The organism is Salmonella sp. 32120201201600049SM (assembly GCF_017572835.1).
GTDB lineage: Bacteria > Pseudomonadota > Gammaproteobacteria > Enterobacterales > Enterobacteriaceae > Salmonella > Salmonella enterica.
Genome location: NZ_JAGESA010000005.1, coordinates 56468 through 171810, shown reverse-complemented (window position 1 = coordinate 171810; position 115343 = coordinate 56468). Strand labels below are relative to the sequence as shown.

The window sequence follows — 115343 nt, the reverse complement described above, 5'->3', positions numbered from 1 at the left end:
CGGCTGGCATTTGGGATTACACCTGGCCGACGGATATGCCAGAGGGACAGCATACCCTGATCGTGGAAGTGACTGACGGTGCGGGTAATAAGATGACGGGGACGCTCGATTTCACTATCGACATCACGTTGTTGACGCCAACCATTGAGCTGGCGCCCGATCAGGATACCGGACAGAATAAGAACGATAATCTGACCAGCGTCACTCAGCCGATATTTGTGTTGGGGAGTATCGATAAAGATGTTCGACACGTGGAATTGAGTATTGAGCATAACGGTACGTTTAAAACGGTGGTACTCACCGAATCAGCCGACGGCTGGCGCTATCGACCAGATTCTGCTTTGGCGGACGGTAGCTACACATTCACCGTGACGGTAACAGATGTGGCAGGCAACCAGCAAACATCCGCGCCTTTAAAGGTGACGATAGACGGTACGTTGACTACGCCGGTGATTGAACTGGCAGCTGGCGAAGATAGTGGTACTGTTGGCGATCGCCTCACCAATCACGATCGGCCTGTGTTCGACATACGCCAGGTTGATTCTGACGTTACGCGCGTGATGGTCAAAGTAACTTACAACGGTAAAACGCACGAGGAAGCGGCGGTATTCACCAATGGTCAATGGCGCTTTACGCCTTCTGCGAGCTGGGCTGATGGCTCATATCAGTTAGCCGTTGTGGTGGAAGATCTGGCGGGGAATGTAAAAGAATCTGCGCCGTTTGAGGTGCGTATTGATACCACGACAACCATTAACAATATCGTATTGCTTAATGATACTGGCGTGCAGAATGATCAATTAACGAATGTTGCCAAACCGTCATTCAGAATTGACGTTCCCGGTGATGTCATCCAGGTACGCGTAACCCTGGATGGTGGCGCTAACTGGAATGTGATACGCAAAAATGCCGACGGACAGTGGATTTTTGACAGCCCGAATACTCTGGTTGACGGCACATATACCCTTCGCGTAGAGGCCACGGATCAGGCAGGTAATATTGCGAATAAAGATTTAGTATTTAATATCGATACTAATATACAGGTTCCGACTATTGCTTTAGACGCAGGACAAGATACCGGAGCGAATACCGCCGATAATATTACTAATATTTCACGACCCACCTTTACGATTGGTAATGTTGACCCCGATGTTATTAAAGTCGTGGTGACGATTGATGGTCATGATTATAACGCGACTAAGGTTGGGGCTGGTTGGCAATTTACACCAGGCAATGCCATTCCGGATGGTTCTTATAATATTACCGTTACGGTTGAAGATAAGGCCGGAAATACCGCGACATCGAAACCATTACCTGTTGTGATAGATACGACGGCTGAAATTGAAAGCGTCACGTTGGTTACAGATAGCGGTGATAGCGATGTAGATAACATTACCAAAGTCGACAAGCCGCAGTTTAGTATTGTTACCGCTGATGATATTACCCATGTGCGCGTTAAAATCGATAACGCCGCTAATTGGATTGAACTCACAAAAGGAGGGGATGGCCGCTGGATATTTAATGTCGGTTCGGCATTACCTGATGGGAAACACACTCTCTTGGTTGATGTGACTGATATCGCCGGCAACGTTGCGCAAGAAACGCTGCAGTTTACGATTGATACGACTCTGCGAGAGCCGACAATTGTACTCGATCCCACCCATGATACTGGTGATGATACTAATGATAATCTTACCAGGATTAACAAACCGGTGTTTATTATCGGTAATGTCGATAATGATGTATCACACATTGTGGTTCATATTGATGGTCGGGATTACACCATTGAAAACACAGGGGGGAATTTAACCTTTACGCCGGATCAACCGCTGTCTGACGGTCAGCATACGATCTCTGTTACCGTAACGGATATTGCTGGTAATACCAAAACATCGGCCGAACTGCAGATTGAAATCGACACGCAGGTTCAGATTGACAGTGTTACGTTAACAACAGATAGCGGCGTCAACGATCACGATAATGTCACCAATGCTACCCGTCCCTCTTTTGAAATTGCAACGCCTGATGATGTGACATCGGTGCTGGTTTCTTTCGATGGCGTAAACTGGACGCCTATCAGTAAAAATGCGGCCGGGCAGTGGGAATTTACTGCAGGTAGCGCATTGCCTGATGGTCATTATACTCTCCATGTCCAGGCGACGGATCGGGCAGGAAATACGGCAAATTCCACGCTGGGCTTCACCGTGGATACGCAGATTGACGGCCTGAGCGTCGTGATGCTGGACGACGCCGGAAAGGATTCTACGGATGGTATTACGAATATTACCTCTCCACGTTTTGAAATTTCAGCCAGAGAACCGCTGCAGAGCGTGACGGTAATTTTAAACGGGAAATCCAGCACACTGACTCAGGGGGCAGGTAATAAATGGCTGTTTACCCCTGATACACCGTTAGTGGATGGAACTTACAAAATAGAAATAGTGGCTGAAGATATCGCAGGTAATAAAATTAGCAAAGAGGTATCATTCACAATAGACACTATTGTTTCTGATCCCAGTATTGATTTGCTGGATGCGGATGATACTGGCGAAAGCGCTGTTGATAATATTACGAGTGTCACTAAACCACGTTTCGTTATTGGCAATGTACCCGCCGATATTGATACTGTTGTAATCAGAATTAACGGCGTTTCTTATCCGGTTACGGCAAATGGCAATAACCTCTGGGAATTTCAGGTTCCCGTTGCGTTAAACGATGGCGTATATGAAGCCGTTGTTGTCTTCAGAGATATTGCCGGAAATACTTCTGAAACTAAGCTGCCCTTTACCATTGATACCACGACAAGCGTCAGTGTCAGAATGGAGCCAGCGTCTGATACCGGCAGCTCCAATAGCGATAACCTTACGAATAAGCAAAATCCCAAATTCGAAGGTACTGCGGAGCCTAATGCGAAACTGGTGATTACCATTGTTGACGATAAGTCAGGTCGGGAGGTTCTAAAACACACGATTACGGTTGGCGCCGATGGCAACTGGAGTGTGACGCCGAATATACTGCCGGATGGCATGTATACCATCAACGTCGTCGCAACAGATGTCGCGGGAAATACTGCGCAAACGCAGGAAAGATTCACTATCGATACGGTTACGATCGATCCTACCATTCGCCTTTCGGATCCATCTATTGATGATCAGTATGAGGCAACCAGCCTGCGTCCTGAGTTCAAAGGGCTCGCCGAAGCGTTCTCGACGATTATGATTCAGTGGGATGGGAAAGTGGTCGGCTCGGCAAACGCCAATGCGAATGGTGAATGGAGTTGGACGCCGCCATCAGTATTAGCGCCAGGCTCCTATGTTGTGAGCATTGTTGCCAAAGATAAAGCGGGTAATGAATCGTCGCAGGTCGACTTTCCTGTAGTAATACCGGTTATTGATGTCACGCCTCCAACCATAAAGCTCAGCGAGGAGAGCGATAGTGGTGCCTTAGGAGACTTTACGACGAATAATAAAACGCCGACCCTGGTTGGGAACACGTTACCTAATGCGATTGTGAGTATTTATGTGGATGGCGTGAAGGTCGGCGAGGCGACAGCGGATACAGCGGGTCGATATACTTTCCAGTTATCGGAAATGAAAGATGGCCATTATGTCGTCCAGGTGGGTATCGTCAACCCTCGCGATAATAGCGAACTGCGTTCTACCGCCGTTGATGTCACTATCGATACCGAGGTTGCTGAACTGGTATGGAATATATCTGGAATGCATGAGGGCGGATATATCAATACGGTGACGCCGGAGATTGGCGGCACCAGTGAGCCAAACAGCAAAATCACTATCTTTGTGAATGGCGTTGAAAAAGCGATTGCTTATACGACAGGCGCAGGACACTGGGGCGTAGTATTACCTGCTTTGGGTAATGACGGTAATTATGTATTAACGTTTAAAGTTGAAGATGTTGCCGGCAATATCAGAGAGTTTGGTCCGCAGAATGTGATACTGGATACGGTAATTTCGCCGTTAACCGTGGTATTACGCGAAGCTGATGACAGTGGCAAAGTTGGCGACTGGATCACCAATAAATCTCATGTCACCATCGATGGTACTGCCGAAGCCGGAAGTACTTTAACCATCAGGAATCCGCAGGGGGTGGTTATTGCTACCCTGGTGGTAGGCAATGATGGTCGATGGAGCGCAGAATTAGATCTGCGTGAAGGTAGTAATGCCTTTGTCGTGGTATCGGAAGATAAAGCGGGCAACAGCCAACAAAAAGATATCCTGATAGAACATGATACGCAGATTGAAATCAGCGATATTTCATTAAGTCGGGATACTAATAGCGGTGATAAATATGATCTGATTACCAATAATAAGTCTCCGGTACTGGTTGCCATGACCGATCCCGGCGCGACGGTACAGGTTTATATTAATGGTGTGTTACAAGGCACAGTAGAGGCGAGTTCGTCAGGTAATATTAGCTATACCATGCCGGCAAATAGCGCCGACGGCGAGTATCAGGTGCAATTTGTTGCTACGGATACTGCTGGTAACCGGGTTGAGTCTGCGATTACAACCGTGACAATCGATTCTCAAATTGCTGTCTTTGACATTGATGAAGATTCATTACCGGCCCTCTCTAATAACCGGGCGTTGTCAGTCTCAGGTGTCGGGGAGGCAGGTTCTCAGGTCAGCATCTTTGTCGATGGTAAATTAGTCAACGTTGTTATGGTTGAGGCTGATGGCACATGGCGCGCGCCGATACTGCTGCAAGATGATGGTACGTTTAATATTCATTTCAGCATTACTGACGTTGCTGGCAACACTGAAGTGAGCAAGGATTATAGCGTGGATGTCGATTCATCAACCGACTTCCCAACGCTCAACCTTGAAGATGCGAGCAACTCTGGTTCACTTGACGATCTGATTACTAGTCACAACAAGCCTGTGTTAGTTGGCACCGCAGAAGCGGGAGCCACAATCCATATTTATGTGGATGAAAAGATCGTGGCAAATGTTCTTGTGCTTGAAGATGGAACCTGGTCCTATCAGTTTGATAATGCGTTAAAAGATGGTGAATATTCTATCCGAGTGGTTGCCGAAGACCCGGCAGGTAATACGGCAGAATCGCCTCGCTTACTCGTCACGATAGATACCAGTACGTTTATCGATAATCCTGTTATGATGGCAGGTTCTGATAACGGTATTTTCAGTAATGATAGTATAACGAGTCAAACCCGGCCTGCGTTTAGTATTTATGGAGAAATGAACCAGAGTGTTCAGATTTTCATTGATGGGGTGTTAGTCGATACGATCACGGTGACGGACAGAAATCAAGTTTATCGACCTGAGTCACCGTTGGGCGATGGTTCCCATAGCATTTATTATGTTATCACCGATAAAGCAGGCAACACGGCTACCTCGAAAACGCTAAACTTTACTATCGATACCTTTAATACGACGCCTGTCGCCATTGATTCTATCGGTGGACAAACGTTAGCAGAGATGACCGGTAGTGATGGCAAAATATATATAACGGACACGACACGTAACTTATTGTTTAGTGGCAGTGCCGAGCCCAATAGCAAAATAGAAATCATCATTAATGGCTTAAATGTGGGGGAAGTTTGGGTTAATGACAAAGGCCACTGGCAGATGCCGGTGAACCCGCTTTATTTCACAGAAGGCCAGCTGGATATCACTGTTAAATCTACGGACCGTGCTGGTAACGTAAATCAGGAAAAGTATTCCATTTGGGTCGATACGCATATCCAGGTATTTACCAGCGAGCTTGATGACAATAAATCATCATCGAAAACGGACTGGTGGAGTAATAGCTCTACTATTACCATGAGAGGTATGGGGGAAATTGGCGCTACGGTATCATTAATCGTGGCAGGGGTCACGCTGGCAACCGCTGTCGTTGCGGCTAATGGGCAGTGGGAGTTATCGACCGATCAACTTCCGGAAGGGAAATACGATATCACTTTGAGTATTGAGGATAACGCAGGCAACCGTAAGGAAGAGGTACATGAAATATTTATTGATCGAACGCCGCCAAACGCTCCGGTCGTAACTTATTCAGATATTGTCAACGATCTAATTATTATGCAGGGGACGGCGGAAGCCAAATCTCAGCTAATAATAACCGATAGTAATGGGAATACTTATACGTTAACCGTTCCTGATAATGGTAAATGGAGTATGGCGATCCCGTATCCATCGGAAGGGAAGTTTACCATTACGAGTGTGGATGCGATTGGTAACCGGAGTGATGATGTCCCTCTCGATATCATGAAAGAGACTCCTGTTATTTCATTATCTCCAGACTCAGACAGTGGTACGGTGGGCGATAATATTACGCGAGATAATCAGCCTACCTTTATTATCGGGAATCTGGAAAGCGATGTTGTGGTCGTTCAGGTCGATATCAATGGGACCGTATATAATGCTGAAAAAAATGCCGATGGCGTTTGGTTCTTTACGCCAGGTACACCGTTAGCTGATGGTTCCTATACGATATCGGTAATCGCAAGCGATGCCGCGGGTAATCAGAAAAACTCGTTACCCATTACCGTTACGATCGACAGTACGCTGACCGTGCCGGAGATTGCGCTGGCAGCAGGTGAAGGCAATGGCGCTTCAGACAGCGATAACGTGACGAATCACAATCACACCCAGCCTAAGTTCACGCTGCAGCATATTGATGCTGACGTGACCGGGGTGACCGTAAACGTGACGCATAATGGCGTGACAGACATCTATCAGGCGACGCAAGGCGCGGATGGCTGGACCTTCACGCCGCCAGCCGCCTGGAATGACGGTACCTACACGCTGAGCGTGACGGTGGTGGATCGCGCGGGGAACTCACTGCAATCTGCTTCGCTGGAGGTGACGGTTGACTCAACGGTGACGGTAACAGCGGATAGCCAGCATGACGATGCGAGCGATGACGCCACGGCAACAGCGGTTACTCCACCGGAGTCTGAAACAGTGAATGCCGAAAGCGCTACGCATCTTCGTACAGTGCCGTCTGCGGCGGAAGAAAGCGTGGTGAAGGAGACAGCCTATAGTATTACATTGTTAAACGCTGACTCTGGGGATGAAATAGATCGTTCAATTAGTCAGACACCTTCTTTTGAAATATCAGTACCTGAGAATATTGTTAATGTCAGTGTTATGTTTGAAGGAGAAGAGTTTACTCTGCCGATAACTAACCAGAAAGCAATATTCGAAGTTCCGCTATCTTTGGAAGATGGTGAATATACTATGGACGTGAAATTCATTGATAAGGACGATGATTTCCTGATTAAGGAGAAAACATTCTCAGTCGATCACTCCTCGGCGGATATTGTGAACGCAATGAATGCAAGAGGAAAGACCGAGGATGATATTAATGATTCCCCTTCCACGAGTTCTGTAGGGCACAACAATAACGGCGCTATTGATGTTTTCGCCGTTAATGAAGTTACGCTACCTGTAGATAATCAAGAAGAACACGCATAATAACGGAGGCCCCTCACCTTTGGGTGAGGGGGTTTACTTATGGATAAAAAACTAGAACCTTATTATTTAAGTGCGGAAACGGCATTATCTATAGTGTCTAAAAAATTCAACATAAAAATTGACATCAAAGAGGATGATATAAATTTAAGATTTAAAAAGTACGACAGAAATAACACTGACGACTCTATACAAATGAAGAATTTCTTTTTGTCGTTAGGGCTTTCTCTACAGGATATATTATTTAATAATGGTGAGGATTTACTAAATGAGCCTATGCCGATTTTACTATTAACACCAGAAATGAAGTGGATGGTGTGTGTGAGTGGCGGGCAAAAAATAAAGTTGGTAAACGCGCGCGGTGAACTCTGTTATGTTGAAATTGAAGATGAATATTTAAAAGAGTTATCTGCATTTAGCATACTACCTTTAAATAAAGTTGTTGATAGTATAAGAGTAAAAAATATCATAAAAAACTCTTTATCAATGAACAAGATTTTTTATACTAAATACTTCTTTTCATCTCTTTTTATGGCAATTTTTGCGTTAACTATCCCAGTATTTAGTAATCTGTTCTATGATAAGCTTGTTCCAAGTGCTTCGGTTTCATCTTTATTTGGCGTGGCTATAATTGTTGCTGTATTTATTGTTTTTGAGTTTATCCTTCGTACTTCGAAAGATATTTATCAGTCTATCACAGCAAGGCAGGATGACGTCGATATTGATATCGCCTTTCTTGAAGCGGTACTTTATAGTAAAAAGAAAAATGGCAGATCCATGTCATCAGCATTTGTGCTATGGAATGAGTTTCAGAAAATTAAACCCGTTTTATTAAACTCGATCTTTCAACGTATAGCCGATATTCCAATATTTATTATATTTCTCATTGTTATATATGTAAATTTAGGTCTGGTCGTTATTGTACCTGTTACCATGTTTATCGTCTCTATTATTATTTCCCTCGTTAACCACCATTATACTAATGAGTTAATGAACAAACAAAAAGAAGGACAGAAGAACAGGAATATTTTTATCTCAGAAGTTTTCTTATCTATTAAAATGATCCATACCTTAAATAATCAAGGTTTACTTTTTGATTGGGTCAACACATCAAATGAACAGTCGTATCTTAACCTGAAGATAAGGAAATTAAATCTTATCTATCAATCTATATTGGGGAGTATGTCATCTATTACCCAAATAACTATTATGGTAATAGCCTTTTTTATGGTAATCAAGGGTGATGTTACCACTGGCGCAATTGTTTCATCTGTCATTGTCTCTGGCCGTATTTCCGGGATCATTTCGAATTTTTCTTCTACATTAATCTCTATTTTATCAGCAGAAAAAACCGGTAAGGATCTGCTTTCTTTTTTTGATGAAGATCAGGCAGAAAAAACACCGGCATTACAGTCAATATCAAAGTGCAATGGCGATATCTCTATCCGGGGCGTGAGTTATCAGTATGATGCTCAATCTCCGATGATTATTAACCGACTGTCTATAGACATACCTGCGGGGCAACGTGTCGCGGTGGTAGGCGAATGCGGAGCAGGAAAAAGCTCATTACTGGGAATGCTATCTGGCTACCTTTCGCCAACAGACGGTGCCATCTTATATGATGGATATAACTTAGGACATTTATCGCAGAACTTTTTTTCTCAGCATTTAAGTGTGGTGACGACACATGATGTTTTATTCACCGGAACCATTGAAAGTAATTTCGCGTTAAAACCGCAAAATGACAGGGGCCGGGTACTCAAGGCGCTTCATCTGGCGAACTGTGGTTTTATCTTGCAACATCCTATGGGGCTGAAGTTTCCGGTGAATTTTATGGCTAAAAACCTGTCATCCGGACAGCAGCAGCAGTTATTATTAGCACGTAGTCTGAGCAGTAACGCCAGCGTCTTTTTATGGGATGAACCAACATCAAATCTGGATGAGAATACCGAGAAGCAAATTTTTGATAACTTAGATGAGTTTATTCATGGGAAAACGTTGATCATGGTGACGCATCGTCGATATCTGATAAAGTATTTTGACCGGGTTCTGGTAATGAAAGGTGGAAAAATAATCCGTGATTGTTCTCCGGATAAATTATTAATGTAAAATAAGCAGCGCTTGTCGCTGTTATCAGGTGGTACTGCTTAATAAAAAAGACCCGTTGCACAAACGGGTCTTTTTTGTCATTTAACGAGTCGGCAATGTCTTCAATAAGTTTAGCTCGATTCTGTTAGGGCTATTCCACTTGCCATTTTTGGATAACCACACCTGGCGGCCCTCATCAACGGCAATGCGAGGGACGTGATGGTTCGTAAGGCTACCCCTGGCGCGCGATTCCGCGTTGAGATAACCGGTGGGCGGCTTCAGCGGCAGCGATAGCGTATCAGGTCAGCACCATCGGCCATTCTGGCGGGGTCTGGCTCATCGTTTCGACCATTACGGCTTCAATGTTATGCCAGATCGCAGCGAGATCCATCATGGTAATACCGAGTAAACCGGTGGCAAACCAGCAGGCGGATACTACGCCCAGACCGCTACTGATCACCGCCAGACCAATATAATCTGATTTACGGAAACGGATATTGAGCGTGCTGGCTAAAAACATGAGCACGGCGCTCAGCAGTTGCCAACGGAGAAGAACGACACCAGTGGTTATGGCAGCCATGAAACATTTCCTCTGAATAGACCTTTGTCCAGGACAGCGCGGCGTTGCTCCCGGGAAGCATGGGATATTCTGGCTATCGACGGACGTCACATCAACATCGAATGAAACATTGTTTCTATTTCATTGTTTTTGTGAACTATATCACAAAAACCAGCTTGTTCGCCAGATCGGCAATGTATTTTTTGTGCGTTTTATAACCGTATTTTTTGTGTGACTTCTACGCGTCCGTAGAGAAACTGCCGGAAAGCAAAGATGTATTATTACTACTCTTTTATTTTTTTCGTGAAATTCAGACCTGATAAAAATATCAAGTTATTTATCAAAAGAAAGGAGTAAAGATGTATACCCCATCGTTTACTTGAGTATAAATCTGATATTATCAAAAATATTTAGCGTCCTGCCTGGTATGCGAAAGAGATTGCGCGTAGTTATTAATGGTAAATGTTGATCGGTAAAAGTCTGTTGCTAATATTGATAAATTCATGCACCGTAAACCTCCGTTTGGTTCACGTCTTATTTTGCCAACAATAGTCACAAATAATGCAGGGAAATAGGCTGAAAATGAGTCAAAGCACACGACGCAAGGTGTTGAGATTTCTCGGAACGATCATTGTGGTGTTACTTCCTGTATTGCTGGCGATCTGGTTTGCTCATATCCGGGCAGTCTCTGAAACCAGAAATCAGTTACATTCATTTGCGCAGTTGGTATTAGATAAAACGGAGCGGGTTATCCTGCAAGCAGATTTAGCCCGCGATGCCGCTGAACAATATCAGGGGCAAGCCTGTACGCCAGCCCATCAACAGCGAATGCTGAATATTATCCGCGGTCGTTTGTACATTAATGAGTTGATTTATGCTAAGGGCCAGCGTTTTCTATGCTCTACGGTTATGACGCCAACAAGTCCTTATTTTATTCCCCGCGCTGACTATAAACGAAAGCCTGACATCGCTATTTATTACTATCGTGATACGCCTTTTTTCAACGGTTATAAAATGACATATATGCAGCGGGGAAACTATGTCGCGGTTATCAATCCCTTATCTTATAGCGAGGTGATGTCAGACGATCCGGCGTTGGCCTGGGGAATGTATGATACGGTGACCAACACCTTTTTCTCCCTGAGTGAACAGGCGCAGGCTGATCAGCTATTACCTTTGGTACGACGGAGTGAACCTGTGTTCCAACAGGGTGAGCGTTTTTATACTCTGGTTAAATCAGCAAAACGACCGGTTGCCGCGATTGTTTCAACCTCAAAGCAACGCTTTTACCAGAACCTCTTTCATCAGCTTACGTTAACGCTACCGTTAGGGATCATCTGTAGCATTATCATCTTATTTATGTGGTCACGATCCCGGCAGGCATATTACTCACCGCGTCGATTGCTGCAACGGGCCATTACCAGGCACCAGCTTTGCCTTCATTATCAGCCGATCATTGATATCCGAAACGGGACATGTGTAGGTGCCGAAGCGCTATTGCGTTGGCCGGGCTATCACGGTCCGGTGATGAGCCCGTGCGAATTTATTCCGCTGGCGGAAAAAGAGGGGATGATTGAGCAGATCACCGATTATGTCGTCGAAGAGGTATTTAATGATTTAGGTGGTTTTCTGGCCGCGCACCCGCATCTTTATGTCTCTATCAATCTCTCTGCCGCCGATTTTCTCTCTTCCCGACTAATTGTGATGATTCATGAAAAAACGCGTCAGCATTCAGTGCTTGCGCAACAGATAAAGGTTGAAGTGACCGAGCGCGGATTTATTGATGTGCCTAAAATGACGCCGATTATTCAGGCGTTTCGCCAGGCGGGATACGAGGTGGCAATTGATGACTTTGGTACCGGCTATTCGAACTTGCATAACCTGTACTCATTAAATGTCGACCTTTTAAAAATTGATAAATCTTTTGTCGACACGCTAACCACTAATAGCGCCAGCCATTTGATTGTGGAACATATTATTGAAATGGCGCAAAGTTTGCGGCTAAAAATCATTGCGGAGGGGGTTGAAACGGCTGAACAGGTTAGCTGGTTGCTAAAACGCGGCGTTCAGTATTGTCAGGGATGGCACTTTGCGAAGGCGTTGCCACCGCAGGAATTCATCGCCTGGCTACAACAAACGCCCGCGCCTCTGACGATACGCGGGCAGACGCCCTACAGGCGGTGACGGTAATCGCTGGGAGTGCGATCGAACTCGCGGCGGAATACACGCGAGAAGGTTTGCTGCGATACATAGCCCAGGTCCATCGCGATATCAAAAATCGGGCGCTCGGTCGTTCGTAGCTCAACAGCCGCCAACAGGAGACGGCGCTGGCGAATATACTCGCCTAATGTTTGATGCGTTACCGTACGAAACATCCGCTGTAAATACCACTTGGAGTAGCCCGATTTTTTTGCCACCACATCAATGTTTAGCGGTTGGTCGATATGTTCATCAATCCATTCGATAAGGGTCTGAATTATCTGCTGATGCGACATATTGTTGCCTCTTAAACAGTATTCGATTCGTCGTTTTGTCTGCGGGCGAGTATAATTCCTCAAGTTAACTTGAGGTAAAGCGATTTATGGAAAAAAAATCTCCCCGTTTAAAAGCCTTACTGACGCCGGGGGAAGTTGCGAAACGTAGCGGTGTTGCTGTGTCCGCCCTGCACTTCTATGAAAGCAAAGGGCTAATTACCAGTATCCGTAATAGCGGTAACCAACGGCGATACAAGCGTGACGTGTTGCGTTATGTCGCGATTATCAAGATCGCCCAGCGTATCGGCATCCCGCTGGCAACTATCGGCGACGCGTTTGGTATCTTGCCGGAAGGACATACGTTAAGCGCGAAAGAGTGGAAGCAGCTCTCCTCGCAGTGGCGCGAAGAGTTAGACCGACGTATTCATACGCTGGTGGCGTTGCGCGATGAGCTGGACGGTTGTATCGGCTGCGGCTGTTTATCGCGTAGCGACTGTCCGCTGCGAAATCCAGGCGACAGGCTTGGCGAACACGGGACGGGTGCCCGGCTGCTTGAAGATGATTAACATGCACTCGGCCATCGGGCTGAGTTCACCTAAAACTAAAGCGCCGCTAAGGGCGCTTTAGTTTGTTTCCGGTCTTTGTCTTTCGCTCTATCCCGCTGATTACAGGAGGGTTTCCCCCGACGTCAACACCCCTCATATCGAGCACGTGGTGGAGGTTCCGGTTTGTGTTGATACTGTAAGTGTAAGCGACGACGCCCTGTTCGCCAGCGAAATGCTGATTTTTTAGCCGAAATTTTTACGGCAACTGCCATAATTTTCTATAGTTAGTTGGCATACCTTACAGGAGACAGCCATGCTGACGGTGCACCATTTAAATCAGTCTCGTTCGCAGCGCATCCTCTGGGCGCTGGAAGAGCTGGCGTTGCCTTACCAGATTGTGCGTTACCAGCGTGAAAAGACCATGCTGGCGCCGCCGGCATTGAAAAAAGTGCATCCGCTGGGCAAGTCTCCGGTTATCGAAGATCACGGTATGGTTATTGCGGAATCGGGCGCCATCCTGGAATATTTGCAGGACACTTACGACAGTATCGGACGCTTTAAACCTGCGGATGCGCAGGGGAAACAACACTATCGATTCTGGCTACATTACGCTGAAGGTTCGCTCATGCCCTTGCTATTGATGAGACTGCTCTTTACCTCTCTGGGTAAACCGCCGGTCCCATTGGGCCTGCGAACGTTGGGCGGCGTTATCGGTAAGGGCGCGCAAAAAGCGTACCTCAATCCGCAACTGGAAACCCATGCGCGCTTTATTGACGGGCATCTGGCAAATCACCCCTGGTTTGCCGGAGAGCAGTTAAGTATGGCGGATATCCAGATGAGCTTCCCGCTATTTGCGCTGCTTGCCCGAGGCGGAATCGCTCATCTCGACCATATCAACGCATGGAAAGCGCGGGTAGAAATGCGTCCAGCCTGGCAGCGAGCGATTCAGCAGGGCGGTCCGTTTACCATTCCCGGCGGATAATGGCGTTTTTGTGAGCAGATTGCGCAACGTATTTGCTAACAGCGATGCGAAAAATTGTTGCTGGATTGCGCAGGGACGATAACGTTTGCGCATCGTCTGGCGATTTATTGAGCATATTAAGCAGAAAAGCATAAAAAGCGGCAAAGTTCAGTTGAAAAAGCGTTGATGATCGCTGGATAATCGTTTGCTTTTTTTTTGCCACCCGTTTTGTATACGTGGAGCTAAACGTTTGCTTTTTTGCGGCGCCCCGGTTGTCGTAAATGTAGCACAAGGAGATAACGTTGCGCTGTTAGTGGATTACCTCCCACGTATACCGACGAATAATAAATTCTCAGGGGATGTTTTCTATGTCTACGCCTTCAGCGCGTACCGGCGGTTCACTCGACGCCTGGTTTAAAATTTCACAACGCGGGAGCACCGTTCGCCAGGAAGTCGTTGCTGGCTTAACCACGTTTCTCGCGATGGTTTACTCCGTCATCGTGGTGCCAGGGATGCTGGGTAAAGCCGGATTCCCGCCTGCCGCCGTCTTTGTAGCGACCTGCCTGGTCGCAGGCGTCGGCTCTATCGTTATGGGGCTTTGGGCGAATCTGCCGCTGGCTATCGGTTGCGCTATCTCGTTGACGGCGTTTACCGCGTTTAGCCTGGTCCTGGGGCAGCATATTAGCGTCCCGGTCGCGCTTGGCGCCGTATTCCTGATGGGCGTACTGTTTACCGTTATCTCCGCCACCGGCATTCGTAGCTGGATTTTGCGTAACTTGCCACAGGGCGTGGCCCACGGAACCGGTATCGGTATTGGCCTGTTTTTGTTGCTGATTGCCGCCAACGGCGTCGGCCTGGTCATTAAAAACCCGCTGGATGGCCTGCCGGTCGCGCTGGGCGATTTCGACACCTTCCCGGTGATTATGTCGCTTGTAGGGCTGGCTGTTATTCTCGGTCTGGAAAAGCTGAAAGTCCCCGGCGGCATTCTGTTGACCATTATTGGCATTTCTATTGTGGGTTTGCTCTTCGATCCTAACGTCCATTTTTCCGGCATTTTCGCTATGCCTTCGTTGAGCGATGAAAACGGCAACTCGCTGATCGGCAGCCTGGATATTATGGGCGCGTTAAACCCTGTCGTTCTGCCAAGCGTACTGGCGCTGGTGATGACGGCGGTGTTTGATGCGACCGGAACGATCCGTGCGGTCGCAGGGCAGGCTAATCTGCTGGACAAAGACGGACAAATTATCGATGGCGGTAAAGCGCTAACCACCGACTCCCTGAGTAGCGTTTTCTCCGGCCTGGTCGGGGCGGCGCCAGCCGCGGTGTATATCGAGTCTGCGGCCGGTACGGCGGCGGGTGGTAAAACGGGCCTGACGGCGATTACCGTGGGCGTGCTGTTTTTGCTGATCCTGTTTCTTTCGCCGCTCTCTTATCTCGTTCCCGTCTACGCAACCGCCCCGGCGCTCATGTATGTCGGTCTGCTGATGCTGAGTAACGTGGCGAAAATCGATTTTGCTGATTTCGTCGATGCGATGGCGGGGCTGGTAACGGCTGTATTTATTGTACTGACCTGTAACATTGTCACCGGGATTATGATCGGCTTTGCCACGCTGGTCGTCGGGCGTCTGGTTTCCGGTGAATGGCGTAAGCTGAATATCGGAACTGTCGTCATTGCGGTCGCGCTGGTCGCTTTTTATGCCGGCGGCTGGGCTATCTAGTTCTGCCTTCATTCTGAAAAACGGGCGGCGTTGGTCGCCCGTTTTCATTTTCAGGACACATCACGTTACCTTTTGCGTTAATCTGAAGAAGGTGAAACCGAGGCATGATGCCTTTCTCCATCATAAAAAACATCGCAAACAGGGAACGCATGGAAATTTTCTTCACAATACTCATCATGACCCTTGTGGTCTCGCTGTCGGGGGTATTTACGCGTGTATTACCCTTCCAGCTTCCTTTACCCCTTATGCAGATCGCCGTTGGCGCGCTGTTGGCGTGGCCGACGTTTGGTTTGCATGTGGAATTCGACCCGGAACTCTTCCTGGTGCTGTTTATTCCGCCGCTGCTGTTTGCGGATGGCTGGAAGACGCCGACCCGTGAATTTCTTGAGCATGGACGAGAGATTTTCGGGCTGGCGCTGGCGCTGGTCCTGGTAACGGTTGTGGGAATCGGCTTCCTGATTTATTGGCTGGTGCCCGGCATTCCGCTGATCCCCGCCTTTGCGCTGGCCGCCGTGCTGTCGCCGACCGATGCGGTAGCGCTCTCCGGAATTGTGGGCGAGGGGCGCATCCCGAAAAAAATCATGGGCATTCTGCAGGGAGAGGCGTTAATGAACGACGCCTCCGGTCTGGTATCGCTGAAATTCGCCGTCGCGGTGGCGATGGGGACGATGGTCTTTACCGTCGGCGGCGCGACGCTGGAATTTTTTAAGGTCGCTATCGGCGGTATTCTGGCGGGTTTTGTGGTCAGTTGGCTGTATGGCCGCTCGCTGCGTTTTTTGAGCCGCTGGGGCGGCGATGAACCCGCGACGCAAATCGTCCTGCTGTTTCTGCTGCCCTTCGCGTCTTACCTGATTGCCGAACATATTGGCGTCTCAGGCATCCTGGCCGCGGTTGCCGCCGGGATGACCATCACCCGTTCTGGCGTAATGCGCCGCGCGCCGCTGGCAATGCGTTTGCGCGCGAACAGTACCTGGGCGATGCTGGAATTTGTCTTTAACGGTATGGTCTTTCTGCTGTTGGGACTGCAACTGCCGGGGATTCTGGAATCTTCGCTGGCGGCGGCGGAAGCTGACCCGAATGTCGAAACCTGGATGCTCTTTACCGATATCGTGCTGATTTATGCGGCATTGATGCTGGTTCGCTTCGGCTGGCTGTGGACCATGAAAAAGTTCAGCCTGCGCTTTTTGAAGAAGAAACCGATGGAGTTCGCCAGCTGGACGTCGCGTGAAATTCTGATTGCCTCCTTCGCTGGCGTTCGTGGGGCGATCACCCTGGCTGGTGTGCTCTCTATACCGTTACTTTTGCCGGATGGCAGCGGATTTCCGGCGCGTTATGAACTGGTATTCCTGGCGGCTGGCGTCATTCTGTTCTCGTTGTTTGTCGGCGTGATCATGCTGCCGCTGCTGTTGCAACATCTGGAAGTCGCCGATCATGCGCAACAGTTGAAAGAGGAGCGTATCGCCCGCGCGGCGACGGCGGAAGTGGCGATTGTCGCCATTCAGAAAATGGAAGAGCGTCTGGCGGCGGATACCGAAGAAAACATCGATAATCAGTTGCTTACTGAAGTAAGCTCACGTGTCATTGGTAACTTGCGTCGCCGTGCCGATGGGCGAAACGATGTCGAAAGCTCCATACAGGAAGAAAACCTGGAGCGACGTTTCCGTCTGGCGGCGCTGCGTTCCGAACGCGCCGAGTTGTATCATCTGCGCGCCACGCGAGAAATCAGCAATGAAACATTGCAAAAGCTGCTGCACGACCTGGATTTGATGGAAGCGCTACTGATAGAAAATCAGTAGTCCTTGTGGCCCGGTGGCGCCATGCTTACCGGGCCTACAAGTAGGCCGGATAAGGTGCTTGCGCCGCCATCCGGCAAGGGTTTTAACCCATGGCTTACGGTTGTTTCAGCCAAAACCCTTCGCAACAGGTTAACCATGCCCGGGCGCTGTGCGACAGATACACGCCCTCTCGCCAAATCATGCCCAACTGCCAGCGGAGATCGCTTTCCAGCGGTAGCCAGCGCAGCGTGGCCTTATCCAGACGCTGACAAATTGGCTCCGGCAAAATGGCGATGCCGACGCCCGCTTGCACCATGGCGGCGAGAAAATCCCATTGCCCGCTGCGCACGGCAATCCGTGGTTTTACGTCATGCTGGCTAAATAAGGTCATCAACTGGCGGCTCAGGGCAAAGTCTTCGTTATAGATAAGAAGAGGATGCTCCGCCAGAGCTTCAGGCGCGATGGAGTCGCCGGTTGTCCACTGACCGGAACGGGGAACCAGCACGCACAGCGGATGGCTGAACAGCGATAACGTCGTCAGCCCGCTCGCTTCTTCCACCGGGAGCGCGGTCATCGCAACATCCAGCTCGCCATTCATTACCGCCTGCTGTACCGTCAGGCCGCCAAACTCCGAAATTTTGAGTTCAACGCCAGGGTAGCGTTGTCGAAACAAACTGATTGGCCCGGCCATCAACATGCCGACCATCGGGGGAATACCCAGCCGCAGCACGCCCTTATTGAGATGGTTAATATCGCTCAACTCAGCCTCTAACTGGCGAAACTCAGCGAGGATCGCCAGACCGCGTTCAAACACCACGCGTCCGGTATCGGTCAGCAATAACTTACGTCCGTCGCGGATCAGTAGCGTACAGTTAAGCTCATCTTCAAGATTTTTCAGCATTTTGCTAATGGTGGGCTGGGTGACAAATAACTTCTCCGCTGCGCGGGTGAAACTTTGCTGACGCACCACCTCGACAAAATAACGCAGCGTTCTGATATCCATGATTATTCCTTCCGACTATGCCTGCAATGATTTTAATTCATTTCTGCCCGTGACGGAGGTTCTCTATACTGGCGCTCCGTATTATTTTTCAGGACATTCCCTCATGGCTGTGGCGATAAGCCGCGTTACGCCTGCCGTTGTGCAACGACTCCAGGTACCGGTTCAGGTACTGCTCTATGCAGGTTTATTCATTTTTTCCCAATATCTTGTCTCCTGGCTGCACCTGCCGTTGCCCGCGAATCTGGTCGGCATGGTGCTTATGCTGGCGCTGATCGTTTGCCGGATTATTCCGCTTAGCTGGGTACGCGCAGGCGCACGCTGGCTGCTGGCGGAGATGCTGTTATTCTTTGTTCCCGCCGTCGTGGCGGTAGTGAACTATGCCCATCTGTTACTGGTGGACGGCTGGCGCATTTTCTCGGTGATAGCGATCAGTACCTTAATGGTACTCGGCGCGACGGCGTGGGTAGTGGATAAAGTGTATCGCTATGAGATGAGTAGGCTAAACTGTGAATAACGTTCAGTTAAGCGTACTGTGCCTGGTGATTACGCTGGGAATTTACTTCGCCAATAAGCGCCTGTATCGCCGTTTTCGCAAATTGCCGTTGATGCCATTAGTGTTGACGCCGGCACTGCTGGTGTTAATGCTGGTGTTCGGTCATATCTCCTGGCAAAACTACATTGGTGAATCGCACTGGCTATTGTGGCTGCTCGGCCCGGCGACCATTGCCTTTGCGGTGCCGGTGTACGATAACCTCGCGATTATCAAACGTCACTGGATGTCGCTCACCGCGGGCGTAGTGACGGCGACGGTGGTGGCGGTCACCAGTTCCGTTTGGTTGGCGCGTCTGTTCACGTTATCGGATGAGATTCAGCGTAGTCTGGCGGTACGTTCCGTGACCACGCCGTTTGCGCTGGCGGCGGCAGAACCCCTGGGCGGGCAGCCGGATCTGGTGGCGCTGTTCGTGGTCGTCACTGGCGTGTTTGGCATGGCGGTCGGCGACGCGCTATTTTTGCGTCTCTCTATCCGGGAAGGCATGGCAAAAGGGGCAGGATTCGGCGCGGCGTCACATGGGGCGGGCACGGCGCGTTCCTATGAACTTGGTCAGCAGGAGGGCGTCGTCGCCAGTCTGGTCATGATGCTGTCCGGCGTGGTGATGGTGCTGGCAGCCCCGCTGGTGGCGAGGGTGATGTTCTGATTTTCCTCCGACCCACGGGGCCGGAGGAAACGGTAAGATTAATGCGCACGCCCTTGTTGTACGCCGAATCCCGTTTGGGAGCGGATAAACTGAGCGCGGAACTGCTCACGTTCACGGTTGCCTTCTGCCGAGTTATCGGTGGCCGAGAAAAACCAGATCCCCAGGAACGCCACGCTGATAGAGAACAGCGCCGGATACTCATACGGGAAGATCGCTTTTTCATGGCCGAGGATCTGCACCCAAATGGTAGGGCCAAGAATCATCAGCACCACCGCTGTCAGTAAACCTAACCAGCCGCCCAGCATAGCGCCGCGCGTGGTCAGTTTTGACCAGTACATGGAAAGCAGAATGATGGGGAAGTTGCAGCTCGCGGCGATAGCAAACGCCAGGCCCACCATAAAGGCGATGTTCTGATTTTCAAACAGGACGCCGAGGATAATGGCGATCACGCCCAGCACCAGGACGGTGATTTTCGACACCTTCAGCTCTTCACGTTCGGTTGCGCCTTTGCGGAACACGTTGGCGTACAAGTCATGCGACACCGCCGATGCGCCCGCCAGCGTCAGACCGGCGACCACTGCCAGAATGGTGGCAAACGCCACTGCCGAAATAAAGCCGAGGAACAGGTTGCCGCCTACCGCGTTGGCCAGATGCACCGCCGCCATGTTATTGCCGCCAATCAGCGCGCCCGCCGCATCTTTATAGGCGGGATTCGCCCCCACCAGCATGATAGCGCCGAAACCGATAATAAAGGTCAGAATGTAGAAATAGCCCATAAAACCGGTGGCATAGAACACGCTCTTGCGCGCTTCGCGAGCATCGCTGACCGTAAAGAAACGCATCAGAATATGCGGCAAGCCGGCGGTGCCGAACATCAGTCCCAGACCCAACGACAACGCCGAAATCGGATCTTGTACCAACCCTCCTGGGCTCATAATCGCTGTGCCTTTCGGGTGTACCGCCATGGCTTCGGTAAACAGATTATTGAAGCTAAAGCCGACGTGTTTCATCACCATAAAGGCCATAAAACTGGCGCCAAACAGCAACAGGACGGCTTTGATAATTTGCACCCACGTTGTCGCCAGCATCCCGCCGAACAGCACGTACATCATCATCAGCACGCCGACCAGCACCACAGCGATGTGATAGTTGAGGCCGAACAGCAGTTCAATCAGTTTACCGGCGCCGACCATTTGGGCGATGAGATAAAGCGCCACCACTACCAGGGAGCCACAGGCCGAAAGAATACGGATTGGCCCCTGTTTCAGGCGATAAGAGGCAACGTCAGCAAAAGTATAACGTCCCAGATTACGCAGGCGCTCGGCAATCAAAAACAGGATGATTGGCCAGCCGACAAGGAAGCCCAGCGAATAGATCAGCCCGTCATAACCGGAGGTAAACACCAGCGCGGAAATGCCGAGAAATGACGCGGCGGACATATAGTCGCCGGCAATCGCCAGGCCGTTCTGGAACCCGGTGATATTGCCGCCAGCGGTGTAGTAGTCGCTACGGGAACGTACGCGTTTAGAGGCCCAGTAGGTAATACCGAGCGTAAACACGACGAAAATCAAAAACATGATAATCGCCTGCCAGTTGGTGGGCTGGCGTTCAACCGCGCCGCTAATGGCATCCGCCGCATGAGCGGCGAAGGGGAGTGCGGCGGCGAGCGCCGTCAGAACTCTCTTCATAATGCTTTCACCTCATGCAGTACGGCGTTATTAAGACGATCGAATTCGCCGTTCGCCCGCCAGATATAAATTCCGGTCAACACAAAAGAAATCACAATCACCCCGACGCCAATGGGAATTCCTCGGGTGACGCTGGTTCCCGCATGTAGAGGCGTGCCCAGCCAGCCAGGCGCGAAGGCGATCAGTAAAATAAAGCTGATATAAACCGCCAGCATGATAACCGACAGAATCGTGGCAAACCGTTGCCGTTTTTCAACTAATTCCCTGAAACGCGCACTGTCTTCTATCCGCTGATAAATTTGGTCATTCATCACAGAGCTCTCCAGAGGTCCCCCTGCGTCTTTCGCGCTACAGGCGCGTTGGCCGCACTCGCTCGCCCCAGCCACATAGTGAACTATGCTGCTGAGGGTGTGCTCGCTTGCCGCCTTCCTGTAACACGAAATCCTTTGGGGGAGGGTTTTTTATATTTCCCTCTCCCGGTTTGAGAGAGGGCAGGGGTAGGGTCGTAGGCCGGATAAAACGCTTTCGCGTTGCCATCCGGCATTTATGGTTATGACGGCATCGCGATGGCCTGCTTCTCTTCGAGCAGTTTCTCCACCACGCCAGGATCGGCGAGAGTCGAGGTATCGCCCAGATTGCTGGTATCGCCCGCCGCGATTTTGCGCAAAATGCGGCGCATAATTTTGCCGGAACGGGTTTTTGGCAGTGAGTCGGTCCAGTGCAGCACGTCCGGCGTCGCCAGTGGGCCAATCTCTTTACGTACCCAGTTGCGCACCTCCGCGTACAGTTCTGGCGACGGCTCCTCGCCGTGGTTGAGCGTCACATAAGCGTAAATCGCCTGGCCTTTGATAGCGTGTGGAATACCCACCACCGCCGCTTCGGCGATCTTCGGATGCGCCACCAGCGCTGACTCGATTTCCGCCGTACCCAGACGGTGGCCGGAGACGTTTAACACGTCATCCACGCGACCGGTGATCCAGTAATAGCCGTCTTCATCGCGACGCGCGCCGTCGCCGCTGAAATACATATTCTTAAAGGTAGAGAAATAGGTCTGCTCAAAACGTTCATGATCGCCGAACAGAGTGCGCGCCTGGCCCGGCCAGGAATCGGTGATGACCAGATTGCCTTCCGTCGCGCCTTCTTGCGGATGGCCTTCGTTATCCACCAGCGCTGGCTGTACGCCAAAGAAAGGACGGGTGGCGGAACCGGCTTTCAGTTCGATAGCGCCCGGTAGCGGCGTGATCATAAAACCGCCTGTTTCAGTCTGCCACCAGGTGTCGACGACCGGACATTTTTCCTTGCCGATCTTCTTCCAGTACCATTCCCACGCTTCGGGATTGATCGGCTCGCCGACGGAACCCAGAATGCGCAGTGAAGAACGGTCGGTGCCTTCAATGGCTTTATCGCCTTCCGCCATCAGCGCGCGGATGGCCGTCGGGGCGGTATAGAGAATGTTGACCTGGTGTTTGTCGACCACCTGGCACATGCGAGCGGGCGTTGGCCAATTCGGCACGCCTTCAAACATTAAGGTGGTCGCGCCGCAGGCCAGCGGGCCATACAACAGATAGCTGTGCCCCGTCACCCAACCCACATCGGCGGTACACCAGTAAATATCGCCAGGGTGATAATCAAAGACATACTTAAAGGTGGTCGCGGCGTAGACCAGATAGCCGCCGGTGGTGTGCAGCACGCCTTTCGGCTTGCCGGTGGAGCCGGAGGTATAAAGGATAAACAGCGGATCTTCGGCATTCATCGCTTCAGGCTGGTGCTCAGGGCTGGCTTTTTCAATCAAATCGCGCCACCACAGGTCGCGGCCTTCTTGCCAGTCAATGTCGCTGCCGGTGCGCTTCAGGACGATCACATGCTCAACGCTAGTGACATTCGGGTTTTTCAGCGCGTCATCGACATTCTTTTTCAGCGGGATACTGCGTCCGGCACGTACACCTTCGTCAGCGGTGATCACCAGCCGCGAGCTGGAGTCGATAATGCGTCCGGCGACGGCTTCCGGCGAGAAGCCCCCGAAGATCACCGAATGCACCGCGCCGATGCGGGCGCAGGCCAACATTGCCACCGCCGCTTCCGGCACCATCGGCATATAAATCGCTACCACATCGCCTTTTTTAATGCCCAGATCCAGCAGTGTATTCGCGAAACGGCAGACATCGCGATGCAGTTCGCGATAAGAGATATGTTTACTCTGCGACGCGTCATCGCCTTCCCAGATAATGGCGGTGCGATCGCCATTTTCCTGCAAATGGCGGTCAAGACAGTTCGCCGCCAGATTCAGCGTGCCGTCCTCGTACCATTTAATCGACACATTGCCTGGCGCAAAGGAGGTGTTTTTCACTTTTTGGTACGGCGTGATCCAATCGAGAATTTTTCCCTGTTCGCCCCAAAACGTATCGGGGTCGTTAATAGACTGTTTATATTTAGTCTCATACTGCTCTGGATTTATCAGGCAACGATCCGCAATGTTGGCGGGAATGGCGTGTTTATGTGTTTGGCTCATGCTGTTGTTCTCCTTGTAGGATGTTAATAATATGTCGCATAAACGTTAAATGTAGGGTCTTAATAAGTTTTGTTTAGTATTTGGGCGACAGATCACGCAAAAAGGGAACTGTGCAAATAAGCAGCAATCTATTTTTTGATTGTGTCCCGCAAAATTAGATAAATTTTCGGGATAACATGACGTTATATGAAATTTTTAAAAAAAGTGATCCGTGTCCGGAAATCAGAAAAGAGAGGGAGTTTTGTCCAGGTTACTAACTCTAAAGTGGTATTTTACATACACTTACAATTGATTAAAGACAACATTTTAAGTGTGGTTATTTGTTACACATAGAGGAGATCAATGTAATAACAGTATTTGTGCGGTTGCTGTTATGGAAAACGATAAAAAATCGCCATTAAAGATAATGGCGCAATCTGGATGAGACCTCTATGGCAAGGAAAACACTACGCGCACGCCGTTTCTTCAGCCTTATATTTCCTTTTTTCTTCATTACCTCTGTTTACGCTGAGCAAACGCCTGTATCCGCAAAAACTGTTACTGTTGAAGCGAAAAATGAAACGTTCGCGCCTCAACACCCCGACCAATATCAGTCATGGAAAGCGACGTCAGAACAGTCTGCCCGTGAAGATGCGCTGGCGGAAGACCCTCGTCTGGTGATCCTGTGGGCGGGCTATCCCTTCTCCCGTGACTACAACAAACCACGCGGCCACGCGTATGCGGTAACTGACGTGCGCGAAACGCTGCGTACCGGCGCGCCAAAAACGGCGGAAGACGGCCCGTTGCCGATGGCCTGCTGGAGTTGTAAAAGCCCTGATGTCGCGCGCCTTATCCAACAAGAAGGCGAAGACGGCTACTTCCATGGCAAATGGGCGCGCGGCGGCCCGGAAATTGTCAACGATTTGGGCTGTGCCGACTGTCATAACACCGCGTCGGACGATTTCGCCCAGGGGAAGCCAGCATTAACGTTGTCGCGCCCCTATGCTGAACGGGCGATGGAGGCTATCGGCAAACCGTTTGATAAAGCAGGACGATTTGATCAGCAATCGATGGTCTGCGGCCAGTGCCACGTGGAGTACTACTTTGACGGTAAAAACAAAGCCGTTAAGTTCCCGTGGGATGAGGGCATGAAGGTCGAAAATATGGAGCAATACTACGACACTATCGCCTTCTCTGACTGGACTAACTCTCTGTCGAAAACCCCGATGCTCAAAGCGCAGCACCCGGAATATGAAACCTGGAGCGCGGGCATTCACGGTAAGAACAACGTGACCTGTATCGACTGCCACATGCCGAAAGTACAGAACGCCGAAGGCAAGCTCTACACCGACCATAAAATCGGCAACCCGTTCGACAATTTCGCGCAAACCTGCGCCAACTGCCACACCCAGGACAAAGCGTCCCTGCAAAAAGTGGTCGCCGAGCGTAAACAGGCGATTCATGACCTGAAAATCAAGGTTGAAGATCAGCTGGTACATGCGCACTTCGAAGCGAAAGCCGCATGGGATGCGGGGGCGACAGACGCGGAAATGAAACCGATTCTGAACGATATTCGCCACGCGCAGTGGCGTTGGGATCTGGCGATTGCGTCACACGGTATTCATATGCATGCCCCGGAAGAAGGTCTACGGATGTTAGGCAGTGCGATGGATAAAGCCGCGGATGCCCGTACTAAACTGGCGCGACTGCTGGCGACCAAAGGCATTACCCATGAAATTTCGCTGCCAGATATTTCGACGAAAGAGAAGGCGCAGAAAGCGATTGGTTTGAATATGCAACAAATCAACGCGGAGAAGCAGGACTTCCTGAAAACGGTCGTACCGCAGTGGGAAGATCAGGCGCGTAAAAACGGTCTGTTAAGCCAATAACCTCACATGTGACAAATTTGCCGGATGACAGCGCAAGCGCTTTATCCGGCCTACAGAAGTCTTGTAGGCCTTAAAGCTGCGCGCCATCAGGCATTATGTAATGGAGTGAATATGAGCGTATTACGTTCGTTATTAACTGCTGGGGTGCTGGCGTCAGGCCTGTTCTGGAGCCTGAGTGGAATTACTGCCACGCCAACGCCGCAGGAGTCGGATCAACGCTGGACGGTCACCCAGCAGCGTAATCCGGATGCTGCCTGTCTGGACTGTCACAAACCGGACACCGAAGGTATGCACGGCAAACATACGGGCGCTATCAACCCGAACAATAAATTGCCGATAACCTGTACCAACTGCCACGGTCAACCGTCGCTTCACCACCGTGAAGGGGTGAAAGATGTGATGCGTTTTAACGACCCGATGTATACGGTAGAGCAGCAGAACAGCGTCTGTATGTCCTGCCACTTGCCTGAACAACTGCAAAAAGCGTTCTGGCCGCACGATGTTCATGTTACTAAAGTGACCTGCGCCAGTTGCCATTCCCTGCATCCGCAGCAAGACACGATGCAGACGCTAAGCGAGAAAGGGCGGATCAAAATATGCGTGGATTGCCACAGCGATCAGCGTACTAACCCGCACTTTAATCCGGCGTCCGTTCCGTTGCTTAAGGAGCAGCCATGAGTTGCACCCGACGTCAATTTATTACCCGCGTCGGCGCGCTGGCGGCGGTCAGTGGGATGGCAGGACGCGTTGTAGCGAACACGTTGAATATTAACGGCGTGCGTTATGGCATGGTACACGATGAGTCATTATGCATCGGCTGCACGGCCTGCATGGATGCCTGTCGGGAAGTCAACAACGTGCCGGAAGGCGTATCGCGCCTGACGATTATTCGCAGCGAGCCGCAGGGGACGTTTCCTGATGTGAAATATCGCTTCTTCCGCCACTCGTGCCAGCATTGCGACCATGCCCCCTGCGTTGACGTCTGCCCGACCGGCGCATCATTCCGCGATGCCGCCAGCGGTATTGTCGACGTGAACCCGGACCTTTGCGTCGGCTGCCAGTACTGCATTGCCGCGTGTCCCTACCGCGTGCGCTTTATCCATCCGGTCAGTAAGACGGCGGATAAATGCGATTTCTGCCGGAAAACCAACCTGAAAGCGGGCAAACAGCCCGCCTGCGTTGAGTCATGCCCGACGAAGGCGCTGACGTTTGGTAATCTGGACGATCCCAACAGCGATATTTCCCGTTTGTTGCGGCAGAAAACCACCTATCGTTACAAGCTGGCGCTGGGCACAAAACCGAAGGTCTACCGCGTTCCCTTTAACTATGGGGAGGTGAGCCAATGACATCCGCTTCTGCATTTCATTTTGCATCACTGGTGTGGGACTGGCCCATCGCCATCTATCTGTTTCTGATTGGCATCTCCGCCGGACTGGTTACGTTGGCGATTCTGCTGCGCCGCTTCCATCCGGAGGCGGGTGGTTCGGACAGCACGCTGCTGCGCACCACGCTGGTGTTAGGGCCGGGGGCGATTATTCTTGGTCTGCTGATTCTGGTCTTCCACCTGACGCGCCCGTGGACCTTCTGGAAGCTGATGTTCCACTACAGCTTTACCTCGGTGATGTCGATGGGGGTGATGCTGTTCCAGCTGTACATGGTGGTGTTAGTGCTGTGGCTGGCAAAAATCTTTGAAAAAGAGGTGATTGCCCTGCAGCAGCGTTGGCTGCCGCGGTCAGGGATCGTGCAGAAAGTGCTGACGCTGATCGCGCCGTTTCATCGCGCGCTGGAGACGTTAATGCTGGTACTGGCGGTTCTGCTCGGGGCGTACACCGGCTTTCTGCTGTCGGCGCTGAAATCCTATCCGTTCCTGAATAACCCGATCCTGCCGGCGCTGTTTCTGTTCTCCGGGATTTCCTCCGGCGCGGCGGTGGCGCTGATCGCCATGGCGTTACGCCATCGTAGCAACCCGCACAGCACTGAAGCGCGCTTTGTGCATCGCATGGAGGTTCCGGTGGTATGGCTGGAAATTTTCCTGCTGGCGGCGTTCTTCGTCGGTCTGGCGTTGGGCGATGACGGCAAAATGCGCGCGCTGGCGGCGGCACTGGGCGGCGGATTCTGGAGCTGGTGGTTCTGGCTTGGCGTCGTAGGGCTGGGATTGATTATCCCGATGCTGCTAAAACCCTGGGCCAACCGCAGCGTCACGTTTCACGGCGTGCTGGCCGTTTGCGGCGCCAGTTTGACCGGCGTGCTGCTGCTGCGCTTTTTCATTCTTTATGCGGGACAGCTAACGGTTGCATAATCTGGACATCTTCCTTCCTGAAGCCGGATTTCTGGCGCTGTTGTTGAGTCTCGGGGTCAACGTGCTGACCCCGCTGGCGACGTGGTGCGGGATGGGGCAACATTGGCGTGGCGTCATGCGCCTGACGACCTGCGGCGCGTGGACGGCGTTCACGCTGCTGCTACTGGCGTTTGCGATTCTGGTTAGCTGTTTTCTGACCAGCGATTTTTCGGTCGTTTATGTTGCGCAGCATAGCCATAGTCAGTTGTCATGGGGACTGAAACTGGCGGCGGTATGGGGCGGTCATGAAGGCTCGCTCCTGCTGTGGGCGCTGCTTTTTTCGGGGTGGACGGCGCTATTCGCCTGGCGCTCCCGGCATGAATCTGACGCGCTTTTTCCGCTGACCCTGAGCGTCTTGTCCCTCATTATGGCTTCGCTGCTGCTATTTATTGTGCTGTGGTCCGATCCGTTCCTGCGTATTTTCCCTCCCGCCATGGAAGGGCGCGACCTTAATCCCATGCTGCAACATCTGGGGCTGATCTTACATCCGCCGCTGCTCTATCTGGGTTATGGCGGCCTGATGACCGCGGCGAGCGTAGCGCTGGCTTCGCTACTGTGCGGCGGCTTTAACGCCGCAACCGCCTGGGTTTGCTGGCGCTGGGCGTTACCCGGCTGGTGCGCTCTGACGCTGGGGATCATTCTCGGATCGTGGTGGGCGTATTGCGAACTGGGCTGGGGCGGCTGGTGGTTCTGGGACCCGGTGGAAAATGCCTCGTTGTTGCCGTGGCTTGCCGCCAGCGCGTTGCTGCACAGTCTGTATGTCAGCCGCCAGCGCGGGAGCTTCCGTCACTGGTCGTTGCTGCTGGCGATACTGACGCTGATCCTCTCGTTGCTGGGAACGCTGATTGTGCGTTCCGGCATTCTTGTTTCGGTACATGCCTTTGCGCTGGATAACGTGCGCGCGGTGCCGCTGTTTACCCTTTTTGCCGCGTTAAGTCTGGCATCGCTTGTTCTGTACGGCTGGCGGGCGCGGGAGCCGTATCCGGCGACGCGTTTGGGCGGCGGAAAGTGCGAAACGCTCATTCTGGCGACGCTGCTGCTCTTTAGCGCCGTCTTGTTGATCGTGCTGGTCGGGACGCTCTACCCCATGATTTATAGTTTGATGGGCTGGGGGCGGCTCTCCGTGGGCGCACCGTACTTTAACCGCGCCACGCTGCCCTTTGGCCTGCTGATGCTGTTGGTTATCGTACTGGCGACAATCAGAAGCCGCAAAGTCTCTTTGCGTTGTCAGCTTCCCGCACTGCTGGCGCATGCCGGGGTACTGGTGTTTGCGGCAGGGATCGTCTTTTCCAGCGGTAGTCGTCAGGAGATAAGCCTGAATCTGAGCCCCGGGCAGCAGGTGGATCTGGCGGGCTACATTTTCCGTTTTGAGCGTCTCGACCTGGAAGCCAAAGGTAACTACACCAGTGAAAAAGCGCTGATCACGTTGTGGCGGAATGAAAAACGCATTGGCAGCCTGCAGCCTGAAAGGCGCTTCTATGCCGCGCGTCGTCAACAGATGATGGAGCCGGGGATTCACTGGAACCTGCTACATGACTGGTACGCGGTGATGGGCGAAAAAACCGGACCGGATCGTTACGCCATGCGCTTATACGTGCAGACCGGCGTGCGCTGGATCTGGGGTGGGGGATTGTTGATGGTGTGTGGCGCGCTGCTGAGCGGATGGCGGGGGAGGAAGCGTGACGCGTAAATTACTCACAGCGTTGCCGGATGGCGGCGTAAACGCCTTATCCGGCCTACAGGATGCGCAAACCGTAGGCCGGATAAGCGTAGCGCCATCCGGCAGAAATTTTTTACTCTTAACGATCGTCCTGTTTTTAATCACCTTCGCCACCCACGCCCAGGTGGTGGATACCTGGCGCTTTGACAATCCACAACAGCAGGAAAAAGCGCTATCTATTGCCAGTCAACTGCGCTGTCCGCAGTGTCAGAACCAGAATTTGCTGGAATCCAATGCGCCCGTGGCGGTCAGTATGCGCCATCAGGTTTACAGCATGGTGGCCGAAGGTAAAAGCGAAGCGGAAATCACCGCCTGGATGACCGACCGTTATGGTGATTTCGTACGCTACAACCCGCCGTTGAATGAGCAAACGCTGCTGTTGTGGGCGCTGCCGTACCTGCTGTTATTGCTGGTGGGTGTGGTGGCCTGGCGGGTGAGAAAGCGTCAGCACGCAGAAAAGGGGGAACAATGAGCCAGTCTGAACACTCCACTGTGCCGTTACGTCCCATGCCCGTAAAGCGTCTGGCGGCTGCGGCGGTGTTGATGGTGGCTGCCTGTGTCGGCGGCTATCTGTTGACGCCGAAATGGCAGGCTGTGCGTAGCGAGCAACAGCGTCTGGCCGATCCGCTACGTGACTTTACGAACCCGCAAACGCCAGAGGCGCAGCTTTCCAGGCTGCAAGAAAAAATCCGCGCCAATCCGCAGGATAGCGAGCAATGGGCGCGGCTGGGCGAGTATTATCTCTATCGCAATGCGTATGACAATGCGCTGCTGGCATATCGTCAGGCGTTGCGTCTGCGAGGCGATAACGCGCAGCTTTTCGCCGCGCTGGCAACGGTGCTGTATTACCAGGCCGGGCAACATATGACGCCTGCGACGCGTGAAATGATTAATAAAGCGTTAGCGCTGGATGCGACAGAAGTGACCGCGCAGATGCTGCTGGCGGCGGATGCGTTTATGCAGGCGGATTATGCGCAAGCCGTGTCGCTGTGGCAAACCTTACTGGATGCCAACTCGCCGCGAGTGAACCGCGCGCAGCTGGTAGAGGCCATTAATTTGGCTAAATTGTTACAAAATCGGCAGAAATAATTTTTTCTTTTTTGTGACTTTTGTCATGTGTGCTGTTTAAAAAAACGGCGAATGAGACACAAGTAAAAATTAATTACCTCAGTGTATTATTCGTTTTTGACGAAGTAAAAAACTTTCCATAACAAATAGTTATTCATCATTAACGCCATAAACTCGCGTTATTATGCATAAAAACAGCCAAAAGCCCTGTTATGAAAGGGTTGCGCAAGACGCTATGCAAATGATACTGATTATGCGCGTTAAAAAACTCTACAAACCAACGCAACACAAATCATACCCTTTCAGTATGTATTGCTCTCATGCTTTCGGCGGAGAGCAACGCTTCATCGAGGAAGTCTGTTGTTATGAAAAATTTGAAAGTCAGCCTGGCCTGGCAAATTTTGCTGGCTATGGTGCTGGGCATTCTGTTGGGCAGCTATCTGCATTATCACAGTGACAGTCGTGAATGGCTGATTGCCAACCTGCTGTCGCCTGCTGGCGATATCTTTATCCATCTGATTAAAATGATCGTCGTGCCGATCGTGATCTCGACTCTGATTGTCGGCATCGCCGGCGTTGGCGATGCGAAACAGCTAGGCCGTATCGGCGCCAAAACCATTCTCTATTTTGAACTGATCACCACGGTGGCGATTATCCTCGGCATTACGCTGGCGAATGTCTTTCAGCCAGGCTCAGGCATTGATATGTCGCAACTGGCGACCGTCGATATTTCGAAATACCAGAACACCACGGCGGAAGTACAAAGTCATGCGCATGGGCTGATGGGGACGATACTGTCGCTGGTGCCGACCAATATCATCGCATCGATGGCCAAAGGGGATATGCTGCCAATTATCTTTTTCTCGGTCCTGTTTGGGCTGGGGTTGTCGTCCCTGCCGGCAACGCACCGCGAGCCGCTGGTAACGGTATTCCGCTCTATCTCCGAAACCATGTTTAAAGTGACGCATATGGTGATGCGCTATGCGCCAGTGGGTGTTTTTGCGCTGATCGCCGTCACGGTGGCGAATTTTGGTTTCGCGTCGCTGTGGCCGCTGGCGAAACTGGTGCTGCTGGTACACTTTGCCATTATCTTCTTTGCGCTTGTAGTGCTGGGCATCGTGGCGCGCCTGTGCGGGTTAAGTATCTGGATTCTGATTCGCATTCTGAAAGATGAATTGATTCTGGCGTACTCGACCGCCAGCTCCGAGAGCGTGCTGCCGCGCATTATCGAGAAGATGGAAGCTTACGGCGCACCAGCCTCTATCACCAGTTTCGTGGTACCGACCGGTTACTCATTTAACCTCGACGGCTCCACGTTATACCAGAGCATCGCCGCCATTTTTATCGCGCAGCTATACGGTATCGACCTGTCGCTGTGGCAGGAAATTGTACTGGTGCTGACGCTGATGGTGACGTCGAAAGGGATTGCCGGCGTGCCTGGCGTTTCCTTCGTGGTGTTACTGGCGACGCTGGGCAGCGTGGGCATTCCGCTGGAAGGGCTGGCGTTTATCGCCGGTGTCGACCGTATCCTCGACATGGCGCGTACTGCGCTAAATGTGGTGGGGAATGCGCTGGCGGTGCTGGTGATCGCCAAGTGGGAACACAAGTTTGACCGCAAAAAAGCGCTGGCCTATGAGCGCGATGTGCTGGGCAAATTTGATAAAACCGCCCAATAACGGATTGCCGGATGGCGCTTTGCTTATCCGGCCTACAGCGAAAGAGAATGTAGGCCGGATAAGGCGTTCACGCTGCCATCCGACAACCTGCTCCGGGTTGCCTGATGGCGCTACGCTTATCAGGCCTACAACGACTACGTTCATCCGGCAATAAACATCAGCCATTTGTTAGCGTTTCGAACTCTTCGCAACCGGTATCAAACCCTTCCAGACAGCTTAGATTCAACCAGTGCAACGCCTTCTGCTTGTTCTTTTCAATAAAGCCCGGTTCACCGTTTAAAAACATCATTCCCGCCCAGTATTCTGAATAGCCGGTACGGGAAATGGCGGAACTGCGTTTGAAATACCAGGCGGCTTTTTCATCATCGGCGGCAATGCCCACGCCGTTGGCGTAAATCAGGCCAAGCAACATTTGCGCATCCACCGCGGAGTCGTTATCCAGATCTTCAGAGGCCTTTTGCAGCAGCGAGATGGCTTTTGGGTAGTCCGGGCGCCCGGCCTGGGTGTTGACCAGGATCCGCGCCAGCGTAATTTCTCCCGCTTTACTGCCCGCGTTAGCCGCCTTTTCAGCCAGCTTTTTCGCGTCGGGATAATCCAGGCTTACCGGATTAGTGATTTTGATTTGCGCCAGTAGCGCGCAGGCGTCGGCGTCGCCACTGTCGGCGGCTTTTTGCGCCCAGTATTCAGCTTTGTTCAAATCGCCATAGCTCAACCAACTGTCGGCCAGAAAATATTGTGCGCGTCTGTCACCTGCCTCTGCTGCCTGCAAATACTGGCTACCCGGCTCAGGATCTGCGGCATGGGCAAAGAATGTCATAAACAACATCAATGCAAGAAGTAGTTTCATTTTGAGTTTTATTTAGGGTACGGAAAAGACAGTATAAAGAGATCGTATGGATAAAAAAACAGCCTCCGGGCGGAGGCTGTTATAGGGAAAATGCCTGATGGCGATGCTAATGCATCTAATCAGGCCTACAGTAGACGCAGGCCGAATAAAGCGTTCTGATGCCGCCATCCGGCAGATCAACCCATTGCGCTTTCGCGCAGGCGGGTTTTCAGCTTGTTGTACTCATCAATCACATACTGCTCGGCGGCTCGCTGATCGGCGATCGGCTCAACGCGTACGGCGCAGTATTTGTACTCCGGCGTTTTGGTAATCGGGCTGAGGTTTTCAGTCACCAGCTCGTTACAGGCGCCAATCCACCACTGGTAGGTCATGTAAATCGCCCCTTTGTTAGGGCGATCGCTGACCTGCGCGCGGGTGATGATTTTGCCTTTGCGCGAATGAACCCACACCAGCGCTTCATCTTCAATTCCCAGACGCGCGGCGTCGGCGGTATTGATTTGCGCATAGCCCGGTTCATCGGCCAGCGCGGCCAGCGCCGCACAGTTACCGGTCATTGAGCGGCAGGAGTAGTGGCCGACTTCGCGCACCGTCGACAGTACCATCGGGTACTCTTCGGTGAGTTTATCGATAGGCGCTACCCAGTCGCAGGTGAAGAACTGCGCCAGACCGTTGGGGGTATCGAACTTCTCTTTAAAGAGGTACGAGGTTCCCTGATCGGCATCCGACGTGTCGCGGCATGGCCACTGGATATAGCCCAGCTCGCCCATTTTCTCGTAAGTGGCGCCGTAGAAATCCGGGCACAGATGACGCAACTCATCCCAGATCTCCTGGGTGTTGTTGTAGTGCATCGGATAGCCCATCCGGGTGGCGATTTCACTGATAATCTGCCAGTCGGTTTTCAGGTCCCACTTCGGCTCAACGGCTTTAAAGAAGCGCTGGAAGCCACGGTCAGCCGCAGAGAAGACGCCTTCATGCTCGCCCCAGGAGGTGGAGGGTAAAATCACATCCGCCGCCGACGCGGTTTTGGTCATGAAGATATCCTGCACGATGACCAGTTCCAGATCCTCAAACGCTTTACGTACTGCAGAGAGTTCCGCATCGGTTTGCAGCGGATCTTCACCCATAATGTACGCCGCGCGCACTTCGCCATGCGCCGCACGGTGCGGCAGCTCGCTGATGCGATAGCCGGTATGCGCAGGCAGACTTTCTACGCCCCAGGCTTTTGCGAACTTCTCGCGGTTTTCCGGGAACTTAACGTACTGGTAGCCCGGATAAGTATCCGGCAGCGCGCCCATATCGCACGCGCCCTGAACGTTGTTCTGGCCGCGAACCGGGTTAACGCCCGCGCTTGGCTTGCCGAGGTTGCCGGTCAGCATCGCGAGGCTGGTCAGTGAACGCACGGTTTCCACACCCTGATAGAACTGGGTGACGCCCATACCCCACAAGATCGCTGCGCTTTTCGCGCTGGCATACATCCGCGCCGCCTGACGAATCTCCTGTGCGCTCACGCCAGTGATCTCTTCGACGGACTCCGGCGTATAGCCTTCGACAATCTTACTGTACTCTTCAAAACCTTCGGTACGGCTGGCGACAAACGCTTTGTCGTACAGGTTTTCTTCAATAATGACATGCCCCATGGCGTTGAGCAGCGCGATATTCGAGCCGTTTTTCAACGCGATATGCATGTCAGCGATGCGCGCGGTTTCAATTTTGCGCGGATCGCAGACGATAATTTTCGCCCCGTTGCGTTTAGCGTTAATCACATGATTCGCCACGATAGGGTGGGAATCCGCCGGGTTATACCCGAAGACGAACACTAAATCAGTGTTATCAATTTCGTTGATCGCATTACTCATTGCGCCGTTACCGACCGATTGGTGCAGACCTGCAACCGATGGGCCGTGTCAGACGCGAGCGCAGCAGTCAACGTTATTGGTACCAATAACGGCGCGTGCGAATTTTTGCATTACATAGTTGGTTTCATTTCCGGTACCGCGAGAGGAGCCGGTTGTCTGGATTGCATCCGGACCGTACTTCGCTTTGATGGCGCTCAAACGTTCAGCGACGTAATTGAGCGCTTCATCCCAGGAAACAGATTCCAGTTTGCCGCCACGCTGGCGACGGATCATTGGGGTTTTCAGGCGCGGGGTCAGGATCTGGGTATCATTAATAAAATCCCAGCCGTAGTAGCCCTTCAGACACAGGGTACCCTGGTTGGTTTTCCCCTGCGCCGCCTCAGCCCGGACGATTTTGCCGTTATCGACCACCAGATTGATTTTGCAACCTGATGCGCAATACGGGCAAACCGTGACGACTTTTTTCATCGGTTTCGCTCCAGTTAATCAAATCGCGCATACGCGCTGTCGCCCTCAGTATGCATGTTTTATGCCACTTTTTTAGTATGGGCTTTCCCTGATATTACGGGCGAATTTTGCTCAAAACCCTGACGAAAAACAGGCTATCGTCAGTTTTGACGTGTCGAAAGAAAATGCCGCATGACATTTATTATGGGAAGAAACGCTGAGCGCAGGCCAGATAAGGCGGAGCCGCCATCCGGCAATCTGCTCTGCCTGAAGTGGAAATTACCCGGATGGATAGACTCAAGGCCAGGGAACGCGTTGAGACTAACGCCAGGATAGAACAGGCCGCGGCAGGCAGTGCCATACCGCGGCCCGGCTTCAGAGGAGGCTGAAAAGGATTATCGCGGCAAAAATAGCGGCAATAACGAGATATTTCAGCGCGTAATAGAGAGTGCGGTTTTTCTTTTTCAGCCGTTGCCCGGCATCGCGTGCTGCGTGAACGTATTTAAAGATGCGATTAATCGCACCGGTGCGATCGTTCTCGTCGTTTGGCGAACTGGCGGCGGACATCAACGATGCGCCGACCCAGTGGTTTACGCTCTGCGCCCAGCGCCATTTCATTGGACGCTCAATATCGCAAAAGAGGATAATACGCGTCTGCTCAGTTTTATTTTCCGCCCAATGAACGTAGGTTTCGTCGAAGATGACGGCTTCGCCGTCGCGCCAGCTATGGCGCTGTCGATCAACTTCAATAAAACAGCGGTCGTCATTCGGTGTGCTTAATCCAAGATGGTAACGTACTGAACCGGCATAGGGGTCGCGATGTTTTCCCAGATAGGCCCCGGGAGGCAACTCGGCGAACATCGCCGCTTTAATAGAGGGGATGCTGTTGACCAGCTTTGTCGTTATCGGGCATAACGTTTCCGCCGACGGGTGGGCATCGGAATACCATTTAAGGTAAAACCGTTTCCAGCCGCGCTTGAAAAAGGTGTTGAATCCGGCGTCGTTATTGGCCTGCGCGGCTTTTATGTGATGCTGAAGCCGTAGCGCCTCTTCACGAATCACCTGCCAGTTTTCCGTCAGCTTCTGCAGCTCTGGAAATGCCGTGGTATCAAAGTACGGCTGCTTTGCCGGTAACGTTGAGAAGCGAGTCATGAACATATTGATCGGCGCCATAAACGTCGAGTGGTCAAAGAGCTGACGGGAAAGTTTTTGTTTTTCCACCCCGCGTGAATGCGCATAAATGACGCTGATAATAAAAATACCGATAATGATTGCTGCGAACATAACGTCACTGTCCTTCTAAGAAAACCTCATCCCGGGATTTTCAGGCAACCCTCCCGGTGATGCCAAAGAGAAAAGTGTAGTTCGTTGACAATAAATTTACATTTCTACAACTTAAAAGGGCCATTTTTGCTAAAGAAGCGAGTCTGCCCGTTTAACCTTTATCCAGGCTTGTCGACAGTAGAATTGAGATGGCTCCGCTACTTCACCCGGTGACGGCTGATTACGTTATGCCTTATCTCCCGATGACGGCTGCCAGATCACAATGCTTTCGTAAACCGAAAATGACTTTGCTTGTAACCTTCGCGAAGATAAAAACGGTGTGCATCGCGGCGTTTAATATTTGTGGAAAGCTCCGTTAGCTCGGCGCCCGCCTGACGTGCTTCTTCTTCTGCCCAGGCCAGAAGCTGACTGCCAACTTTTTGTCCCCGCATCTGCGGTAATACCACCAGCTCCTGAATTTCGCCAATCCAGTTGGCATGATGGAGATGAAACTGCATATGCAGGCTGATCATGCCGACTACCTCTCCGTTGCGCAGCGCTAAACGATAATGAACGTTGGGGTCCAGTAGATTAGCGGCAAATCCATCCCTGAAAGCCTGATAATCAAGCTCATTTTTAAGTAACTCACAGATAAGCGCGTAAACAGAATCGGTATCCTCTGTTGTCGCGTGGCGTAATTCACAGACTGGCATAATGTCCTCCCGACGCTTCATCAGGATCAACCATCTTTCGACAGACTGTAGCAAACTACCGTCATTATTTATTCTATGGCAGTTAAACGGCGGATAACGTGCAGCCAAAGATCACTCTGATGGCAAGGGGGAGGGCGAGCCTCCCGGGGAGTTAGGTGGCAGGCTGATGTTTAACCACGTTAATCATCCACGGCACACCGAAACGATCGCTGACCTTGCCGAAACCCTGCGCCCAGAAGGTCTCCTGCCAGTCCATTTCGATTTGCCCTTGTGCGGCAAGGTTATCAAACCAGCGCTTCCCTTCTGCTACATCCTGGGTATCAAGCACCAGCGTAAAGCCGGAATAATGCGCCGTTCCCGACGCGCTGGCATCACTCATCATGATATCGCTGCCGGCAATGCACATGTTGGCGTGGGCGATAGCAGTATCGGGAAAGCGCATTCCTGACGGGCAGCCCTCTTCGTTATCCGCCGCCGAGGGGGGCATTTCACCGAAGCTGAGTTTATAAAGCAGTTCTGCGCCTAACGTTTGTTGATAATACGCGATGGCGTCGGCACAGTTGCCGGCAAAAGAGAGATAGGGACTTAACGGCATGATGGTTACCTCAGGTAAGAGATGCTCGTTAAGTGTAGTTCGAAATTGGCACAATATTGTCGGTGGCAGGGCCGCTCAGGCCCGGTAAGCGAGGCGCTACCGGGCAATGACACGGTAAATCAGTTCTTTTTCACGAACTCGGATTTCAGTTTCATCGGGCCAAAACCATCGATTTTGCAGTCGATGTTATGGTCGCCTTCAACCAGACGAATATTCTTCACTTTGGTGCCGATTTTCAGCATGGAAGAGCTGCCTTTTACTTTCAGATCTTTCACGATGGTGACGCTATCGCCGTCCGCCAGCAGGTTGCCGTTGGCGTCTTTGACAATCAGCTCATCGCTCTCCTGAGCGGGTTCCGCATCGTTCCATTCGTGAGCGCATTCCGGGCAGATGAACATGCCGTTATCTTCGTAGGTATATTCGGAGTTACATTGCGGGCAGTGGGGTAATGACATGTTGGTATCCTCAAAAAGTCAGCGGGGGCAAACGCGCCCAAAAATGGCAGATCGCCGAAAAAGGCCGCAATTATACACAAAATCCTTAGCGTTGTCGGGACTATTGCCGCTTTTATAAAAGGGTCTGCGCCACGCCAGTCAGCAATGGTTTACACTCAAATAACCGCTTTTTTACTGTCACCACAGCGCATTAGGGCGTCCTTATTTACACCTTTTGACCGAATTGACATATATGTGTGAAGTTGATCACATATTTAAACCCTGTTAGGGTAAAAAGGTCATTAACTGCCCATTCAGGCGTCAACAGGTTCGGTTGTACAGTCCGTAACCGGACAGTGTAAGTAAACCTGCTACGCTTGTATGAGGGATAGCGTTCGCGCCCCTCCCTCCGCTCGACGGCGACGCTGGCGCGGTATGCCAGTGCCCGCCGTATATAGCGCTACAGGGCTTAGCCTATGAGGACAGCTATGCTGAAAAGGAAAAAAATAAAACCGATTACACTGGGCGATGTGACCATCATTGATGATGGTAAACTTCGCAAAGCAATTACCGCCGCCTCGCTGGGCAACGCGATGGAGTGGTTTGATTTTGGTGTTTATGGATTTGTTGCCTACGCGTTGGGTAAAGTCTTTTTCCCCGGCGCCGATCCCAGCGTCCAGATGATTGCCGCGCTGGCCACGTTTTCCGTTCCCTTCCTGATTCGTCCGCTCGGCGGGTTATTCTTTGGTATGCTCGGCGATAAATACGGGCGCCAGAAGATCCTGGCGATCACGATTGTGATTATGTCGATCAGTACCTTCTGTATCGGGTTAATCCCCTCTTACGCGACGATCGGTATCTGGGCGCCAATACTGTTGTTGCTGTGTAAAATGGCGCAGGGCTTCTCGGTTGGCGGGGAATATACCGGCGCGTCGATCTTTGTCGCGGAATATTCGCCGGATCGTAAACGCGGATTTATGGGAAGCTGGCTGGATTTTGGTTCCATCGCCGGGTTCGTGCTGGGCGCGGGCGTGGTGGTCTTGATCTCGACGATTGTCGGCGAGGAGAATTTCCTTGAGTGGGGCTGGCGTATTCCGTTCTTTATCGCCCTGCCATTGGGGATTATTGGTCTCTACTTACGCCATGCGCTGGAGGAGACGCCAGCGTTTCAGCAGCACGTGGATAAACTGGAGCAGGGCGACCGCGAAGGGTTGCAGGATGGGCCGAAAGTCTCCTTTAAAGAGATTGCCACCAAACACTGGCGTAGCCTGTTGTCATGTATCGGTCTGGTGATTGCCACCAACGTGACCTACTACATGCTGCTCACCTACATGCCGAGCTACCTGTCGCATAACCTGCACTATTCTGAAGATCACGGCGTGTTGATTATCATCGCCATTATGATCGGGATGCTGTTTGTGCAGCCGGTGATGGGGCTGCTGAGCGACCGTTTCGGTCGACGTCCGTTTGTGATTATGGGCAGCATTGCGCTGTTCGCGCTGGCGATCCCGGCCTTCATCCTGATTAACAGTAACGTTATTGGCCTGATTTTTGCCGGTTTGTTGATGCTGGCGGTGATTCTGAACTGCTTTACCGGGGTGATGGCCTCGACATTGCCGGCGATGTTTCCGACGCATATTCGTTACAGCGCGCTGGCGGCGGCTTTTAATATCTCTGTATTGATTGCCGGTCTGACGCCAACGCTGGCGGCCTGGCTGGTGGAAAGCTCGCAGGATCTGATGATGCCGGCGTATTATTTGATGGTCATCGCGGTGATAGGCTTGATTACCGGTATTTCCATGAAAGAGACGGCCAATCGTCCGCTAAAAGGCGCAACGCCAGCGGCGTCGGACATCCAGGAAGCGAAGGAAATTCTGGGCGAGCATTACGATAATATTGAGCAGAAAATCGACGACATCGATCAGGAAATTGCGGAGCTGCAGGTCAAACGTTCGCGTCTGGTACAGCAACATCCGCGTATCGATGAATAAATTTCGCGCTTAAGGTTCGCTTAATCTCTCGCGGGCATACTCTCCTCCATACCTTTGGAGGAGAGCGTCATGAAAAGCTATATTTATAAAAGTTTGACGACCCTGTGTAGTGTGCTGATTGTCAGCAGTTTTATCTATGTGTGGGTCACGACGTATTAAACGCCTGTTATGCCTTTTTCAACAGCACCCAGGCACGGGTGCCTGTTCTTTCCGTACGGTTTTGCAGGAAAAACTGCCCCTGATGTAGCTGGGTGATGCGGCTGACGATACTCAGCCCCAGGCCAATTCCGCCATAACGGCTGTCCATCCGCACGAACGCTTCGCTTAGCTTCCCGCATTTGCTTTCATCAATACCCGGCCCCTCGTCTTCGACCGCCATAATAGCGTCGGGGTCGGCGCTAATGTGGATAGTGATATGGGTTCCTTCAGGGCTATAGCGATGCGCGTTTTCCACCAGATTTCGCAACAGCATACGCAGTAATGTCGCGTCACCGCGCACCACCACGTCCGCCGCGCTTTCCGGCAGCAACAGAGTTTGCTGGCGCGTTTCCAGCATGGTGTTCAGCTCATCGTAGGAGGGGAGGATCACATCTTCCAGCAGTTTTACTTCCTGATAATTCCCGGAAGAGAATGACTGGCCCACGCGCGCCAGTTGCAGAAGCTGGGAGACGCTATCCATCATCTGGTCAAGACGGGCGATAAGCGGCGCGACATCAACATTGTGGGTTTTTGACAATAATTCCAGATGCAAACGCACCCCCGACAGCGGCGTGCGTAGCTCATGGGCCACATCGGCGGTAAAAAGGCGTTCATTGTCGAGCGTGGTGGTCAAACGCGTAACCAGTTGATTGATCGCCGAGACGACGGACTCAATCTCAAGCGTGGAGCTGTGAATGGCGATCGGCGCCAGATTATCCGCCGTCCGTGCTTCCAGCTCTTTTTGCAGTTCGGCGAGCGGACGGGTAATACGCCGTACTGCCTGGTAACAAATTAGCAGCGTCAGGCTAACCATAAATACGCCGGGGACGATCAGGCTGGCGACCGCCTCACGAATTTCGTGCATGATATGGCGATCGTTGTTGCGATTATCCCGCAGCGCCTGCTCGAACAATTGGATTTGCTCAGTGCTTTCATGCCATAACCAGAAGGTACTGATTAACTGGAACACCAGCAGAATAAGACCAATTGTCAGCATTAAACGCTGGCGAAGGGTCATCGCTCTTCGCTGAAAACGCATCAGGCTCACTTAGCTTTCCTCAGTGGCAACCAGCATGTAGCCAAACCCGCGAACCGTGCGAATGCGCGACTTGCCGACTTTGTCGCGCAAATTATGTATATGCACTTCCAGAGTGTTGGTCGAGGGTTCGTTATCCCAGTTGTAGATATCGTTATAAAGAATTTCCCGGTGCACCGGACTGCCTGCCTTGAGCATCAACCGTGAGAGCAGCGCGTACTCCTTAGGCGTCAGGGTCAGTTCCTGTCCATCCCTCCATGCCTGATGACGGCCTATATTGAGCGTCAGATTGCCAACCGTCAGTTCACTTTCACCCTGGTTATTATGGCGGCGCAGCAGCGCGCGGATGCGGGCGTGCAACTCCTCCAGGGCGAAGGGTTTAACCAGATAATCATCTGCGCCGACATCCAGCCCGGTAATGCGGTCATTGAGCGTATCGCGGGCGGTCAGAATGAGTACCGGCAGGGTATATTTTTTCTGTCGGATTCGCGTCAGGAAATGCAGGCCATCCTCATCGGGCAGCCCTAAATCCAGCACCATCAGACTGTAATGACCAGACTCCAGGCTATGCTCGGCGGCACGCGCTGTCGAAACGCCATCACACGCATAGCCTTCGGTTTGCGCGGCGAGTATTAACCCCTGTAATAATAGCGTGTCGTCTTCAACAATCAGTATCTTCATTCGCTTAGTCTCCTGCACGGTTGCAGAATATCATCTGCGGCCTGGTAATACGTCGTTTGTACGCCGGTTAATCCCAGCATGGTTGAGAAAAGATTGTCCTGTGAATAATCCAGCGTGCTCGCCCGTTTTTGCAGGCAGGCCTGATCCACCTGATAACGCTGTTGATAATCTTTAGAAAGCCAAATGAGCATCGGGACATGTTTTTGCGTATCCGGCGCAATGGAATACGGCAGACCGTGTAAATAAACGCCATTTTCACCCAATGATTCGCCGTGATCGGAAAGATAGACCAGGCTGGTTGTAAATTTATCCTGATGGGATTTCAGCAGGTTAATGGCTTTATCCACAATATAGTCCACGTACAGCACGGTATTATCATAGGTGTTGATCAACTGCTGTTGGGAACAGTTCTGAATTTCGTTAGTGTCACAGGTTGGGGTAAATTTTTTAAACTGCGGTGGATAACGGTTGTAATAAGTTGGGCCGTGGCTGCCGATGGTATGTAATACAATAACGCCATCGCCTTTCAAATGGTCGATATAGTCTTCCAGACCGTGAAATAACACTTCATCGTAGCACTCGCCGTCGATACATTGTCCGGGCAGGTTTAGTTCGGTGACATTTTGATGCGGAACGCGATCGCATGCGCCTTTACAGCCGCCGTCATTATCATTCCACAGTACGTTAATCCCCGCGCGCTGGATAATATCCAGTAGCCCTTCCTGGTGATGCGCCAGCTCTTCGTCATAATGTTTGCGCGGCATATCAGAAAACATGCAGGGAACGGAGATCGCGGTCGCCGTACCGCAAGAGGTGGTATGCGGGAAATAGATCACATCGTCTTTCGCCAGCAGCGGATTGGTGTCGCGCGGATAGCCGCCAAGAGAGAAATCATCGCCGCGCGAGGTTTCGCCAACAATAAGAATCGTCAGGTTTTTGCGATCGCCTTTCAGCATTAATGGATTGCGATGGGCATCCTCGCCAATGCGTACCAGCGGCAAATTCGCCAGCCGTTGATGCGAATACCATGACCAACTGGCGACAATACTGTTCGATGGGCTTAACGCTTTGATCAACTGTTTATTATTTCGAAATAGCGAGGCGTAATCTTTATAGAAAAAGGCGGCGACCAGAATAACTAATAAAATAGAGATCAGGATGCTGACCAGGCGGTAAAGCCCGCTACGTAAGCGCGGCGTCGCCGGACGGATTTTGACCCAGAAGGCAATCACGGCTGCCAGAACGCCGCTTAATCCCAGCGTCAGCACCATTTGCGGCGTCATCAGCGCAAAGGTTTCCGCGGGCGTGGTATCCATCATATTGGCGATCATGGAGCGATCGATGATGATGCCGTAAGTCAAAATAAAATACTGCGCGGCAGCGCCGACCAGAATAAAAACGCAGGCCAGCAGTCGGTTTAGCCAAATAAATGAGGCCAGCGTCAGCACACTATTGACCACGCTAAACGCGACGACCGGCATGGAAATAAACACCAGCACATTGCGCAGCGAGTTTAACGGTAGGTCTTGTAGTACCTGCTTGTAGAACGCAATGTTCAGGCAGACGGCAATATAAAAGGAAAAAAGCAGAAGCCAGGCGATTTGCCCAAGAACAGGTCTTTTAAGAAAGCGCTTTAACATGTTGATGCGTCCATCGATTCGGTGACGCTAATCGTGACAAAGTAAAATTAAGTGAACCTTAAGAACTTAATGTTGGTGGCGGCCGGATAACCTGCGCTATCCGGCCTGTTGCGATAACATTAACTACACGTGGTCAATCCTGTTTAACCGGCGCATCCAGCGGATACGGGTTTTTGTGAATGCGGTTGTAGTTCAACGCATACAGCGCGGTGATCACCATCAACGTGACGAACGACCACATCACTTCTTTGGCGCCGGAACCGATGACCGCCCAGATGCAATACACAAACGCGACGAAGGTAATCAGCAGATACAGCGGGCGCGCTTTACCAAAGTGACCGTGGCCCAACAGTAACAGCGCGGCACAGGTGTAAAGATAAGGCACCAGGGTGAAGATAACCGACACGGAGGAGACCAGACCAAACTCTTTCGCGGCGTTCGGCGACATACTGCTGAACTGGAAGATAGTCATCAGCACGCCGACGATAAGCAACCCAGCCACTGGCGTACCGGCTTTATTAACCCGCGCGAAGATCGGCGGGAAGAGACCATCGTCCGCCGCCGCTTTTGCGGTTTGACCGGCAAGCAGCGTCCAGCCGCCGAGAGAGCCCAGGCAACCCGCTGCCGCACAGAAGGAAACAATAGCCCCTGCGGTATCGCCCAGCGCCATACGCGCCGCGTCACCGAAAGGCGATGCCGACACGCGCAGCGCCGCGTTGGGGATCATCCCCATAATCGCCGTTGTGGAGAGCACATAGCAGACGGCGGCGATCAGTACCCCGCCGATGGTGGCGATAGGCACATTGCGTTTCGGGTTTTTGACCACACCGGCCGCAACGGAGGCACTTTCTACCCCGATGAATGACCACAGCGTAACGTTCAACGTGCTTTGAATCGCGCCGAAGGTATTCATGCCGCTCACGTTCCAGGCCGCCATATAGGTTTCGCCTTTAAACCAGAACCAGCCGAAGACCGCAATCCCTACGATAGGCACCAGCGCCAGTACGGTGGCGACGGCCTGTACGCGGGTAATCATTTTCGGCCCGACGATGTTCAGCAGAACAAAAATCCACAGCACCGCGACGCAGGTAAGCGTTAATACCAGCGGATCTTTCAGAATCGGGAAGAAATAGCTCAGATAGCCGACGCCGATAACGACCATCGCGATATTACCGATCCAGCATGCCAGCCAGTACAGCACGTTCGTTTGATAGCCCAAAAACGGCCCGAAGCAGCGGCGTGCGTAGGCATAAGAACCGCCGGGACTGGGATCTAAGGACGACATTTTGGCATAAACCATCGACAGCGCCAGGGCGCCGATGATAGTGACCAGCCATCCGTAGATTGCAATCCCGCCAGTGGCCGCCAGGTTGGCAGGGAGTAAGAATACCCCTGAACCCATAATATTCCCCGATACCATTAAGGTGACGGGGATTAGGCCCACTTTGTGAGCATCAGCATCCGAAGACATAATTTGGACTCCTGAAAAGGTGACTTCGTTACGATAAATTACGTCGTATCATACCCCCTCAGAATGCCGCTGAATTATGTCGGGGACGGGTTATCGCCAATGCTGCTATTATCGTGTCTTATCGTTGAGTGTAGAAAAATTAGGCAGCCGATCGTTCCCGATGTTGGCTAACATAATGCAGGGGGGTCATACCATAAAACTCTTTAAACACGGAAATAAAGTACGATGTGCTGTTATACCCACACAGCTGTGAGACTTGAGAGATATTCTTTCCGTCCATTAATAATTGGTTTACGGCATAACGCATTCGGCAGGTCGTGATTATTTGGCTATAACTGGTATTCTCGTTTTTGAGCTTTTTCTTTAACAAGCTTGGACTCAGGCACAGGCAGCTGGCAACGGCGCTCAGATTCCAGTCTTTATGAATATCGCTCTGAATGATGTGGTAAACGCTGTCACTGATGCGGCTGCGCAGCATGTGCATTAACAAAGAAATAAATTTTTTGTGGTCAAGAAAGCGGGATAAAACGGTGAAAAGGAGCGCACGGGTACGTTCACTAACAATTTCATCTGGTGTTTCCATCGCGCTGTAGCGGGCGGCGACCCTGAAGATATCCGGCGTCAGACAGTTGGCGGTCAATAAGGGATCGGCGTTGCGTTGCCAGACGGGAAGGTGTGAGAGATCTTTATTCAGGAATTGTAAATAGTCTTTAATATTATTGCGACTCACTTGTATTACTAGCACGCTATTTAATGATGAAATGTCAATAACGTTATTTTCACAAGCCAGAATGGCCATATGATTCGCTTTTAAACTGATTGGCTCCTTACCATTTACTCGTAACCATGTATCTTTTTCGGTTAATAACACTATGCAAGGCTCGTTGCTGCAAATCCTCATACCCGAACTCCTGGAATATGAACATAAAAGACCGGATCTCGCCAAACGGGAGAGATAACGGGGACTGAGTCAATTGTGTGATGAATTGAAACTGCACTAAAATAACTTTCCTGAATAATATTACAATATTTGTACGATGAATTAGGGTGTACAAAAAGTTGTACGCGAGTGGAAACTTGTCATTTTTGTATAAAAAAAGCGCGGGATGGGGCCCGCGCAAAAAGGTATGACAGTATTATTGTTTTGCAGCAATACTCAGGGAATACATGCCATCCTCAAAAAAAAGACTCTTTGTGATTAGGCTTTCACGCACATAACGTGATATACGCCATCAATAATTTCCGTGCCTTCGGTTTCATGCTCAAAGCCAGGGAAGTGATGATCCCAGGATTGCAGTGAGCGTAAGTAACCCACCTGCGGACTGTTTTCATCGCCAAAGTTTTCGCCGGAGAGCAGCATCGGGATGCCTGGCGGGTAAGGAATAACGGAGTTCGCCGCAATGCGACCCGGTAGATTTTCAATCGCCACCATTTCAATATTGTCGTTCACGATCGCGTTGTAGGCGTCGCGCGGGGTAATCTCCGCAACCGGCAGGGTGGAATAGGCGGCGTTGAGACGGGCGCCCGGGTTATTTTCACGTAGCCAGGCAAACATTTTATCGCCCAGGTCATGAATACCCATGTTCGCGTAAGTGTCAGGATAATCCTGCACCAGTTCCGGCATCACCTGCGCCAGCGGCGTATTCGCGTCGTAATGATGTTTGAAGGAGCACAGCGTGTTGATCAGCGTTCCCCATTTCCCGCGAGTTACCCCCATAGAGAACAGGAACATAATCTGAAAGTCGGTGGTGCGGGTCGGCACGATACCGTGGCGGCCAAGCCATGCTGTGACCAGCGCAGCAGGTACGCCGGATGCTTCCAGTTCGCCATCGTCGCCCATACCCGGCGCCAGGATACTGACTTTAATCGGGTCCAGCATACTCCAGTTATCCGGCAGGTCTTTAAAGCCGTGCCAGGTTTCCCCGGGGCGCATGACCCAGCAGTTCTGGTCAGTGGTCAGCAGTTTTGCCGGCGCGTCGGCGAAGTCATACGTTTTACCGGTTTGTGGATCGGTGACGACGTCTTTATTCCACGGTTTAAAGAACCAGTCGCCTTCATCGGTAAACTCTTTATAAAGACGCGCCATCGCCTGACGGAAATCAACCGCTTCGTCAATCACCTCTTGAGTCAGGGACAGGCCGCTGTTACCGTCCATCATCGATACCGCCACATCGTTGGATGCGCAGATGGCATATAACGGAGAGGTGGTGGCATGCATCATATAGGCCTGGTTGAAGCGGGAGAAATTCACCGCGCCACGGCCTTCACGGACGTGAATGTAGGAAGCTTGTGAAAGCGCATTCAGTAATTTGTGCGTGGAGTGGGTGGCAAACACGGTCGGACCGTTATGGTCGCCTGGCTCGCCGCGCATCGCGTAGTGATCGCAATAAATCGGGTTGAAGCGCGCATAGCCGTACCATGCTTCGTCGAAGTGAATGCGATCGCTGGTTTTTGCCAGCAGATCCTGCGCCTCTTTGGCGTTATAGCATACGCCGTCATAGGTACAGTTGGTCACCACGCTGTAAGACGGTTTCTGTCCGGCTTTGGTTTTGGTCAGCGGGCTGGCGCTGATTTTTTTCTGCAAGGTTTCAGGCTGCATTTCCTGCGGGTAGATTGGCCCGATAATGCCGTAACGGTTACGGCTTGGCACCATATATACCGGTTTGGCCCCGGTGAGGATCAGCCCCTGTTCGATGGATTTATGGCAGTTACGATCCAGTACAACGACATCATTATCCGTCATACAGGCCTGCATAATAGTACGGTTAGAACCGGAGGTCCCGACAACCACGGACCAGGAGCGGTCAGCACCGAATACGCGGGCGGCATTTTTCTCGCTTTCGCCAAACGCGCCGGTATGGTCGAGGAGTGAACCGAGCGTGGTACGCTCAATCCCCATATCGCTGCGGAACAGGTTTTCGCCATAATAATCGTGATAAAAGCGACCGGCAGGCGTTTTAGTGAAACCGACGCCGCCCTGGTGTCCCGTCGCCGCCCATGAATATTCATGAATGTCGCTGTATTTCATCAACGCGTTAAACAGCGGTGGTAACAGTTGCTGGCGATACCGGGTCATGGCGGCAACGGCGCGTCCGGCGATAAAGTCAGCGGTGTCTTCCAGAATCCAGGCGAATTCATCGACAAGCTCCAGCAGGTCGCGGTCCAGCGATGCCGTCGCTTTTTCTCTGTCGCCTAACAGGAAAACGGGCACGTTTTGCTGACGCTCGTGAAGCTTACCGATCAATTGCCTGACGCTCAGGTGCTCATCCGGTTGTTCCATTTGGTAGCTAAACATCAGACAGTCAATGGCTTCGTTCGCGGACAAGATGGCATAGCCGTCATCGAAGGATGTCGATTTAATGACGGTAACATTTTGTTGGCTCAAGGCATCTGCCAGACGCTCAACAGCGTTGCCAACCCAGGTGTCCTGATGCAGAAACTCACTTTCAACAATTAATACTTTCATCATCTTTTACCCGGTTGTGGAGGCCGTGCAATTTACGCCTTGCCGACCCGCCGTATGAATGTGACGTGGGCAAGTATTACCCCGTCAAATAGGGGGTGTAAAGTGATGGAATAATGGTCAGTTATTGATATTATTGTTTAATAAACAAATGGTTAATTATTGATAGCGAGCGATTTCACCCGCCGTTTATCGACAGGTGAATTATTTTTTTGGCTGATAGTGGTATCCGGCTTTAGCCGGGCATCGTCTGGCGTCGTTGCTGGCTTAGCTTGCGGTATTGTTGCGGCGACATACCGACAAATTTGCTAAAAGTACTGTAAAAACGGCTGCTGGATCGGAACCCGGCAGTCAGAGCGACATCGAGGATCGTTTTGTCTGTATCGCTCAATAAGGCACGTACGTGATTGATGCGCATCGCCGTGATGTACTGCTTCATCGTCAATTGCATAACCCGCTGGAATATCCCCATCGCGTAGTTAGCATTGAGTTTGACATGCTCCGCGACGTCGTTAATGGTGAGCGCCTGATCGTAGTTATCGGCAATAAATCCCAGCATCTGGCTTACGTAAAACTGCGCATGGCGTGAGACGCTATTCTTGTGGGTGCGTGATGTTTTATTGAGCAAAATGGGTTGCCAGCCGGAAAGGCTAAAGCGTTTAAGCATCAGGCCGATTTCATCGATCGCCAACTGGCGAATTTGCTCATTCGGGCTGCTTGTTTCCTGCTGCCAGCGCAACACTTCAAAGGTGCTAAGCTGCTGGGTCGCCAGTGATTTAACCACCATCCCGTGCGTGACGTGGTTGATAAGATCGCGATCCAGCGGCCAGGAGAGAAACAGGTGCATCGGCAAACTGAAAATCGCCATCTGGCGGCAGTTGCCGGGGCGGGTAAGCTGGTGTGGCGTACAGGCCCAAAACAGGGTGATATGCCCCTGCTTTATCTGCACGACTTCATTGTTGATTAAATACTCCACATCGCCGTCAAACGGAACATTCACTTCTACTTGCCCATGCCAGTGACTGCTGGCCATTCTGTGCGGCGGCCTCAGTTCAACGTCCAGTCGTTGATATTCGGAATAGAGCGACAGCGGGCTACGGGTTTGCTTTTCATCGCCGTTGCACATGTGCGGGTCGGGCGGGAGGAGGGATATTGCTTGCGTACTCATCGTCACTCCATTTCCTGAATTATCAGAATTATGCCCCTTTAGCCGGGAGGAAACCGGGAATCCGGACACAGAATCCGTCGATATTGTAGAGCGTAGCCTGACTATCAGGCCGAATACTCTGCTTTTTACGCCATTTTGTCCCAAAAACTCAGATCTCCCGCGCGCCAGCATACGATCTGAGTTTTCGGGAATGCTCATCGGGGAAGACGGAGGTTTTCACCGGGAACGCGTGCCACCATGAAGGTGTTCACTACTGTTCTGGAGAGTCATGATGACGGCACCCAAAATTACCTTTATCGGCGCAGGTTCTACGATTTTCGTCAAAAATATCCTCGGCGATGTGTTTCACCGCGAGGCGCTAAAGTCAGCGCATGTCGCCCTGATGGATATTGACGAAACCCGGCTGGAAGAGTCGCATATTGTGGTACGGAAACTGATGGACTCAGCGGGCGCTTCTGGCCGGATTACCTGCCATACCAACCAGAAAGCGGCGCTACAGGATGCGGATTTCGTGGTGGTCGCCTTTCAGATTGGCGGCTATGAACCCTGCACCGTGACCGATTTTGAGGTTTGTAAGCGTCATGGCCTGGAACAGACGATCGCCGATACGCTGGGGCCGGGCGGCATCATGCGCGCGCTGCGGACTATCCCGCATCTGTGGCGGATTTGCGAAGACATGATGGAAGTCTGTCCGAAGGCCACCATGCTCAATTACGTCAACCCGATGGCGATGAATACCTGGGCGATGTATGCCCGCTATCCGCATATCAAACAGGTCGGCCTGTGCCATTCGGTACAGGGAACGGCGGAAGAACTGGCGCGCGACCTGAATATCGATCCCGCCTCGCTGCGCTACCGCTGCGCCGGCATTAACCACATGGCGTTTTACCTCGAACTGGAGCGCAAAACGGCTGACGGGACTTATGTCGATCTCTATCCTGAATTGCTGGCGGCCTATGACGCCGGACAGGCGCCGAAGCCCAATATTCACGGCAATGAACGCTGCCAGAACATTGTGCGCTATGAGATGTTCAAAAAGTTGGGCTACTTCGTCACCGAATCATCAGAGCATTTTGCCGAGTACACGCCGTGGTTTATTAAACCGGGACGCGAGGATCTGATTGCACGTTACAAGGTGCCGCTGGATGAATATCCGAAACGCTGCGTAGAACAACTGGCGAACTGGCATAAAGAGCTGGAGGAGTATAAAACCGCCGAGCGTATCGACATCAAACCGTCCCGCGAGTACGCCAGCACCATTATGAACGCTCTGTGGACCGGCGAGCCGAGCGTGATTTACGGCAATGTGCGTAACGAGGGGCTGATTGATAACCTGCCGCAGGGAAGCTGCGTGGAAGTGGCTTGTCTGGTGGATGCCAACGGCATTCAACCGACGAAGGTGGGGACGATCCCTTCCCATCTGGCGGCGATGATGCAGACCAACATCAACGTGCAAACGCTGTTGACCGAAGCCATCCTCACGGAAAACCGCGATCGCGTGTATCACGCGGCGATGATGGACCCTCATACCGCGGCGGTGCTGAGTATCGAAGAAATCTATGCGTTGGTTGACGATCTGATCGCCGCGCATGGCGACTGGCTTCCGGCCTGGTTACGCCGTTAATCTCCAGCCGCGCTGGACGGCAGATCCGGCGTTTAACCTCTACTAACAGAAGGCGGGCGCTGGTAACAGCGACCCGGTACCCTATGAGCATCTCTCTGACAACAAAGCTGAGTTACGGGTTCGGTGCGTTTGGTAAGGATTTCGCCATCGGCATTGTGTATATGTACCTGATGTATTACTACACCGATGTGGTGGGACTCTCGGTCGGCCTCGTCGGCACCCTCTTTCTGGTCGCGCGAATCTGGGATGCGATAAACGATCCCATCATGGGCTGGATTGTCAACGCCACGCGTTCGCGGTGGGGGAAATTTAAGCCGTGGATATTGATCGGCACCTTAACCAATTCGCTGGTGCTTTTCCTGCTGTTCAGCGCCCATCTTTTTGAGGGAACCGCGCAGGTTGTATTTGTCTGCGTAACTTACATCCTGTGGGGCATGACGTATACCATTATGGATATCCCATTTTGGTCGCTGGTGCCGACCATTACGCTTGATAAGCGAGAACGCGAACAACTGGTGCCGTTCCCGCGTTTCTTCGCCAGTCTGGCTGGCTTCGTCACTGCCGGTATAACGCTGCCGTTTGTGAACTACGTTGGCGGTGCGGATCGTGGGTTCGGCTTTCAGATGTTTACGCTGGTACTGATTGCGTTTTTTATCGCCTCGACTATCGTGACATTACGCAACGTACATGAGGTGTACTCCTCCGACAACGGTGTAACGGCGGGCCGCCCACATCTGACGTTAAAAACGATCGTTGGATTGATATACAAAAACGATCAGCTCTCTTGCCTGTTGGGAATGGCGCTGGCGTATAACATTGCCTCCAATATTATCAATGGCTTTGCGATCTACTACTTCACCTATGTGATTGGCGATGCCGATCTTTTTCCCTATTACCTTTCTTACGCCGGCGCGGCGAATCTGCTGACGCTGATTGTCTTCCCCCGGCTGGTGAAAATGTTATCGCGGCGGATATTGTGGGCGGGCGCCTCCGTGATGCCCGTTCTGAGTTGCGCAGGGCTCTTCGCGATGGCGTTGGCGGATGTCCATAATGCCGCTTTAATCGTGGCGGCGGGTATTTTCCTGAATATCGGGACCGCGCTCTTTTGGGTGCTTCAGGTAATCATGGTGGCGGATACGGTCGATTATGGGGAATTTAAGCTCAATATTCGCTGCGAGAGTATCGCTTATTCCGTACAGACGATGGTTGTGAAGGGCGGCTCGGCGTTTGCGGCGTTCTTTATCGCTCTGGTGCTGGGGCTGATTGGCTACACGCCGAACGTGGCGCAGTCTGCGCAAACCCTGCAGGGGATGCAGTTTATTATGATTGTCCTGCCGGTACTGTTTTTCATGATGACGTTGGTTCTCTACTTCCGCTACTACCGTTTGAATGGCGACATGCTGCGCAAGATTCAGATCCACCTGCTGGATAAATACCGGAAAACGCCGCCATTCGTCGAACAGCCGGATAGCCCGGCGATTTCTGTGGTAGCGACCAGCGATGTAAAAGCGTGAGCATGTTCTCTCGTGCAGGCCGGATAAGCCGGATAAGCGTAGCGCCATCCGGCAATTAACCGATAACGCGGCCCGGGAGAACGCCGGGCCTGCCAGGTTATTTCGCGCAGTTAGCGCACTGTTTGCTGACAATCTGCTGGAAGAAATCGTTGCCTTTGTCATCCACCAGGATAAAGGCCGGGAAATCTTCTACTTCAATTTTCCAGATAGCTTCCATGCCGAGTTCCGGATATTCGACACACTCCAGATGCTTAATGCTCTGCTGTGCCAGTACCGCCGCCGGGCCGCCGATACTGCCCAAATAAAAGCCGCCATGTTTTTTACAGGCATCCGTGACCTGCTGACTACGGTTGCCTTTCGCCAGCATGATCATACTGCCGCCGTGGGATTGCAGTAGATCGACATAAGAGTCCATTCGGCCTGCGGTGGTGGGGCCTAATGAGCCAGATGGATAACCTGCCGGGGTTTTTGCCGGACCTGCGTAATAGATGGGATGGTCTTTAATATACTGCGGCAGGTCTTCGCCGGATTCAATACGCTCTTTTAGCTTCGCGTGTGCGATATCGCGACCTACGATAATGGTGCCCGTCAGCGACAGACGAGTCGAGACCGGGTACTGCGATAGCTGGGCGAGGATCTCTTTCATCGGACGGTTGAGATCGACTTTCACCGCGTCGCCTTCGCCCGCCTGACGCAGCGCTGGCGGAATATACTGGCCCGGATTGTGTTCCAGTTTTTCGATCCAGATGCCTTCGCGGTTGATTTTCGCTTTGATGTTACGGTCTGCCGAGCAGGAGACGCCCATCCCCACCGGACAGGAAGCGCCGTGACGCGGCAGGCGAATTACGCGAATATCGTGGGCGAAATATTTCCCGCCGAACTGGGCGCCGAGGCCAAGTTTTTGCGCTTCTTCCAGCAGTTCCTGTTCCAGGTGGAGATCGCGGAATGCCTGGCCGTGCTCGTTACCTTCCGTCGGCAGCGCGTCGTAATAGTGGGTGCTGGCGAGTTTAACGGTTTTCAGCGTGCTTTCCGCCGAGGTGCCGCCAATGACAAAGGCGATATGGTATGGCGGACAGGCCGCGGTGCCCAGCGTGCGCATTTTCTCAACGAGGAAGTTTTTCAGCTTGCCTGGGGTGAGCAGCGCTTTGGTCTCCTGATAGAGATACGTTTTGTTTGCTGAACCGCCGCCTTTCGCCACGCAAAGGAACTTGTACTCGTCGCCATCGACGGCATAGAGATCGATTTGCGCTGGCAGGTTGCTGCCGGTATTGACCTCTTTGTACATATCCAGCGGCGCGTTCTGCGAGTAGCGCAGGTTATCTTCGATATAGGTATTAAACACGCCTTTGGAGAGCGCGGCTTCATCGCCGCCGCCCGTCCAGACGCGTTGGCCTTTTTTACCCATGATAATCGCCGTGCCGGTATCCTGGCAGGTCGGCAGAATGCCTTTGGCGGCGATTTCGGAGTTTCTCAGGAATTGCAACGCCACATATTTGTCGTTTTCGCTGGCTTCGGGGTCATGGAGAATGGCGGCGACTTGCTGCTGGTGTTCAGGACGGAGCATAAAAGACGCATCATGGAAGGCCTGCTGAGCCAGCAACGTTAACGCCTGCGGCTCAACGTTGAGGATAGATTCTCCGTTGAATTCACTGACGCTGACATAATCGGAGGTGAGCAGATAATACTCTGTTTTGTCCTCTCCCATCGGGAAAGGCGCCTGATAGATAAACTCTTTTTTCGACATGTGCTTCCAGCCTAATAGTAAGAAAATGTATTAAGAGCCTCATGGGCCAGGCTCTAAGTCGCGCGCCGCGCATAGCCGGGCGGCGCGCGCAGCCATTACAGGAATCCGTACATTGCGGCAAAGATCCAGCCAAAGACGCAGGAGACGCTCACGCCAATCAAACCCGGCAGAATGAAGCTGTGGTTAATGACGAAGCGGCCAATACGGGTTGTGCCGGAACGGTCAAACTGAATCGCCGCCAGATCGCTTGGGTAGGTCGGCAGAATATAGTAGCCATAACATGCCGGCGCAGAGGCCACGATATACGCCGGATCGACGCCGATAGCCAGCGCGACGGGAACAATCGCCGCCAGCGCCGCCGCCTGGGAGTTAACAAACTTGGAGACCAGCAGCAGAACGATGGCGTAGGCCCACGGATACTCTTTGACCATTTCGCCCAGCACGCCCTGAATTTCCGACATATGCGCGCCGAACATGGTTTCCGCCATCCAGGCGATCCCGTATACCGCGACAATCGCAATCATACCGGAACGAAAAACTTCGTTTTTTGAGATAGACGCAGGATTGGTTTTGGTCAGAATGATAATGAGTGCCCCGGTCAGCAGCATGAACATCTGAATGACCAGCACCATCGACAACGGTTTGCCGCCGAAGGTTGGACGTAAGTCGGAGTCCGCGCCCAGGAGAGCGACCACGGCAATCGCCGCCAGGAAGATCCACATCGCCAGCCAGTTGCTTTTCGGCAGTTTTTTATCCAGCAGCGTCGCGGTATCGCCGTACACGTACTGACGGTTTTCCGGTACGGAAATAAATTTCTGAAACGCTTCGTCTTTATCCAGATCTTTACCGCGGAACCAACTAAAAATACCGATTGCCAGGATACCGAGCAGGGTAGACGGGATGGTGATCGACAGCAGATCGAGGAACTCCAGATGTTTTCCGTCAAATGTCACGTTGCCCAGCATCGCTACCAGAGAAACAACGGCGACGGAAACCGGACTGGCGATGATGCCCATTTGCGCGCCGATAGAACTGGCCGCCATTGGACGCTCCGGACGGATATTATTCTTGATCGCCACGTCATAGATAATCGGCAAAATGGTGTAGACCACGTGGCCTGTCCCACACAGAATCGTCAGGGTACAGGTGACGAACGGCGCCACAATAGAGACGTATTTGGGGTTGCGGCGCAGCAGCTTTTCGGCAATCTGCAACATCACATCCAGCCCGCCTGACGCCTGCAACGTCGCCGACGCGGCGACTACCGCGATAATGACCAGCATTACGTCAACGGGCGGTTTACCTGGCTGGAGATGGAAAACAAACACCAGAATGACCAGACCGATACCGCCCAACAACCCGAGCGCGATCCCGCCCTTTCGGGCACCATAAAACAGACATATTAATATTATGAGAAGCTGTATACTAAATAACATTTTTATTTATCCTCGCGATAAACCCAGTCAATTTTGATAAATGGATCACAGCCATCTTCTGATTTGTGTGAATGAGCATCAGGAAATGGCGAATATTCAATGCGCCAGTGGCGACGATTAACGATTAAGCTTTTTACAGAGTTGCTTTAAGTAATTATTTTCTTGCGATGGTGATGTTCAGAGGGAAGCACCCTCTGGCGATGGGCAGGTGGAGTCAGCGAGAGCAGTAAATTATGATTTGTCTGTTTTAAAAACAGGCGTTTATTATTTGATTTTTGTGTCTCGCCATCAGGTAAATCACGAGATAAATCGAACAGCATGTGACTTATGTGATCATTGTCACGCCATTTTTTTAAATTATTAGTATGGCGTGTGGAGACGCGTATCTGCTCACCAATATACGTATTGTCCATAGGCGTAGCACAAGCTCCATTGCTACAAACATAATTTTATTTAAGTGTCAGGAAAATTCCGGACAAATCCCTTTTTTAATAAAAATACACACTCTCGGCATGGGATAATACTTAATTAACTTTTGTTATCGTTTTGAAATTAAAAACAGCGCAGAGCGCTGTAATAATAGAAAATAACGTTAACAGGCCTGGGTTGAGTATATTTGATCTGACACAATTTCCCAGGTTTGTTATTAATGTGATAGCGTTTTTATTGGCATTGTTATAATAAATGTTACCAGGATATAACGCTTCGCGTCGGCTTTATGCGGTATCCTTACTGACAATATTGTTTCAGTAAAGAGTAATGTTCCGGCTGAACGCGGTAGCGGTAAACCGGCCTGCCGGTCACGCCGTAATGAATACTGGTAAACAAGATATGGCAATTCACCAGCCAGATGAGATATTTACGGCAGGAGACGCGCGAGATATTCACTTCGTTGGCCAACTCGTCGGTAGAAAATTCCTGCTCCTGATGCGCATCAATCCACTGGCATAAGGTGCGTAGCGTTTGCTGCGTCAGCCCTTTTGGTAGCCGACGAGGCTCCTGCTCGCTGGATGAATTACCGTGAATGAGCAGGTCAAGCTCAGACTGTTCGTAATACTGGCGTTTTTCCATCGCCGTTTTCTTACGTAGCCAGCCGGTCAACGCTTCTTCAAAGCGCGTGGCCTGAAAAGGCTTGATCAGATAATCCACCACGCCGTAGTGAAGCGAATCTTTAATGGTGGCGGCGTCAGCGGCAGAAGAAATGACAATAACGTCGCTTTTGCAGCCTGCGCTGTGCAGGACAGGCAGCAGATCCAATCCGTTTTCCTGCTGCATGTAGATATCCAGCAGGATTAGGTCAATGTGATTTTCACTGTTGAAGATAAACTCTTTCGCTTTTTCCAGCGTCGAAGCGGTTCCACAACAATGAAAACCGGAGATTTGCGCGACATAGCGGCGATTTAACTCCGCGACCATCGCATCGTCATCGACAATTAATACATTGATCATAGGCTGGTCCTTTTTCCATCCCAGGGTAACTGTACAAAAAATTGTGTGAAGATCCCAGGCTCGGACTCCACGGAAATTACGCCGCCAAGCGCTTCAACCTGCTGTTTAACCAGCGCTAAACCGACGCCGCGTTCGGCGCCTTTCGACGAGACGCCTTTTTCAAAAATCGCCTCGATGCGCTCAGGTTCGATACCCGGACCGTCATCGCTCACTTCGCAATGCAGCCAGCCATGACGGTAGTGTAACGAGACGCTGATTTCGCCGCCGGATTCCTGGCTCAACGCTTCCAGCGCGTTTTCAATCAAATTACCCAGCGCCGTAATCAGCACCGTAACCTGATCTTCATTGTTATTATCCGGTAACTGGCTGTCGCTGCTTATCACCAGGCTGTGCCCGAAATCAGAGGCGCGGGTAATCTTACTGAGCAAAAAGCCAGCGATAATCGGCGACTTTATTTTACCCAGCAGCAAACCGATCTCTTCCTGATAGTTATTGGCCGTCTTGATAATATACGCTTCAAGCTGCTTATAACTCTTCAGGTGCAATAATCCCAGAATCACATGTAATTTGTTCATGAATTCGTGGGATCGTTCACGGAGCGCATCCGCGTAGTTCACCATCCCGTCCAACCGCTGCATCAGTTGGCGAACTTCTGTTTTATCCCTGAAGGTGGATATCGCGCCGATAATTTCGCCGTTGCTGCGCACCGGAACGGTATTCACCAGCAGCAGGCGGCCTTTGACGATGATCTCTTCATCGCGGCGCGGCGTACCGTCACGCAACACTTCGCTAATGTCCACCACCTGCGACCAGGCATGACTCAGGGTGGATAATCTGGCGTCATCCTGCGTTTTTCGATAATCGAGCAGCGCCTGCGCCGCATGGTTAATCAACGTGACTTCGCCGCTATCATCCACGGCGATAACGCCCTCTTTGATTGACTGCAGCATCGCCTGGCGTTGTTCAAACAGGGTTGAGATCTCATAGGGTTCGAGGCCAAACAGGATACGTTTCAGCACCTTGACCAGCGCATACGTGCCTAATAACCCCACCAGAGCGCCGAACAGAATGGACCAGATAATACTGCCGCGGCTATTGTTGATCTGCTGCGTAACGTGACTGAGTTCCAGGCCAATCGCTACCACGCCGATCTGCCGGTGATGTTCATCATAAACCGGTGTGAAAACGCGCAGCGCTTTGGCAAGAAAGCCGCGATTAATGGCAACGTTTTCCTTTCCCTGCAGCGCGAGCAGAATGTCATCGCCTTTGAACGGTTGGCCGATTCGCTGCGTTTCTGGGTGCGAATAACGGATGCCCTGCATGTTGGTCACCACAATAAACAAAAAGCCATTATGCTGGCTCACCGCTTCGGCGAGCGTCTGAATGCCGCTTTCCGCAGGCGGTTTTTTCAGCCCCTCGCGAATTGCCGGAGAGTCCGCCAGCGAGCGAGCCACCGCCAGCGCTTTATCTGCCAGCGCGTCGCGCGTCATGCTGCTGATTTGCGAAAAATAGATCAGATGGACCACAACGAGCACCGAAAACAAAACGGCGCTGACCATCAGAATGACGGTAGTGCCGAGTTTCATGGGGCGTTTGCGTAACGCCCGGCATGGCAGGGAGTGTTTCATAGTGGACCTGAGCGGACGAATCGTAAGGTTATTATCCCTGATGAAGCGTCTAATTCAAAGGCATAGGCGATGTTGCTCCAGTGTTGAAAAGCCCGTCTGGTCTTGCAGGGCGCGCTACCTGCTCATGTCGTTAATTAATATCGCCGGATACCGTGATGGGTAATTTATTTTCATCAGAATTACATAAAATAATTTTTCATTAATTTTTATAATAACGTATGCGGTATCACATTTTATTTTTACTGACGTTCAGAATGCGTTTGATCACAATCAATCAGCACAAATATTTAATCTATTATGATTAGTTTTCATTACATATTATTAATAATTATGGAAGCAATGTGAGAAATAAAAAATGGAAATAAAAAAATGGCTGAACACAACCATAACCCGACGTGATGCTATTGTCGCTACTGCAAAAGTAGGGGCGGCGGTGACGCTAAGTCAGGCGATTACGCTGCCTTTTACTACCACTGCCCAGGCGCAGGAGACCACGATACCGAAGGATACCAACGGCGAAACCGTCAGGCACAGCGCCTGTCTGGTCAACTGTGGCAGTCGATGCCCGCTTAAGGTTATCGTGAAAAATGATCGCATTGTGCGTATTGAGCCGGAAGACGCGAAAGATGACGCGGTATTCGGCGAGCATCAGATTCGTCCCTGCCTGCGCGGGCGTTCCAGTCGCTGGCGCGTCTATAGCCCGGATCGCATTAAGTATCCGATGAAAAGAGTGGGAAAACGCGGTGAAGGAAAATTTAAACGTATTTCATGGGATGAGGCCACGGCCTTTATTGCGGCGGAATTAACGCGTGTTAGCGAACAATATGGCCGGGAAGCTATTTATTATAATTATCAATCCGGGGCATATTATCATACGCAGGGATCGCCCGCCTGGAAGCGATTATTAAATCTCACCGGCGGCTATTTAAATTACCATAATACCTACTCGACCGCGCAAATCGCGACGGCAACGCCCTATATGCATGGTACCTATGTCGGTAGCCATTTTACGCAGATCGCGCATTCCGATCTGGTGGTGCTATTTGGCCTGAATCTCTCAGAAACGCGGATGTCCGGCGGCGGTCAGGTTGAAGAGCTGCGCCGGGCGCTGGAGACCTCGAAAGCCCGAGTCATTATTATCGATCCGCGCTATACCGATTCGGTGATTACCGAACACGCCGAATGGCTACCGATTCGCCCAACCACGGACGCTGCGTTAGTCGCCGGCATAGCGCATACGCTGATTACCGAACAGCTTCTCGACGAGGCGCTGGTAAACCGCTATTGCGTCGGTTATGACCGTAGCACCTTGCCGGACACGGCTGCGCCTAACGCCAGCTATAAAGATTATGTTCTTGGCACGGGCGATGACGGTATCGCGAAAACCCCGGAATGGGCGGCGGATATCACCGGAATTCCGGCAACGCGTATTCGCCAACTGGCGCGCGAAATCGCCTCGGCGCGCGCCTGCTATATTTGCCAGGGCTGGGGGCCGCAGCGTCATGCCAACGGCGAACAAACCGTGCGTGCTATTCAGACGCTGCCAGCGTTAACCGGCCACTTCGGGCGGCCCGGCACCAACAATGGCAACTGGCCTTACGGTACGCCGTATGGCGTGCCATTGTTGCCTGTCGGTAAGAATCCGATCACAACCTCTATTCCTTGCTATCTGTGGACGGACGCCATTCAGCATCCGGAGAAAATGACCGCGACGACAATGGGTGTGAAAGGCGCGGACAGGCTAAAAACCGGAATTAAGCTGTTTTTCAACCAGGCCGGTAATACCTTGCTTAATCAGCACGGCGAAACAAACCGCACCCGTCAAATTCTCGCGGATGAATCGCTGTGTGAAACCATTATCGTGATTGAAAACCATATGACGCCCAGCGCGATGTATGCGGATCTGCTGTTGCCGGAGACCAGCTATCTTGAGGCGGAAGACCTGGTGGACAGCTCCTATGCGGCGGGATCGCATAACTATATGATTGCGATTCAGAAAACCGTTAAACCGATGTGGGAAGTGCGCAGCACGTATGACATCTGCGCGGATATCGCCGGGCATCTTGGACTGCGCGAGCAATATACCGAGGGCCGAACTCAGGCGCAGTGGGCGGAGATGCACTATCAGCAGATCCGTGAAAAACGTCCATACCTGCCGGAGTGGAGCGTGGCGAAAGAGATGGGCGTGATTGACCAGCGTATCGCTACCGAGCAGCAGAGCCTTGCGTTTGCCGATTTCCGCGCCGACGCCGAGGCTAATCCACTCTCCACACCGTCGGGCAAAATTGAAATTTACTCCCAGGCGCTGGCGGATCTGGCGCAAGCGTGGACGTTGCCAGAAGGCGAGCGAATTCCCGCATTGCCGGAATTTTGTCCGGCGAAAGAGTCGCATCTTAACAAAGCGCTGACGGCGAAGTATCCGTTGCAGTTAAGCGGCTTCCATACCAAAGGGCATACCCACTCGACCTACAGCAATGTGCTGATGCTGCATGAGGCGGTGCCGGATGAAGTCTGGATTAACCCGATTGACGCCAGCGCTCGCCAATTGAAGTCCGGCGATCGGGTGCATGTATTCAATGACCGCGGCGTGGTGGAGCTTCCCTGTAAAGTGACCCAGCGCATTTTACCCGGCGTGGCGGCGATGCCGCAGGGCGCGTGGACGCGGCTTGACGGCAACGGCGTTGATGTCGGCGGCTGTATCAATACGCTGACCAGCCACCACCCTTCGCCGCTGGCGAAAGGCAATCCGCAGCATACCAATCTGGTTGAAATTAAACGCGCTTAAGGAGTGATGTACGATGAAACAGTATGGCTTTTATGTTGACTCCTCGCGCTGTTCAGGCTGTAAAACCTGCCAGGTAAGCTGCAAGGATAATAAAGATCTGGATGTCGGTCCGAAACTGCGCCGCGTCTATGAATATGGCGGCGGAAGCTGGGTGAAAGAGGGGGAAAGCTGGCATCACGACACCTTTACCTACTACCTCTCTATTGCTTGTAACCATTGCGATGAGCCGGTATGTGTCTCCGGCTGTCCAACCGGGGCGATGCATAAACGCAAAGAAGATGGTCTGGTCGTGGTGGATGACAGCGTATGCGTCGGCTGTCGTTATTGTGAAATGCGCTGCCCCTACGGCGCGCCGCAGTTTGATACGCAGGCGAACGTGATGCGTAAGTGCGACGGTTGTCTTGACCGACTGGAGAACAATCTGCGCCCTATCTGTGTGGATTCTTGCCCGCAGCGAGCGCTGGATTTCGGCCCTGTCGATGAATTACGGGCAAAATATGGCACGGAGAATCAAATCGCGCCGCTGCCTTCGGCGTCGTTCACCCATCCTAACCTCATTATTAAACCGCATCCGAAAGCGAGACCCACGGGCGATACGGAAGGCGCAATCATGAACATTCGGGAGGTGCGCCATGCATGAGTTACCGCTGGTCTTTTTTACGGTCTTTACCCAGAGCGCGGTCGGCGCATTTATTCTGCTGCTGATTGGCGGCGCAATGGGGCTGGTCGCGCCGCGGCGTAAGGCTATCGGTCTGTTCTCGGTGATGTGCCTGTTTGGGCTGGGCGTCATTGTCGGCACCTTCCACGTCGGGCAACCGCTGCGTGCGCTGAATATGCTGCTGCGTGTCGGACATTCGCCGATGAGTAACGAGATTGTCCTGTCGGCGGCTTTTGCGGCGCTCGGCGGGCTGGGGGCGCTCGGTTTGTTGCTGAACCGGGCGACGCCGCTGTGTAACGCGTTGGTCTGGTTGGCGGCGATAGTCGGAGTAGTCTTCTTATACGCCGTTCCGCAGATTTACCAACTGCCGACGGTGGCGACCTGGCGTTCATCTTACACCACGGCAATGATGATATTGACGCCGTTGATTGGCGGCGGCGCGTTGGCGGCATTGTTTGGCGTGCGCCGTCTGGGGCTACTGGTCAGCGTGTTGGCGATTTTGGTGAGCTTTTGTCTGCGCCCGGGCTATATGGCGACGCTGATGAGCGCCGATAGCGCTCTGACCGCCGCGCAGCATAGCTGGTTTACCGCCCAGGCGATATTGCTGGCGGCGGGCGTGGTCGGGGTGGTGGTCTGCGCGCGCCTGAAATCGAGCGCTGCGGTGCTGGCCATGACGGCTGTGGTGGTTATCGCGGCGGAGTTGGCGGGTAGGATTGCGTTTTACAATCTGTGGACGCTGCCAATGTAGTTTTTGCCCGGCTTGTGCCATGTAAGCCTGATCAGCGTAGCGTCATCAGGCGAAATATTTCAGGAGCTATTGCTATGCCTTCCCGTGCTGTTTTGCCGCGTATCCTCGGCGCACTGTTTTACTACTCCCCTGAGAGGCCGGAGGTGAAAGCGTTGTTCGATTGTTTGCCAACGTTGCCTGAGCTTTACCCCTGGCGCGATCGCGGACCTATTGAATCACTGTGTGCGTCATGGTCGCTACCGGATGATGATGCGCTTACATGGCAATTTTCCGTGTTGTTTGAAGGCCAGGGAAAGATGCCCGTCCCGCCCTGGGGATCGGTCTATCTGGAAAAAGATAATTTGCTGATGGGGGAAACCACCGCCGATTATCGAGCTTTTTTACAGTCGCAGGGCATGGTATTCACTGACCGTGAACGCGAGCCGGAAGATCAGTTTGGCCTGATGCTATTAGCCTGTAGCGATCTGCTGGCACGAGGCGACAACGTGGCGGCCAACCGGTTACTGGAGGCGCATCTGCTGCCCTGGGGATTCCGCTATCTGGAATTGCTGCAACGCAATACCGTTAGCGCCTTCTATGCCCGGCTTGCCATCGTAGCGACCTGTTATCTGCAGGATGTTCAGCAGCAACAGGGACTACAGCCTGAGAGTAAACGGTTGTTTTTCTGAGGTATTGGTCAGGTTTTGATGACGTGCCGTAATACTTGTGCCGCCATTGTGCCCGCTGTTGCGTCAGCGGGCACAGTTTACTATTACAGCTCCGGCGTCTTTTTGAAACCGGTCAGCATCAGCACCAGGCTCTGTTTTGAGTCCGCTGGCGTGAAATCGTAGTGATTTCCCTGACGGTCGCCGCCGATATACCAGGATATTTCCGTTTTCCCTTCCGCCAGCGCTTTGCGCACCGCTTTATCGACATCAACCATACGATACTCATGTGAATGGTCCAGATATAATACGGCATCGGAACGGTAGTTGATCGCCGGTTTATTGTTCCAGGACACGGTACTGACGTGCCAGTCACTGCTGGTCGGGTAAAAGAAAATTTGATCGGCGCCGTTCGTTTCCGTTTTGCCGCCAAAAAGGCGAATACGGTATTTGAATAGCGAAGTGTCCATATTGGCAGGCAGGGGCGGGATCTTAAATTTCACCAGCGTGAGCGTTTCCGGGTGCTGCGTGCGTCCGCCATTTGTCCAGTCATCCTGTACGTACAAGGTATCGACGCTGGCATGAGGCTTGTCGTCTTCGCTGCTTACCCAGGTATTTTCTTCCGCTTTACTGTAGGCGTAAGGAACCGTAGTGCCGCAATCCAGTCCCTGATTCATACACAGATCCGTCATAAACTGCGCGCCATCTTCCGTCCAGCCATTCATAAAATCGGCATGGGCGGTATAAAGACTTCCCCAGCGCTCTTCCCGGGTTTCGCCATGCATTACCGGGTCCATCGACAATTCTACTTTGGACGTATCCAGCGAGGAGATCTGCGGGAGTACCCAGGCGATGTTCATATTAACCGTTGGGATTTTTACCGGATAGTCTGCGGAACATTTCCCGTGGTCGGCATAGATAGCGTTATTGTGGCTATGGGTCGGTTTCAGGTTGACGCCATCCCAACAGTTGGGGAAAGCGATCCCGATATTAAACTGGACGGCATCGCCCGCTTTACGCAGGCCGCATATTTCGCCTACCTTGTTGGTGTAACCTTTGCCGTTGGCACATAAAAAGGTGATTGCGGAACTGGGGCCAGTACCGTGATGATCGCCTGCCAGTAACTCCAGCCCGGCCGGGAATGGATGGAGCGGATATTGCGCTACATTTGTGGATTGATAATAGGTCTTTTGGTAGGCCGGATTTACGATTTCACCATCGGGTAATTTCATGGACGGCGCCCAGTAAGCGGAGCTGTCGGCTTTATTATCACAGGTGGTATCGGGTTGCGCGCGCAACGTCTGGTAGGTAGAGACCGCGTCGGTGTGGGTGTTGCCAAAAAAGTCATGCCACATCGCCTGATTCGCTTTACCAAACATCATAATCGCGTCATCGCCCAGCGTGTGGTGATAGCCGCACACGACATGTGCCTGAGGACCGGCATGGGCCGGGAATGCGCCAGCGGCAACGAGCGTAGCCAGGCTGACGGTAATAAGGTTGAGTTTCATTTTTTTGCTGCCCGGTTGAATAGAAGTGGGAGCAGCAATAGCAGATCAGATTGCGGTGTTACATCTCATTAATTATCACTTTTTGTCATTTGCCCTGCATACAGGGGCGAATTTGCAGACGTACTATTTAAATAATTAGCCGAAACTACCCTCCTCTTGATTATGTCAATTTACAAAAAGGGTACGTTAGTGATTAAAATCGGGCTTTTTGTGATAACCCTCACTATTTCATTTTGCCTATGCTAATGGCGCTCGCCATAACCGAATAACGATTCTATCGGACATCGGCTTTATTTTTAAGAAATGCGTTACGACATCAGTCGTGACGCGATCTGCTATGGATTTTTTATGAGATTACTAAAACGCGTTATTGTGGTTGTACTCTTGGGCGTGATTTTATTTATGGTCAGGGACGATATACGCTATGTTTATCAACTGATCCTCAAATATGGTGATAAACCCTCGGCGCTAGCACTGAGTAGCTATAAAGCGGTTATTCAGCAAAAACCAGTCGCAGGAGTTAAGAGTAACCTTTCAGGTTTGACCTACTCCGCCGAAGACAGGATGCTTTTCGCCGTTATTAATAATCCCCCTGAACTGGTCTGGTTAACGACAGAAGGGCAGCTGGTAGGACGGATGCCGCTGCAGGGCATCCACGACCCGGAGTCTATTGCATGGAGTGGGGGCAACCAGTTCCAGATAGGCAGTGAGAAAGATGGCGCGGTCTATAAAACACAGGTGGATATTCAGCGCGGCACCATGCAGATAATCTCCATGGTGAAGCTTGAGGGCTATGACAAAGCAAAAAATAAAGGGCTGGAAGGTACGGCATGGGATGCGAAAAATGAGAGATTATATGCCGCAAAAGAAAGAAAACCCATCATGATCAAAGAAGTAGAGATGAGCAAAAATGGTATCACCAGAGCGTTGCCTTCTGCCATCACTGCAAGTGTGAGCGATCTCTCCGGACTTGAATACCATGCCCCAACGGATTCGCTGCTGGTATTGTCGGATGAGTCAAAAATGATTCTTGAGGTCAGTTCCGAGTGGCGGGTGCGCGATCGATTGTTCCTGACGGCGGAGTGGTCAGGGCTCAGAGACGATATCCCCCAACCAGAAGGGATAGCCATGGATAATGAAAATAATTTGTATATTGTGAGTGAACCAAATCTGTTTTATAAATTTTCGTGTGATATACAGAATGACTAAAATCTATTTTTACTGTCATAGTATGCTAAAACAGAACAAGGTTGTTAATACCATGATTTGACGATTGCTTGATTCGTTGATTCATTGTTGGGGATATTTATGTTTTACTTACCTCAGTAACGGATTACTTTGTGGTGTAGCGTAACGGTAATTGTCCTCCTCATATTTGCGGCAGCGTAGTCTGCCGCTTTTTTTTATAAATTAACTCTCTCTGTAATAATTAACAGACAATAAATATTACTCTGTTTTTTTCAGGAGGACTCCGAAGAGGCCTCGCAGGGTGATGTTTAGTTATCAGGCATAATATTCTTCATCAACACTTACCGAATGCCATGTCGCCTCGCTAAGTGAAATCATTTCATCTACGCCGGAACTCTTGTTAACCGGGGTTTCCGTCGGCGATGTACCTGTAAATGTTCCACTGGCGGTATAGTCCGTATCGTTGACCGTGACCTTCACCTGAATATCCTGATGCGCCTCCACGACTCCCTTAAGGGTGACGGTGTTATCCAGACTGTTAACAGTCGATCCCAACGTTGGTTCGGCGGACGGTTGTGTATCAATAGTCAGCTTAATTGTTGCGTGAGCTTCTAAGCGACCCGATAAAGGTCGGTGTATTGATGTTAGTGATATTATCGCCTCCGGCGCCGATATCACTATTATCCTCCATGGAACGTACTGGCGGTGTAGAGTCTATCGTCAGCCAGCCGATAGACAGCGAAGAATTATCCATAGCGTTTGCGGAACGAACACTGATTGATCAGCTTTCATTCACTGCTGTTCCCGGAGATTTTATGGGTATTATCGGTACATCAGGTTCAGGTAAATCTTCTTTAATCAAAGCACTATCAAATTCCAGTCATTGCTATACGGGAACAGTTAAATTAAACAACGTAGATATCACACCGATCTCTGAAGATGATAGCCAGAATTGCCTTGCCTACCACTCTAGCAACATTTTAGAAAAAATTACGTAATATCGACTGATATGTAAAACTCATTCAGCATCAAATGGATTAATTCAACATCAGTAGTAATATCCATTTTTTTATAGGCTGATCTCTTTTGTGTTGAAATCGTTTTTATATTTCGATCTAATAAATTTGAGCAACTTTTAACAGATAATCCTGCTGCCACGTAATAAATAACTTTTTTCTCGCTCAATGTTAGATCGAATTTTTTAGCGAGCAACAGAATCCCATCTCTTATATTAATATGTTTTGCTTTGTTCTTATACTGCATTGTCAGATATCTCAATTAACATATTGATGACGAGAGGAAGATAAAAACGCTAAAAATTCCGATGGTGTAGTTTTGAAATGTTTTTTAAAAACGCATGTAAAATAAGAAGCACTATCATAACCACACATATAAGCCACTCGAGTAATATTATATTCACTATTGCGTAGAAGTTTTGTCGCTTTATTCATTCGCGCATTAAGGTAAACTTCGCTGAATGAGGTGTGCTCTTGTTTCAATTTCCTTTTTAATGTGGAACAACTCATATAGAGTGAGTCAGAAATATCCTTGAGCGCCCATTTTCGACTTATGTCGCTTATAATAATATTATAGATATTTTCGGCTAATGTATTTTGCGATAGTTCTCTAAAGAGGGCAAATGCTTCAGGTTCATAGATGAACTCTGAAAGTAGAAATCTTATTAAATATTCCTTTTTATCTTGGGATAATTTCTGGCTTTTATTTGAAGAGTGTAAGAGGTTGAATACTCTTGCTACGCCTGTTTCTATTGGCGCTAACAGATGTTTTGTCGTCGGTTTTGTTAATGGGGCCGAAAAGTCTGCATGTTCATACAGAAAAAAATTATAAGCATTTTTTATTGACGCTGAATCTAATTCAATTAAATTATAATTTAACTGTTCATGAGTCTCTTCCATAGTGATATGAATGGTTTGATCTTTAGCTAAAAATATTAACATTGGCCCTGATGCCGTAATATACTCCCCGGACGATGTCGTAATTGAAATTTTACCCGTGGTGAGCTTGATGAGTACGGACTGCAGTAAATTTAATCCCTGAAGTGATAAGGATTTCCTCTGCCAGTTTTGCGCTGATTGTAAACATTCAATGCTCCCCACCTGGACAGGTGAGGGATTAAATACTTTTAGCATGATAATTTCCTTTTATTAAATGTGCGTGTAAATCAAAATTATTCTGAAAAATATTTCAAAAGAAAACTAATATATAGCTATATAATTATTTGCGAACTTAAGGTATCAGGTGGCGATCTTTTCATTTTCTATGGAAAATGCTATTTTATATTGCATTTCTACATATTATAGTATCGTTAAAAAACTATGTCGCGTATAAAAAAAAGATGGAAATTTACAAGAATTGGCTCATGTTATTATCAATTTATCTCTTTAAAATTTGAATTAAGTAATAATTGCCTTTAATCTTTTAGAGAATAGCTCTTTAATTTCATGGAGGTAGTTAGCATGAGGTATAAGATCTGATGTTAATTTGTGATAAGGTTTATCCTGGATGTAAATATTAACGCTCTCGGCCAGGAAAGGCATACAACGCGGTAAATATATACTGCGGCGGGTAGACGGTGTAGCGATATCCGGAAGTTTGAGGGGAGGGGAAGCATTCAATCGTATGGTTGGCTTTATGAAAAACGGTGTAACACGTTAGTGAGGTTCTTTGATCTTACCCAGCAATAGTGGTCACGTGACTAAGTGAGTAAACTCTCAAGCAAGAGGTGACTCATATGAAAAAACCAGCATCAACCACCAAAAAGCCACGCAAGCAGCACACGCCTGAATTTCGCAGGAAGCCCTGAAACTGGCTGAACGCATTGGGGGGCCGCTGCCGCCCGCGAGCTTAACCTGTATGAATCACAGCTCTACAACTGGCGAAGCAAACAGCAAAATCAGCTCTCTTCTTCTGACCGCGAACAGGCGATGCCCGCAGAGATCGCCCATCTGAAGCGTCCGCTGGCAGAAGGGGATGAGGAACTGGCCATTCTCCAGAAGGCCGCGGCATACTTCGCGAGGCGCCTGAAATGAAGTATGTCTTCATCGAAAAACATCAGGCTGAATTCAGTACCAAAGCCATGTGCCGTGTACTTCAGGTTGCCCGTAGTGGCTGGTACGTCTGGCATCAGCGTCGTCATCAGATAAACCAGCGTCAGCAGTTCCGCCTTATCTGTGATAACGTCGTCCGGGAGGCATTCAGTGACGCAAACAGCGCTATGGTGCGCCACGCCTGACGGATGTATAACATAAAAACCGTGGCGGCCAGCTTGCGATGCGTTACAGATGGTGCAATGGCGGCGTAAACGACTGGGAAAGTCAGCGTGCATACAGACAGAGGTGGTCAGTACTATTCAACGGATTAGCAGAGCTTACTGAAACGACATAATCTGCGGGGGAGTATGAGCACCAGAGGCTGTTGTTATGACAATGCCTGTGCAGAAAGCTTCTTTCACACGCTGAAGGTGGAATGTATCCACGGAGAGGGCTTTGCCAGCTGGGAAATAATGCAGACAGCAGTGTTTAATGATATCGAGTGTGATTACAATCAACGGCGTCGTCACAGTGCCTGTGGCAGTCTCAGTCCGGAACAATTTGAAAACCAGAACCTTGCTTAGGGTTGTGTCCATATTACGCGGGTAGGATCAGTCCATTTCTGTAGTCTGCCTGTTGTTCTTCATCGTCAGTTGAAGTAACAGCTTTACCTCCGGCTACAGTAAGGATGATTGAAAAAATCATTTTAATGGCTTCAGCCAGCCCATTAAAAAATTGCTTTCCAACTATCTGATTTATTAGAGGTATTGTCTTTCATTAAGATAGCGAGTCCTGGTGGTTTAAAAATAAAGACACAGTATTATAATGAAAATAACACATCATTAAATATTGAATTTGCTAACTCGTTGTGTGATGCTGAAATGATTTTATTGCATATTATTAATTTCTGGGATGAATGTTATGAATGGAAAATTTTTGTGTGGTTTATTGGTTTCGCTATTAATTAGCGGATGCGGTGACGATAACACCCCTACAGAGAAAGTCTTGAAAGAACAATTTAGTAATCAATTTCATGGGCGTCTTATCCTTGATTCAATTGATATCAAGGAAACATCGGTTGATGGAAATAAGAGAACATATGCTGCTGATGGCTTACTTTCTACTGGCTACGATCTGTATACACCAGTTGCCTCGTTAACTGATTATATTGTTGTTCAAAAATCGTGGGATAAAGGCAAAGATATTAAATTCTCAGCAACTTTGAACAGTCTTGGTAATAAAGATACTGGATGGAAAACAATATTTTCTTCATTACAAATGTCAGAAACACCAAAAGGAAATCCAATTCCTAATGTTGAAACTGACGGTAAATATATCATCATGGATGGAGCAGGTTTTGATGATAAAATAAATGCAATTAAAGATGAATATGCCAGGAAGAAATCAAAACTAAACGAATTAAATAATGATATCGCAAAAGTTAAAACTAATATATTAGTTATTAATAAAGAAATCGATGAGTGTTGGGGGAAAGGGGAAGATGGAAAAACACAAAGCCGTTATTTTGTTCAGCGTGATTTGAATAAAGAGCTGGAACTCTTTAATAAAGAAAATGCTCCTTATTATTTTGAGAAGAAGTACAATGCTGAAGTTTTCGACCCAGCAATGAAGGCTCGCCGGGAAAAATTAAAGAATTACAGGTTGAGTGATTTTGATGACATAAGGGCGGAGAAACGTGCTGTATTAGAAAAACATAAAGAAGAATACTCCGTAAAATATAATGAAATTAATGAGAAGATAAAAGCGAAAATGAAGGTGCTCGATGATGGTTTACAAGAGTTGATAGCAAAGAAACGTGGTCTCATACAGCAGCAATCAACCATCTCAGACGAGATTCGCAATCTTGATTATCAATATAAAAATTGGGTAAATTTTATGGAAGAGCTAAATAAAAGAAAATAACTGACTATTATTATGAGTGATAAAAAAGAGACTGAAATCTGATCTCTTTTTTTGAGCCTGTCAGTAATTCTATGTAACTGCTAATATATTAAAGGTGATTGCTCAGGCGGTCACCGAATTCGATAATAAAGCGGCCCATCGCCAGTCGCCAGTTCTGGATCGGCATACCCCATTTTTTTGATGCATCCTTGATTGCCAGATAAATAACTTTTCGTACCGAGTCATCCGTCGGGAACACTTTGCGTTTCTTAATCGCGGCACGGATCACGCTGTTCAGGGATTCGACTGCGTTTGTAGTGTAGATGGTAGATGGTCTTGCGGATATCCGGCGGATAACTGAAGAGCGTATTGAGGTTTTCCCAGTGCGCACGCCAGCTTTTGCTGATTTGCGGATATTTCGGGAAGACGCTGTTTATCGCATCCGGGAAGCCCTTCAGACCGTCCACACAGGCAATCAGGATGTCCTGAAGGCCCCGCTTTTTCAGCTCCGTCAGCACGCTTAGCCAGAACTTTGTGCCTTCATTTCCGGACAGCCACATGCCGGCAACGCTTTCTGACCTTCGGTATTGATCCCCAGCGCAGGGAAAACTGCTTTGTTTATCACACTGCCATTCTGATGAACTTTGACAACATACAGTCCATATAAACAAAGGGATACAGCGTATCCATTTGTCGGTTTTGCCACTCAGTGACCTGCTCTTTTACGGCGTCGGTGACTTTAGATATCAGCGTGGGCGACACATCGGAGTCGTACATTTCTTTGAAGGTGGCAACGATTTCGCGGGTAGTCATGCCTTTAGCGCAGAGGGATAAAATCTGGCTGTCCATCTGCGTAATGCACGTCTGGTGCTTCTTAATCAGCTGCGGTTCGAAGGTATTTTCACGGTCACGCGGCGTGTTCAGTTCGATCTCGCTGTTATTGCATAACACCGTTTTTGACGAGTAGCCATTGCGGGGGGATGAGCCTGTTTTGGGCGCATTTTTCTCATACCCGGGGTGGTCAGGCAGCTCCGCATTGAGCGCTGTTTCGACGGTAAGCTTCGTCAACATGCGGGAAAAAGCATGGAGATCGGCTTCGGTTTTAAGGCCTTCAGCCACTTCAGCCGCAAGGGCTTTGAGTTTCTTTTCGTCCATAATTGCCTGTCTCTGTTGTTGGAGTGAACATATCAAAAACAGGCACTTACACAATTTTAATTACAGTCTCACGCCCGGTCGCCCCTACGCAGTTGCACTTCCTTTCATTTGCTGTGGCCAGTTTGCGGGAAGACTTTCACCTTCAGTAATTAAGTTTGGGGTGATCTTCTTTACTCAATAAATTATTTTTGTCGTTCAGCTCCTCACGGACTTTTGCCAGTGACTTCTGAAATGCCGGGATTGTTTGCAGTCTTGCAAACTCTACTGCTCCCACATAACGGCCAGCATCAACATCACTTTGCCAGTGAGCACCACATATCACTCTGCTTTGCCCGAACTCCCATCCTCGTCTGGCGAGCTCCTGCGCGCGTTCCGGTCTGGCCTCGGATAATACTAATGCCAGAAGTGTACCATAAGCAGTATGCCCGGAAGGGTAAGAGCCATCTTTTCGCAAAGTATTCTCATCTTCAGGACGGCAGGTGGAATGATTAAATAAGACAAAGGGGCGAGTACGCATATAATATTTTTTTGCCGAAGCAGTAGCGTAGTAGCCGCCCATTTTCAGAAGATTCTGTAACATATTCCAGGTTTCAGGCGTATCTTTGGGATTAATTTTAGCACCCACTACTGGCGAGAATATTCTGGCTATATTTTCCACGCTTACATCTGCATCCTCAGCAGCTTGTTTCCATCGTGGGGAACCCTTTATCGCATAGCCCTTGAAATAAGCCTCCTTATCATAGCGGAAAGCCGGATCATCATTACCTGGCGGTGGTGGTAAGTAGAACTGACTGTTCACTGATTCTTCAGGAGAATGAAAGGGTTGCACTGTTTCTGCTGATGTATATTTAGCTACGATCAGTGGTAGAAAAAATAGTAAATAACGACTTTTCATAAAGACTCACTCCGGATCAGGCAATAATAAACAGATGTAATCCTATAATGATTTATTGCAATGGTTATTCAACATACAGGTAAAAAAGCAGGACGCTGTACTGGCATTATCGTCTGTCCATACCGGACTGACTGCAGCGGACAACAGAACAATACCGGTACTTCCGGCTAACAGCATTTTGTTTAACTTTTCTCCCCGGTTGTTTTTTATCTGCGTGCCTGACTGACACGCATTAGGTTAAAATGTTTACGTAATAACAAACTATGAATAAGTATTTTAAACTATGTGCCCTGTTACCCCGACAACTACCACCAGTCATGATGTGCTGAGTATTAATTTATGATTATGAACAAGAGTCGTAAACAATATTTAAGAATAAAGAAACCGAAAAAGAAAAAATGCCAAAATTGGCGAAGGGATTATTGTTGTCAGTGATGGAAAAGTTCATGGCGGAAATATTGGATTCACTTGTCGAGGCTAGCGAACCGTCAGATGGAGTGATACGCGTTATTACTGATAATAATCTCCCTGTAGCTAAGTAAGCTTTTGACCCTGGCCCAAAGGTGAGCGGCTGATCGCCGAAGCGTTGGGCGTTGCGCCAGAGAAAATCTGGCCTTCTCGTTATAGCTAGTCAGACCAGAGATGGGGGCTACGGATTTCCATTCCCAGAAAAGCAAAAACCCAGCCATAGGCTGGGTTTTCTGAATAAGTGGTGCCCGGACTCGGAATCGAACCAAGGACACGGGGATTTTCAATCCCCTGCTCTACCGACTGAGCTATCCGGGCAACGGGGCGCATTAAACCGTAAAGGGGCGCGGTCGTCAACGGCTTTACACGAAAAAAGTGATAAAAGCGCGCTGACTGCCTGCTTTTCAGGCAAAATGCATAAAATCAGTACCCGTCAGGTGAGCGCTCCACCCTGACGGCACTGTGCAAAACGCAGAATATCTTCCGCCAACCGCTGAGCGGTATCTACATCAGCCTGACTGCGGTTGACCAGCATTCGGCTGAGACAACCTTCCAGCACCAGCTCCATCTGCCTTGCAACCATCGCCGGATCGTCAATTTCCAGCGTGGTCAGTAGCTCATGGGTAAAATCATGTGCCGCGCGTTTTTGTTGATTAGCCAGTTGGTGAATAGGATGGGTTGGGTCGGGATAAAACGTACAGGCGGCAATGAACAAGCAACCAGGATAACGGTTATTACTGACACATTCCGAGAGCGCGCTGTAGCGTGCCAGTAGCTTTTGTTCAGCAGAAAGCGTCTCATCAAGAAGAAGCTGGCGTCGCCAGATATCTACCTGCTGACTCAGATAACGTAGCGCGTCATATAAAATGGCTTCTTTATCTGGCCAGAAACGCTGTAATGTGTCGAGTGGGCGATTTACGCGCTCCGCCACCATTTCCAGCGTAGTATCGGCTATCCCTTGCGTCTCCAGTAATTTCAGGGCTTCTCCCAGAATATCTTCACGTTGCACGGTATTCTCCTCCGTCTTTGCTTTTGCAAGTGTCGCTCACGGTTGGCGATCGTGCAAATGCGCGCTAAAGGTGGCGGCGTCCATAAAGCCGGTGACTCGCGCTTGCGGCTGTTCCTGGCCTTGGGCATCAAAGAACAGAATGGTGGGCAGCCCGAGAACTTGCAGATGCTTTAACAGCGCGACGTCCTGCGCATTGTTAGCGGTGACGTTAGCCTGTAAGAGCACCGTGTCGCCGAGCGCCTGCTGGACCCGCGGATCGCTGAAGGTATACTTTTCAAACTCTTTACAGGCCACGCACCAGTCGGCGTAGAAATCCAGCATAACGGGTTTGCCTTTGGCCTGCGCCAGCGCCTGATTGAGTTCGTCCACGGTAGAAATAGCCGTGAAATTGAGGTGCGCTGGAGCTTGCGCGGATGGCGATCCGAACGCCCAATCCTGTAGAGGCCGCACGCTAATGAGCGCTGCCGCCAGCAGGATAATCTGTACGATACGCATCCACGCTCGTCTGGCCTGAAGGCTGGTGATAAAGGCCCAACCAAAGAAAGCGACGCCCAGCAGCGACCACAGACGTAAACCCCAAGCCTCGCCAATAATCCGCTCCAGTAAAAAGACCGGTAACGCGAGGATCACGAAACCAAAAGCGGTTTTAACATGCGCCATCCACGGGCCGCTTTTCGGTAGCAGGCGGTTGCCAAACACGGTGACCAGCATTAGCGGCAGACCCATACCTAATGCATACAAATACAGCGTGCCGCCGCCCAGCCACATGTTGCCGCTCTGAGCGATATAAAGCAGAATCGCGCTTAACGGCGCTGTAGTGCAGGGCGAGCAAATTAATCCGGCAATCGCCCCCATAACAAAAACACCGCCGGGCGAGCCGCCTTGCTGACGATTACTCATTAATGTCAGCCGGGTTTGCAGTGAGGAGGGGAGCTGTAGTGTGAACAGGCCAAACATCGACAACGCAAGCAGGGTGAACACGATGGCAAGGCTGATTAACACATAAGGGTGCTGCAGTGCCGCCTGAAACTGTAATCCCGCTGCGGCGACGACCAGACCCAGTGCGGTATAGGTCAGCGCCATCCCTTGTACATAGATAAAGGCCAGCAGCAGTGCGCGCCCCGTCGACAAACGTTGCCTTCCCCCCAGGACAATACCGGAAATCAGCGGATACATGGGTAAAACGCAGGGCGTAAAGGCGATGCCTATGCCGATCAGCAGCGCCCAGAGCGCGGAAAAAGGTAGCTGGGCGGCGGGTTTTGACGTCTCACTCGTCTGGGTGACAGCAGGCGTCGGCGTGGCGTCTATTGCCGCGGCGACTTCACTTAGCGGCACCGTTTTCGTTTCCGGCGGATAACAGAATCCCGCATCGGCGCACCCCTGGTACGTTATCGTTAATGTCGCGCCAGCCGCCGCCTGGTTAACCGTTACCGGAACGTTTAGCCGCTTACGGTAGATTTCGCTTTTTCCGTAGAACTCATCTTCATGCCAGACGCCTGCCGGGAGTTGGACTGCGGCGATATCCGCTTTCGTCGGCGTGATACTGATTTGTTTACGGTAAAGGTAGTAACCCTCTTTTACCTGCCAGGAGAGGGTAAGATCGTGTTGATTTTGCTGAAAATCAAAAACAAACGCCCGGTCGGCAGGGACGAACTGCGAGCGACCCGGCGCGTCGAATAATCCGGCGAAGGCGGATGTGCTGCACAGCAGCAGGATCAGCGTAAAGATGCGTTGAGCCATGAGAGGTAATCAGTATCTCCGTGAGTAACAGGTAAAACCAGAAGTTCAGGCGTTTGATACGGGTGATGAGACTTCAGGCAGTCGATAAGCGCTTGCTGATGTGAAACGGTGGTTTTTAAGATCATTTGAACTTCATACTCCTGCTCCAGTTTGCCTTCCCAGTAGTACAGCGATGTCGCGCCGGGGAGGAGGGTGGCGCAGGCGGCCAGTTTTTCCGCCAGCACTTTGGCGGCCAGATCCTGGGCGGTAGCTTCATCCGGGGCGGTACAAAGCACCACAACGGCCTCGGGGATGGAAATATCCTGACTCTTAACATCAAGCATAAACACCTCGAAAGAACAAAAAGACCCGCAAGTGAACGGTCACTATACAACGGACGAGGGCAGGATGTTAGTCAAAGGGCGGGAGAATGCGGGGCGTGATACGCCCCGCGGGTGAAACACTTACAGCATAAAGCTGCCCAGCAGGAAGCCGAAGCAGACAGCCAGAACGACGCCTAGGGTGCCTGGGATGAAGAACGGGTGGTTAAAGACGAATTTACCGATACGGGTTGTACCGGTGTCATCCATCTGTACCGCCGCAACCAGAGTCGGGTAGGTCGGCAAAATGAACAGGCCGGAAACGGCGGCGAAGGAAGCGACTGCCGTCAGCGGAGAGACGTTCAGCGCCAGCGCCATCGGCATCAGCGCTTTCGCCGTTGCCGCCTGAGAGTAGAGCAGCGCGGAAGCAAAGAAGAAGATGACGGCCAGCAGCCACGGATGGCCCTGGATGACGCTACCCGCAGTGTCTTTGATCCAGTCGATGTTAGCGGATACGAAGGTATCGCCCAGCCACGCCACGCCCAGAATACAGATACAGGCGCTCATCCCTGCTTTAAAGGTACTGGAGTTGAGGATGGCGTCAGTTTCCACTTTACACAGGATGGTGGTCAGCGTTGCGACGCTCAACATGATGATCAAAATAGCGTTGGTGGTGTTCATCAGCGGTTTCTCAACCAGGCCGAGGCTCGGACTGTTGACAATCGCATAAACAACCACGCAGATAACGCCCAGCAGGAACAGCCAGACGGAATTTTTTGCCATTGGTTTGATTTCAATCTGCTTTTCACCACGCAGTTCAATCAGCCCTTCTTCCAGACGCTTGCGGTAAATCGGGTCGTCCGACAGTTTGGAGTTGAACAGCATCGTGACCAGGAAGGACATCACCAGCACCGCCAGCAGCGTAGAGGGGATAACCACGGACAGCAGGTGAATATAGCTAATGCCATGACCTTCCATAACAGAAGACATATACACCACGGCCGCAGAAATCGGCGAGGCGGTAATCGCAATCTGCGCGGATACCACGGCGGTCGAGAGCGGACGGCAAGGTTTGATTCCCTGCTCCTTCGCGACTTCAGCAATAACCGGCAGCGTTGCCAGGGAAATATTCCCGGTACCAGCAAAAATAGTCAGGAAATAGGTCACAATCGGTGCGAGGATAGTGATGTATTTCGGGTTCTTACGCAGCAGTTTTTCCGTCTGGTTTACCAAATAATCCAGACCGCCCGCGACCTGCATAGCAGAGATCGCGGCGATAACCGCCATGATGATGGAAATGACATCGAATGGAATTGTCCCTGGCTTCACGCCGATGGCGGCAAGTACCAGAACACCCAGCCCACCTGCGAATCCAATACCGATGCCCCCAAGTCTGGCACCCAAAAAGATTGCCAGCAAAACAATGATAAGTTCGACAACTATCATATTAGCCTTCCTTGTTGTTTAACAAGTTGATATTAAATTGTTGTTATTTGGTAACTTCTTGTAAGAAAAAAGGCACGTCATCGTGACGTGCCTCTTTGGTACTACCCTATACGATTACTGTTCGCTTTCATCAGTATAACGTTTAGCTTTATAAGCCGGGTGCATCAAGTTCTGTACGGAGAAAATATCGTCCAGCTCGGCTTCCGTTAACAGGCCGCGCTCCAGCACAACTTCACGTACGCTCTTACCGGTTTCAGCACAGATTTTACCGACGATGTCGCCGTTGTGGTGGCCGATGAACGGGTTGAGGTAAGTGACGATACCGATGGAGTTATAAACGTACCCTTCGCACACTTCTTTATTCGCGGTAATGCCGTTAACGCATTTTTCCAGCAGGTTGTAGCACGCGTTGCTCAGAATGTGGATGGATTCGAACATCGCCTGACCGATAACCGGCTCCATAACGTTCAACTGCAACTGACCGGCTTCCGCCGCCATCGTAACGGTGGTGTCGTTACCGATGACTTTAAAGCATACCTGGTTTACGACTTCCGGTACTACCGGGTTCACTTTGGCTGGCATGATGGAAGAGCCCGCCTGCAGTTCCGGCAGGTTGATCTCGTTCAGGCCGGCACGAGGACCAGAAGAGAGCAAGCGCAGGTCGTTACAGATTTTGGACATCTTCACTGCCAAACGTTTCAGCGCGCTGTGAACCATAACATATGCGCCACAGTCAGATGTCGCCTCAATCAGATCTTCAGCCGGAACACAGGCGAAACCAGTGACTTCAGCCAGTTTTTTCACCGCCAGCGGAGAGTATTCTTTCGGCGTGTTCAGACCGGTACCGATTGCCGTTGCGCCAAGGTTGACTTCCAGCAGCAGCTCAGCAGTACGCTCGATGCTTTTCACTTCTTCTTTCAGCAGGATGCTAAACGCACGGAATTCTTGACCAAGCGTCATCGGTACGGCGTCCTGCAACTGGGTACGACCCATTTTCAGGATGTCCTGGAATTCAACCGCTTTACGTTCGAAACCTTCACGCAACTGGTTGATGGCATCGATCAGTTTGACGATAGAGGCGTAAACCGCTACACGGAAGCCTGTCGGATAGGCGTCGTTAGTGGATTGACATTTATTCACGTGGTCGTTCGGGTTCAGGTACTGATATTCACCTTTCTGATGACCCATCAGTTCCAGCCCGATGTTGGCCAGCACTTCGTTGGTATTCATGTTGACGGAAGTGCCCGCGCCGCCCTGGTAGACATCTACCGGGAACTGGTCCATGCACTTACCGTTGTTAAGGACTTCATCACATGCGGCAATGATGGCATTCGCCACACTCTTAGGAATGGTTTGCAGCTCTTTGTTGGCCAGCGCCGCCGCTTTTTTTACCATAACCATGCCACGCACAAATTCAGGGATGTCGCTGATTTTGTTATTGCTAATGTAGAAGTTTTCAATCGCTCTCAGAGTGTGAACACCATAGTAGGCTTCAGCTGGAACTTCCCTGGTACCCAACAGATCTTCTTCGATACGAATGTTGTTTGACATGTGAACCTTCTTTTTCAAGCTGCCAATGATTTTTACTTTAAAACACACAGGATATATGTGATTTCGAATGTTTTCTGACCGACGATTATCCCCTCCATCGGCCTGATAAACGAGATCATATGCTGGTTCAGAATTCCTACCGTAATCTGGATCACTTAAAGTGTGGGAATTTACCCCTTATTTATTATTTTGTGAAATAGGTCACCGCTTTAGTATTACTACCTAAAATAGGTGTACAAACCACTTGAAATTTTGCTACGCACCACCATATCGAATCGATGCGAATCGCAACCCCATTCAAATGGTCGTCGCAGACGGCCATGACTTACAGGAGAGTCCTTTGCGCTGGATACCCTTTTTAGCTGTCTTTCTCTATGTTTACATTGAGATTTCTATCTTTATCCAGGTCGCCCATGTGCTTGGCGTCCTGATGACGTTAATCCTGGTGATTTTTACGTCTGTTATCGGTATGTCGCTGGTACGTAACCAGGGTTTTAAAAACTTTTTGCTGATGCAACAAAAAATGGCGGCCGGTGAGAGCCCGGCGGCAGAAATGATTAAGAGTGTATCGCTGATCATCGCTGGCTTACTGCTCCTGTTGCCGGGATTTTTCACCGATTTTCTCGGCCTTCTCCTTTTGTTACCGCCAGTGCAAAAACATTTGACGCTGAAGTTGCTGCCGCATTTACGTTTTTCCCGGATGCCGGGCGGCGGGTTTAGCGCGGGTACTGGCGGTGGCGAAACATTTGACGGCGAGTATCAGCGTAAAGATGACGATCGCGATCGTATTGAACATAAAGACGATCGTCGGGATTAAAGGTAGAGATGCTGGCCGGATAAGTCGCGTGAGGCGTTATCCGGCCAACAGATACGTCTTACGCCATGCGTTTTCGCTTCGGTAAAAACAGCCATAATGCTGCCAGCATAATAATGGCATATAAGCTTTTCCACCCCAGCATTACCAGCAATAACAGGCACAGTAGACAACCCGTCACCGCCAGTGCATAGCAGCGCCCTTTCAACAGTCGACAGCCCGCCAGCATACAAAGCAGATAGAGCATAATAAAAATACCGTTAGCATAGACGATCAGCGCATTGAGGTTAATCTTCAGGGCGTAGACGACCAGGGAACTCACGCAACAACAGGCCAGAATAACGTTTAACGCGTGCAAGGGAAGGCGTCCGGGAGAGAGTTGAGCCAGATAGTGATCGGGCTGATATTGCATTTGCGTCCATATCAGACGCGCAAAACTCTGAGCATACACATTCAGGCTGGCAAAGCAGGTGAGATAACCAATAATGCAGGCTATCCACAACGCCTGGATACCGAAGAGATGAACAATAATAAGCGGTAGCGATGCTGTTGCCGCTATCTTGTCGCTATAGACGCCAAAATGCAGCACCACGGCGGTACAGGTCCAATAAATGGAGCCGGCCAGCATCAGGCCAATGATCAATGCGCGCGGAAAATCACGTTCAGGATTTTTAAATTCAGACGACAAATGCGTAAAAGCCTCAATTCCCACAAATCCCCAGAACATGATCGCCAGGGCGGTACACAGCCGGGAAAAGGTGATTTCGTTTGCGGCTGGGAAGGTGATATCTGCAGGTTTAATCGCGCCTTTCCACAGAATGGCGGCAATAAGCGCGATAATTAATCCAGCGATAATGGCTTGCAGGTTGGCGCTGGAGCTGGCGCCGCGCGATCCCATAAACCATAGTAAACCTAGAGTACCCAGCTCCCCAAATAAGAGCTGTTCGCTTTGCCAGCCAAACAGCGCCTGGCCGAAACCCACCGCAATATGCAAGGCTGCGGGAAAACTAACAGGAATGACTGATAAAAACAGCCAACTGATCACTCGTTGCAGACGCGGGCCAAATGCCATCCCGACAAAATGCGCTACGCCGCCAGCGTGTGGAAAGTGACGCCCCAGCACAGCAAAGACAATCGCAATAGGGAAAATCAAAATAATGAGCAGCGGCCATGCCCAAAGGCTGATGTCGCCTGCCGCCAGCGCAGCCAGCTCCGGAAGCGCAAAAACGCCAGTCCCTAATAATGATGTGGTTAACAAGATAACGCCCTGAACCAACCCAAGCTCTTTTTTTAGTTCATTCATCAGCTCATTATCCGGCGGCATTGTAACGTCAGGTGACGACAGACATTTTTAAGCGTATCACACACGCCTTTTCTTATAGCAGGATGTTCTAAACCTTGGGTAAACGTGAGATAAGTAGCGTTTTTACCGCTTTTTTCGCTCAGAAGAATTTTTTTTCATCTCCCCCCTTGAAGGGGCAAAACCCCATCCCCATCTCTCTGGTCACCAGCCGGGAAACCGTTTACGGGCCGGCGTCACCCATAACTGATAATGACTTTCTCAAAGGAGAGCTATCAATGAGTATTCGTCCGTTACATGATCGTGTGATCGTCAAACGTAAAGAAGTTGAGTCTAAATCTGCTGGCGGCATCGTACTGACCGGTTCCGCAGCGGGTAAATCAACTCGTGGCGAAATCATCGCTGTCGGTAAGGGTCGCATCCTGGACAACGGTACTGTACAGCCGCTGGACGTGAAAGTTGGCGACATCGTTATTTTTAACGATGGCTACGGTGTGAAATCTGAAAAGATCGACAATGAAGAAGTGTTGATCATGTCTGAAAGCGACATTCTGGCAATTGTTGAAGCGTAATCCGCGAACGACACTGAACATACGAATTTAAGGGAAAGAGAAAATGGCAGCTAAAGACGTAAAATTCGGTAACGACGCTCGTGTGAAAATGCTGCGCGGCGTAAACGTACTGGCAGATGCAGTGAAAGTAACCCTCGGTCCGAAAGGCCGTAACGTGGTTCTGGATAAATCTTTCGGTGCGCCGACTATCACTAAAGATGGTGTTTCCGTAGCGCGTGAAATCGAACTGGAAGACAAGTTTGAAAACATGGGCGCGCAGATGGTGAAAGAAGTTGCCTCTAAAGCGAACGATGCTGCAGGCGACGGCACCACCACCGCGACCGTACTGGCGCAGTCCATCATTACCGAAGGCTTGAAAGCCGTTGCTGCGGGCATGAACCCGATGGACCTGAAACGTGGTATCGACAAAGCGGTTGCTGCGGCGGTTGAAGAGCTGAAAGCCCTGTCCGTACCGTGCTCCGACTCTAAAGCGATTGCTCAGGTAGGTACTATCTCCGCTAACTCCGACGAAACCGTAGGTAAACTGATTGCGGAAGCGATGGATAAAGTCGGTAAAGAAGGCGTCATCACCGTTGAAGACGGTACCGGTCTGCAGGACGAACTGGACGTGGTTGAAGGTATGCAGTTTGACCGCGGCTACCTGTCTCCTTACTTCATCAACAAGCCGGAAACTGGCGCAGTAGAGCTGGAAAGCCCGTTCATCCTGCTGGCTGATAAGAAAATCTCCAACATCCGCGAAATGCTGCCGGTTCTGGAAGCCGTTGCAAAAGCAGGCAAACCGCTGCTGATCATCGCTGAAGATGTTGAAGGCGAAGCGCTGGCTACCCTGGTAGTGAACACCATGCGTGGCATCGTGAAAGTGGCTGCTGTTAAGGCACCGGGCTTCGGCGATCGTCGTAAGGCGATGCTGCAGGATATCGCTACCCTGACCGGCGGTACCGTAATCTCTGAAGAGATCGGTATGGAGCTGGAAAAAGCAACCCTGGAAGACCTGGGTCAGGCGAAACGTGTTGTGATCAACAAAGACACCACCACCATCATCGATGGCGTGGGTGAAGAAGCTGCCATCCAGGGCCGTGTTGCTCAGATCCGTCAGCAGATTGAAGAAGCGACCTCCGACTACGATCGTGAAAAACTGCAGGAGCGCGTAGCGAAACTGGCAGGCGGCGTTGCGGTTATCAAAGTTGGCGCTGCGACCGAAGTTGAAATGAAAGAGAAGAAAGCCCGCGTTGAAGATGCCCTGCACGCGACCCGTGCTGCGGTAGAAGAAGGCGTGGTTGCTGGTGGTGGCGTTGCGCTGATCCGCGTTGCTTCTAAAATTGCTGACCTGAAAGGCCAGAACGAAGACCAGAACGTGGGTATCAAAGTTGCGCTGCGCGCAATGGAAGCTCCGCTGCGTCAGATCGTGCTGAACTGCGGCGAAGAGCCGTCTGTTGTCGCTAACACCGTTAAAGGCGGCGACGGTAACTACGGTTACAACGCAGCAACTGAAGAATACGGCAACATGATCGATATGGGTATCCTGGACCCAACCAAAGTTACCCGTTCTGCGCTGCAGTACGCGGCTTCTGTGGCTGGTCTGATGATCACTACCGAGTGCATGGTGACCGACCTGCCGAAAAGCGATGCTCCTGATTTAGGCGCTGCTGGCGGCATGGGTGGTATGGGTGGTATGGGCGGCATGATGTAATTGCCCACACCCTGCATCCTTCAGGCTGCAGATGCGTTGGCTAACCCCAGTCACTTACTTGAGTAAGTGACTGGGGATTACCGCCTTCCTGCAACTAGAATGATTTGGATGTTTATCTCCCAGAATTGAGAAACCCCCGGGCAGAAATGACCGGGGGTTTTTCTTTTAGTCATCTTTTTAGTATAAGATTCAGATACGGACAAAACGTCCAGCTCATTGATTATGGGGAATAACATGCACGTGAAATATTTAGCAGGGATCGTTGGCGCCGCGCTGCTGATGGCGGGTTGTAGCTCCAGCAACGAACTCACCGCTGCCGGCCAAAATGTACGCTTTGTCGAAGATAAGCCAGGCGCGGAATGCCAGCTAATTGGTACGGCAACCGGTAAACAGAGTAACTGGTTTTCAGGCCAGCACGGCGAAGAGGGTGGCTCAATGCGTGGCGCAGCGAACGATCTGCGTAATCAGGCAGCCGCGATGGGTGGAAACGTGCTGTATGGCGTAAGTAGTCCGTCGCAGGGCATGTTGTCCAGTTTTGTCCCGACGGCCAGCGAGATGAACGGCCAGGTTTATAAATGTCCGAATTGATATGTCTGAATCGTAACGCCCTCTGAAAGATTCAGAGGGCGATATGGTTAGCGTTTTTCCTGCGATGACGCCATGCGTAGATTATGCAACGCGCGCATACATTGATCTTGCGTCAGACGCGCTGCTTTACCGGTTCCAAGCGTTCTGACAAAAACCTTACACGGTTTTCCTTCCAGCTTTTTAAGACGCGGGCTGAAATTCAGCAAGCGGCGTGATATCGCTTCAGCTTCTTTAGAGCCTGACTGACTACGGGTCTTAATGATGGTGCCGCAATCATGCGATTGTCCTGCCTCATCCGTATAACGATAAACGAGCGCTAAATAATGGTTATACAGATTATGTTTCCAGTCAGGCTGGTTATAGGTATCGAATTCGATATTACCGTTTTCCAGGCAGTCAGCATCGTATAATGGTAAAAAGTCCAGCATTGAAGAAATACGCAATACGAGCTCACGCATTTCGGCATTATTAATGGCGTGAATAATAGCCATCACCAGAACTTCAACCTGCCACTCACCGACCTGTAAATCAAGATGGCTACCATTGTGCAGCTTTAACGTAAAGGTTAATACTTTTTCTGTATTATCGCTCAACGCTAAAGATTCAACACGCTGATTAACATCGGCGTTTTCCAGCTCTTCACGGAGTATTGCCGGAATATTCTCATGCATTTTAAGCACATGACTGCTTTTGGCTTTCTGGCGTTTTTCCTGCTCTTGTTCCGGCAGCGAGTGTTGTAAATAAAGCCGGTGTTCAAGGCCGATCAACAAGTCTCGCAGCGCGAGCACAGGAAAGAAAAGCAGTGTTTCTTTATTTCTCAGTGACTTCACCTTAAGCGCCAGCGCGATAAACTTATCATTGTGACGAATAACGCCGGTATTTAGTCCCTTAATCGTTAAGGCCATGTCAATTCTCCACAAATATAAAATAATTAAATGTTTTACTGCAATGTATTTGATATATAAATTGTTTATGCCGTCCTATAAAAAGGAGAACCAGTATAATTCGAAAATGCAGTACACGCTAAGCGAGTCCTAAAACGGACTTTATTGAAAAGAGAGTATCGGAAAGGTGTATTTAACGAAGGTTAGTTTATCCTCGCCAAAGGGTGAGGAGAATCGCGGGGGGAATCTCCTCGTGATATTGCGCGGTAATATTTTTCGTCGTCCCTGACGCGCCCGCGAGAATTAGCACTGCCGAAGCTGTAAATCCAGCGGTGTTTTGCTCGGTTCGCCGCCGATTTCACGCGCCAGTCTTGGCACCATATAGCCGGATACCAGCGTGAGCAGTTCGCGCATGATTTGCCGGGCTTCGTCATCGGTGACCATAAAATGCGCGGCGCCCTGCACTTTATCCAGCACATGCAGGTAATAGGGCATCACGCCGGCGTCAAATAGCGCGTTGCTCAGATTCGCCAGCGTTCGCGCGTTATCATTCACGCCACGCAGCAGGACGCTCTGGTTGAGAAGCGTGACGCCCACGTGGCGCAGTTTCTTCATCGCCAGGCAGAACGCCTCGTCCACTTCATTAGCGTGGTTGATATGGTTCACCAACAAAATTTGCAGACGTGACTGGTCAAAGCGGGCGACCAGTTCGTCAGTAATGCGTGCCGGGATGACGATAGGCAACCGACTGTGGATGCGTAGCCGCTTGACGTGCTTAATGGCTTCCAGTTGCGTGAGCAGCCAGTCCAGCTCATGATCTTTCGCCATCAGCGGATCGCCGCCGGAAAAGATGATCTCATCCAGTTCCGGGTGTGCGGCGATATACTCCAGCGCGACTTTCCAGTTGCGCTTATTGCCTTGATTCTCTGCATACGGGAAGTGACGACGGAAACAGTAGCGGCAATTTACCGCACATCCGCCTTTTACCAGCAATAGCGCCCGGTTTTGGTATTTATGCAATAATCCTGGCACCACGCTGTGTTGCTCTTCCAGCGGGTCGGTGGAGAAACCGGGGGCGACAATAAATTCATCCCGGGACGTCAGCACTTGACGTAAAAGAGGATCGTCAGGGTTGCCCTTCTCCATGCGCGCAATAAAAGCGCGCGGCACGCGGAGGGCAAACAAGCGCCTGGCGTCCTGTCCTGCCCGGAGGTTTTCATCAGCTTCAATCTGTAAAAGATGCAGCAGTTCGTCGGGATTGGTCACAACATCGGCAAGTTGCGCTAACCAATCTTCTCGCAATGGGGTATTTAGGGTTACAATATGCGCCATTTTGTGGCTTAGCTACCAGTTAACAATTTCAGAGGGCCTTATGGCGACTTACTATAGCAACGATTTTCGTTCCGGTCTTAAAATCATGTTGGATGGCGAACCTTATGCGGTTGAATCCAGTGAATTCGTGAAACCGGGTAAAGGCCAGGCGTTTGCCCGCGTTAAGCTGCGCCGTCTGCTGACCGGCACGCGCGTTGAGAAAACCTTCAAATCGACCGATTCCGCAGAAGGCGCGGATGTAGTCGATATGAACCTGACTTACCTGTACAACGACGGTGAGTTCTGGCATTTCATGAACAACGAAACCTTCGAGCAGCTGTCTGCAGATGCCAAGGCTATCGGCGACAACGCAAAATGGCTGTTGGATCAGGCGGAATGCATCGTAACCCTGTGGAACGGTCAGCCTATCTCTGTCACTCCGCCGAACTTTGTTGAACTGGAAATTGTTGATACCGACCCAGGTCTGAAGGGCGATACCGCAGGTACTGGCGGCAAACCAGCCACGCTGTCTACTGGCGCAGTGGTTAAAGTTCCGCTGTTCGTGCAGATTGGCGAAGTGATCAAAGTCGATACCCGTTCCGGCGAATACGTATCCCGCGTAAAATAATTTACGTTATCGGGAAAAATGGTGCAGCGTATGCTGCGCCATCCTTTTTTTCGCGCCTCAATGATGAAACGCTTTATCAGCCTTGTCGCGCTGGTTCTTCTTACCAGCACATTATTAACGGCATGTAATACCGCCCGCGGCTTCGGCGAAGATATTCAGCATCTTGGCCACGCCATCTCCCGCGCAGCCAGCTAATCGCTTCTCGTCTTCCTAAAATTAGTCGATCGCCCGTCATTTTCTGGGATGTTGTCTATTATTAAGTTGCTATACACAAACAACATTGGCTAGAAAAGGAAGACATTATGGTTAAAAAGACAATTGCAGCGATCTTTTCTGTTTTGGTACTTTCCACTGTATTAACTGCTTGTAATACCACGCGCGGCGTGGGCGAGGACATCTCGGACGGTGGTAGTGCGATCTCTGGCGCTGCAACCAGAGCTCAGCAGTAATCATCAACGGTACGGCATGGCGTCGTACCGTTAATCGATTTTCTCCGGAAGCATAAGAAAGGGAGAATACCGGTTATCCATATGAAGTTTCATACGGATATTACGTTTATAGGTGTAAACCGTTTTCCCGTGAATGCCAAGCGCATACGCAATCTCTTTATTGCTGGTGCCTTCCGTCCACATCGCGAGCACTTTTTCCTCCTGCGGAGAGAGCAATGGCGTGGCGCTTTCCGGCGCTTCCTGCAGTGGATGAGTATATAGCGCTCCTTTAATTCGTTGTGCAAGCTCATGTAAAGGCGTGTGTTTAGATAACACCGCATGACTGGCATATTGCGGTCTGTACGGCATATTCCCTGACTGTAATAATACCAACGGCGTCATCCTGCAGGCGGCAAAAAATGCATTGATAGGCTGCTCGGGTAAGGCATCGTTGAGAAAACCATATAAATCAGCGATAACCAGATGGGGCTTCCATTGCAGAATATGTTCTTTCGCCAGTATAAGGTTATTCATCCCGGATACCAGCAGTGAAGAACTGAGCACATCAGTGTGATTAAGCCAGGCCTCCATGCCCGTACGGGTAAAGTGGCATCGGTCTATCACTAAAATTTTCAACATAGTTTTTTGCACCCGGAAGTAGATAAAGCACTTTCTTTCCCAGAAGGCGTTCCATCATAGAGAACTCCTGTGGGCGCTAAATGCGAAAACTACGCGGCTTAAAAGGGCCAATTCCCGCCTTTAGACGGAAAAAAATAAAAAGGTTGAAATTCATTTTCTCTCAGGCAAGAATGGCTTTTCATCCGTATACGTTACAGGACGACCTGTAAACGCTATTCTCACCGGGGACGGCCCCATTAATTATCTGGAGCCTGCTATGTCCTGGATCATTCTATTAATCGCTGGTTTACTTGAAGTGGTATGGGCTGTCGGCCTGAAGTATACCCACGGTTTTTCTCGTCTGACCCCCAGTATCATCACCATTACGGCCATGGTTATCAGTATGGCGTTACTTTCCTGGGCAATGAAAACGCTGCCCGTTGGAACGGCGTACGCCATCTGGACCGGCATCGGCGCCGTTGGGGCGGCAATCACCGGTATCCTTCTGCTGGGCGAGTCTGCCTCACCGGCGCGTTTGCTCAGTCTTGGCTTGATCGTCGCGGGTATCATTGGGCTAAAACTCAGTGCGCATTAATTCGTCGCTGATATTGCTACGAACCTGATTGTTTTACCCAAATTAATTTATTGACGTCAAACCCCTCCCGGGTCGCGACGGCCAGCATTTGCTGTTTTATTTCCTCAGAAAGCGTTGGCGTGCGAGAGAGTATCCACAGATAGTCGCGATCCGGGCCGCACACCAGCGCATGACGGTATTCCCGGTCAAGCGCAATCACGTTATAGCCGCCGTAGAACGGGCCGAAAAAAGAGACCTTGAGCGCGGCGCGGTTTGGACTACCGGTAAAATACGCTTTGCCTTCTGTTTTTTGCCACATTTCCCGATCCGGGTTATAGCCTTTATTGATGACATTAATCCCGCCATCGTCACGCAGACTATAGGTGGCCGTGACTTGTTCCAGTCCACGTTCAAATCGATGATCGAGGCGTGCGATCTCATACCAGGTGCCGAGGTAACGTTTGGCATCAAAGTTATTTACCACGGTAACGCCTTTAGGCGGAGTAGGCGAACTACAGGCGACAACCAGAAATGCAGCCGTAACTGCAGCAACGACGGGCAGAATGCGCATAGCGTTTTTCCTTCCAGTGTTTTTTCTAAGTGTAGAACCTGGCGGGAAAATGAGAGGCAGGAAAAGAAAAAACGCCCTCTTATCGGGTAGATAAGAGGGCGTCGTGGCAACTTAGAGAGTGATAACGCCAATTGCCGTCACAACGGTCAGGATTGCCGCCAGACCGTAAAAGACCCATTTGCCCGCGGGCACGTGGATTTTCAGGTCATGCATCGCGTGGTGCATACGGTGTAGGCCACACCATAGCGGCAGCACGATCATCAGGAACAGAAAAACGCGACCAATAAAGCTTTGGGCGAACGTCAGTACGCGCTCAAAACTCAGGGCATCGCCCGGAAATAGCCCCAGCGGCAGCATGATGCCAACCAGTAGCACGATCACCGGCGCGATGATCGCGCCCCACATACCGCCTGCGCCAAACAGTCCCCAGAATACGGGTTCATCAGAACGTTTTGGGTTTGGATTAATCATCCGGGACTCCTTACCAGAACAGGGCAACATACAGAATGACTACGGTGACTACCGCAGTGACCACCCAAAGCCCTTTGATGATTGGCTCTGGCCCCATTTTTTCGTCTTTTACAATGATATTGGCCGCCTTCGGCGCCAGTTCAAACCAGGTTTTGGTGTGCAGCAGCGCGGCCGCCAGGGTGATCAGGTTTAAGATCACTACCACCGGGTTTTGTAAAAAGCCGACGAATCCCATCCAGGATTCCGCGCCGTGTTTGAGCGCAAACAGACCGAAAATCAGTTCAATACTGAACCAGACTGCCGGCACCGCTGTGCCTTCGCGCAGCATATAAAAGCGATAAAACGGCAGTTTTTTCCACCAGGTGGACGTCATCGGCCGCACATAGGGTTTGCGTTTAGTCGTCATGTTGCACTCCTTAGCGTGGTTTCAGGGTGGCGATAAGAAAGTCTTTCGAGCTTTCCACTTTACCCTGCTGAATGGCCGCAGCCGGATCGACATGTTTTGGACAGACTTCGGAGCAGTAGCCCACGAAAGTACAGGTCCATACGCCGTTCGGACTGTTCAACTGCGCCATACGCTCCTTCTTACCGTGATCGCGGCTATCTTCGTTATAGCGATGCGCCAGCGTAATCGCAGCCGGTCCGATAAACTCAGGATTCAGACCGAACTGCGGGCACGCGGCGTAGCACAGACCACAGTTGATGCAACCGGAGAACTGATGATACTTCGCCATTTGCGCCGGGGTCTGGACATTCGGCCCCTGATCTGGCGTGCGAGAGTTGCCAATAATGTACGGTTTAATCGCTTCCAGGCTTTCGATAAAGTGCGTCATATCGACAACCAGATCGCGCTCAATCGGGAAGTTCGCCAGCGCTTCCACCTTCATACCGTTGGTGTAATCGCGCAGGAAGGTTTTACACGCCAGTTTAGGGACGTTGTTGACCATCATGCCGCAGGAGCCGCAGATCGCCATACGGCAGGACCAGCGGTAGCTCAGGTCTGGCGACAGGTTATCTTTGATGTAGCCCAACGCGTCCAGTAGCGATGTTGTTTCATCATAAGGAACTTCATAGAAAGCACTGTGCGGCGCGGTATCGGTTTCCGGGTTATAGCGCACCACCTCAACTTTCAGGTTTTTCATCTCAGCCATTCGCCTTCTCCTTCTTATCGGCTGCTTCCGCTTCACCGCCGTAAACACGTTTGGCTGGCGGCAGGGTGGTGATTTTCACGTCGCTGTATTCCAGACGGGTCGTGCCATCAGCATCGCGGAAGGCGAGGGTGTGCTTGAGGAAGTTCACATCGTCGCGCTCGGTACAGCCTTCATCCAGACGCTGATGCGCGCCGCGGGACTCTTTACGCGCCAGCGCAGAGTGCGCCATACATTCCGCCACGTTCAGACCATGACCCAGTTCGATGGTATACAGCAGGTCAGTGTTGAACACGCTGGAAGTATCGGAGATACGTACGCGCTTGAAACGTTCCTGAAGCTCGGCCAGTTTATCAACGGTTTTCTGCATCAGTTCCGGGGTACGGTAAATACCGCAACCTTCTTCCATAGACAGACCCATCTCATCGCGGATCTTCGACCAGTTTTCGTTGCCTTCCTGGTTCACCAGATTTTTCAGACGTTGTTCAATATCGGCAACCTGGGCGTCGAGCGCGGCGCTATTTGCGGCGCCTGCCGTAGCAGCGCGTTCCATTGCTTGTTCGCCAGCCAGACGACCAAACACCACCAGTTCCGCCAGTGAGTTGGAACCGAGGCGGTTCGCGCCATGCAGGCCAACAGAGGAGCATTCGCCAACGGCAAACAGCCCTTTGACACGGCTTTCACAGTTCTGGTCGGTTTCAATGCCGCCCATGGTGTAGTGCGCGGTCGGACGTACTGGAATCGGTTCTTTAACCGGATCGACGCCGACATAGGCTTTCGCCAGTTCGCAAATGAACGGCAGACGTTCATGCAGTTTCTTCTCGCCGAGATGACGCAGGTCGAGGTGAACCACATCGCCGCGCGGCGTGGAGATGGTGTTGCCTTTACGCCATTCGTGCCAGAAAGCCTGGGATACTTTGTCGCGCGGCCCCAGTTCCATATATTTGTTTTTCGGCTCGCCCAGCGGCGTTTCGGGGCCCATGCCGTAGTCTTGCAGGTAACGGTAGCCATTTTTATTGACCAGAATACCGCCTTCGCCGCGGCAACCTTCAGTCATCAGGATACCGGAACCTGGCAGGCCGGTCGGGTGATACTGAACGAATTCCATATCACGCAGCGGAACGCCGTGGCTCAGCGCCATGCCCATCCCGTCGCCGGTGACGATGCCGCCGTTGGTATTATAGCGGTATACGCGGCCTGCGCCGCCTGTCGCCATGACCACGGCGTTGGCGCGGATTTGCACCAGCGTGCCTTCCATCATGTTCATTGCCATCAGGCCGCGCGCATGGTTGTCATCAACCAGAATATCCAGCACAAAATGTTCGTCAAAGCGCTGGATTTGTGGGAACTGCAGGGAAGTCTGGAACAGGGTATGCAGCATATGGAAGCCGGTTTTATCCGCGGCGAACCAGGTACGCTCGATTTTCATACCACCGAAGCGACGCACGTTAACGCTACCGTCCGGACGGCGGCTCCACGGGCAGCCCCATTGCTCCAGCTGCGTCATCTCAGTGGGACAATGGTGGACAAAGTAATCCACGACATCCTGCTCACACAGCCAGTCTCCGCCTGCTACCGTATCGTGAAAATGGTAGTCAAAGCTGTCATGATCCTGGGCGACAGCGGCTGAACCCCCTTCGGCAGCGACGGTGTGGCTGCGCATCGGGTACACTTTTGAGATCAGTGCGATTTTAGCATTGGGATTCGCCTGTGCGGCAGCAATTGCAGCACGTAATCCCGCGCCACCGGCGCCTATAATGGCAAGATCGGCTTGAAAGGTTTGCACGACATTCCTCCAGATTATTGTAATTTCACCCTCGCGCAGCCAGATAAAGCCTCTGGGTTCTGCGAAGTATGAATGCGTTTCCACTGCTCCTTTATGGGTACAACAGTATAGTCTCAGGGATGTCAGGGAAATTTGACGTGTTCGATTTTTTTAGCGTATCAGAGGGATGAATTATCATTGATTTTGATTAATTTAATTACTAAACCATCTGAAATCACTTTTTTTACCCTCCAGAAGGCGCCCGATACGCCTGCGCAAAATTTGTTTCGCCCGCGCGTTGCGAGTAGACTTCGTGACCTTGTCTTAAACTGGAGAAAGAATCATGAGCGAAACGGCAACCTGGCAGCCGAGCGCGTCCATCCCCAATTTATTAAAACGTGCGGCGATTATGGCGGAAATCCGTCGTTTCTTTGCCGATCGTGGAGTGCTTGAGGTTGAGACGCCCTGCATGAGTCAGGCGACGGTCACAGACATTCATCTGTTCCCGTTCGAAACGCGTTTCGTCGGACCTGGCCATTCCCAGGGGATCAACCTCTATTTAATGACCAGTCCGGAATACCATATGAAACGCCTGCTGGCGGCAGGGTGCGGTCCGGTTTTCCAGCTATGCCGCAGTTTCCGTAATGAAGAGATGGGACGACATCATAATCCGGAATTCACCATGCTGGAGTGGTATCGCCCGCATTACGATATGTACCGCCTGATGAATGAAGTGGATGATTTGCTTCAGCAAGTGCTGGATTGTCAACCTGCGGAAAGTCTCTCCTATCAACAGGCGTTTCAGCGCCATCTGGAGATTGACCCGTTATCAGCAGATAAAACGCAACTGCGTGAGGCGGCGGCAAAGCTTGATTTAAGCAATATCGCCGATACGGAAGAAGACCGTGATACGTTGCTGCAACTGTTGTTCACGATGGGGGTTGAGCCGCATATAGGTAAAGAAAAGCCGACCTTTATTTATCACTTTCCGGCAAGTCAGGCATCGCTGGCACAAATCAGTACCGAGGATCATCGCGTCGCCGAGCGCTTTGAGGTGTACTACAAAGGTATTGAGCTGGCGAATGGTTTCCACGAACTGACGGACGCACGTGAGCAACAACAGCGCTTTGAACAGGACAATCGTAAGCGCGCCGCTCGCGGTCTGCCGCAGCAGCCGATTGACCAAAATCTACTGGATGCGCTGGCCGCCGGTCTACCGGATTGTTCCGGCGTGGCGCTGGGTGTTGATCGTCTGGTGATGCTGGCGCTGGGAGCAGAAAGCCTGGCGGACGTGATTGCTTTTACGGTCGATCGGGCGTAAATCTGAAATTCACTCTTTCGCGAGATAAAATGGCGCAATAAGCGCCATTTTGTAGCATATTTTTTCAATTATCCTCTGTTTGCCACAACATAAGGCTGGAACTTTGATGCCATTTAGGTATCAATCCTGTGTTGATTTTTTTATCGCTGACCTTCGTAAAAAAGAAGGCGGCGTCAATCGGTGAGCGGCGTCTGGCAAACGCGCTCGAGCGTAAGGGATGGTTGAATGACCCACACGATAAAAAAGATGAGCCTTATTGGGCTTATCCTGATGATTTTTACTTCTGTTTTTGGTTTTGCGAATAGCCCGTCGGCGTTTTATTTAATGGGGTATAGCGCAATCCCGTGGTATATATTTTCTGCCTTGCTGTTTTTTATTCCATTCGCCTTAATGATGGCTGAAATGGGTTCCGCTTATCGCAAAGAAGAGGGCGGGATCTATTCGTGGATGAATAATAGCGTGGGGCCACGTTACGCGTTTATCGGCACGTTTATGTGGTTTTCATCGTATGTCATATGGATGGTAAGTACGGCGGCAAAAATTTGGGTACCGTTTTCTACTTTTGTTTTTGGTGCCGATATGACGCAGCACTGGCGTATTGCGGGGCTTGAGCCTACGCAGGTTGTCGGGCTGCTCGCCGTTGGCTGGATGATTCTGGTGACGTGTGTCGCCGCCAGAGGGATCAATAAAATTGCGCGAATTACGGCGGTCGGAGGTATTGCCGTAATGTGTCTTAATTTAGTTTTATTGTTAGTGAGTGTCGCTATTTTGTTATTAAATGGTGGGCATTTTGCACAAGAAATTAATTTTACCTCGTCACCGAATCCGGGTTATCACTCCGGCCTGGCAATGTTGTCATTTGTGGTATTTGCTATTTTTGCTTACGGCGGTATTGAGGCTGTCGGCGGACTGGTGGATAAAACCGAGAAACCGGAAAAGAATTTTGCGAAAGGTATTGTCTTCGCGGCCATTGTGATTTCAATTGGTTATTCTTTGGCGATCTTTTTATGGGGCGTCAGTACTAACTGGCAACAGATATTAAGTAATAGCGCCGTTAACTTAGGGAATATTACCTACATTTTGATGTCGAGTTTAGGCACGACATTAGGTAACGCGTTAAACCTTTCTCCGGAAGCTGCGATGACGGTGGGCGTCTGGTTTGCGCGTATCACCGGCCTTTCTATGTTTCTGGCTTATACCGGCGCGTTTTTTACGTTGAGCTATTCACCGCTGAAAGCCATTATTCAGGGGACGCCAAAAGCGTTGTGGCCCGCGCCGATGACGACACTGAACGCTAACGGTATGCCGGCGACCGCTATGTGGCTACAGTGCGTACTGGTGAGTCTGTTTATTTTGCTGGTCTCTTTTGGTGGTGACACTGCATCGGCGTTTTATAACAAACTCACGCTGATGGCGAACGTCTCAATGACCTTGCCATACCTGTTCCTTGCGCTGGCATTTCCCTTCTTTAAAGCGCGTCAGGATCTGGAGCGGCCATTTGTTCTCTTTAAAACCAAAGCCTCTACCCTGGTCGCGACGGGTGTTGTGGTGCTGGTGGTGACGTTTGCCAACGTCTTTACCATCATCCAGCCGGTGATTGAAGCTGGGGACTGGGACAGCGCCTTGTGGATGATCGGCGGCCCGATCTTCTTCTCGCTGCTGGCGATGGCAATTTATCAGAATTACAGCAGCCGCATGAGCGCCGATCCGGAGTGGGCGGCGGAGTAATCTTTGCCCGGATAGCGTTAGCTCATCGGCTTTATGAAAAGGATATTTATAATGAGTCCGAAAATGTTTGCGTTGTGCGCTATCTGGATTTTACTGGCTATCCCACTCATCGCTGTATTTTCAGTCCTGGATAAAGAGTGGATGATTGGCGAGAGTGGGATAACCAACATTTGTGATGTGATGAGAACTGTCGAAAATGATGATTCCAGAAGTTTTGGCGCGATGATGACGCTGCCCCTGTTTTTCCCATTTTTTTACGTTACTGTGTATAAGAAAATACGTAGTTGGTTTTTGTACTGTGTCGCGTTGGTGATATTTGCTTACTGGTCCTGGCAATTCTTCCTGCGCTATCAGTTTTGTGTGTGATCTATGCTAAAAGACCTGATAAGCCTATGTCATCGAGTCTTTTAGCGTCATCCGGTACCATTGCGTTTACAAACTCCCCGCCGGGCGGCTGGTTTTACCCGCTGACGTTAACGTTCTCCCCGTTTGTTTACCGCCGAGACTCTCCAGACGCATCTGGAACGGCGGGAACGGCATATCAATACCGTGCTCGCGGAAGCCCGCCAGAATCAATTGGTGGATCTCATGGCGTAATGGCATACGGTGTCCCATTTCCGCGGCATAGATACGCAGTTCGAAAATCTGAATACCCTGCTGAAGATCCACCAGAAAGATTTCAGGCGGTGGGTTATCAAGCACCAAAGAACAGCGCTGCGCCGCCGTCAGCAGAATTTGCGTCACCTCTTCGCTATTGGCATCCGCCGGCGCCGGGATGGTTAACACCACACGCGTAACGGAGTCAGACAGCGACCAGTTGATAAACTGTTCGGTGATAAAGGCTTTATTCGGCACGATAATCTCTTTACGATCCCAGTCACTGATGGTGGTGGCGCGGGTATTGATTTTGGTCACGCTGCCGGTGAGATCGCGAATGGTCACCGTATCGCCGATACGAATCGGCTTTTCAAACAAAATAATCAGGCCGGAGATAAAGTTAGCGAAAATTTCTTGCAGGCCAAAACCAAGCCCGACGCCGAGCGCGGCCACCAGCCATTGTAGCTTCGACCACTCAATGCCGATCATCGAGAAACCGACCAGCCCGCCAATCAGCATTAACAGATATTTGGTGATGGTCGTGATGGCGTAACCGGTACCAGGCGTTAAATCGAGATGCTGTAATAACGCCAGTTCCAGCAGCGCAGGCAGATTACGCACCAACTGCGTGGTGATGATAAAGACCAGAATCGCAATGAGCACCGCCCCGAGGGTAATCGGCTCCAGGCTTTCCACGCCTTGCACCGTAGAGGTGACATCCCACAGCGAAATATTCTCCAGGAAGCCGAATGCCGAGTGGATTTCCGACCACAGTACAATTACCGATAGCAGGGCGATAAGCATCAGAATTGAGCGGACCAGACGCAGCGACTGGGCGCTAATAGCGTCAAGATCGATTTCACTTTCATCGATGTCGACCGCGCCTTCCAGGCTGGAGGAGTGCGCCGGTTCTTCTTCGCCGCGCGCGCGCTGCGCCAGCATTTCCGCCCGACGATGTTTGGCGCGGTCAAAAGCCAGTCGGCGTCGTTGGATCAGCATCCAGCGGCGAATGACGTGATAGATGACCAGCAACAGGAACCAGATGGCGACCGAGGTTTCCAGTCTCGCCAGTAGCGCCTGCGCCGTGGCCAGATAACCCACCGCCGCCGCCAGAATCGCGATAAGCGGCGCGCCCATCAACATATTCCACAGCAGGCTGTTGACCATGTTGTCGCCGTTGCCTTCTTTATCAAGATAGAGCGGGATGCCCGCTTTTTTCAGACTCAGCGTGACCAGCGCCAGCGCGCCGCATATCAGGATGAAGCAAAGGCGGCCCAACGAGCCGGAAAACTCCCGATCGTTAAGATTATCAAACATGATCACTGCCATAATGAGCGGCACGATCAGCCCAATGCTCATCAGGTAGTAGCGCATCGCTTTCGCTACCCGGTTTCGCGGCCAGCCGAAATGTGCCACAAACAGACCATTAGGGCGGGCAAACGCGGCGCAAATCATGACTACCCACAACAGCGGTACTGTCGCCGTCACGCCATCGCCGATGGCGACGGCCAGCGGATACGGCCAGGCTTCCTGTAGACCATAGCCGAGCGTCGCCCACAAGACCGGCAGCGGCGAGGCGACCAGAATCGACCAGAACACCGTTCGCAGCGTCAGCGAGAAGTGATCCTGGGTGACTTTCCCGACGCGCGAGGCCGAGCGCTCAAGGAACCGGTTGAAGTGTTGGCGTGAATAGAGGCTAAACCCGACCAGCGCCAGCGCGCCGAATAACGGCAGCAGCGTCTCTTTGCTGGTCAGCATCATGATGCTGGCTTTACCTAACTGATTAAACGTATCTAATGAGATAAGCCGACGTAAATCCTGAACCAAATCAACAGGCCAGGAGAGCGATAGCGGGCTAACGTCAGCGGTCCAGAACAGATAACGGTGGGTCGCTTCATTAACCTCTTTAAGCGCATCCTCCAGTTGGCTGTTGGAGACTTTCAGTTTGGTCAGCTCCAGGATCAGCGTATCGCCGCCCTGTAACAACGAGTTGAGCAGCTCGCGCTGAGTGCGAAGCTGGGCGTCAAGAATCTGGTTTTGCTCGGCGGTCAGCGGCTGTCCATTGGCCTGACGTATTTGCCGTAGCTGCGGCTGCTTATTGAGTAACTCTTCATAGCGCATTCGGTGAACGCGTAGCTGCGCCATTTCCGTATCAAGCTGCTGCGGCTTAGGCATCTCTGGCAGACGGGCGACCTGCGCGCGCAGCGCTTCGCCAAGCATGTTGGACACGCCAAGCCATTGCGACTGCTCCCGCAGCGTATTGAGCGCCTGACGCACCTGTAACGTTTGGCTGGTGGCCTGTCGCTGCTGCGAAGCGACCAGATCCATCCGCTGCGCTTGTTGATTGAGCGCCTGTGACAGCTCGCGGTTGACTTTAAATTGTTCGACGATGCCTTCCGGCAAACCGGCGCTGTTTTCCGCCAGCAGCTCAGTGCTTTCCAGCGCGCGTTCCGCTTCACGTTGGCGCAGGCTGTTGAGCTGATTGCGCAGCGCCTGAAGATACGCATCCAATTGCTGGCTCTGTTTTTCCGCCAGCTCGGAACGCAGACGAGCCAGTTCCTGCCGGTTGTTGGCGGACAGTTGCGCCAACTCCAGTTCGTCGACTAACGCTTTTAGTTTGGCGGACTCCGCCTGCATACTGAGACTTTGCGCCTGGCTAAGCGCGGCACTTCCGCCTGCGGCGCCGAGCCGTCGCTCAATCTCATTAAGCTGGCGGCGGGCGTCGTTTTGCTGTTGGGGAAGCTGGCTGAGCGAGTCGGCGATCTCCCTGACGCGCTCCTGCTCCTGTTGCGCCTCGCGGGTTTTATCCAGTAGCTGGCTGCTAACCTGCAAGATCTCCTGATTTAACGCTTCGGTGGACATCTCTGGCGGTACGCTGCGAGGTTCATCGCGCAGATTATTCAACTGGGCGCGCAAGGTGGCGGATAGCTTAGGGAAGTTATCAATAACGTGTTGATATTGTTTCGCGCGCTCAAGCGAGCCTTTTCGCTCTTCAAGCGCGTTTAACGCAGTCTGGAGCGCCTCAACGGCTTCCGGCTGAGCGGGCTTCGCCGCTTTTGCCTGCTCCAGTTCCTGCGTGATTTGTTTGGCGTCGGGGGCCGTTGCGGCGAACGCCCCCGTGCTGAGGCACCAGGCCATCAGAAAAGCGATAATCAGGCGCACGTCAGCATTCTCTCTTGATTAGGTGTCGTCTTTTTTATTGTCAACCAGCGGGCTGGCGTCCTGTTCGGCTTTAATTTCTTCTGCCGGCAGCTGAGCAGGTTCTACCTCCGGCGCGACGAATGTTTCGGTCGACGTCGCCAGCGGTTGGCCAATTTTGGTAACGGACAGGCTTGCCAGCGACGCGATCAGATTCACTTTCCCCGGCGCAAATAAGTTGATGACCGTGGAACCCAGTTTAAAGCGCCCCATCTCCTGGCCTTTCAACAAGGCGACAGACCCTTCATGTTCGCCTTCTGGCCAGGTCCAGCGCTTGATGATGCCTTCGCGCGGCGGGGTAATGGTCCCCGCCCAGACGGTTTCGATACTGCCGACAATAGTTGCGCCGACCAGAATCTGCGCCATAGGGCCGAACTCGGTATCAAACAGGCAGATAACGCGCTCGTTGCGGGCAAACAGGTTGGGGACGTTTTGCGCGGTCAGATGGTTAACAGAGAACAGATCGCCCGGTACGTAGATCATTTCGCGCAGGATGCCGTTGCATGGCATATGCACGCGATGGTAGTCGCGAGGGGAGAGGTAAGTGGTCACAAACGTGCCGTTGCGGAACTTATCCGCCATCAGGTAGTTACCCGCCAGCAACGCTTCAAGGCTGTAATTATGGCCTTTGGCCTGTAAAATTTTATCTTCTTCGATACGACCCAACTGGCTTATCACGCCGTCAGCAGGCATCACCAGGATGTTAGGATCGGTATTGAGCGGACGCACGTCATCACGCAGCGGACGAACAAAGAAATCATTGAACGTACGATAGCTGGCGGTATCCGGTTTTTGCGCCTCGGTCATATCGACTTTGTAATACTTTACGAAGAGATCGATAACCAGTTTTGTCAGCCATCCTGCTCGTTTGCTTGCGCCCCAGCCCGCCAGGCGAGTGAGCCATAGTTTCGGCAGAATGTATTGTAGCGAAAGTTTAAATGAGTTTAACAAGGTAGCCTCCAGGCCATTGTTGTTCCTGAACCGGCAGTTATACCGGTATCCTGAAAAAAGTGGACGATTCTAACGACGCCTAGCGTATCTGTCAGTCGTCCGTATCAGAAAAGTTTTTACGCGTTTTTACCTGCGCCATACTTTCAAGAATTCGGTGATAATTTTCGAAACGGGTTTCCGCAATAGCGCCGTTCTCTACCGCTTCGCGAATGGCGCAGCCTGGATCGGCGTCATGCTTGCAGTCCCGGTATTTGCAATGTCCCAAATAGTCATGAAATTCGACAAAGCCCTGGGTGATTTGTTCCGGCTCCAGATGCCATAAGCCGAACTCGCGCACGCCGGGGGAATCAATGACATCGCCGCCATGCGGGAAATGATACAGACGAGCAGCGGTAGTGGTATGTTGACCCAGACCGGAGACATTCGACACATCGTTCGTCAGAATCTCGTTCTGTAAGCCGAGCAGAGCGTTTAGCAGACTGGATTTTCCGACGCCGGACTGCCCGGCAAAAATACTGATGCGACCGGTTAATGCCTCTTCCAGCGGTTTCAGACCATCCTGCGTATGGCTGGAGACCATCAGCACGCGATAGCCGATATTGCGGTAGATATCCATCTGCTCATTAACGAAGTCCATACCTTCGTCGTCCAGCAGATCAATTTTATTGAGTACGATAAGCGGCTCAACCTGTAGGGTTTCACAGCCGACCAGATAGCGATCGATGATATTCAGCGACAGCTCCGGCAAAATCGCGGAGACGATAACGATTTGGTCAATGTTGGCGGCAATAGGCTTCACGCCGTCGTAGAAGTCCGGGCGCGTCAATACCGAGGTGCGCTCATGCACCGCTTCAACGATGCCTTTTACGTTGACGCCCTCTGCGGCGGCTTTGCCCGGACGCCAGACGACGCGATCGCCCGTCACCAGCGAACGGATAGTGCGGCGGATATTGCAGCGGTGAACCTCGCCGTCAGCAGACTCCACATCGGCATGCATACCAAAACGGCTAATGACGATACCTTCTGCAGGCTCGCCAAACAGGTTGTCATCGTAGTCGGCTTTCTCCGCGGACGTTTTTAAACGACGCTGGTGATTGGCGTTCACACGGCGCTGCTGGCCTTTGGAGAGTTTATTTTTGCTCAATCGTACTGGCTCCTGGTCGCCCATAGTGGGCAAAACATCTATGATACACGCAATTGTAGATGAATATAGTCACAGTGAATGTGACCTCTGAAGGGTGGAAAATAGCATGAGTGCCGATGAAAACAACCTGATTTGGATCGATCTGGAGATGACAGGTCTGGACCCCGAGCGCGATCGCATTATTGAGATAGCCACGCTGGTGACGGATGCCAGTCTGAATATTCTGGCGGAAGGGCCGACGATTGCGGTACATCAATCCGATGCGCAACTGGCGTTAATGGATGACTGGAACGTGCGCACCCATACCGGCAGCGGTCTGGTGGATCGCGTTAAGGCAAGTACGATGGGCGAACGAGACGCTGAACTGGCGACGATTGAATTTCTGAAAACGTGGGTGCCTGCGGGTAAGTCGCCGATTTGCGGTAACAGCATCGGTCAGGATCGTCGTTTTCTGTTTAAATATATGCCGGAACTGGAGGCCTACTTCCACTATCGCTATCTGGATGTCAGTACGCTCAAGGAACTGGCGCGCCGCTGGAAGCCGGAGATTCTGGCCGGCTTTACCAAGCAGGGCACGCACCAGGCGATGGATGATATTCGCGAGTCGGTGGCGGAGCTGGCTTACTACCGCGAGCATTTCATTAAGCTGTGAGGCGTAACATGCCGGATGGCAACGCCAGAGCGTCTCATCCGGCAGCTCTCCCGCCACTGAATTACTGCGTAAACCATTTCTCCTGCATCTGCGCATATTCCGGCGACGCTTTCACCTTGTCGAGCGCGGCATTAATTTCTTGCAATAGCGCGTCGTTGCCTTTGCGTACCGCAATGCCTAACCCTTTTCCGTAGTAGTCAGGATCGCTGGCGCGTTCATCCATGATGGCGTAATCCGGATTGTTTTTTAGCCACTTACCAATCGCGGCGACATCGCCAAACACGCCCTCAAGACGGTTATTTTTCAGATCGGTAAAGGCGTTTAGATAGCTGTCATAGGCGACAGGCGTGATGGCTTGTTGTTTATCCTGCAAATAGCGCTGATGCGTTGTACCGTTTTCCAGACCGACTTTTTTGCCTTTCAGATCGGCAAAAGTGTGATAAGCCCCTTTACGCGTGACGACTACCGCCGATAGACCTTCGTAATAGGGTTGGCTAAAGGAGACCTGCTGCTCACGTTTGGGCGTCATATCCATACCGGCGATCACCGCATCAAACTTTTTGAAGCGTAGGCTGGGGATCAGACTATCAAAGCTCTGGTTAGTGAATGAGCACTCCGCTTGCATCTCTTTGCAGACCGCGTTGGCGACATCAATATCGAAACCAACAATTTTATTATCGGCATCGACAAACTCATAGGGCGCATAGGTGGCGGAGGTGCCAAAATGTAATGTTCTGGCGGAAACGGAAGCGGCGTGAACGGAGAGGCTGGCTAACAGCATGACAATAAGTTTTTTTTTCATCTTGATCCCTGATATCAATTGGATGTTGTGGTCACCGTGCTATTCTTTTTTTGGCGCAGGGTGCTATTCTGATTCTGTGCCTTTAGGCGTGGCGTGAAAAGTTTTTTGTTGCATAGCGCACGCTTTGCTCGTTTTTTGTCTTGTTTGGTGATTTAATCAGCATTCAAACAAAAATCGCGAAAAAATGCGTTCAGGGGCTTGCAGCTAAATGGATTTCTCGTATAATGCGCCTCCCGTAACGACGCAGAAATGCGAATTACGACAGCAACAAATTTGCGGGAATAGCTCAGTTGGTAGAGCACGACCTTGCCAAGGTCGGGGTCGCGAGTTCGAGTCTCGTTTCCCGCTCCAAAATTTGAAAGTACTTGTTAAGTACAAGCGCACCCAAGCGGGAATAGCTCAGTTGGTAGAGCACGACCTTGCCAAGGTCGGGGTCGCGAGTTCGAGTCTCGTTTCCCGCTCCAAATTTGAAAGTGCTTGTTAAGCACAGACGCACCCAAGCGGGAATAGCTCAGTTGGTAGAGCACGACCTTGCCAAGGTCGGGGTCGCGAGTTCGAGTCTCGTTTCCCGCTCCAATTCTTATCTACAGTAAAATTATCCACAACGAATATCGCGTTGGGGCACGTTTTGTTCCGCTTTCGTCAGATCCTTGTAAACAGACTTATCCACAGGGCGGCCCATTACTCCTGGAATGCAAAAAATCATACCTGACGCGTAGAATTTCTATAATTTACTGAAAAATATAGAAAAAATAAGATTTCAAAACGTTAGCGTTATTGACTATTCCTTTTTTCCCTCTTGAATCGCAATGTGTTTTTATTTTTATACACAGCCTGTGAATAATTCAGGCATCGCGCACCAGCCCTTTTTCAATCACCCTGACCAGACGCTGTTTTTTCGGTAGCTGCACTTCAATGATGCAGGCGTTGCGCTTTTCAATTTGTTGCGCAATCGCCCATTCGATATGCTCATCGAGAAGTGGATGCTCACCCTTGCGGCTTTCCAGCGCCGTAATGACGGCATTACTCCACGGCGCATTCCCCAGCGCGACGGCAACATTGCGCAGCCAGCGTAAATGGCCAACGCGCCGAATCGCAGAACCTTCAGTGACTTTCAGAAACTGCGCTTCGCTCCAGCTAAACAACTCAAGCAAATCTGGGTTATGCAGCGCCTTGCGTGGGCTAAAATCTGCTTCGTCGGTCAACTGAGAGTAACGATTCCATGGACAGATAAGCTGGCAGTCATCGCAGCCGTAAATACGGTTGCCTATCAGTGGGCGAAATGCTTCCGGAATAGCGCCTTCCAGCTCAATGGTGAGATAAGAAATACAGCGCCGCGCGTCCACCGTATACGGTTCGACGATCGCCCCGGTCGGGCAAATGGTCATACAGGCGACGCATTTGCCGCAACCTTCCTCGACCGGCTGGTCGACCGGCAGCGGTAAATCAATCAGCAGTTCCCCCAGGAAAAAGAATGAGCCCGCCTCCCGATTAAGGATAAGTGAGTGCTTACCCGTCCAGCCAAGTCCGGCTTTTTCCGCTAATGGGCGTTCAAGAATAGGCGCAGAGTCGACAAACGGTCTAAAATTCAGCGAACCGCAGTACTGCTGGATCTGCTCGCCCAGTTTTTTAAGGCGGCTGCGTAATAGCTTGTGATAATCACGCCCCAGCGCATATCGGCTAACGTAGCCCAGCGTGGGATCCTTCAACGTACTGGCAAACGCGGCGTTGGCGGGCAGATAGTTCATGCGCACGCTGATGACACGTAGCGTACCGGGTAAGAGTTCATGAGGCCGGGCGCGCATCATACCGTGGCGCGCCATCCATGCCATCTCGCCGTGGTATTGTTTGTCCAGCCACGCCTGCAGCGCAGGTTCGGATGCGCGCAGATCGGTATCAGTAATACCGACCTGCTGAAAGCCCAGCTCCAGCCCCCACTGCTTAATATTTTGCGCTAACTGATTGAGATCGAGGGGCTTTGACATGATGGACCATAACATGAAGAAAAACCCTGTAAGTATACCACACTCCATTTGGCCCGCCGATGACATCAAACGGCTGGAACGCGATGCGGCGGATGCCTTCGGACTCACACTCTATGAATTGATGCTGCGCGCTGGCGACGCGGCATTTCGGGTAGCCCGTGACAGTTATCCTGACACCCGACACTGGCTGGTGTTGTGTGGTCATGGCAACAACGGCGGCGATGGTTACGTCGTGGCGCGACTAGCGCAAGCGGCGGGCATTAGCGTAACGTTGCTGGCGCAGGAGAGCGACAAACCGTTACCTGAAGAAGCGGCGCAGGCGCGCGATGCCTGGCTGAATGCCGGCGGCATTATCCATGCTGCCGATATTATCTGGCCGGAAGCGACGGATCTAATTATCGACGCGCTGCTTGGCACCGGTATAGCCCAGGCGCCGCGCGACCCGGTAGCCGGTCTGATTGAACAGGCGAACGCCCATCCTGCGCCGGTTGTCGCCGTCGATATCCCGTCAGGCCTGCTGGCGCAAACGGGCGCCACGCCTGGCGCGGTGATAAGCGCCGCGCATACGGTCACGTTTATCGCCCTGAAACCAGGCCAGCTGACCGGCAAAGCGCGTGACGTTACCGGCATATTGCATTATGACGCGTTGGGACTGGAAGGCTGGCTGGCGAGCCAGACGCCGCCGCTCCGGCGTTTTGACGCGACGCAGTTGGGGCAATGGCTAACGCCGCGTCGACCGACCTCGCATAAGGGCGATCATGGTCGTCTGGCGATTATTGGCGGCGACCAGGGAACAGCGGGCGCAATTCGGATGGCTGGCGAGGCGGCGCTGCGTACGGGGGCTGGGTTGGTCAGAGTACTGACTCGCGGTGAAAACATCGCGCCGTTGCTGACAGCCCGCCCGGAACTGATGGTACATGAACTCACGCCTCAGTCGCTGGAAGAGAGCCTGACCTGGGCTGACGTTGTGGTGATCGGCCCGGGGCTTGGGCAGCAGGAATGGGGCAAAAAAGCCTTACAGAAAGTAGAAAACGTCCGTAAACCTATGCTGTGGGATGCGGATGCGTTGAACCTACTGGCAATCAATCCTGATAAACGTCACAATCGCGTGATTACGCCGCATCCGGGAGAGGCAGCCCGCCTGTTAGGATGTTCTGTGGCAGAAATTGAAAGTGATCGCTTACTTTCAGCGCAGCGTCTGGTAAAACGGTACGGAGGCGTGGTCGTGTTAAAAGGCGCAGGAACGATTATCGCCGCTGAACACCACCCTCTGACTATCATTGACGCTGGTAATGCAGGGATGGCGAGCGGCGGGATGGGCGATGTCCTGTCCGGCATCATCGGCGCATTGCTCGGACAGAAGTTTACCCCGTATGATGCGGCATGTGTGGGATGTGTGGCTCACGGCGCGGCGGCGGACTTACTGGCAGCGCGTTATGGCGCTCGCGGCATGTTGGCGACCGATCTTTTTACTACGCTGCGGCGTATTGTTAACCCTGATGTGATTGACGTAAACCATGATGAATCGAGTAATTCCGCTACCTGACGAACAGGCGACGCTAGACCTGGGGCAACGGGTAGCCAACGCCTGCGATGGCGCGACCGTTATTTATCTGTATGGCGATTTAGGTGCCGGTAAAACGACGTTTAGCCGGGGATTTTTACAGGCGTTAGGCCATAACGGTAATGTAAAAAGCCCCACCTATACGCTGGTAGAGCCTTATGCGCTTGATAACATGATGGTATATCACTTCGACTTATACCGTCTTGCGGACCCGGAGGAGCTGGAGTTTATGGGCATTCGCGATTATTTCGCCAACGACGCCATTTGTCTGGTGGAGTGGCCGCAACAAGGTAAAGGCGTTCTCCCCGACCCGGACGTCGAAATCCATATTGATTACCAGGCGCAGGGGCGTGAGGCTCGCGTAAGCGCGGTATCCTCATCGGGTCATTCGTTACTGGCGCGTTTAGCCGATTAGCTATAAAGGTGGCGGGATGATTTATCGCATCAAAAATGCCGTAATAGCAGCCTTAATCCTGCTGTGCGCGCAGGCGGGCGCCGCCAGTCTCTCTGATATTCAGGTGTCCAACGGCGAGCAGCAGGCGCGCATTACGCTGAGTTTTATCGGCGAGCCGGAATATGCTTACTCACAGGACGGTAAACGGACCGTGGCGCTGGATATCAGGCAGACCGGCGTGATTCAGGGGCTGCCGCTTCAGTTTAGCGGTAACAATCTGGTAAAAACGATCCGTGCCGGAACGCCGAAAGATGCGCAATCTTTACGGTTGCTTGTCGATCTGACGGAAAATGGTAAAACCGAGGCGGTGAAGCGGCAAAACGGCGGCAACTATACGGTCATTTTCACCATTAATGCCGATGTTCCGCCGCCACCACCACCGCCTGTCGTCGCGAAACGGGTTGAAAGCGCGCCCCGTCCGACGGAGCCTGCCCGTAATCCGTTTAAATCTTCTGATGATCGCCTGACCGGCGTAACCAGCAGCAATACCGTTACGCGGCCTGCGGCGCGCGCGTCAGCAGGCGCTGGCGATAAAGTGGTGATTGCTATTGATGCCGGGCATGGAGGTCAGGACCCCGGCGCAATAGGCCCGGGCGGTACGCGCGAGAAAAATGTCACCATCGCCATCGCGCGTAAGTTACGCACATTGCTGAATAACGATCCGATGTTTAAAGGCGTGCTGACGCGTGACGGCGACTATTTTATTTCGGTGATGGGGCGGTCTGACGTGGCGCGTAAGCAAAACGCCAACTTCCTTGTCTCTATTCATGCGGATGCCGCGCCAAATCGCGACGCCACCGGCGCCTCCGTCTGGGTATTGTCCAATCGTCGCGCGAACAGCGAAATGGCAAACTGGCTTGAGCAGCATGAGAAGCAATCCGAACTGTTAGGCGGCGCTGGCGATGTGCTGGCGAACAGTCAGTCAGACCCTTACCTGAGCCAGGCGGTACTGGATTTGCAATTCGGTCATTCGCAGCGGGTAGGGTATGATGTGGCGACGAACGTACTAAGCCAACTCGACGGCGTGGGGTCGCTGCATAAACGTCGCCCGGAACACGCTAGCCTGGGCGTGTTGCGTTCGCCGGATATCCCGTCCATTTTGGTGGAGACGGGCTTTATCAGTAATCACGGCGAAGAGCGATTGCTGGCGAGCGACCGCTATCAGCAGCAGATTGCTGACGCTATATACCGGGGGTTGCGTAAGTACTTTGCAGCGCATCCGATTCAGTCTGCGCCGCAGGGCAGCCCAGGCCAGACGGCCAGTACCAACCAGCCTGGCGCCATAACCGCCGCGAATTAAGGAGATTTCATGCCGATTCAGGTTCTGCCGCCGCAGCTTGCGAACCAAATCGCCGCTGGCGAAGTGGTGGAACGCCCTGCGTCGGTTGTTAAAGAGCTGGTAGAGAATAGTCTGGATGCAGGCGCCACCCGCGTTGATATCGACATCGAGCGTGGCGGCGCGAAGCTTATTCGTATTCGCGACAATGGCTGCGGCATTAAAAAAGAGGAGCTGGCGCTGGCGCTGGCCCGTCATGCCACCAGTAAAATCGCCTCGCTTGACGATCTGGAAGCGATTATCAGTCTGGGATTTCGCGGCGAAGCGCTGGCCAGTATCAGTTCGGTCTCGCGTTTGACGCTAACGTCGCGCACGGCGGAGCAGGCGGAAGCCTGGCAGGCGTACGCGGAAGGGCGCGACATGGACGTGACGGTAAAACCCGCCGCGCACCCGGTCGGCACCACCCTGGAAGTTCTGGATCTCTTTTATAATACGCCCGCCCGGCGCAAATTCATGCGTACCGAAAAAACGGAATTTAATCACATCGATGAGATCATCCGTCGTATTGCATTGGCCCGTTTTGACGTCACGTTTAACCTGTCGCACAACGGCAAATTGGTACGGCAGTATCGCGCTGTCGCAAAGGACGGGCAAAAAGAGCGCCGGTTAGGCGCCATCTGCGGCACGCCGTTTCTCGAACAGGCACTGGCGATCGAGTGGCAGCATGGCGATCTGACCCTGCGTGGCTGGGTCGCCGATCCGAATCACACCACCACGGCGTTAACGGAGATCCAGTACTGCTATGTGAATGGCCGCATGATGCGCGACCGCTTGATCAACCATGCCATTCGCCAGGCCTGTGAAGATAAATTGGGCGCGGACCAACAGCCTGCGTTTGTGCTGTATCTGGAGATTGACCCGCATCAGGTGGATGTCAATGTTCATCCCGCCAAGCACGAAGTGCGTTTTCATCAATCCCGGCTGGTGCACGACTTCATCTATCAAGGGGTGCTGAGCGTTCTGCAACAGCAGACGGAAACGACGCTGCCGCTGGAGGAGATTGCGCCAGCGCCGCGGCATGTCCCGGAAAACCGTATCGCCGCCGGGCGCAACCATTTTGCTGTACCCGCCGAGCCAACTGCGGCGCGCGAGCCCGCGACACCGCGTTATTCCGGCGGCGCATCGGGCGGTAACGGCGGGCGTCAGTCCGCAGGTGGTTGGCCGCACGCGCAGCCAGGTTATCAGAAGCAGCAGGGCGAGGTTTATCGCACGCTTTTACAGACGCCGGCGACGAGCCCCGCGCCGGAGCCGGTTGCGCCTGCGCTTGACGGACATAGCCAGAGTTTTGGTCGCGTACTGACAATAGTCGGCGGTGACTGCGCGTTGCTGGAACACGCGGGGACTATCCAGCTCTTGTCGCTGCCGGTTGCGGAGCGTTGGCTGCGTCAGGCGCAGCTTACACCGGGTCAAAGTCCGGTTTGCGCGCAGCCGTTGCTGATTCCGCTGCGTTTAAAAGTGAGCGCCGATGAAAAAGCCGCGCTGCAAAAAGCCCAATCTTTGTTGGGAGAATTGGGTATTGAATTTCAGTCAGATGCGCAGCATGTGACCATTCGGGCAGTGCCTTTACCCTTACGACAACAAAATTTACAAATCTTGATTCCTGAACTGATAGGCTACCTGGCGCAACAGACCACATTTGCAACGGTCAATATTGCACAATGGATAGCGCGTAATGTGCAGAGCGAACATCCGCAGTGGTCGATGGCGCAGGCCATATCGCTGCTGGCGGATGTTGAGCGGCTATGTCCGCAGCTGGTAAAAGCGCCGCCGGGTGGCCTGTTACAACCTGTTGATTTACATTCGGCGATGAACGCCCTGAAGCATGAATGATGTAAGCAAGGCGAGCCTGCCTAAGGCGATATTTTTGATGGGGCCGACGGCCTCCGGCAAAACGGCGCTGGCGATAGAACTGCGTAAAGTTTTGCCAGTAGAGTTGATAAGCGTTGATTCCGCCCTCATTTATCGGGGAATGGATATTGGCACGGCTAAGCCGAATGCCGATGAGCTGAAAGCGGCGCCGCATCGACTGCTGGATATACGCGACCCGTCGCAGGCGTATTCGGCGGCGGATTTTCGCCGCGACGCGTTAGAGCAAATGGCGGAGATCACCGCTGCGGGGCGTATCCCGCTGTTAGTGGGCGGTACCATGCTGTATTTTAAGGCATTGCTGGAAGGGTTATCGCCGCTGCCTTCAGCAGATCCGGAAGTCAGATCCCGGATAGAGCAGCAAGCAGCGGAGCTTGGATGGGAGGCGTTGCATCAGCAACTTCAGGAGATAGATCCGGTTGCCGCCGCGCGAATTCATCCAAATGATCCGCAAAGACTTTCCCGGGCACTGGAAGTTTTTTTCATTTCGGGTAAAACTTTAACGGAGCTAACGCAAACGTCAGGAGACGCGCTACCGTACCAGGTGCATCAGTTCGCTATCGCCCCGGCGAGCCGTGAACTGCTCCATCAGCGCATTGAACTGCGTTTTCATCAGATGTTGGCTTCAGGTTTTGAAGCAGAAGTCCGGGCGCTTTTTGCCCGAGGAGATTTGCATACGGACTTGCCTTCCATCCGTTGTGTGGGATACCGCCAGATGTGGTCATACATTGAGGGCGAAATCTCATATGATGAAATGGTTTATAGAGGTGTTTGCGCCACGAGACAGTTGGCGAAGCGCCAGATGACCTGGTTGCGCGGTTGGGAAGGGGTGCGCTGGCTTGACAGTGAGAATCCCGATCGGGCGCGAAAAGAAGTATTACAGGTTGTTGGTGCTATCGCAGACTGAATGTGTACAATTGAGACGTATCGTGCGCAATTTTTCAGAATCGAAAGGTTCAAAGTACAAATAAGCATATAAGGAAAAGAGAATGGCTAAGGGGCAATCTTTACAAGATCCGTTCCTGAACGCATTGCGTCGGGAACGTGTTCCAGTTTCTATTTATTTGGTGAATGGTATTAAGCTGCAAGGTCAAATCGAGTCCTTTGATCAGTTCGTGATCCTGTTGAAAAACACGGTCAGCCAGATGGTTTATAAGCACGCGATTTCTACTGTTGTCCCGTCTCGCCCGGTTTCCCATCACAGCAACAATGCCGGTGGCGGCGCCAGCAATAACTACCATCACGGTAGCAACGCGCAGGGTTCTACTGCGCAACAGGACAGCGAAGAGACTGAATAAGTTCACGCGCTGTTTATCCATGTCGGGGGCGTCGGATAATCGCCCCCGCTGGTTATTAAGAGGGTTTACGCTTGTTTGACCGTTATGATGCCGGTGAGCAGGCGGTACTGGTACACATCTATTTTTCGCAAGACAAAGATATGGAAGACCTCCAGGAGTTTGAATCTCTGGTCTCTTCCGCCGGTGTCGAAGCAATGCAGGTGATTACCGGTAGCCGTAAAGCACCGCACCCGAAGTACTTTGTAGGTGAAGGTAAGGCAGTTGAAATTGCGGAAGCCGTGAAAGCGACTGGCGCAGCGGTCGTATTGTTTGATCATGCATTGAGTCCAGCCCAGGAGCGAAACCTGGAGCGTTTGTGCGAGTGCCGGGTTATCGATCGCACCGGTCTTATCTTAGATATTTTTGCCCAACGTGCGCGTACCCATGAAGGTAAGTTGCAGGTTGAGCTGGCGCAGCTACGCCATCTGGCTACGCGTCTGGTGCGTGGCTGGACCCACCTTGAACGTCAGAAAGGCGGGATTGGTTTGCGCGGTCCGGGTGAAACCCAGCTCGAAACCGACCGTCGTTTACTGCGTAATCGCATTGTGCAGATTCAGTCGCGCCTGGAGAAAGTTGAGAAGCAACGTGAGCAGGGGCGGCAGTCGCGCATCAAGGCCGATGTTCCGACGGTATCGCTGGTGGGCTATACCAACGCCGGAAAATCCACCCTTTTTAATCAGATCACTGAAGCGCGGGTCTATGCGGCAGATCAGCTATTTGCGACGCTGGACCCCACGTTACGTCGTATTGATGTAGCGGATGTCGGTGAAACCGTTCTGGCGGATACGGTAGGCTTTATCCGCCATTTACCGCACGACCTGGTGGCTGCCTTTAAAGCTACCCTGCAGGAGACGCGTCAGGCGACGCTGCTGCTGCATGTGGTCGATGCGGCGGATGTTCGTGTGCAGGAAAACATCGAGGCGGTAAACACCGTTCTTGAAGAGATTGACGCTCACGAAATCCCCACCTTAATGGTGATGAACAAAATCGATATGCTGGACGACTTTGAACCGCGTATCGACAGAGATGAAGAGAATAAACCCATCCGCGTTTGGCTTTCAGCGCAAAGCGGCGTGGGAATACCACAGCTTTTTCAGGCTTTGACGGAGCGTCTTTCCGGCGAGGTGGCGCAGCATACGCTGCGTTTGCCGCCGCAGGAAGGGCGTCTGAGAAGCCGGTTTTATCAGCTTCAGGCAATAGAAAAAGAGTGGATGGAGGAAGACGGTAGCGTCAGTCTGCAGGTACGAATGCCGATTGTCGACTGGCGTCGCCTCTGTAAACAAGAACCGGCGTTGATCGAATACGTGATCTAGACGCGAAGTCATTCAGGTCGTATTGAAGCGGTAGCTGAGAGAATTTCAGGAGCTCACAACGAAGTGACCTGGGGTAAAAAAGCCGCCACTCAAGACGCAGCCTGAAAGATGATGTCTGTAACGGCGGTTCGTCTGAAGCATGGAGTAATTTCGCCTTATCCTCTGAGGTCGAAAGACAACGGGGATCACCGCATAACAAATATGGAGCACAAACATGGCGTGGAATCAGCCCGGTAATAACGGACAGGACCGCGACCCGTGGGGAAGCAGCAAACCAGGCAGCAACTCTGGGGGAAATGGAAACAAAGGTGGCCGCGATCAGGGACCTCCCGATCTGGATGATATCTTCCGTAAGCTGAGTAAAAAACTCGGTGGTTTTGGGGGCGGTAAAGGCACCGGTTCCGGCGGCGGTAGCTCATCGCAAGGCCCGCGTCCGCAACTGGGAGGCCGTATTGTCGCCATCGCGGCGGCGGCAGTAGTCATTATCTGGGCGGCCAGCGGTTTTTATACCATTAAAGAAGCCGAGCGCGGCGTTGTGACGCGTTTTGGTAAATTCAGCCATCTGGTAGAGCCAGGTCTGAACTGGAAGCCGACATTTATTGACGACGTTACGCCGGTGAACGTCGAAGCGGTGCGCGAACTGGCGGCGTCAGGCGTGATGCTGACGTCTGATGAAAACGTCGTGCGCGTTGAAATGAACGTGCAATACCGCGTCACCGATCCGCAGAAATATCTGTTTAGCGTGACCAGCCCGGACGATAGCCTGCGTCAGGCCACCGACAGCGCGCTGCGTGGCGTCATTGGTAAATACACGATGGATCGCATCCTGACCGAAGGTCGTACCGTTAT

96 protein-coding genes, 4 tRNA genes and 5 pseudogenes (2 of these 105 running past the window's edge) are annotated in these 115343 nt (G+C 51.5%); 52 read left to right on the top strand and 53 right to left on the bottom strand.

Annotated elements, in window-relative coordinates:
• On the top strand, positions 1 to 7457 hold the 3' portion of the coding sequence (gene siiE / locus J4650_RS13505; RefSeq protein WP_023993542.1) for a non-fimbrial adhesin SiiE. It extends 9229 nt beyond the left edge of the window; the window shows 7457 of its 16686 coding nt (coding positions 9230-16686); the start codon falls outside the window, past its left edge; the stop codon is at positions 7455 to 7457.
• Positions 7458 to 7496: 39 nt separating this feature from the next.
• A complete protein-coding gene (gene siiF / locus J4650_RS13500) occupies positions 7497 to 9563 on the top strand; it encodes an SPI-4 type I secretion system protein SiiF (protein WP_000358577.1) in 2067 nt (688 codons plus the stop codon).
• Positions 9564 to 9840: 277 nt separating this feature from the next.
• On the opposite strand, the gene J4650_RS13495 is transcribed toward siiF, so the two are convergent.
• On the bottom strand, positions 9841 to 10122 hold the full coding sequence (locus J4650_RS13495; RefSeq protein ID WP_000719058.1) for a YjcB family protein: 282 nt from the start codon (positions 10120 to 10122) through the stop codon (positions 9841 to 9843).
• Between the two features lie 561 nt (positions 10123 to 10683).
• Here J4650_RS13495 and J4650_RS13490 point away from each other — a divergent pair.
• Positions 10684 to 12285 (top strand): EAL domain-containing protein, encoded by a 1602-nt coding sequence (locus tag J4650_RS13490; protein ID WP_000083650.1) that lies wholly within the window; start codon positions 10684 to 10686, stop codon positions 12283 to 12285.
• Here the strand turns inward: J4650_RS13490 and soxS are convergent.
• On the bottom strand, positions 12273 to 12596 hold the full coding sequence (gene soxS / locus J4650_RS13485) for a superoxide response transcriptional regulator SoxS (protein WP_000019483.1): 324 nt from the start codon (positions 12594 to 12596) through the stop codon (positions 12273 to 12275). The genes J4650_RS13490 and soxS overlap by 13 nt on opposite strands.
• A gap of 86 nt (positions 12597 to 12682) precedes the next feature.
• Here soxS and soxR point away from each other — a divergent pair, with 86 nt between their 5' ends.
• From soxR to J4650_RS13465, 4 genes are all read left to right on the top strand, one after another.
• The gene (gene soxR / locus J4650_RS13480) at positions 12683 to 13141 is read left to right on the top strand and encodes a redox-sensitive transcriptional activator SoxR (protein WP_000412686.1); all 459 of its coding nucleotides are present in this window, start codon (positions 12683 to 12685) and stop codon (positions 13139 to 13141) included.
• 292 nt (positions 13142 to 13433) lie between these two features.
• A complete protein-coding gene (locus J4650_RS13475) occupies positions 13434 to 14102 on the top strand; it encodes a glutathione S-transferase (protein WP_000958575.1) in 669 nt (222 codons plus the stop codon).
• A gap of 347 nt (positions 14103 to 14449) precedes the next feature.
• On the top strand, positions 14450 to 15799 hold the full coding sequence (ghxP, locus tag J4650_RS13470) for a guanine/hypoxanthine transporter GhxP (RefSeq protein ID WP_000106907.1): 1350 nt from the start codon (positions 14450 to 14452) through the stop codon (positions 15797 to 15799).
• Between the two features lie 149 nt (positions 15800 to 15948).
• Complete coding sequence (locus J4650_RS13465) at positions 15949 to 17595, top strand: Na+/H+ antiporter (protein ID WP_001536604.1); 1647 nt, start codon at positions 15949 to 15951, stop codon at positions 17593 to 17595.
• 94 nt (positions 17596 to 17689) lie between these two features.
• Here J4650_RS13465 and J4650_RS13460 read toward each other — a convergent pair whose 3' ends face one another.
• Positions 17690 to 18577 (bottom strand): LysR family transcriptional regulator, encoded by an 888-nt coding sequence (locus J4650_RS13460; RefSeq protein WP_000354963.1) that lies wholly within the window; start codon positions 18575 to 18577, stop codon positions 17690 to 17692.
• Between the two features lie 103 nt (positions 18578 to 18680).
• Here J4650_RS13460 and J4650_RS13455 point away from each other — a divergent pair, with 103 nt between their 5' ends.
• Together J4650_RS13455 and J4650_RS13450 are read left to right on the top strand one after the other, a co-directional pair.
• The gene (locus J4650_RS13455) at positions 18681 to 19091 is read left to right on the top strand and encodes a CidA/LrgA family protein (protein WP_023993541.1); all 411 of its coding nucleotides are present in this window, start codon (positions 18681 to 18683) and stop codon (positions 19089 to 19091) included.
• Positions 19084 to 19773 carry an LrgB family protein gene (locus J4650_RS13450; protein ID WP_001067096.1) on the top strand — a complete coding sequence of 230 codons (690 nt, stop codon included), beginning with the start codon at positions 19084 to 19086 and terminating at the stop codon, positions 19771 to 19773. The genes J4650_RS13455 and J4650_RS13450 overlap by 8 nt, the downstream gene beginning before the upstream one ends.
• A 38-nt stretch (positions 19774 to 19811) precedes the next feature.
• Here J4650_RS13450 and actP read toward each other — a convergent pair whose 3' ends face one another.
• The 3 genes from actP to acs form a co-directional block, all read right to left on the bottom strand.
• Entirely contained in the window at positions 19812 to 21461 is a 1650-nt protein-coding gene (gene actP / locus J4650_RS13445; protein WP_000832536.1) for a cation/acetate symporter ActP, read from the bottom strand.
• Positions 21458 to 21772 carry a DUF485 domain-containing protein gene (locus tag J4650_RS13440; RefSeq protein WP_000999620.1) on the bottom strand — a complete coding sequence of 105 codons (315 nt, stop codon included), beginning with the start codon at positions 21770 to 21772 and terminating at the stop codon, positions 21458 to 21460. The genes actP and J4650_RS13440 overlap by 4 nt, the downstream gene beginning before the upstream one ends.
• Positions 21773 to 22011: 239 nt before the next feature.
• Positions 22012 to 23970, bottom strand: a complete 1959-nt coding sequence (gene acs / locus J4650_RS13435; RefSeq protein ID WP_000083877.1) for an acetate--CoA ligase — start codon at positions 23968 to 23970, stop codon at positions 22012 to 22014.
• Between the two features lie 431 nt (positions 23971 to 24401).
• Here acs and nrfA point away from each other — a divergent pair, with 431 nt between their 5' ends.
• The 7 genes and pseudogenes from nrfA (at position 24402) to gltP (ending at position 32640) form a co-directional block, all read left to right on the top strand.
• On the top strand, positions 24402 to 25838 hold the full coding sequence (gene nrfA / locus J4650_RS13430; RefSeq protein WP_023993540.1) for an ammonia-forming nitrite reductase cytochrome c552 subunit: 1437 nt from the start codon (positions 24402 to 24404) through the stop codon (positions 25836 to 25838).
• A 111-nt stretch (positions 25839 to 25949) separates the two neighbouring features.
• Positions 25950 to 26516: a cytochrome c nitrite reductase pentaheme subunit gene (gene nrfB / locus J4650_RS13425; protein WP_000115065.1), complete on the top strand. Its 567-nt coding sequence runs from the start codon at positions 25950 to 25952 to the stop codon at positions 26514 to 26516.
• Positions 26513 to 27184: a cytochrome c nitrite reductase Fe-S protein gene (gene nrfC, locus J4650_RS13420; RefSeq protein WP_001278025.1), complete on the top strand. Its 672-nt coding sequence runs from the start codon at positions 26513 to 26515 to the stop codon at positions 27182 to 27184. The genes nrfB and nrfC overlap by 4 nt, the downstream gene beginning before the upstream one ends.
• Positions 27181 to 28137 carry a cytochrome c nitrite reductase subunit NrfD gene (gene nrfD / locus J4650_RS13415; RefSeq protein WP_023993539.1) on the top strand — a complete coding sequence of 319 codons (957 nt, stop codon included), beginning with the start codon at positions 27181 to 27183 and terminating at the stop codon, positions 28135 to 28137. The genes nrfC and nrfD overlap by 4 nt, the downstream gene beginning before the upstream one ends.
• Positions 28130 to 30368, top strand: a pseudogene (gene nrfF / locus J4650_RS13410) (heme lyase NrfEFG subunit NrfF). Before nrfD ends, nrfF begins: the two are co-directional and overlap by 8 nt.
• Entirely contained in the window at positions 30365 to 30985 is a 621-nt protein-coding gene (nrfG, locus tag J4650_RS13400) for a heme lyase NrfEFG subunit NrfG (protein WP_000083243.1), read from the top strand. Before nrfF ends, nrfG begins: the two are co-directional and overlap by 4 nt.
• Before the next feature lie 344 nt (positions 30986 to 31329).
• Complete coding sequence (gltP, locus tag J4650_RS13395; RefSeq protein WP_000793278.1) at positions 31330 to 32640, top strand: glutamate/aspartate:proton symporter GltP; 1311 nt, start codon at positions 31330 to 31332, stop codon at positions 32638 to 32640.
• Positions 32641 to 32797: 157 nt separating this feature from the next.
• Here the strand turns inward: gltP and yjcO are convergent, their stop codons facing one another.
• From yjcO to J4650_RS13365, 6 genes are all read right to left on the bottom strand, one after another.
• Entirely contained in the window at positions 32798 to 33487 is a 690-nt protein-coding gene (gene yjcO / locus J4650_RS13390; RefSeq protein ID WP_000771454.1) for a Sel1 family TPR-like repeat protein YjcO, read from the bottom strand.
• 176 nt (positions 33488 to 33663) lie between these two features.
• Complete coding sequence (locus J4650_RS13385) at positions 33664 to 35811, bottom strand: formate dehydrogenase H subunit alpha, selenocysteine-containing (protein ID WP_011233236.1); 2148 nt, start codon at positions 35809 to 35811, stop codon at positions 33664 to 33666.
• A gap of 354 nt (positions 35812 to 36165) precedes the next feature.
• Complete coding sequence (gene lpxO, locus J4650_RS13380) at positions 36166 to 37074, bottom strand: lipid A hydroxylase LpxO (RefSeq protein ID WP_000457029.1); 909 nt, start codon at positions 37072 to 37074, stop codon at positions 36166 to 36168.
• Positions 37075 to 37331: 257 nt separating this feature from the next.
• Positions 37332 to 37766 carry an aminoalkylphosphonate N-acetyltransferase gene (phnO, locus tag J4650_RS13375; RefSeq protein ID WP_001549776.1) on the bottom strand — a complete coding sequence of 145 codons (435 nt, stop codon included), beginning with the start codon at positions 37764 to 37766 and terminating at the stop codon, positions 37332 to 37334.
• A gap of 151 nt (positions 37767 to 37917) precedes the next feature.
• Entirely contained in the window at positions 37918 to 38361 is a 444-nt protein-coding gene (gene yjdN, locus J4650_RS13370; RefSeq protein WP_023993536.1) for a VOC family metalloprotein YjdN, read from the bottom strand.
• 119 nt (positions 38362 to 38480) lie between these two features.
• Positions 38481 to 38816 (bottom strand): zinc ribbon domain-containing protein YjdM, encoded by a 336-nt coding sequence (locus J4650_RS13365; RefSeq protein ID WP_000056482.1) that lies wholly within the window; start codon positions 38814 to 38816, stop codon positions 38481 to 38483.
• Between the two features lie 467 nt (positions 38817 to 39283).
• Here J4650_RS13365 and proP point away from each other — a divergent pair, with 467 nt between their 5' ends.
• Both proP and pmrR read left to right on the top strand, forming a co-directional pair.
• Positions 39284 to 40786 (top strand): glycine betaine/L-proline transporter ProP, encoded by a 1503-nt coding sequence (proP, locus tag J4650_RS13360; protein WP_000919710.1) that lies wholly within the window; start codon positions 39284 to 39286, stop codon positions 40784 to 40786.
• Positions 40787 to 40855: 69 nt separating this feature from the next.
• Positions 40856 to 40945: an LpxT activity modulator PmrR gene (gene pmrR, locus J4650_RS13355; RefSeq protein WP_000844399.1), complete on the top strand. Its 90-nt coding sequence runs from the start codon at positions 40856 to 40858 to the stop codon at positions 40943 to 40945.
• Positions 40946 to 40952: 7 nt separating this feature from the next.
• Here pmrR and pmrB read toward each other — a convergent pair whose 3' ends face one another.
• From pmrB to melR, 7 genes are all read right to left on the bottom strand, one after another.
• Positions 40953 to 42023 (bottom strand): two-component system sensor histidine kinase PmrB, encoded by a 1071-nt coding sequence (pmrB, locus tag J4650_RS13350; RefSeq protein WP_001212189.1) that lies wholly within the window; start codon positions 42021 to 42023, stop codon positions 40953 to 40955.
• Between the two features lie 9 nt (positions 42024 to 42032).
• The gene (pmrA, locus tag J4650_RS13345) at positions 42033 to 42701 is read right to left on the bottom strand and encodes a two-component system response regulator PmrA (RefSeq protein WP_000697899.1); all 669 of its coding nucleotides are present in this window, start codon (positions 42699 to 42701) and stop codon (positions 42033 to 42035) included.
• On the bottom strand, positions 42698 to 44341 hold the full coding sequence (gene eptA, locus J4650_RS13340; RefSeq protein WP_023236901.1) for a phosphoethanolamine transferase EptA: 1644 nt from the start codon (positions 44339 to 44341) through the stop codon (positions 42698 to 42700). Before eptA ends, pmrA begins: the two co-directional genes overlap by 4 nt.
• A 133-nt stretch (positions 44342 to 44474) precedes the next feature.
• Positions 44475 to 45812, bottom strand: a complete 1338-nt coding sequence (adiC, locus tag J4650_RS13335) for an arginine/agmatine antiporter (protein WP_000093130.1) — start codon at positions 45810 to 45812, stop codon at positions 44475 to 44477.
• A gap of 139 nt (positions 45813 to 45951) precedes the next feature.
• Entirely contained in the window at positions 45952 to 46713 is a 762-nt protein-coding gene (locus J4650_RS13330; RefSeq protein WP_001217075.1) for an AraC family transcriptional regulator, read from the bottom strand.
• A gap of 297 nt (positions 46714 to 47010) precedes the next feature.
• A complete protein-coding gene (gene adiA, locus J4650_RS13325; protein ID WP_124234991.1) occupies positions 47011 to 49278 on the bottom strand; it encodes an arginine decarboxylase in 2268 nt (755 codons plus the stop codon).
• Positions 49279 to 49510: 232 nt separating this feature from the next.
• Positions 49511 to 50443, bottom strand: a complete 933-nt coding sequence (gene melR / locus J4650_RS13320) for a transcriptional regulator MelR (RefSeq protein ID WP_000106992.1) — start codon at positions 50441 to 50443, stop codon at positions 49511 to 49513.
• Positions 50444 to 50711: 268 nt separating this feature from the next.
• Here melR and J4650_RS13315 point away from each other — a divergent pair, with 268 nt between their 5' ends.
• Together J4650_RS13315 and melB are read left to right on the top strand one after the other, a co-directional pair.
• The gene (locus J4650_RS13315; protein ID WP_023993534.1) at positions 50712 to 52067 is read left to right on the top strand and encodes an alpha-glucosidase/alpha-galactosidase; all 1356 of its coding nucleotides are present in this window, start codon (positions 50712 to 50714) and stop codon (positions 52065 to 52067) included.
• A gap of 83 nt (positions 52068 to 52150) precedes the next feature.
• Positions 52151 to 53581: a melibiose:sodium transporter MelB gene (melB, locus tag J4650_RS13310; RefSeq protein WP_000028070.1), complete on the top strand. Its 1431-nt coding sequence runs from the start codon at positions 52151 to 52153 to the stop codon at positions 53579 to 53581.
• A 97-nt stretch (positions 53582 to 53678) separates the two neighbouring features.
• On the opposite strand, the gene fumA is transcribed toward melB, so the two are convergent.
• The 5 genes from fumA to J4650_RS13285 form a co-directional block, all read right to left on the bottom strand.
• A complete protein-coding gene (gene fumA, locus J4650_RS13305; protein ID WP_000037190.1) occupies positions 53679 to 55325 on the bottom strand; it encodes a class I fumarate hydratase FumA in 1647 nt (548 codons plus the stop codon).
• Positions 55326 to 55420: 95 nt separating this feature from the next.
• On the bottom strand, positions 55421 to 56761 hold the full coding sequence (dcuB, locus tag J4650_RS13300) for an anaerobic C4-dicarboxylate transporter DcuB (RefSeq protein ID WP_000899149.1): 1341 nt from the start codon (positions 56759 to 56761) through the stop codon (positions 55421 to 55423).
• A 146-nt stretch (positions 56762 to 56907) separates the two neighbouring features.
• Positions 56908 to 57174, bottom strand: coding sequence for a hypothetical protein (locus J4650_RS13295; RefSeq protein WP_010989095.1), 267 nt, complete (start codon positions 57172 to 57174; stop codon positions 56908 to 56910).
• A 316-nt stretch (positions 57175 to 57490) separates the two neighbouring features.
• Entirely contained in the window at positions 57491 to 58210 is a 720-nt protein-coding gene (dcuR, locus tag J4650_RS13290) for a two-component system response regulator DcuR (protein WP_000611307.1), read from the bottom strand.
• Positions 58207 to 59838: a sensor histidine kinase gene (locus J4650_RS13285; RefSeq protein WP_023137205.1), complete on the bottom strand. Its 1632-nt coding sequence runs from the start codon at positions 59836 to 59838 to the stop codon at positions 58207 to 58209. Before J4650_RS13285 ends, dcuR begins: the two co-directional genes overlap by 4 nt.
• Before the next feature lie 355 nt (positions 59839 to 60193).
• Between J4650_RS13285 and J4650_RS13280 the strand changes: the two genes are divergently transcribed.
• The 4 genes from J4650_RS13280 to J4650_RS13265 all read left to right on the top strand — a co-directional run bounded on the left by J4650_RS13280 (position 60194) and on the right by J4650_RS13265 (position 64697).
• Positions 60194 to 62623 carry a DMSO/selenate family reductase complex A subunit gene (locus J4650_RS13280; protein ID WP_023993533.1) on the top strand — a complete coding sequence of 810 codons (2430 nt, stop codon included), beginning with the start codon at positions 60194 to 60196 and terminating at the stop codon, positions 62621 to 62623.
• 13 nt (positions 62624 to 62636) lie between these two features.
• Positions 62637 to 63263 carry a DMSO/selenate family reductase complex B subunit gene (locus J4650_RS13275; RefSeq protein ID WP_000816143.1) on the top strand — a complete coding sequence of 209 codons (627 nt, stop codon included), beginning with the start codon at positions 62637 to 62639 and terminating at the stop codon, positions 63261 to 63263.
• Positions 63256 to 64029: a DmsC/YnfH family molybdoenzyme membrane anchor subunit gene (locus J4650_RS13270; RefSeq protein ID WP_000544929.1), complete on the top strand. Its 774-nt coding sequence runs from the start codon at positions 63256 to 63258 to the stop codon at positions 64027 to 64029. Before J4650_RS13275 ends, J4650_RS13270 begins: the two co-directional genes overlap by 8 nt.
• Positions 64030 to 64103: 74 nt before the next feature.
• The gene (locus J4650_RS13265; RefSeq protein WP_023993532.1) at positions 64104 to 64697 is read left to right on the top strand and encodes a molecular chaperone; all 594 of its coding nucleotides are present in this window, start codon (positions 64104 to 64106) and stop codon (positions 64695 to 64697) included.
• An 83-nt stretch (positions 64698 to 64780) separates the two neighbouring features.
• On the opposite strand, the gene J4650_RS13260 is transcribed toward J4650_RS13265, so the two are convergent.
• A complete protein-coding gene (locus tag J4650_RS13260; protein WP_023993531.1) occupies positions 64781 to 66181 on the bottom strand; it encodes a DUF1996 domain-containing protein in 1401 nt (466 codons plus the stop codon).
• A 303-nt stretch (positions 66182 to 66484) separates the two neighbouring features.
• Between J4650_RS13260 and J4650_RS13255 the strand changes: the two genes are divergently transcribed.
• Entirely contained in the window at positions 66485 to 67390 is a 906-nt protein-coding gene (locus tag J4650_RS13255) for a YjiK family protein (RefSeq protein WP_001268198.1), read from the top strand.
• A gap of 294 nt (positions 67391 to 67684) precedes the next feature.
• On the opposite strand, the gene J4650_RS13250 is transcribed toward J4650_RS13255, so the two are convergent.
• Together J4650_RS13250 and J4650_RS13245 are read right to left on the bottom strand one after the other, a co-directional pair.
• The gene (locus J4650_RS13250) at positions 67685 to 67954 is read right to left on the bottom strand and encodes a hypothetical protein (protein WP_077677837.1); all 270 of its coding nucleotides are present in this window, start codon (positions 67952 to 67954) and stop codon (positions 67685 to 67687) included.
• A 7-nt stretch (positions 67955 to 67961) separates the two neighbouring features.
• Positions 67962 to 68147, bottom strand: coding sequence for a hypothetical protein (locus tag J4650_RS13245; protein WP_223151133.1), 186 nt, complete (start codon positions 68145 to 68147; stop codon positions 67962 to 67964).
• Between J4650_RS13245 and J4650_RS13240 the strand changes: the two genes are divergently transcribed.
• Complete coding sequence (locus tag J4650_RS13240; protein ID WP_072100833.1) at positions 68059 to 68367, top strand: ABC transporter ATP-binding protein; 309 nt, start codon at positions 68059 to 68061, stop codon at positions 68365 to 68367. The genes J4650_RS13245 and J4650_RS13240 overlap by 89 nt on opposite strands.
• On the opposite strand, the gene rtsB is transcribed toward J4650_RS13240, so the two are convergent.
• The 3 genes from rtsB to J4650_RS13225 all read right to left on the bottom strand — a co-directional run bounded on the left by rtsB (position 68360) and on the right by J4650_RS13225 (position 70005).
• Positions 68360 to 68647, bottom strand: coding sequence for a transcriptional regulator RtsB (gene rtsB, locus J4650_RS13235; RefSeq protein ID WP_001269916.1), 288 nt, complete (start codon positions 68645 to 68647; stop codon positions 68360 to 68362). The genes J4650_RS13240 and rtsB overlap by 8 nt on opposite strands.
• A complete protein-coding gene (locus J4650_RS13230; RefSeq protein ID WP_000921674.1) occupies positions 68644 to 69519 on the bottom strand; it encodes an AraC family transcriptional regulator in 876 nt (291 codons plus the stop codon). Before J4650_RS13230 ends, rtsB begins: the two co-directional genes overlap by 4 nt.
• 264 nt (positions 69520 to 69783) lie before the next feature.
• On the bottom strand, positions 69784 to 70005 hold the full coding sequence (locus J4650_RS13225) for a hypothetical protein (RefSeq protein ID WP_001576552.1): 222 nt from the start codon (positions 70003 to 70005) through the stop codon (positions 69784 to 69786).
• Positions 70006 to 70121: 116 nt separating this feature from the next.
• Between J4650_RS13225 and J4650_RS13220 the strand changes: the two are divergent.
• Together J4650_RS13220 and J4650_RS13215 are read left to right on the top strand one after the other, a co-directional pair.
• Positions 70122 to 71003 (top strand): annotated as a pseudogene (locus J4650_RS13220) (IS3 family transposase).
• Positions 71004 to 71340: 337 nt separating this feature from the next.
• Positions 71341 to 72342 (top strand): DUF1202 family protein, encoded by a 1002-nt coding sequence (locus J4650_RS13215; protein WP_023993529.1) that lies wholly within the window; start codon positions 71341 to 71343, stop codon positions 72340 to 72342.
• A gap of 88 nt (positions 72343 to 72430) precedes the next feature.
• On the opposite strand, the pseudogene J4650_RS13210 reads toward J4650_RS13215, so the two are convergent.
• The 3 genes and pseudogenes from J4650_RS13210 to J4650_RS22840 all read right to left on the bottom strand — a co-directional run.
• Positions 72431 to 73476, bottom strand: a pseudogene (locus J4650_RS13210) (IS256 family transposase).
• Positions 73477 to 73618: 142 nt separating this feature from the next.
• Positions 73619 to 74371, bottom strand: coding sequence for a non-specific acid phosphatase (locus J4650_RS13205; protein ID WP_023993527.1), 753 nt, complete (start codon positions 74369 to 74371; stop codon positions 73619 to 73621).
• Positions 74372 to 74461: 90 nt separating this feature from the next.
• Positions 74462 to 74548 (bottom strand): annotated as a pseudogene (locus J4650_RS22840) (porin family protein); the annotation flags it as partial.
• Positions 74549 to 74924: 376 nt separating this feature from the next.
• Here J4650_RS22840 and J4650_RS13200 point away from each other — a divergent pair.
• Positions 74925 to 75002, top strand: a pseudogene (locus tag J4650_RS13200) (helix-turn-helix domain-containing protein); the annotation flags it as partial.
• A 79-nt stretch (positions 75003 to 75081) separates the two neighbouring features.
• Here the strand turns inward: J4650_RS13200 and J4650_RS13195 are convergent.
• The 6 genes from J4650_RS13195 to aspA all read right to left on the bottom strand — a co-directional run bounded on the left by J4650_RS13195 (position 75082) and on the right by aspA (position 80884).
• A tRNA-Phe gene (locus tag J4650_RS13195) sits at positions 75082 to 75157 on the bottom strand.
• 115 nt (positions 75158 to 75272) lie between these two features.
• On the bottom strand, positions 75273 to 75848 hold the full coding sequence (locus tag J4650_RS13190; RefSeq protein ID WP_001188509.1) for a transcriptional regulator: 576 nt from the start codon (positions 75846 to 75848) through the stop codon (positions 75273 to 75275).
• Positions 75849 to 75884: 36 nt separating this feature from the next.
• A complete protein-coding gene (locus J4650_RS13185) occupies positions 75885 to 77588 on the bottom strand; it encodes a protein-disulfide reductase DsbD (RefSeq protein ID WP_023993526.1) in 1704 nt (567 codons plus the stop codon).
• Positions 77564 to 77911 (bottom strand): divalent cation tolerance protein CutA, encoded by a 348-nt coding sequence (gene cutA, locus J4650_RS13180; protein WP_000887832.1) that lies wholly within the window; start codon positions 77909 to 77911, stop codon positions 77564 to 77566. Before cutA ends, J4650_RS13185 begins: the two co-directional genes overlap by 25 nt.
• Before the next feature lie 120 nt (positions 77912 to 78031).
• Complete coding sequence (gene dcuA / locus J4650_RS13175; protein WP_000637595.1) at positions 78032 to 79333, bottom strand: anaerobic C4-dicarboxylate transporter DcuA; 1302 nt, start codon at positions 79331 to 79333, stop codon at positions 78032 to 78034.
• A 114-nt stretch (positions 79334 to 79447) separates the two neighbouring features.
• Positions 79448 to 80884, bottom strand: a complete 1437-nt coding sequence (gene aspA, locus J4650_RS13170; protein ID WP_000069440.1) for an aspartate ammonia-lyase — start codon at positions 80882 to 80884, stop codon at positions 79448 to 79450.
• A gap of 340 nt (positions 80885 to 81224) precedes the next feature.
• On the opposite strand from aspA, the gene J4650_RS13165 reads away from it, so the two are divergent.
• Entirely contained in the window at positions 81225 to 81701 is a 477-nt protein-coding gene (locus J4650_RS13165) for an FxsA family protein (protein ID WP_001267291.1), read from the top strand.
• A 58-nt stretch (positions 81702 to 81759) separates the two neighbouring features.
• Here J4650_RS13165 and yjeH read toward each other — a convergent pair whose 3' ends face one another.
• On the bottom strand, positions 81760 to 83001 hold the full coding sequence (gene yjeH / locus J4650_RS13160) for an L-methionine/branched-chain amino acid transporter (RefSeq protein WP_001670701.1): 1242 nt from the start codon (positions 82999 to 83001) through the stop codon (positions 81760 to 81762).
• Between the two features lie 275 nt (positions 83002 to 83276).
• Here yjeH and J4650_RS13155 point away from each other — a divergent pair, with 275 nt between their 5' ends.
• From J4650_RS13155 to J4650_RS13145, 3 genes are all read left to right on the top strand, one after another.
• The gene (locus J4650_RS13155) at positions 83277 to 83570 is read left to right on the top strand and encodes a co-chaperone GroES (protein WP_000027827.1); all 294 of its coding nucleotides are present in this window, start codon (positions 83277 to 83279) and stop codon (positions 83568 to 83570) included.
• Positions 83571 to 83613: 43 nt separating this feature from the next.
• Positions 83614 to 85260: a chaperonin GroEL gene (gene groL / locus J4650_RS13150; RefSeq protein WP_000729126.1), complete on the top strand. Its 1647-nt coding sequence runs from the start codon at positions 83614 to 83616 to the stop codon at positions 85258 to 85260.
• A 234-nt stretch (positions 85261 to 85494) separates the two neighbouring features.
• Complete coding sequence (locus J4650_RS13145) at positions 85495 to 85848, top strand: DUF4156 domain-containing protein (protein WP_000558210.1); 354 nt, start codon at positions 85495 to 85497, stop codon at positions 85846 to 85848.
• 47 nt (positions 85849 to 85895) lie between these two features.
• Here J4650_RS13145 and J4650_RS13140 read toward each other — a convergent pair whose 3' ends face one another.
• Positions 85896 to 86753, bottom strand: coding sequence for a YjeJ family protein (locus tag J4650_RS13140; RefSeq protein WP_023245328.1), 858 nt, complete (start codon positions 86751 to 86753; stop codon positions 85896 to 85898).
• A 282-nt stretch (positions 86754 to 87035) separates the two neighbouring features.
• Positions 87036 to 88064 carry an EF-P beta-lysylation protein EpmB gene (gene epmB / locus J4650_RS13135; RefSeq protein WP_000940477.1) on the bottom strand — a complete coding sequence of 343 codons (1029 nt, stop codon included), beginning with the start codon at positions 88062 to 88064 and terminating at the stop codon, positions 87036 to 87038.
• 40 nt (positions 88065 to 88104) lie between these two features.
• On the opposite strand from epmB, the gene efp reads away from it, so the two are divergent.
• The 3 genes from efp to ecnB all read left to right on the top strand — a co-directional run bounded on the left by efp (position 88105) and on the right by ecnB (position 89120).
• Positions 88105 to 88671 carry an elongation factor P gene (gene efp, locus J4650_RS13130; RefSeq protein WP_000257282.1) on the top strand — a complete coding sequence of 189 codons (567 nt, stop codon included), beginning with the start codon at positions 88105 to 88107 and terminating at the stop codon, positions 88669 to 88671.
• 60 nt (positions 88672 to 88731) lie between these two features.
• Complete coding sequence (locus J4650_RS13125) at positions 88732 to 88866, top strand: entericidin A/B family lipoprotein (RefSeq protein ID WP_001595192.1); 135 nt, start codon at positions 88732 to 88734, stop codon at positions 88864 to 88866.
• 107 nt (positions 88867 to 88973) lie between these two features.
• A complete protein-coding gene (ecnB, locus tag J4650_RS13120) occupies positions 88974 to 89120 on the top strand; it encodes a lipoprotein toxin entericidin B (RefSeq protein ID WP_000239598.1) in 147 nt (48 codons plus the stop codon).
• Between the two features lie 30 nt (positions 89121 to 89150).
• Here ecnB and J4650_RS13115 read toward each other — a convergent pair whose 3' ends face one another.
• Positions 89151 to 89738, bottom strand: a complete 588-nt coding sequence (locus J4650_RS13115) for a LuxR C-terminal-related transcriptional regulator (protein ID WP_000912959.1) — start codon at positions 89736 to 89738, stop codon at positions 89151 to 89153.
• 256 nt (positions 89739 to 89994) lie between these two features.
• On the opposite strand from J4650_RS13115, the gene sugE reads away from it, so the two are divergent.
• On the top strand, positions 89995 to 90312 hold the full coding sequence (gene sugE, locus J4650_RS13110) for a quaternary ammonium compound efflux SMR transporter SugE (RefSeq protein WP_000118469.1): 318 nt from the start codon (positions 89995 to 89997) through the stop codon (positions 90310 to 90312).
• 16 nt (positions 90313 to 90328) lie between these two features.
• Here sugE and J4650_RS13105 read toward each other — a convergent pair whose 3' ends face one another.
• The 5 genes from J4650_RS13105 to frdA form a co-directional block, all read right to left on the bottom strand.
• Positions 90329 to 90862: a lipocalin family protein gene (locus J4650_RS13105; protein ID WP_001221669.1), complete on the bottom strand. Its 534-nt coding sequence runs from the start codon at positions 90860 to 90862 to the stop codon at positions 90329 to 90331.
• Positions 90863 to 90973: 111 nt separating this feature from the next.
• Positions 90974 to 91333 (bottom strand): fumarate reductase subunit FrdD, encoded by a 360-nt coding sequence (gene frdD / locus J4650_RS13100; protein WP_000609650.1) that lies wholly within the window; start codon positions 91331 to 91333, stop codon positions 90974 to 90976.
• Positions 91334 to 91343: 10 nt separating this feature from the next.
• Complete coding sequence (frdC, locus tag J4650_RS13095; RefSeq protein WP_000208749.1) at positions 91344 to 91739, bottom strand: fumarate reductase subunit FrdC; 396 nt, start codon at positions 91737 to 91739, stop codon at positions 91344 to 91346.
• 10 nt (positions 91740 to 91749) lie between these two features.
• Complete coding sequence (gene frdB, locus J4650_RS13090; protein ID WP_000829509.1) at positions 91750 to 92484, bottom strand: fumarate reductase iron-sulfur protein; 735 nt, start codon at positions 92482 to 92484, stop codon at positions 91750 to 91752.
• Positions 92477 to 94267, bottom strand: a complete 1791-nt coding sequence (gene frdA, locus J4650_RS13085; protein WP_124234989.1) for a fumarate reductase (quinol) flavoprotein subunit — start codon at positions 94265 to 94267, stop codon at positions 92477 to 92479. Before frdA ends, frdB begins: the two co-directional genes overlap by 8 nt.
• A 322-nt stretch (positions 94268 to 94589) precedes the next feature.
• On the opposite strand from frdA, the gene epmA reads away from it, so the two are divergent.
• The 3 genes from epmA to J4650_RS13070 all read left to right on the top strand — a co-directional run bounded on the left by epmA (position 94590) and on the right by J4650_RS13070 (position 97661).
• Positions 94590 to 95567, top strand: coding sequence for an elongation factor P--(R)-beta-lysine ligase (gene epmA, locus J4650_RS13080; protein ID WP_000004794.1), 978 nt, complete (start codon positions 94590 to 94592; stop codon positions 95565 to 95567).
• 225 nt (positions 95568 to 95792) lie between these two features.
• Positions 95793 to 97295, top strand: coding sequence for a glutamate/gamma-aminobutyrate family transporter YjeM (gene yjeM, locus J4650_RS13075; RefSeq protein WP_000149876.1), 1503 nt, complete (start codon positions 95793 to 95795; stop codon positions 97293 to 97295).
• 51 nt (positions 97296 to 97346) lie between these two features.
• Positions 97347 to 97661 (top strand): YjeO family protein, encoded by a 315-nt coding sequence (locus J4650_RS13070; RefSeq protein WP_000074657.1) that lies wholly within the window; start codon positions 97347 to 97349, stop codon positions 97659 to 97661.
• 66 nt (positions 97662 to 97727) lie between these two features.
• On the opposite strand, the gene mscM is transcribed toward J4650_RS13070, so the two are convergent.
• The 3 genes from mscM to rsgA all read right to left on the bottom strand — a co-directional run bounded on the left by mscM (position 97728) and on the right by rsgA (position 103185).
• The gene (gene mscM, locus J4650_RS13065) at positions 97728 to 101054 is read right to left on the bottom strand and encodes a miniconductance mechanosensitive channel MscM (protein ID WP_001236755.1); all 3327 of its coding nucleotides are present in this window, start codon (positions 101052 to 101054) and stop codon (positions 97728 to 97730) included.
• Positions 101055 to 101072: 18 nt separating this feature from the next.
• Entirely contained in the window at positions 101073 to 102041 is a 969-nt protein-coding gene (gene asd / locus J4650_RS13060) for an archaetidylserine decarboxylase (RefSeq protein WP_023993525.1), read from the bottom strand.
• Between the two features lie 91 nt (positions 102042 to 102132).
• Positions 102133 to 103185 (bottom strand): small ribosomal subunit biogenesis GTPase RsgA, encoded by a 1053-nt coding sequence (rsgA, locus tag J4650_RS13055; protein WP_000041945.1) that lies wholly within the window; start codon positions 103183 to 103185, stop codon positions 102133 to 102135.
• A gap of 106 nt (positions 103186 to 103291) precedes the next feature.
• Between rsgA and orn the strand changes: the two genes are divergently transcribed.
• Complete coding sequence (orn, locus tag J4650_RS13050; RefSeq protein ID WP_001271546.1) at positions 103292 to 103837, top strand: oligoribonuclease; 546 nt, start codon at positions 103292 to 103294, stop codon at positions 103835 to 103837.
• A 61-nt stretch (positions 103838 to 103898) separates the two neighbouring features.
• Here orn and J4650_RS13045 read toward each other — a convergent pair whose 3' ends face one another.
• A complete protein-coding gene (locus J4650_RS13045; RefSeq protein ID WP_000727897.1) occupies positions 103899 to 104639 on the bottom strand; it encodes an arginine ABC transporter substrate-binding protein in 741 nt (246 codons plus the stop codon).
• Positions 104640 to 104914: 275 nt separating this feature from the next.
• Here J4650_RS13045 and J4650_RS13040 point away from each other — a divergent pair.
• The 3 genes from J4650_RS13040 to J4650_RS13030 all read left to right on the top strand — a co-directional run bounded on the left by J4650_RS13040 (position 104915) and on the right by J4650_RS13030 (position 105215).
• A tRNA-Gly gene (locus tag J4650_RS13040) sits at positions 104915 to 104990 on the top strand.
• Positions 104991 to 105027: 37 nt separating this feature from the next.
• Positions 105028 to 105103 (top strand) — tRNA-Gly (locus tag J4650_RS13035).
• A gap of 36 nt (positions 105104 to 105139) precedes the next feature.
• Positions 105140 to 105215, top strand: a tRNA-Gly gene (locus J4650_RS13030).
• Positions 105216 to 105484: 269 nt separating this feature from the next.
• Here J4650_RS13030 and queG read toward each other — a convergent pair.
• Positions 105485 to 106624 carry a tRNA epoxyqueuosine(34) reductase QueG gene (gene queG, locus J4650_RS13025; protein WP_185296803.1) on the bottom strand — a complete coding sequence of 380 codons (1140 nt, stop codon included), beginning with the start codon at positions 106622 to 106624 and terminating at the stop codon, positions 105485 to 105487.
• On the opposite strand from queG, the gene nnr reads away from it, so the two are divergent.
• From nnr to hflK, 8 genes are all read left to right on the top strand, one after another.
• Complete coding sequence (nnr, locus tag J4650_RS13020) at positions 106623 to 108170, top strand: bifunctional ADP-dependent NAD(P)H-hydrate dehydratase/NAD(P)H-hydrate epimerase (RefSeq protein ID WP_023993524.1); 1548 nt, start codon at positions 106623 to 106625, stop codon at positions 108168 to 108170. The two genes, queG and nnr, sit on opposite strands and share 2 nt — an antisense overlap.
• Positions 108142 to 108603 (top strand): tRNA (adenosine(37)-N6)-threonylcarbamoyltransferase complex ATPase subunit type 1 TsaE, encoded by a 462-nt coding sequence (gene tsaE, locus J4650_RS13015; protein WP_000981984.1) that lies wholly within the window; start codon positions 108142 to 108144, stop codon positions 108601 to 108603. The genes nnr and tsaE overlap by 29 nt, the downstream gene beginning before the upstream one ends.
• A 16-nt stretch (positions 108604 to 108619) precedes the next feature.
• Positions 108620 to 109942, top strand: a complete 1323-nt coding sequence (gene amiB, locus J4650_RS13010) for an N-acetylmuramoyl-L-alanine amidase AmiB (RefSeq protein ID WP_000640355.1) — start codon at positions 108620 to 108622, stop codon at positions 109940 to 109942.
• Between the two features lie 9 nt (positions 109943 to 109951).
• Positions 109952 to 111808 carry a DNA mismatch repair endonuclease MutL gene (gene mutL / locus J4650_RS13005; protein WP_023993523.1) on the top strand — a complete coding sequence of 619 codons (1857 nt, stop codon included), beginning with the start codon at positions 109952 to 109954 and terminating at the stop codon, positions 111806 to 111808.
• Complete coding sequence (gene miaA, locus J4650_RS13000; protein WP_001000737.1) at positions 111801 to 112751, top strand: tRNA (adenosine(37)-N6)-dimethylallyltransferase MiaA; 951 nt, start codon at positions 111801 to 111803, stop codon at positions 112749 to 112751. The genes mutL and miaA overlap by 8 nt, the downstream gene beginning before the upstream one ends.
• 82 nt (positions 112752 to 112833) lie before the next feature.
• Entirely contained in the window at positions 112834 to 113142 is a 309-nt protein-coding gene (gene hfq / locus J4650_RS12995; RefSeq protein WP_001051875.1) for an RNA chaperone Hfq, read from the top strand.
• 71 nt (positions 113143 to 113213) lie between these two features.
• A complete protein-coding gene (gene hflX / locus J4650_RS12990) occupies positions 113214 to 114494 on the top strand; it encodes a ribosome rescue GTPase HflX (protein ID WP_000460338.1) in 1281 nt (426 codons plus the stop codon).
• 214 nt (positions 114495 to 114708) lie between these two features.
• Positions 114709 to 115343: the 5' portion of an FtsH protease activity modulator HflK gene (hflK, locus tag J4650_RS12985; RefSeq protein ID WP_000312505.1), read on the top strand. Its footprint extends 625 nt past the window's final position; the window shows 635 of its 1260 coding nt (coding positions 1-635); the start codon lies at positions 114709 to 114711; its stop codon lies beyond the right edge, outside the window.

Coding starts and splice junctions, on each gene's coding strand:
- siiF (WP_000358577.1), top strand. CDS start 7,497: ATGGATAAAAAACTAGAACCTTATTATTTAAGTGCGGAAACGGCATTA.
- J4650_RS13495 (WP_000719058.1), bottom strand. CDS start 10,122: ATGGCTGCCATAACCACTGGTGTCGTTCTTCTCCGTTGGCAACTGCTG.
- J4650_RS13490 (WP_000083650.1), top strand. CDS start 10,684: ATGAGTCAAAGCACACGACGCAAGGTGTTGAGATTTCTCGGAACGATC.
- soxS (WP_000019483.1), bottom strand. CDS start 12,596: ATGTCGCATCAGCAGATAATTCAGACCCTTATCGAATGGATTGATGAA.
- soxR (WP_000412686.1), top strand. CDS start 12,683: ATGGAAAAAAAATCTCCCCGTTTAAAAGCCTTACTGACGCCGGGGGAA.
- J4650_RS13475 (WP_000958575.1), top strand. CDS start 13,434: ATGCTGACGGTGCACCATTTAAATCAGTCTCGTTCGCAGCGCATCCTC.
- ghxP (WP_000106907.1), top strand. CDS start 14,450: ATGTCTACGCCTTCAGCGCGTACCGGCGGTTCACTCGACGCCTGGTTT.
- J4650_RS13465 (WP_001536604.1), top strand. CDS start 15,949: ATGGAAATTTTCTTCACAATACTCATCATGACCCTTGTGGTCTCGCTG.
- J4650_RS13460 (WP_000354963.1), bottom strand. CDS start 18,577: ATGGATATCAGAACGCTGCGTTATTTTGTCGAGGTGGTGCGTCAGCAA.
- J4650_RS13455 (WP_023993541.1), top strand. CDS start 18,681: ATGGCTGTGGCGATAAGCCGCGTTACGCCTGCCGTTGTGCAACGACTC.
- actP (WP_000832536.1), bottom strand. CDS start 21,461: ATGAAGAGAGTTCTGACGGCGCTCGCCGCCGCACTCCCCTTCGCCGCT.
- J4650_RS13440 (WP_000999620.1), bottom strand. CDS start 21,772: ATGAATGACCAAATTTATCAGCGGATAGAAGACAGTGCGCGTTTCAGG.
- acs (WP_000083877.1), bottom strand. CDS start 23,970: ATGAGCCAAACACATAAACACGCCATTCCCGCCAACATTGCGGATCGT.
- nrfA (WP_023993540.1), top strand. CDS start 24,402: ATGGCAAGGAAAACACTACGCGCACGCCGTTTCTTCAGCCTTATATTT.
- nrfB (WP_000115065.1), top strand. CDS start 25,950: ATGAGCGTATTACGTTCGTTATTAACTGCTGGGGTGCTGGCGTCAGGC.
- nrfC (WP_001278025.1), top strand. CDS start 26,513: ATGAGTTGCACCCGACGTCAATTTATTACCCGCGTCGGCGCGCTGGCG.
- nrfD (WP_023993539.1), top strand. CDS start 27,181: ATGACATCCGCTTCTGCATTTCATTTTGCATCACTGGTGTGGGACTGG.
- nrfG (WP_000083243.1), top strand. CDS start 30,365: ATGAGCCAGTCTGAACACTCCACTGTGCCGTTACGTCCCATGCCCGTA.
- gltP (WP_000793278.1), top strand. CDS start 31,330: ATGAAAAATTTGAAAGTCAGCCTGGCCTGGCAAATTTTGCTGGCTATG.
- yjcO (WP_000771454.1), bottom strand. CDS start 33,487: ATGAAACTACTTCTTGCATTGATGTTGTTTATGACATTCTTTGCCCAT.
- lpxO (WP_000457029.1), bottom strand. CDS start 37,074: ATGTTCGCAGCAATCATTATCGGTATTTTTATTATCAGCGTCATTTAT.
- phnO (WP_001549776.1), bottom strand. CDS start 37,766: ATGCCAGTCTGTGAATTACGCCACGCGACAACAGAGGATACCGATTCT.
- yjdN (WP_023993536.1), bottom strand. CDS start 38,361: ATGCCGTTAAGTCCCTATCTCTCTTTTGCCGGCAACTGTGCCGACGCC.
- J4650_RS13365 (WP_000056482.1), bottom strand. CDS start 38,816: ATGTCATTACCCCACTGCCCGCAATGTAACTCCGAATATACCTACGAA.
- proP (WP_000919710.1), top strand. CDS start 39,284: ATGCTGAAAAGGAAAAAAATAAAACCGATTACACTGGGCGATGTGACC.
- pmrR (WP_000844399.1), top strand. CDS start 40,856: ATGAAAAGCTATATTTATAAAAGTTTGACGACCCTGTGTAGTGTGCTG.
- pmrB (WP_001212189.1), bottom strand. CDS start 42,023: ATGCGTTTTCAGCGAAGAGCGATGACCCTTCGCCAGCGTTTAATGCTG.
- pmrA (WP_000697899.1), bottom strand. CDS start 42,701: ATGAAGATACTGATTGTTGAAGACGACACGCTATTATTACAGGGGTTA.
- eptA (WP_023236901.1), bottom strand. CDS start 44,341: ATGTTAAAGCGCTTTCTTAAAAGACCTGTTCTTGGGCAAATCGCCTGG.
- adiC (WP_000093130.1), bottom strand. CDS start 45,812: ATGTCTTCGGATGCTGATGCTCACAAAGTGGGCCTAATCCCCGTCACC.
- J4650_RS13330 (WP_001217075.1), bottom strand. CDS start 46,713: ATGAGGATTTGCAGCAACGAGCCTTGCATAGTGTTATTAACCGAAAAA.
- adiA (WP_124234991.1), bottom strand. CDS start 49,278: ATGAAAGTATTAATTGTTGAAAGTGAGTTTCTGCATCAGGACACCTGG.
- melR (WP_000106992.1), bottom strand. CDS start 50,443: ATGAGTACGCAAGCAATATCCCTCCTCCCGCCCGACCCGCACATGTGC.
- J4650_RS13315 (WP_023993534.1), top strand. CDS start 50,712: ATGATGACGGCACCCAAAATTACCTTTATCGGCGCAGGTTCTACGATT.
- melB (WP_000028070.1), top strand. CDS start 52,151: ATGAGCATCTCTCTGACAACAAAGCTGAGTTACGGGTTCGGTGCGTTT.
- fumA (WP_000037190.1), bottom strand. CDS start 55,325: ATGTCGAAAAAAGAGTTTATCTATCAGGCGCCTTTCCCGATGGGAGAG.
- dcuB (WP_000899149.1), bottom strand. CDS start 56,761: ATGTTATTTAGTATACAGCTTCTCATAATATTAATATGTCTGTTTTAT.
- J4650_RS13295 (WP_010989095.1), bottom strand. CDS start 57,174: ATGGACAATACGTATATTGGTGAGCAGATACGCGTCTCCACACGCCAT.
- dcuR (WP_000611307.1), bottom strand. CDS start 58,210: ATGATCAATGTATTAATTGTCGATGACGATGCGATGGTCGCGGAGTTA.
- J4650_RS13285 (WP_023137205.1), bottom strand. CDS start 59,838: ATGAAACACTCCCTGCCATGCCGGGCGTTACGCAAACGCCCCATGAAA.
- J4650_RS13280 (WP_023993533.1), top strand. CDS start 60,194: ATGGAAATAAAAAAATGGCTGAACACAACCATAACCCGACGTGATGCT.
- J4650_RS13275 (WP_000816143.1), top strand. CDS start 62,637: ATGAAACAGTATGGCTTTTATGTTGACTCCTCGCGCTGTTCAGGCTGT.
- J4650_RS13270 (WP_000544929.1), top strand. CDS start 63,256: ATGCATGAGTTACCGCTGGTCTTTTTTACGGTCTTTACCCAGAGCGCG.
- J4650_RS13265 (WP_023993532.1), top strand. CDS start 64,104: ATGCCTTCCCGTGCTGTTTTGCCGCGTATCCTCGGCGCACTGTTTTAC.
- J4650_RS13260 (WP_023993531.1), bottom strand. CDS start 66,181: ATGAAACTCAACCTTATTACCGTCAGCCTGGCTACGCTCGTTGCCGCT.
- J4650_RS13255 (WP_001268198.1), top strand. CDS start 66,485: ATGCGTTACGACATCAGTCGTGACGCGATCTGCTATGGATTTTTTATG.
- J4650_RS13240 (WP_072100833.1), top strand. CDS start 68,059: ATGGAACGTACTGGCGGTGTAGAGTCTATCGTCAGCCAGCCGATAGAC.
- J4650_RS13230 (WP_000921674.1), bottom strand. CDS start 69,519: ATGCTAAAAGTATTTAATCCCTCACCTGTCCAGGTGGGGAGCATTGAA.
- J4650_RS13215 (WP_023993529.1), top strand. CDS start 71,341: ATGAATGGAAAATTTTTGTGTGGTTTATTGGTTTCGCTATTAATTAGC.
- J4650_RS13205 (WP_023993527.1), bottom strand. CDS start 74,371: ATGAAAAGTCGTTATTTACTATTTTTTCTACCACTGATCGTAGCTAAA.
- J4650_RS13185 (WP_023993526.1), bottom strand. CDS start 77,588: ATGGCTCAACGCATCTTTACGCTGATCCTGCTGCTGTGCAGCACATCC.
- cutA (WP_000887832.1), bottom strand. CDS start 77,911: ATGCTTGATGTTAAGAGTCAGGATATTTCCATCCCCGAGGCCGTTGTG.
- dcuA (WP_000637595.1), bottom strand. CDS start 79,333: ATGATAGTTGTCGAACTTATCATTGTTTTGCTGGCAATCTTTTTGGGT.
- aspA (WP_000069440.1), bottom strand. CDS start 80,884: ATGTCAAACAACATTCGTATCGAAGAAGATCTGTTGGGTACCAGGGAA.
- yjeH (WP_001670701.1), bottom strand. CDS start 83,001: ATGAATGAACTAAAAAAAGAGCTTGGGTTGGTTCAGGGCGTTATCTTG.
- J4650_RS13155 (WP_000027827.1), top strand. CDS start 83,277: ATGAGTATTCGTCCGTTACATGATCGTGTGATCGTCAAACGTAAAGAA.
- groL (WP_000729126.1), top strand. CDS start 83,614: ATGGCAGCTAAAGACGTAAAATTCGGTAACGACGCTCGTGTGAAAATG.
- J4650_RS13145 (WP_000558210.1), top strand. CDS start 85,495: ATGCACGTGAAATATTTAGCAGGGATCGTTGGCGCCGCGCTGCTGATG.
- J4650_RS13140 (WP_023245328.1), bottom strand. CDS start 86,753: ATGGCCTTAACGATTAAGGGACTAAATACCGGCGTTATTCGTCACAAT.
- epmB (WP_000940477.1), bottom strand. CDS start 88,064: ATGGCGCATATTGTAACCCTAAATACCCCATTGCGAGAAGATTGGTTA.
- efp (WP_000257282.1), top strand. CDS start 88,105: ATGGCGACTTACTATAGCAACGATTTTCGTTCCGGTCTTAAAATCATG.
- J4650_RS13125 (WP_001595192.1), top strand. CDS start 88,732: ATGATGAAACGCTTTATCAGCCTTGTCGCGCTGGTTCTTCTTACCAGC.
- ecnB (WP_000239598.1), top strand. CDS start 88,974: ATGGTTAAAAAGACAATTGCAGCGATCTTTTCTGTTTTGGTACTTTCC.
- J4650_RS13115 (WP_000912959.1), bottom strand. CDS start 89,738: ATGTTGAAAATTTTAGTGATAGACCGATGCCACTTTACCCGTACGGGC.
- sugE (WP_000118469.1), top strand. CDS start 89,995: ATGTCCTGGATCATTCTATTAATCGCTGGTTTACTTGAAGTGGTATGG.
- J4650_RS13105 (WP_001221669.1), bottom strand. CDS start 90,862: ATGCGCATTCTGCCCGTCGTTGCTGCAGTTACGGCTGCATTTCTGGTT.
- frdD (WP_000609650.1), bottom strand. CDS start 91,333: ATGATTAATCCAAACCCAAAACGTTCTGATGAACCCGTATTCTGGGGA.
- frdC (WP_000208749.1), bottom strand. CDS start 91,739: ATGACGACTAAACGCAAACCCTATGTGCGGCCGATGACGTCCACCTGG.
- frdB (WP_000829509.1), bottom strand. CDS start 92,484: ATGGCTGAGATGAAAAACCTGAAAGTTGAGGTGGTGCGCTATAACCCG.
- epmA (WP_000004794.1), top strand. CDS start 94,590: ATGAGCGAAACGGCAACCTGGCAGCCGAGCGCGTCCATCCCCAATTTA.
- yjeM (WP_000149876.1), top strand. CDS start 95,793: ATGACCCACACGATAAAAAAGATGAGCCTTATTGGGCTTATCCTGATG.
- J4650_RS13070 (WP_000074657.1), top strand. CDS start 97,347: ATGAGTCCGAAAATGTTTGCGTTGTGCGCTATCTGGATTTTACTGGCT.
- orn (WP_001271546.1), top strand. CDS start 103,292: ATGAGTGCCGATGAAAACAACCTGATTTGGATCGATCTGGAGATGACA.
- J4650_RS13045 (WP_000727897.1), bottom strand. CDS start 104,639: ATGAAAAAAAAACTTATTGTCATGCTGTTAGCCAGCCTCTCCGTTCAC.
- nnr (WP_023993524.1), top strand. CDS start 106,623: ATGATGGACCATAACATGAAGAAAAACCCTGTAAGTATACCACACTCC.
- queG (WP_185296803.1), bottom strand. CDS start 106,624: ATGTCAAAGCCCCTCGATCTCAATCAGTTAGCGCAAAATATTAAGCAG.
- tsaE (WP_000981984.1), top strand. CDS start 108,142: ATGATGAATCGAGTAATTCCGCTACCTGACGAACAGGCGACGCTAGAC.
- amiB (WP_000640355.1), top strand. CDS start 108,620: ATGATTTATCGCATCAAAAATGCCGTAATAGCAGCCTTAATCCTGCTG.
- mutL (WP_023993523.1), top strand. CDS start 109,952: ATGCCGATTCAGGTTCTGCCGCCGCAGCTTGCGAACCAAATCGCCGCT.
- miaA (WP_001000737.1), top strand. CDS start 111,801: ATGAATGATGTAAGCAAGGCGAGCCTGCCTAAGGCGATATTTTTGATG.
- hfq (WP_001051875.1), top strand. CDS start 112,834: ATGGCTAAGGGGCAATCTTTACAAGATCCGTTCCTGAACGCATTGCGT.